The 83,740-nt window shown below is 72.4% G+C and carries 73 protein-coding genes and 3 tRNA genes; 15 read left to right on the top strand and 61 right to left on the bottom strand.

All coding sequences use genetic code 11. The features are described 5' to 3' along the window. Positions 1-108: 108 nt before the first annotated feature. A complete protein-coding gene (gene leuA, locus ACFV1L_RS20900) occupies positions 109-1,893 on the bottom strand; it encodes a 2-isopropylmalate synthase (RefSeq protein ID WP_380367831.1) in 1,785 nt (594 codons plus the stop codon). A 374-nt stretch (positions 1,894-2,267) separates the two neighbouring features. On the opposite strand from leuA, the gene ACFV1L_RS20895 reads away from it, so the two are divergent. Continuing rightward, positions 2,268-2,534 (top strand): protealysin inhibitor emfourin, encoded by a 267-nt coding sequence (locus ACFV1L_RS20895; RefSeq protein WP_035862668.1) that lies wholly within the window; start codon positions 2,268-2,270, stop codon positions 2,532-2,534. An 82-nt stretch (positions 2,535-2,616) separates the two neighbouring features. On the opposite strand, the gene ACFV1L_RS20890 is transcribed toward ACFV1L_RS20895, so the two are convergent. The 16 genes from ACFV1L_RS20890 to hrcA form a co-directional block, all read right to left on the bottom strand. Next, complete coding sequence (locus ACFV1L_RS20890; protein ID WP_380367829.1) at positions 2,617-3,330, bottom strand: alpha/beta fold hydrolase; 714 nt, start codon at positions 3,328-3,330, stop codon at positions 2,617-2,619. A 37-nt stretch (positions 3,331-3,367) separates the two neighbouring features. Continuing rightward, entirely contained in the window at positions 3,368-4,300 is a 933-nt protein-coding gene (era, locus tag ACFV1L_RS20885; protein ID WP_035862671.1) for a GTPase Era, read from the bottom strand. 48 nt (positions 4,301-4,348) lie between these two features. After that, positions 4,349-4,510, bottom strand: coding sequence for a hypothetical protein (locus ACFV1L_RS20880; protein WP_380367827.1), 162 nt, complete (start codon positions 4,508-4,510; stop codon positions 4,349-4,351). Positions 4,511-4,572: 62 nt separating this feature from the next. Then, a complete protein-coding gene (locus tag ACFV1L_RS20875; RefSeq protein WP_380367825.1) occupies positions 4,573-4,926 on the bottom strand; it encodes a cytidine deaminase in 354 nt (117 codons plus the stop codon). A gap of 136 nt (positions 4,927-5,062) precedes the next feature. Continuing rightward, positions 5,063-6,052 (bottom strand): aldo/keto reductase, encoded by a 990-nt coding sequence (locus tag ACFV1L_RS20870; RefSeq protein WP_380367824.1) that lies wholly within the window; start codon positions 6,050-6,052, stop codon positions 5,063-5,065. Positions 6,053-6,140: 88 nt separating this feature from the next. Beyond that, the gene (locus ACFV1L_RS20865) at positions 6,141-6,680 is read right to left on the bottom strand and encodes a DUF4383 domain-containing protein (RefSeq protein ID WP_380367822.1); all 540 of its coding nucleotides are present in this window, start codon (positions 6,678-6,680) and stop codon (positions 6,141-6,143) included. Further along, positions 6,677-6,919 carry a hypothetical protein gene (locus ACFV1L_RS20860; protein ID WP_380367820.1) on the bottom strand — a complete coding sequence of 81 codons (243 nt, stop codon included), beginning with the start codon at positions 6,917-6,919 and terminating at the stop codon, positions 6,677-6,679. The genes ACFV1L_RS20865 and ACFV1L_RS20860 overlap by 4 nt, the downstream gene beginning before the upstream one ends. 150 nt (positions 6,920-7,069) lie before the next feature. Beyond that, the gene (locus ACFV1L_RS20855; protein WP_380367818.1) at positions 7,070-8,398 is read right to left on the bottom strand and encodes a hemolysin family protein; all 1,329 of its coding nucleotides are present in this window, start codon (positions 8,396-8,398) and stop codon (positions 7,070-7,072) included. Between the two features lie 13 nt (positions 8,399-8,411). After that, positions 8,412-8,906: an rRNA maturation RNase YbeY gene (gene ybeY / locus ACFV1L_RS20850; RefSeq protein ID WP_073812273.1), complete on the bottom strand. Its 495-nt coding sequence runs from the start codon at positions 8,904-8,906 to the stop codon at positions 8,412-8,414. Between the two features lie 14 nt (positions 8,907-8,920). Next, complete coding sequence (locus ACFV1L_RS20845; protein ID WP_380367815.1) at positions 8,921-10,024, bottom strand: PhoH family protein; 1,104 nt, start codon at positions 10,022-10,024, stop codon at positions 8,921-8,923. Between the two features lie 173 nt (positions 10,025-10,197). Continuing rightward, a complete protein-coding gene (locus ACFV1L_RS20840) occupies positions 10,198-11,115 on the bottom strand; it encodes a ribonuclease Z (RefSeq protein ID WP_380367814.1) in 918 nt (305 codons plus the stop codon). A 3-nt stretch (positions 11,116-11,118) separates the two neighbouring features. Beyond that, a complete protein-coding gene (locus ACFV1L_RS20835; protein WP_380367812.1) occupies positions 11,119-11,472 on the bottom strand; it encodes a histidine triad nucleotide-binding protein in 354 nt (117 codons plus the stop codon). Positions 11,473-11,565: 93 nt separating this feature from the next. Beyond that, complete coding sequence (locus ACFV1L_RS20830) at positions 11,566-14,769, bottom strand: PDZ domain-containing protein (protein ID WP_380367810.1); 3,204 nt, start codon at positions 14,767-14,769, stop codon at positions 11,566-11,568. A gap of 96 nt (positions 14,770-14,865) precedes the next feature. Next, positions 14,866-15,609, bottom strand: coding sequence for a 16S rRNA (uracil(1498)-N(3))-methyltransferase (locus tag ACFV1L_RS20825; protein ID WP_380367808.1), 744 nt, complete (start codon positions 15,607-15,609; stop codon positions 14,866-14,868). 90 nt (positions 15,610-15,699) lie between these two features. Further along, entirely contained in the window at positions 15,700-16,839 is a 1,140-nt protein-coding gene (dnaJ, locus tag ACFV1L_RS20820; RefSeq protein WP_380367806.1) for a molecular chaperone DnaJ, read from the bottom strand. Between the two features lie 68 nt (positions 16,840-16,907). Further along, positions 16,908-17,981 carry a heat-inducible transcriptional repressor HrcA gene (gene hrcA / locus ACFV1L_RS20815; protein ID WP_380367804.1) on the bottom strand — a complete coding sequence of 358 codons (1,074 nt, stop codon included), beginning with the start codon at positions 17,979-17,981 and terminating at the stop codon, positions 16,908-16,910. Positions 17,982-18,273: 292 nt separating this feature from the next. On the opposite strand from hrcA, the gene htpX reads away from it, so the two are divergent. The 3 genes from htpX (at position 18,274) to ACFV1L_RS20800 (ending at position 20,818) form a co-directional block, all read left to right on the top strand. Beyond that, on the top strand, positions 18,274-19,197 hold the full coding sequence (gene htpX, locus ACFV1L_RS20810) for a zinc metalloprotease HtpX (RefSeq protein ID WP_380367802.1): 924 nt from the start codon (positions 18,274-18,276) through the stop codon (positions 19,195-19,197). A gap of 99 nt (positions 19,198-19,296) precedes the next feature. Then, a complete protein-coding gene (locus ACFV1L_RS20805) occupies positions 19,297-19,884 on the top strand; it encodes a hypothetical protein (protein ID WP_380367800.1) in 588 nt (195 codons plus the stop codon). A gap of 100 nt (positions 19,885-19,984) precedes the next feature. Then, positions 19,985-20,818 carry a DUF3097 domain-containing protein gene (locus tag ACFV1L_RS20800; RefSeq protein ID WP_380367798.1) on the top strand — a complete coding sequence of 278 codons (834 nt, stop codon included), beginning with the start codon at positions 19,985-19,987 and terminating at the stop codon, positions 20,816-20,818. 44 nt (positions 20,819-20,862) lie between these two features. Here ACFV1L_RS20800 and ACFV1L_RS20795 read toward each other — a convergent pair whose 3' ends face one another. From ACFV1L_RS20795 to ACFV1L_RS20780, 4 genes are all read right to left on the bottom strand, one after another. Beyond that, positions 20,863-21,522: a hypothetical protein gene (locus ACFV1L_RS20795; protein ID WP_380367797.1), complete on the bottom strand. Its 660-nt coding sequence runs from the start codon at positions 21,520-21,522 to the stop codon at positions 20,863-20,865. Next, positions 21,519-22,166, bottom strand: coding sequence for an RNA polymerase sigma factor (locus ACFV1L_RS20790; protein WP_380367795.1), 648 nt, complete (start codon positions 22,164-22,166; stop codon positions 21,519-21,521). Before ACFV1L_RS20790 ends, ACFV1L_RS20795 begins: the two co-directional genes overlap by 4 nt. Positions 22,167-22,269: 103 nt before the next feature. Further along, complete coding sequence (gene hemW, locus ACFV1L_RS20785) at positions 22,270-23,499, bottom strand: radical SAM family heme chaperone HemW (protein WP_380367793.1); 1,230 nt, start codon at positions 23,497-23,499, stop codon at positions 22,270-22,272. Positions 23,500-23,558: 59 nt separating this feature from the next. Next, on the bottom strand, positions 23,559-25,460 hold the full coding sequence (locus tag ACFV1L_RS20780) for an AMP-dependent synthetase/ligase (RefSeq protein ID WP_380367791.1): 1,902 nt from the start codon (positions 25,458-25,460) through the stop codon (positions 23,559-23,561). Between the two features lie 264 nt (positions 25,461-25,724). On the opposite strand from ACFV1L_RS20780, the gene ACFV1L_RS20775 reads away from it, so the two are divergent. After that, a complete protein-coding gene (locus ACFV1L_RS20775; protein ID WP_380367789.1) occupies positions 25,725-27,458 on the top strand; it encodes an ABC transporter ATP-binding protein in 1,734 nt (577 codons plus the stop codon). Positions 27,459-27,655: 197 nt separating this feature from the next. Next, positions 27,656-29,554, top strand: coding sequence for an ABC transporter ATP-binding protein (locus ACFV1L_RS20770; protein ID WP_380367851.1), 1,899 nt, complete (start codon positions 27,656-27,658; stop codon positions 29,552-29,554). Between the two features lie 7 nt (positions 29,555-29,561). Here ACFV1L_RS20770 and ACFV1L_RS20765 read toward each other — a convergent pair whose 3' ends face one another. Beyond that, positions 29,562-30,602 (bottom strand): EamA family transporter, encoded by a 1,041-nt coding sequence (locus ACFV1L_RS20765; RefSeq protein ID WP_380367788.1) that lies wholly within the window; start codon positions 30,600-30,602, stop codon positions 29,562-29,564. A 104-nt stretch (positions 30,603-30,706) separates the two neighbouring features. On the opposite strand from ACFV1L_RS20765, the gene ACFV1L_RS20760 reads away from it, so the two are divergent. The 3 genes from ACFV1L_RS20760 (at position 30,707) to ACFV1L_RS20750 (ending at position 33,379) form a co-directional block, all read left to right on the top strand. Further along, positions 30,707-31,255, top strand: a complete 549-nt coding sequence (locus ACFV1L_RS20760) for a MarR family winged helix-turn-helix transcriptional regulator (RefSeq protein WP_380367787.1) — start codon at positions 30,707-30,709, stop codon at positions 31,253-31,255. Positions 31,256-31,323: 68 nt separating this feature from the next. Further along, on the top strand, positions 31,324-32,226 hold the full coding sequence (gene sigJ, locus ACFV1L_RS20755) for an RNA polymerase sigma factor SigJ (RefSeq protein ID WP_380367785.1): 903 nt from the start codon (positions 31,324-31,326) through the stop codon (positions 32,224-32,226). An 82-nt stretch (positions 32,227-32,308) separates the two neighbouring features. Further along, positions 32,309-33,379, top strand: a complete 1,071-nt coding sequence (locus ACFV1L_RS20750) for an NAD(P)/FAD-dependent oxidoreductase (protein ID WP_380367784.1) — start codon at positions 32,309-32,311, stop codon at positions 33,377-33,379. A gap of 135 nt (positions 33,380-33,514) precedes the next feature. Here the strand turns inward: ACFV1L_RS20750 and lepA are convergent, their stop codons facing one another. Continuing rightward, complete coding sequence (gene lepA / locus ACFV1L_RS20745) at positions 33,515-35,383, bottom strand: translation elongation factor 4 (protein ID WP_380367782.1); 1,869 nt, start codon at positions 35,381-35,383, stop codon at positions 33,515-33,517. A 102-nt stretch (positions 35,384-35,485) separates the two neighbouring features. Here lepA and ACFV1L_RS20740 point away from each other — a divergent pair, with 102 nt between their 5' ends. Both ACFV1L_RS20740 and rpsT read left to right on the top strand, forming a co-directional pair. Further along, positions 35,486-35,791, top strand: coding sequence for an antibiotic biosynthesis monooxygenase family protein (locus ACFV1L_RS20740; RefSeq protein ID WP_380367780.1), 306 nt, complete (start codon positions 35,486-35,488; stop codon positions 35,789-35,791). A gap of 175 nt (positions 35,792-35,966) precedes the next feature. After that, complete coding sequence (rpsT, locus tag ACFV1L_RS20735; RefSeq protein ID WP_035862702.1) at positions 35,967-36,230, top strand: 30S ribosomal protein S20; 264 nt, start codon at positions 35,967-35,969, stop codon at positions 36,228-36,230. Between the two features lie 438 nt (positions 36,231-36,668). Here rpsT and ACFV1L_RS20730 read toward each other — a convergent pair whose 3' ends face one another. Continuing rightward, positions 36,669-36,866: a hypothetical protein gene (locus ACFV1L_RS20730; RefSeq protein WP_380367778.1), complete on the bottom strand. Its 198-nt coding sequence runs from the start codon at positions 36,864-36,866 to the stop codon at positions 36,669-36,671. Between ACFV1L_RS20730 and ACFV1L_RS20725 the strand changes: the two genes are divergently transcribed. Next, on the top strand, positions 36,853-37,479 hold the full coding sequence (locus ACFV1L_RS20725) for a hypothetical protein (protein ID WP_380367777.1): 627 nt from the start codon (positions 36,853-36,855) through the stop codon (positions 37,477-37,479). The two genes, ACFV1L_RS20730 and ACFV1L_RS20725, sit on opposite strands and share 14 nt — an antisense overlap. Positions 37,480-37,527: 48 nt before the next feature. Here the strand turns inward: ACFV1L_RS20725 and holA are convergent, their stop codons facing one another. Next, positions 37,528-38,523, bottom strand: coding sequence for a DNA polymerase III subunit delta (holA, locus tag ACFV1L_RS20720; protein ID WP_380367775.1), 996 nt, complete (start codon positions 38,521-38,523; stop codon positions 37,528-37,530). 151 nt (positions 38,524-38,674) lie between these two features. Between holA and ACFV1L_RS20715 the strand changes: the two genes are divergently transcribed. Continuing rightward, the gene (locus ACFV1L_RS20715; RefSeq protein ID WP_380367774.1) at positions 38,675-38,938 is read left to right on the top strand and encodes a hypothetical protein; all 264 of its coding nucleotides are present in this window, start codon (positions 38,675-38,677) and stop codon (positions 38,936-38,938) included. Positions 38,939-39,073: 135 nt separating this feature from the next. Here the strand turns inward: ACFV1L_RS20715 and ACFV1L_RS20710 are convergent, their stop codons facing one another. The 15 genes from ACFV1L_RS20710 to ACFV1L_RS20640 all read right to left on the bottom strand — a co-directional run bounded on the left by ACFV1L_RS20710 (position 39,074) and on the right by ACFV1L_RS20640 (position 56,111). After that, entirely contained in the window at positions 39,074-41,869 is a 2,796-nt protein-coding gene (locus tag ACFV1L_RS20710) for a ComEC/Rec2 family competence protein (RefSeq protein ID WP_380367772.1), read from the bottom strand. Positions 41,870-42,135: 266 nt separating this feature from the next. After that, complete coding sequence (locus ACFV1L_RS20705) at positions 42,136-43,305, bottom strand: helix-hairpin-helix domain-containing protein (RefSeq protein WP_380367770.1); 1,170 nt, start codon at positions 43,303-43,305, stop codon at positions 42,136-42,138. Positions 43,306-43,417: 112 nt separating this feature from the next. After that, positions 43,418-44,341, bottom strand: a complete 924-nt coding sequence (locus ACFV1L_RS20700; RefSeq protein ID WP_380367768.1) for a DegV family protein — start codon at positions 44,339-44,341, stop codon at positions 43,418-43,420. A gap of 117 nt (positions 44,342-44,458) precedes the next feature. Beyond that, a complete protein-coding gene (locus ACFV1L_RS20695; protein ID WP_380367766.1) occupies positions 44,459-45,229 on the bottom strand; it encodes a hypothetical protein in 771 nt (256 codons plus the stop codon). 527 nt (positions 45,230-45,756) lie between these two features. Continuing rightward, on the bottom strand, positions 45,757-48,630 hold the full coding sequence (leuS, locus tag ACFV1L_RS20690; RefSeq protein WP_380367765.1) for a leucine--tRNA ligase: 2,874 nt from the start codon (positions 48,628-48,630) through the stop codon (positions 45,757-45,759). A 461-nt stretch (positions 48,631-49,091) separates the two neighbouring features. After that, the gene (locus tag ACFV1L_RS20685; RefSeq protein WP_380367763.1) at positions 49,092-50,384 is read right to left on the bottom strand and encodes a hypothetical protein; all 1,293 of its coding nucleotides are present in this window, start codon (positions 50,382-50,384) and stop codon (positions 49,092-49,094) included. A 92-nt stretch (positions 50,385-50,476) separates the two neighbouring features. Beyond that, positions 50,477-50,549: transfer RNA gene (locus ACFV1L_RS20680), tRNA-Ala, on the bottom strand. A gap of 170 nt (positions 50,550-50,719) precedes the next feature. After that, positions 50,720-50,792, bottom strand: a tRNA-Ala gene (locus ACFV1L_RS20675). Between the two features lie 38 nt (positions 50,793-50,830). Further along, positions 50,831-50,903: transfer RNA gene (locus ACFV1L_RS20670), tRNA-Ala, on the bottom strand. Positions 50,904-51,253: 350 nt separating this feature from the next. Further along, positions 51,254-51,901 carry a histidine phosphatase family protein gene (locus ACFV1L_RS20665; protein ID WP_380367849.1) on the bottom strand — a complete coding sequence of 216 codons (648 nt, stop codon included), beginning with the start codon at positions 51,899-51,901 and terminating at the stop codon, positions 51,254-51,256. After that, the gene (gene rsfS, locus ACFV1L_RS20660; protein WP_380367761.1) at positions 51,898-52,335 is read right to left on the bottom strand and encodes a ribosome silencing factor; all 438 of its coding nucleotides are present in this window, start codon (positions 52,333-52,335) and stop codon (positions 51,898-51,900) included. The genes ACFV1L_RS20665 and rsfS overlap by 4 nt, the downstream gene beginning before the upstream one ends. 266 nt (positions 52,336-52,601) lie before the next feature. Then, entirely contained in the window at positions 52,602-54,746 is a 2,145-nt protein-coding gene (locus ACFV1L_RS20655) for a LytR C-terminal domain-containing protein (RefSeq protein WP_380367760.1), read from the bottom strand. A gap of 17 nt (positions 54,747-54,763) precedes the next feature. Further along, the gene (nadD, locus tag ACFV1L_RS20650) at positions 54,764-55,429 is read right to left on the bottom strand and encodes a nicotinate-nucleotide adenylyltransferase (protein ID WP_035862724.1); all 666 of its coding nucleotides are present in this window, start codon (positions 55,427-55,429) and stop codon (positions 54,764-54,766) included. 100 nt (positions 55,430-55,529) lie between these two features. Next, entirely contained in the window at positions 55,530-55,679 is a 150-nt protein-coding gene (locus ACFV1L_RS20645) for a hypothetical protein (protein ID WP_167574047.1), read from the bottom strand. Positions 55,680-55,898: 219 nt separating this feature from the next. After that, positions 55,899-56,111: a hypothetical protein gene (locus tag ACFV1L_RS20640; RefSeq protein ID WP_380367758.1), complete on the bottom strand. Its 213-nt coding sequence runs from the start codon at positions 56,109-56,111 to the stop codon at positions 55,899-55,901. Between the two features lie 307 nt (positions 56,112-56,418). Between ACFV1L_RS20640 and ACFV1L_RS20635 the strand changes: the two genes are divergently transcribed. Continuing rightward, positions 56,419-57,474 (top strand): M48 family metallopeptidase, encoded by a 1,056-nt coding sequence (locus ACFV1L_RS20635; protein ID WP_380367756.1) that lies wholly within the window; start codon positions 56,419-56,421, stop codon positions 57,472-57,474. 24 nt (positions 57,475-57,498) lie between these two features. Here the strand turns inward: ACFV1L_RS20635 and ACFV1L_RS20630 are convergent, their stop codons facing one another. The 20 genes from ACFV1L_RS20630 to ACFV1L_RS20535 form a co-directional block, all read right to left on the bottom strand. Beyond that, positions 57,499-58,560 carry a hypothetical protein gene (locus ACFV1L_RS20630; protein ID WP_380367755.1) on the bottom strand — a complete coding sequence of 354 codons (1,062 nt, stop codon included), beginning with the start codon at positions 58,558-58,560 and terminating at the stop codon, positions 57,499-57,501. A gap of 101 nt (positions 58,561-58,661) precedes the next feature. Next, positions 58,662-59,231: a hypothetical protein gene (locus ACFV1L_RS20625; protein WP_380367754.1), complete on the bottom strand. Its 570-nt coding sequence runs from the start codon at positions 59,229-59,231 to the stop codon at positions 58,662-58,664. A gap of 80 nt (positions 59,232-59,311) precedes the next feature. Then, entirely contained in the window at positions 59,312-60,628 is a 1,317-nt protein-coding gene (locus ACFV1L_RS20620; protein ID WP_380367752.1) for a glutamate-5-semialdehyde dehydrogenase, read from the bottom strand. Positions 60,629-60,700: 72 nt separating this feature from the next. Then, positions 60,701-61,177, bottom strand: coding sequence for a hypothetical protein (locus ACFV1L_RS20615; protein ID WP_380367750.1), 477 nt, complete (start codon positions 61,175-61,177; stop codon positions 60,701-60,703). Between the two features lie 79 nt (positions 61,178-61,256). After that, on the bottom strand, positions 61,257-62,393 hold the full coding sequence (gene proB, locus ACFV1L_RS20610; protein WP_380367749.1) for a glutamate 5-kinase: 1,137 nt from the start codon (positions 62,391-62,393) through the stop codon (positions 61,257-61,259). Positions 62,394-62,571: 178 nt separating this feature from the next. After that, positions 62,572-64,032, bottom strand: a complete 1,461-nt coding sequence (gene obgE, locus ACFV1L_RS20605) for a GTPase ObgE (RefSeq protein ID WP_380367747.1) — start codon at positions 64,030-64,032, stop codon at positions 62,572-62,574. A 102-nt stretch (positions 64,033-64,134) separates the two neighbouring features. Then, the gene (rpmA, locus tag ACFV1L_RS20600) at positions 64,135-64,392 is read right to left on the bottom strand and encodes a 50S ribosomal protein L27 (RefSeq protein ID WP_014135732.1); all 258 of its coding nucleotides are present in this window, start codon (positions 64,390-64,392) and stop codon (positions 64,135-64,137) included. Positions 64,393-64,431: 39 nt separating this feature from the next. Then, positions 64,432-64,749, bottom strand: a complete 318-nt coding sequence (gene rplU, locus ACFV1L_RS20595; RefSeq protein ID WP_380367745.1) for a 50S ribosomal protein L21 — start codon at positions 64,747-64,749, stop codon at positions 64,432-64,434. A gap of 237 nt (positions 64,750-64,986) precedes the next feature. Then, positions 64,987-68,346, bottom strand: a complete 3,360-nt coding sequence (locus ACFV1L_RS20590) for a ribonuclease E/G (RefSeq protein WP_380367743.1) — start codon at positions 68,344-68,346, stop codon at positions 64,987-64,989. A 363-nt stretch (positions 68,347-68,709) separates the two neighbouring features. Then, the gene (locus tag ACFV1L_RS20585) at positions 68,710-69,483 is read right to left on the bottom strand and encodes a TIGR03936 family radical SAM-associated protein (protein ID WP_380367742.1); all 774 of its coding nucleotides are present in this window, start codon (positions 69,481-69,483) and stop codon (positions 68,710-68,712) included. A gap of 133 nt (positions 69,484-69,616) precedes the next feature. Then, positions 69,617-70,237, bottom strand: a complete 621-nt coding sequence (locus ACFV1L_RS20580; RefSeq protein WP_380367740.1) for a hypothetical protein — start codon at positions 70,235-70,237, stop codon at positions 69,617-69,619. Between the two features lie 114 nt (positions 70,238-70,351). Further along, complete coding sequence (locus ACFV1L_RS20575; protein ID WP_380367739.1) at positions 70,352-72,280, bottom strand: TIGR03960 family B12-binding radical SAM protein; 1,929 nt, start codon at positions 72,278-72,280, stop codon at positions 70,352-70,354. 84 nt (positions 72,281-72,364) lie between these two features. Next, positions 72,365-73,531, bottom strand: a complete 1,167-nt coding sequence (rodA, locus tag ACFV1L_RS20570; protein WP_380367847.1) for a rod shape-determining protein RodA — start codon at positions 73,529-73,531, stop codon at positions 72,365-72,367. 32 nt (positions 73,532-73,563) lie between these two features. Next, positions 73,564-75,801: a penicillin-binding protein 2 gene (mrdA, locus tag ACFV1L_RS20565; RefSeq protein ID WP_380367738.1), complete on the bottom strand. Its 2,238-nt coding sequence runs from the start codon at positions 75,799-75,801 to the stop codon at positions 73,564-73,566. 21 nt (positions 75,802-75,822) lie between these two features. Then, the gene (gene mreD, locus ACFV1L_RS20560) at positions 75,823-76,470 is read right to left on the bottom strand and encodes a rod shape-determining protein MreD (RefSeq protein ID WP_380367737.1); all 648 of its coding nucleotides are present in this window, start codon (positions 76,468-76,470) and stop codon (positions 75,823-75,825) included. Continuing rightward, entirely contained in the window at positions 76,470-77,405 is a 936-nt protein-coding gene (gene mreC / locus ACFV1L_RS20555) for a rod shape-determining protein MreC (protein WP_380367736.1), read from the bottom strand. The genes mreD and mreC overlap by 1 nt, the downstream gene beginning before the upstream one ends. 79 nt (positions 77,406-77,484) lie before the next feature. Next, positions 77,485-78,510, bottom strand: a complete 1,026-nt coding sequence (locus ACFV1L_RS20550; RefSeq protein WP_035871794.1) for a rod shape-determining protein — start codon at positions 78,508-78,510, stop codon at positions 77,485-77,487. Between the two features lie 363 nt (positions 78,511-78,873). Continuing rightward, positions 78,874-79,287 (bottom strand): nucleoside-diphosphate kinase, encoded by a 414-nt coding sequence (gene ndk / locus ACFV1L_RS20545; RefSeq protein ID WP_035862756.1) that lies wholly within the window; start codon positions 79,285-79,287, stop codon positions 78,874-78,876. An 82-nt stretch (positions 79,288-79,369) separates the two neighbouring features. Beyond that, on the bottom strand, positions 79,370-79,723 hold the full coding sequence (locus ACFV1L_RS20540; RefSeq protein WP_380367734.1) for a DUF4233 domain-containing protein: 354 nt from the start codon (positions 79,721-79,723) through the stop codon (positions 79,370-79,372). A gap of 6 nt (positions 79,724-79,729) precedes the next feature. Then, complete coding sequence (locus ACFV1L_RS20535) at positions 79,730-81,121, bottom strand: bifunctional folylpolyglutamate synthase/dihydrofolate synthase (protein ID WP_380367733.1); 1,392 nt, start codon at positions 81,119-81,121, stop codon at positions 79,730-79,732. Positions 81,122-81,278: 157 nt separating this feature from the next. Here ACFV1L_RS20535 and ACFV1L_RS20530 point away from each other — a divergent pair, with 157 nt between their 5' ends. Then, positions 81,279-82,826 carry a glycosyl hydrolase family 18 protein gene (locus tag ACFV1L_RS20530; protein WP_380367732.1) on the top strand — a complete coding sequence of 516 codons (1,548 nt, stop codon included), beginning with the start codon at positions 81,279-81,281 and terminating at the stop codon, positions 82,824-82,826. 61 nt (positions 82,827-82,887) lie between these two features. Here the strand turns inward: ACFV1L_RS20530 and ACFV1L_RS20525 are convergent, their stop codons facing one another. Beyond that, complete coding sequence (locus ACFV1L_RS20525) at positions 82,888-83,406, bottom strand: hypothetical protein (protein ID WP_380367731.1); 519 nt, start codon at positions 83,404-83,406, stop codon at positions 82,888-82,890. Positions 83,407-83,740 lie beyond the last annotated feature (334 nt).

Genomic DNA, 83,740 nt, shown 5'->3' with positions numbered 1-83,740 from the left:
GAGGTCCCGGAGCGCCCGCCGCGCCCCGCGCCCGCCCGGGCCCCACGCCGCGCCCCCCCCCGCCCCCCCGCCGGCCCGGCCCGGGGGGGGCGCCCCCCCGACTGCGGATCAGTCCCGCTGCGCGGCCCGGTTGACGGCGCTGACCAGGGCCTTCAGCGAGGCCAGCACGGTGTTGCCGTCGATGCCCACGCCCCACAGCACCTTGTCGCCCACGGCGCACTCGACGTACGCGGCGGCCTGCGCGTCGCCGCCCTCGCTCAGCGCGTGCTCGGCGTAGTCCAGCACGCGGACGTCGGTGCCGATCGAGGCCAGCGCGTTGACGAAGGCGGAGACCGGGCCGTTGCCGGTGCCGGTCAGGGTGACGGGGGTGCCGTCGACGACCGCCTCGGTGGTCAGCGCGTCGCGGCCGTCCTCGGTGGTCAGGCTGCGGGAGCCGCTCAGCGCGATCCGGCCCCACGGGTTGGCGGGGGTGGGCAGGTACTCGTCCTGGAAGACGGCCCAGATGTCGGCGGGAGTGACCTCGCCGCCCTCGGCGTCGGTCTTCGCCTGGATGATCTTCGAGAACTCGATCTGCATCCGGCGCGGCAGGTCCAGCTTGTGGTCGTTCTTCAGCACGTAGGCGATGCCGCCCTTGCCGGACTGCGAGTTGACCCGGATGACCGCCTCGTAGCTGCGGCCGACGTCCTTGGGGTCGATCGGCAGGTAGGGCACGCCCCAGGTGTACTCGCCGACCGGGACGCCCGCGGCGGCGGCGTCGGCCTCCAGGGCGTCGAAGCCCTTCTTGATCGCGTCCTGGTGGGAGCCGGAGAAGGAGGTGAAGACCAGGTCGCCGGCGTAGGGGTGGCGCTCGGGCACCGGCATCTGGTTGCAGTACTCGGCGGTGCGGCGGATCTCGTCGATGTCGGAGAAGTCGATCATCGGGTCGACGCCCTGGGAGAACAGGTTCATCCCGACGTTGACCAGGTCCAGGTTGCCGGTGCGCTCGCCCTGGCCGAACAGGCAGCCCTCGACCCGGTCGGCGCCGGCCATCATGGCCAGCTCGGCGGAGGCGACGCCGGTGCCGCGGTCGTTGTGCGGGTGGGCGGACAGGCAGACGAACCGGCGGCGCGACAGGTTCCGCGACATCCACTCGATCTTGTCGGCGTACACGTTCGGGGTGGACCGCTCGACGGTGGTCGGCAGGTTCAGGATGATCTCGCGGCCCTCGCCGGGCTGCCAGACGTCCATCACCGCCTCGCAGACCTCCAGCGCGTAGTCCAGCTCGGTGTCGATGAAGATCTCCGGCGAGTACTCGTAGCCGAAGACCGTCTCGTCGCCCAGGATCTTCTCGGCGTACTCCATCACCAGCCGGGTGCCGTCGGTGGCGATGGCCTTGATCTCGTCCTTGCTCGCCTTGAACACCACCCGGCGGAACATCGGCGAGGTGGCGTTGTACAGGTGGACGGTGGCCCGCGGCGCGCCCTTCAGCGACTCGACGGTCCGCTCGATCAGGTCCTCGCGGGCCTGCGTCAGCACCGAGATGGTGACGTCCTCGGGGATCGCGCCCTCTTCGATCAGCGAGCGGACGAAGTTGAAGTCGGTGGCGCCGGAGGACGGGAAGCCGACCTCGATCTCCTTGTAGCCCATCGCCACCAGCAGGTCGAACATCTTGCGCTTGCGGGCCGGCGACATCGGGTCGATCAGCGCCTGGTTGCCGTCGCGCAGGTCGGTGGACAGCCAGCGCGGGGCCTGGGTGATCACCTTGCTCGGCCAGGTGCGGTCCGGCAGGTCCACGGTGCCGAAGGGTACGTACCGGTGGAACGGCATCCCCGAGGTCTTCTGCTGCACGCTCGCGGCGGTGATCGGGGTGGGACGGTCGACGAACGCGCGGGCGACGGAGGACTGTTCGGTCATGGCTGGGGCTCTCGGCTTCCCTTGTCGAAGGCGGTCTGCGGTCGGGGGATCAGGACACCCGACTCGGCCGACTGGATGCGCCGCCGCGGATCACGCTGGGCGCAACACGACTCCCCGCGGCGAGGGGGCCGGCCTTCACTGGACTACAGGCCCTCGCCGCGGCAGCTAAGAAGAAGCAGCCGGATACGCATGATGTCGCCACTGTAACCCGGCCGGTGACCCGGCCGCAGTGAGCGCCGCCACGATCCCACCCAGTGAGACGGCGTCCGGCTGGCGGGCCGTGACCGGCCGCGTGCGGAGCGACTGCCGGACGGGGGCGGCAAGTTGGTGAAAAGCCTCGGCAAACCCGTTCGCCGCCCTGCACACTGACAACCATGCGTATCCAGGTCACCCGCACCGGCGGGTTCGCCGGCCTGCTCCGGTATGCCGAGATGGACACCGAGGCGCGCCCGGACGCGCCGCACGTGCACGCGCTGGCGCGCGAGGCGATGGCCGGCGGGCTGCGCGCGCCCGCGTACGGCGTGCCCGACGGCTTCCACTACGAGATCACCGTCGACGGCCGCACCGTGCACTGCGCCGACCCCAAGCTGACCGACTCGCAGCGCGAACTGGTCGGCCTGGTGCTGCGCGAAGGCGCCTGAGACCCCGGGCGGGAACCGGCAGGACGCCCGGGCCCCGTCCGGAACGGCGGACAGGCCCGGAGCGGCGGACCCGCGGGAGCGGTCAGAGCCAGCCGTCCAGCGAGGCCAGGAACCCGGCCGGGTCGTCCCGGTGGATGCAGTGCCCGGCCCCCGGGACGGTCCGCACCTCGAAGCCCCGGCGGCGCAGCTCGGCGGCCTCCTCGGACGTCACCAGGACGCTCGGGTCGGCGAGTTGGACCAGCGAGGGCACGGCCGGGGAGCCCGGCAGCGCGGACAGTTCGGGGTGCGCCCACAGGCCGACGGCGGTGTCGCTGTCCCAGGCGGCGAGACTGGCGAGCTCCGCGTCCACGTCCTCCGGCGGCCAGTCGGGGTGCATGGTGGTGATGAACTGCCGGGTGCCGAAGCGCTTGAAGCCGACGAACGGCTCCGGGCCCATGCCGGGCCGGTCGAAGACGAAGGCGGGGTCGCTGTAGACGGCCCGGTCGGGCTTGAGCCGGTCCACGGCCCGCCACAGCGCGAGCGCGCCCATCGAGTGGCCGACGGCCAGTGCGGCCCCGGCGGGCAGGGTGTCGACGAGGTCGTCGGCGAACTGCTCGGGCCCGTACCGGTCGGCGGCGGTGGCGCCCTCGCCGCGCGGCGAGGCGCCGTGGCCGCGCAGGTCGACGCCGATCACCCGGTAGCCGCGGTCGGCGAGGGCGGGGCCGATCACCCGCCAGGTGCGGTGGTCGGACTGGATGCCGTGGATCAGCAGGGCGGTCCGGTCGCCCCCGCCCCACTCGTGGGTGTGCAGCTTCACGACCGGCCCCTCCCCTGTCCGACTGTCCGACGCCCCGTCAGAAACCGAGCTTACGCAGCTGCTTGGGGTCGCGCTGCCAGTCCTTGGCGACCTTGACGTGCAGGTCGAGGTAGACCGGGGTGCCGAGCAGCGCCTCGATCTGCTTGCGGGCGGTGGTGCCGACGTGCTTGAGCCGGGAGCCCTTGGCACCGATCACGATGGCCTTCTGGCTCTGCCGCTCGATGTACACGTTGGCGTGGATGTCCAGCAGCGGGCGGTCGGCGGGCCGGCCCTCGCGCGGGATCATCTCCTCGACCACCACGGCCAGCGAGTGCGGCAGTTCGTCGCGGACGCCCTCCAGCGCGGCCTCCCGGATGAGCTCGGCGACCATGATCTGCTCGGGCTCGTCGGTGAGGTCGCCGTCCGGGTACAGCGGCATGCCCTCGGGCAGCAGCTTGGTCAGCAGGTCGGCGACCAGGTCGACCTGCTTGTCGCCGACGGCGGAGACGGGGATGATCTCGGCCCACTCGATGCCGAGTTCGGCGCCCAACTGCTGGACGGCGATCAGCTGCTCGGCGAGCCGCTTGGAGTCCACCAGGTCGGTCTTGGTGACCAGCGCCACCTTCGGGGTGGACTTCTTGATCTCGGCGAGTTCCTTGGCGATGAACTTGTCGCCGGGGCCGAGCTTCTGGTCGGCGGGCACGCAGAAGCCGATCACGTCGACCTCCGCCCAGGTGGTGCGCACCAGGTCGTTGAGGCGCTCGCCGAGCAGGGTGCGGGGCTTGTGCAGGCCCGGGGTGTCCACCAGCACGAGCTGGGCGTCGGGGCGGTGCACGATGCCGCGCACGGTGTGCCGGGTGGTCTGCGGACGGTCGGAGGTGATCGCGACCTTCGTCCCGACCAGGGCGTTGGTCAGGGTCGACTTGCCCGCGTTGGGACGGCCGACGAAGCACGCGAACCCGGAGCGGTACGGGGAGGAAGGGGCATTCATGGCACCCATTGTCCCCGATCGGCCGGGCCGACCCGGCCACCCGGTGCCTCAGCCGGTCTTCTTCCTCCCGCCGCCCGTGATGCCGCCGACCAGAACCAGGGCCAGCAGCACCAGGGTGCCGGCCAGCCACCAGGGGGAGCCGGTCTCGTGCCAGCGGCCGAAGCCCATGACGCACAGCAGCAGTCCGCAGAAGAACGCGGCGATCCCCATGTCCACTCCCCCGCACCATTGGCCGGAGCGATTATCGCACCGGCCAATGGGGTGTCCAGGGGTCAGCGCGCCTCGGCGGCCAGCTTCAACGCCCCGTCAGGACCGGCCAGCAGCACCGGCGTTCCGGCCCCGCCCAGGTCCCGCACCGCCGCCAGGTCGGCCGCCGCCGGCTCGTCCGCGGCGGAGACCACCGCGGCCGCCTCCAGGCTCTTCGCCCCGCTGGCCACCGCCATCGCCACCGCCGTCTGCAGCGCACTCAGCCGCAGCGACTCCAGCGCGACCGTTCCGGCCACGTAGGTGCGGCCGGTCTCGTCGCGGACCGCCGCCCCCTCGGCCACACCGTTGCGGGCGCGGGCCGAGCGGGCCAGCGTGATGATCTTCTTGTCCTCGGGGTCCAGCTCGGAAATCTCGCTCATGGCCCGAGCATAGGCGGCCCGCCGGCCCGCCGACCGGGGCGTCCGGCCCTCGGCCCTCCGGCGGCTCAGTCCGTGAACAGACGCCCGCGGGCGGCCGGCCGTCATTCCGTGAACAGGCCCGGCGGACGGCCGGCCGTCATTCCGGGAGCAGCGCCCCCACCCCGGCCGGCGCGAACTCCGCCAGCGCCTTGTCGATCCGGTCGAGCACCGCGTCGTCCAGCACCAGGTCGGCGGCGGCCTGGTTCTCCGCGATGTGCGCGGGGGTGCGGCTGCCCGGGATCGGCACCACGTGCTCGTACTGCCGCAGCAGCCAGGCCAGCGCCAGCTGGCCGGGCGTGGCGCCCAGCTCGGCGGCGATCGCGCGGACCGGCGCGTACCGGTCGTTGTTCGCGGCCAGGTTCTCGGCGGAGAACCGGGAGATCTGCTGCCGGAAGTCGCCGTCGGCGACCTGCTGCACGGTGCCGGTCAGGAAGCCGCCGCCGAGCGGGCTCCAGGCCACCACGCCGACGCCCAGTTCGCGGGCGGCGGCCAGCAGCCCGGCGTCGATCGGCTGCCACATCGACCACTGGACCTGCACCGCCGCCACCGGGTGCACCGCGTGCGCGGCGCGCAACTGCTCGGCCGTCACGTTGGACAGCCCCAGGTGCCGCACCAGGCCGTCGCCGATCAGCTCGGCGACCGCCCCGACGGTCTCCTCGAACGGCACCTGCGGGTCCGGGAAGTGCGGGTAGTACAGGTCGATCACGTCGGTGCCGAGGTTGCGCAGCGACTGCTCCGCGTAGCCGCGCACGTACTCGGGCGCGCAGTTGACCGCCAGCTCGCCGAACGCGTAGTTCACCGGGAAGCGGTGCGCCTCGGCGCCGTCCGGGATCCGGAAGCCGAACTTGGTGGCCAGCACCACCTCGTCGCGCCGCCCGCGCACCGCGCGGCCGACCGCCCGCTCGTTGTGCCCGTCGACGCCGTAGCCGTCCGCGGTGTCGATCAGCCGGGCGCCGGCGTCGATCGCGGCGTGCAGCGCGGCCTGGCCGCGCTCCTCGTCGATGTCCCCGTACATCCCGGGCGAGACCACCATCGCGCCGAACCCGATCGGCGAGCTGGCCAGTGCCCCCAGCATGCGTTCCGTCATCGTCTCTCCCCCTCCGAACAGACCGAGGCCCGACGGATCTGATGATCCGTCAGGCCGTGTGCGCCCCCACTCTACGACGGGTGGACGATCAGTGTCCGGTGGGATTCGGCGGGCCGGGGCGCAGCACCTTCACCAGCGCGGGCGGGCCGTTGGGGTGCTCGGCCTCGTGCTCGTGGCGGCGCTTCCAGTAGGGGTTGTCCTGCGGCAGGTGGCTGCTGACCCTGCCGTACATGCCGAAGGTCAGGATCACGAAGCCGAAGGCGAAGCTGAAGACGACGTTGGAGATGTGGAAGGCCAGCCGGTTCGCGCTGGAGTCCAGCACCATCAGGCCGACGAAGCCGGCCAGCACGAACAGCACGCCCATGATCATGTTGATGTCGGAGGCGATGTTCCCGCCGATCACCGCGCCCAGGATCAGGATTCCGCCGGCCACCAGCGACAGCACGCTCAGCGCGCCGTTGCTGGACAGGCCCAGCACCTCCTTGCCGGAGGTGTCCAGGAAGCCGGGGCTGGTCCCGGTCAGCCCGAGGATGCCGAAGACCACCAGGAACACTCCGCCCAGGCCGGCGCCGACGCGGTACACGGTGCCGAGCCGGTGGTCGACCGGCAGTTCGTCGTGGAGTCTCATCGGGTCCTCCCCGCATGGTCGTTCCGGAGGAACGGCACCTCGTGCAGGTACAGCGACCCGCACTGCTGGCAGCAGTGCAGCCCGGTGCCCCAGGCCTCCTCCGGCTTGCTCTCGGCGTCCGAGGCGATCTCGGCGCCGCACATGCCGTGCGAAGGGTCGGTGTCACGGACCACATGCCACCTGGCCACCCCGCCGGCCGGCCCGGTGGGGCCGTATTCCGCGCGCAGTAGATGTGCCATGTCTCCCATGGTCGGCGCGCTCCGGGCGGTCAGGCAAACGGGCCCTGGGCCGAACCGTCCGGTCCGGCGAGCCGGTTGGGACGGCCCGTCCAGGGCCCGCTGCGTGCCCGGACGGCCACGGTGCGTTCCGGGCGGGGACTGCGGCCGGTGCTACGGGGCGTGCTCCTCCGCGTGTTCCTCGGCGTGCTCCTCGATCCGGACCGGGGCGGCCACCACGGTGCCGATCCGGTTGCGGCGGCCCGCGGAGCTCTCCGCGGTCAGCCTGATCGCGGCCAGCCCGCTGCCCTCCGGCACCGGCACCTCGCAGGACGAGCCGGGGATCGGCACCCGGCCCAGGCACTTGGCGAGCAGGCCGCCGACGGTCTCCACGTCCTCGTCGTCCAGCTCGATGCCGAACAGCTCGCCGAGGTCCTCCACGGTGAGCCGGGCGGTGATCCGGTAGCTGCCGTCGCCGAGGTCCTCGACCGGGGCGATCTCCCGGTCGTACTCGTCGGTGATCTCGCCGACGATCTCCTCCAGGATGTCCTCGATGGTGACCAGGCCGGCGGTGCCGCCGTACTCGTCGATCACGATCGCCACGTGCGAGCGCATCTGCTGCATCTCGCGCAGCAGGTCCGCGGCCGGCTTCGAGTCGGGGACGAACACCGCCGGGCGCATCACCGAGTCCACCTGCTCCGACTCGGCGTCCCGGTTGATGTGGGTGCGCCGCACCAGGTCCTTGAGGTAGACGATGCCGACCACGTCGTCCTCGTTGTCGCCGACCACCGGGATCCGCGAGAAGCCCGACCGCAGCGCCAGGGTGAGCGTCTGACGGACCGTCTTGTGGCGCTCGATCATCACCAGGTCGGTGCGCGGCACCATCACCTCGCGCACGATGGTGTCGCCCAGCTCGAAGACCGAGTGCACCATCCGGCGCTCCTCGTCCTCGATCAGGTCGTCCTTCTCGGCGAGGTCGACCAGTGCGCGCAGCTCGGCCTCGGAGGCGAACGGGCCCTCCCGGTAGCCCTTGCCGGGCGTCAGCGCGTTGCCGAGCAGGATCAGCAGCCGCGGGATCGGCCCGAGGATCCGGGCCAGCGGCAACAGCACGTAGGACGCCGCGGTGACGGTGCTCAGCGGGTGCTGGCGGCCGATCGTGCGCGGGGAGACCCCGACCGCCACGAACGACACCAGCACCATCACGCCGAACGCCACCAGCACGGCCAGCCAGGTCTGCTCGAAGCTGCGCACGCACACCACGGTGACCAGCACCGCGGCGGCCACCTCGCTGGCCACCCGGATCAGCGTCGCCAGGTTCAGGTAGCGGATGTTGTCGGAGGCCAGCGTCAGCAGCCGGTCCGAACCGCGGCGTCCGGACCGGACCGCCTCCTCGGCGCGGAACCGGGACATCCGGGAGATCCCCGCCTCGGCGCACGCGGCCAGCCAGCCGAGCGCCACCAGCAGCAGGGCCCCGATCAGGAAGCTCGTACTCTCACCACTCACAGACGGCCGGCCCTCAGTGGACGGTCGGGGCGGGCGACAGCCCGGTCAGCCCGCGGCCGGCCCGCCAGTCGTCCAGGATCCGCTTCTGCAGCGCGAACATCTCGCGCTCCTCGTCGGGCTCCTCGTGGTCGTAGCCGAGCACGTGCAGCACGCCGTGGACGGTGAGCAGCTGCAGTTCCTCGTCCATGGAGTGCTTGGTCGGGGCGGCCAGGCCCTGCTGCTCGGCCACCTCGGGGCACAGCACGATGTCGCCGAGCAGGCCCTCCGGCAGGTCCTCGCCCTCCTTGCCCGGACGCAGCTCGTCCATCGGGAAGGACATCACGTCGGTCGGACCGGGCAGGTCCATCCACTGGACGTGCAGCTCCGCCATCGACTCGCTGTCGTAGAGGATCACGGAGAGCTCGGACTGCGGGTGAATCCGCATCTTGTCGAGGGCGTAGCGGGCGACGTCGAGGATGGACTCCTCGTCGACGTCCCACCCGGACTCGTTGGCGATGTCGATCGACATGGAGGGCTCAGTACTCAGCTTTCGGTGCGATGGGACTGCCGGGGCGCCCGGGCGCCCCGCCGTTGGACGGGTTTGCGGTCGCCGGACTCCTCGGCCTCCTGCCGGGCGTCCCAGCGTTCGTACGCGTCCACGATGCGGCCGACCAGCTTGTGCCGGACCACGTCGGTGCTGGTCAGCACCGAGAAGTGGATGTCGGGCACGTCGGCCAGGATCTCCTGGACCACCTTCAGACCGCTCCGGGTGCCGCCGGGCAGGTCGATCTGGCTGGTGTCGCCGGTGACCACCACCCGGGAGTTGAAACCGAGGCGGGTGAGGAACATCTTCATCTGCTCGGGCGAGGTGTTCTGCGCCTCGTCGAGGATGATGAACGCGTCGTTCAGGGTGCGGCCGCGCATGTACGCCAGGGGAGCCACCTCGATCGTGCCGGCGGCCATCAGCCGCGGGATCGAGTCCGGGTCCATCATGTCGTGCAGCGCGTCGTACAGCGGCCGCAGGTAGGGGTCGATCTTCTCGTAGAGGGTGCCGGGCAGGAAGCCCAGCCGCTCGCCCGCCTCGACGGCCGGCCGGGTCAGGATGATCCGGTTGACCTCCTTGGCCTGCAGCGCCTGCACGGCCTTGGCCATCGCCAGGTAGGTCTTGCCGGTGCCGGCCGGGCCGAGGCCGAAGACGATGGTGTGCTTGTCGATCGCGTCGACGTAGCGCTGCTGGTTGAGCGTCTTGGGGCGGATGGTGCGGCCCCGGTTGGACAGGATGTTCGCCGTGAACACCTCGGACGGGGCCGGGTGGCCCGGGTTCTCGGCGGCGCTCCTGAGCATGGTGATGGAGCGCTCCACGGCGTCCTCCGTCAGTGGCTGGCCGGTGCGCAGCACCAGCATCATCTCGGTGAAGAGCTGCTTGACGAGCGCGACCTCGGCCGGAGAGCCGGTGGCCGTCACCTCGTTTCCGCGGACGTGGATGTCGGCGTCCGGGAAGCCGTTCTCGATCACTCGCAGGAGCGAGTCGGCCGCACCCAGCAGGGTGACCATCGGGTGCTTCTCCGGAATGACGATCCGGGTGCTGGCGGCCGCCGCGTCGGGGCGCCGCTGTCCGTCGGTTCGGGTCTGCGGTGTGTCACTCATGGGTCGGCGCTACGGCCTGCCTCATCCCCATCCGTCGTGTCGTGTGGCCAGGGCTCTCCAGGCCACCAGGGTACGCCGCGCAGATGTTCGCCGGAGCGGCGCGGCGGCTTCGATGGTGGGGGCTTTCGCCCCGATGTGCGAGCGGTTTTCCGGCGCCGCGCGCCCCTCGGCGCTCAACGGCGGGGCGGGACGGGGATCCTGGCCAGGTCCTCGGCGATCACGACCTCGCCGTCGAAGTGCTTCTCGGCCTCCGCGCGGTGCGCCTGCAGGTCCGGGTAGCGCTGCGAGAAGTGCGTCAGCACCAGCCGGCGGACGCCCGCCTCGGCGGCCACCCGGGCGGCCTGCGCGGCGGTCAGGTGCCCGTGCTCCTCGGCGAGTGCCGCGTCCGCTTCGAGGAAGGTCGCCTCGATCGCCAGCAGGTCGGCGCCCTCGGCGAGTTCGGCGACCCCGTCGCAGAGCCGGGTGTCCATCACGAAGGCGAACCGCTGCCCCGGCCGGGCCTCGGCGACCTCGGCGAGCAGCACCGTCCGCCCGTCCACCTCGACCCGGCCCTCGCGCTGCAGCCGGCCCACCGCCGGGCCGCGGACCCCGAGTTCGCGCAGCCGCTCCGGGCGCAGCCGGACGCCGTCCGGCTCGGTCAGCCGGTAGCCGAACGACTCCACCGGGTGCGACAGCCGGACCGCCGACAGTTCGAACGGCGCGCCGGGCGCCTCCAGCGGGCCGGGCGCGGAGACCGGGCGCTCCCGCAGTTCGGCGGTGGCGTGGTACACGCTGGCGTGCCGCAGCCGGTCGAAGAACACCTGCCCGGACGCCGGGTAGTAGGCGTCCACCGGGTGCGGGACCCGGTCCAGGTTGATCCGCTGCACCACGCCCGGCAGGCCCAGGCAGTGGTCGCCGTGGAAGTGCGACACCGCGATCCGGGTGATCCCGGTGGCGGTCACGCCGGCCTGCAGCATCTGCCGCTGGGTGCCCTCCCCCGGGTCGAACAGCAGCCCCTCGCCGTCCCAGCGCAGCAGGTACCCGTTGTGGTTCCGGTGCCGGGTCGGCACCTGGCTGGCCGTGCCGAGGACGACGAGTTCACGCTGCGACAACGGTCAGACCAGTCCCTCGGTGAGCTTGCGCCCGCCCAGCACGTGCACGTGCGCGTGGAACACCGTCTGACCGGAGTCCGCGCCGGTGTTGAAGATCAGCCGGTACGACTCCAGGCCCTCGCCCTTCGCCGCCCCGCCCGCCTCGGCGAGCAGCTCCGCGGCGATCTCCGGCTCGGCGACGGCCAGTTCGGCGGCGTTGGGGTAGTGCACGTGCGGGATGGTCAGCAGGTGCGTGGGCGCCTGCGGGTTGATGTCCCGGAAGGTCAGCGTCCGCGCGCTCTTGCGCACCACCGTCGCGGGGATGTCCCCCGACACGATCTTGCAGAACACACAGTCCGCCTGCGGCTCGCCGGCCATCTCCCGCACTCCTTCTGAACACCCGTCACTGGTGACGACGACCTTACAGGGGAGGGGGCACGGGCCACGGCGGACCCGCGCCCCCTCCGGCCGTCAGTCGATCGGCGGCGCCGTCCTGACCGGCGTCCGCTCCAGCGACTCCAGGGCGATCCGGACGGCCGTCTCCAGCTGCGGGTCGCGGCCCGCCGCCCAGTCGTGCGGGGCGACCGGCACCTCGACGTCCGGCGTGACGCCGCCGTTCTCCAGGCCCCAGCCGTAGCCCTCCAGCCAACTGGAGTACTTGGGCTGGGTGACGACCGTCCCGTCCACCAGGTCGTACTTGTTGTCGATGCCGATCACGCCGCCCCAGGTGCGGGTGCCGACCACCGGGCCGATGCCGAGCGCCTGGATCGCGGCGTTGACGATGTCGCCGTCGGAGCCGGAGAACTCGTTGGCCAGCGCCACCACCGGGCCGCGCGGGGCGTCCGCCGGGTAGGGCTCGGCGCGGTCCAGGTCCCGGGCGCGGTTCCAGCCGACGATCCGGCGGGCCAGCTTCTCCACGACCAGCTGCGAGGTGTGGCCGCCGCGGTTCTCCCGCAGGTCGACCACCACGCCGTCGCGGGCCATCTCGATCCGCAGGTCGCGGTGGAGCTGCGCCCAGCCGAGGCTCTGCATGTCCGGCACGTGCAGGTAGCCGAGCCGGCCGCCGGACAGTTCGCGGACGGCGGCCCGCCGGCCGGCCACCCAGTCGTGGTAGCGCAGCGCCTCCTCGTCGTCCAGCGGCACCACCACGGGGTGGCGTTCGCCGCCGTCCTTCCCGCTGACGGTCAGCTCGACCGGGTGGTCGGCGGTGCCGGCCAGCAGCGGGGCGGGGCCGGTCACCGGGTCGACCGGGCGGCCGTTGACCGCGAGGATCGCGTCGCCCGGGCGGATCGCCACGCCGGGCGCGGCCAGCGGGGAGCGGGCCCGCGGGTCGGAGGACTCGCCGGGCACCACCCGCGCCACCCGCCACACCTCGCCGTCGCGGACCAGGTCCGCGCCGAGCAGGCCCTGCCGGCGGGCCGCCTCGGTGCCCCGGCCGGGCGGCACCACGTAGGCGTGCGAGGTGCCGAGTTCGCCGACCGTCTCCCACAGCAGGTCCACCAGGTCGGAGTGGCAGCCGGCCCGGTCGACCAGCGGCCGGTAGCGCTCCAGCACGCCCGCCCAGTCGACGCCGCCGAGGTCCGCGCGCCAGAAGTTGTCGCGCATCAGCCGGCCGTTCTCGTCGAACATCTGCCGCCACTCGGCGGTCGGGTCGACGGTCACCCGGATCCGGTCCAGGTCGACGGCGGAGTCCTCGTCGTCGTCGGCCTTCTGGTCGGCGGGCACGATCCGGACGCTGCCGTCCTCCAGCACCGCCAGCCGGGCGCCGTCGCCGGAGACCGCGAACGTGTCGACACCGGTGAGCAGTTCCTCCACCCGGCGCTTCTTCAGGTCGTAGCGCTCCAGCACGGTGCCGGCCGGGTCGTCGTCCAACGAGGCGGCGCTGTCGCCGAGTTCACCGCTGAGCGGCACCCGGCTCCACAGCACGCCGTCCTTCGCGGCGCGCAGCGCCCCGAACTGCCCGGCCCGCACCGGGAACGGCACGATCCGGTCGGCCAGCCCCTCCAGGTCGACCCGGGTGGTGGGCACCGCGGACTCGCTCTTGTCGCCGTCCTTCGCCTCGTCGTCCTCCCCGCCGACCGGCCGGCCGGCCCGCTGCGGCCCGAACGGCGACGGCGTGTCGGCTGCCAGCGTCAGCAGGAACGGGCGGGTGCCGCCCGGGAACGACAGGTCGAACACGTGCTGGTCGTACACCGGGTCGAAGGTGCGCACCGACAGGAAGGCCAGGTGCTTGCCGTCCGAGGTGAACGCCGGCGAGTAGTCGTGGAACCGCTGCGGGGTGGCCTCGCTGACGGTCCGTGAGGTCAGGTCGGCCAGCATGATCTGGCGCAGCGACCACGGGCCGAGCACCGGCTGCGACCAGGCCAGCCAGCCCGAGTCCGGGCTGAACACCAGCCCGCTGACCTCGCCGTCGCCGCTGCGCGCCAACTCGTGCACGGCGCCGTCGCTGAGCGCCACCAGCAGCAGCCGGCCGTCGTGCGAGGCCACCGCGAGCTGCCGGCCGTCCGGCGAGACGGTCAGCGCCAGCACCCGGCCGAGCTGCCCGGCCGCCAGCCGCCGGCGCTCCGCGCCGAGCACCGCCGGCGCGTACTCGATCGCGTCGTCGCCGTCCGCGTCCGTCACCCACACCGCACCCTGCGCGCCGTCCTCGCCGGGCACCACCCGGGCCAGCCGGCCGCGCACCCCCGGCGTCTCGTCCAGCACCCGGGACGGTCCCTCCCGGTGGGTCACCCAGTGCACGGTGCCGCGCACCACGACGGCCGCGGCCCGGCCGGTCCGGTCGACGGCCACGCTCTCGACCTGCCCGTCGGCGCGGGTCGGGTGCGGCCGGCGGCTGCTGCGCGGACCGGCCAGGTCGATGTCCAGCCGGCGCGGCCGAGCGCCGTCCAGGTCGTCCAGCAGCCACAGGTCGCCCGCGCTCTGCCAGATCACCCGGGTGCCGTCGGTGGACGCCTGCCGGGCGTAGAACCCGGTGTCCGCCGGGCCGTGCGCCCGCAGGTCGGTGCCGTCCGGGAGGCTGGAGTACAGCCGGCCGACCCCCTCGTGGTCGGACAGGAACGCCACCCGGTCGCCCACCCACATCGGGCACTCCAACTGGCCGTCCAGCCCGGCGTGCAGCCGCTCGAACTCCGCCGCCCCGATCCACAGCTTCCCGGCCCGGCCGCCCCGGTACCGCTTCCAGTGCGCGGCCTCCCGGTTGTGCGTCCCCAGCAGCACCCGGCCGCCGGCCGCCCCCTCCGGCACCGGCTCGAACGCCAGCGCCCCGATCGGCCCGTACGGCAGCCGCTCCGGCTCACCGCCGTCCAGCGGCACCGCGAACGCCCACGTCCGGCGGATCGTCTCCTGCCCCGCGGTGCTGATCGCGATCGGCCGGCCGTCACCGGTCCACCCCACCACCGCCGTGTACGGGCTCCCCCAGTACGTCAGCCGCCGCGCCTGGCCGCCCGCCACCGGCACGACGTGCACCTCCGGCGCCCCGTCCCGCCCGGACGTCCACGCCAGCGTCCGCCCGTCCGGCGAGAACCGCACGGCGCCGACCGGCACCTGATCCGCCGTCAACCGCCAGGCCCGACCGCCCTCGACGGGGGCCAGCCAGAGATCGTCCTCGGCAACGAAAGCGACCACGTCGCCGTGCAGGTGGGGGTGGCGCAGGTAGCCACGCGAAGAATCGGTCACCCGGCCACCCTAGAACGGGTGCCGCGCGGGCGGAGGGGAAATCTGCCGGGGCGCGGGCAACCCCGCCCGGCCGGGAAGCCGCGCCGGGTACCGCCCCTAACCCCAGCGTCCCGTGCGACCCAGCAGCAGCGATCCCGCCGCGACGCCCGCCGTGGAGGTGCGCAGGACGGACGGCCCGAGCCGGTACGGCTTCGCCCCGGCCTCCGCGAACGCGGCGATCTCCTCCGGCGAGACCCCGCCCTCCGGCCCGACGACCAGCACGATGTCGCCACTGCCCGGCAGTTCCGCGGTGGCCAGCGGCAGCGAACCCTCCTCGTGCAGCACGGCCGCGAACGAGGCGGCGGAGAGCAGCGGCAGCAGCTGACGCGTCGTCATCAGCTCGTGCACCTCGGGGAACCGCAGCCGCCGGGCCTGCTTGCCGGCCTCGCGGGCCGTCGCCCGCCACTTGGCGAGCGCCTTCGCGCCGCGCTCGCCCTTCCACTGGGTGATGCACCGGGACGCCGCCCACGGCACGACCGCGTCGATGCCGGCCTCGGTCATCGTCTCGACGGCGAGTTCACCGCGGTCGCCCTTGGGCAGCGCCTGGACGACGGTGATCCGCGGCGCGGGCGCGGCCTCCTCCCGGACAGCGGCCACCAGCACGTCCAGCGCGTCCTTGCCGTGCACCGCGGCGACGGAGCCGTCCGCGCCGCGGCCGCGGCCGTCGGCGAGGGTCACGGCCTCGCCCGGCTCCAGGCGCTTCACGGCGACGGCGTGCCGCCCCTCGGGGCCGTCCAGGCGGACGGTGGCGCCGGGCGCGGCACCCGCCAGGTCGTCGACGACGAACACCGGTGCGGTCATCGGAACAGGAACCCTTTCACGGAGCTGGCAACAAAAAGCCCGGGCCGGGAGCGGTGGAGAACCGCTCCCGGCCCGGAGGGACACGGGGACTCACCGGCCGTTGAAGGCGTCCTTCAGCCGGGAGAACAGGCCCTGCTGGCCGGGTGCGAACTGGCCGGACGGACGCTCCTCGCCGCGGATCATGGCGAGCCGCCGCAGCAGTTCCTCCTGCTCCGGGTCGAGCTTGGTGGGCGTCTGCACCTCGACGTGCACTATCAGGTCGCCCCGGCCGCCGCCGCGCAGGTGGGTGATGCCGCGGCCGTGCAGCGGGATCGACTGGCCGGACTGGGTGCCGGGCCGGATGTCGACCTCCTCCAGGCCGTCCAGGGTCTGCAGCGGCACCTGGGTGCCGAGCGCGGCGGCCGTCATCGGGATGGTGACCGTGCAGTGCAGGTCGTCGCCGCGGCGCTGGAAGACGGCGTGGCTGGTCTCGGCGATCTCGACGTAGAGGTCGCCGGCGGGACCGCCGCCGGGACCGACCTCGCCCTCGCCGGCCAGCTGGATCCGGGTGCCGTTGTCGACACCGGCGGGAATCTTCACGGTCAGGGTGCGGCGGGCCCGGACCCGGCCGTCGCCCGCGCACTCCGGGCACGGGGTCGGGACGACGGTGCCGAAGCCCTGGCACTGCGGGCAGGGGCGGGAGGTCATGACCTGACCCAGGAAGGACCGGGTGACCTGGGAGACCTCGCCCTTGCCGCGGCACATGTCACAGGTCTGCGCCGAGGTGCCGGGCGCGGCGCCCTCGCCGCTGCAGGTGGTGCAGGTGACGGCGGTGTCGACCTGGAGTTCCTTGGTGGTGCCGAACGCGGCCTCCTCCAGGGTGATCTCCAGCCGGATCATCGCGTCCTGGCCGCGGCGGGTGCGCGAACGCGGGCCGCGCTGGCCGGTCGCGGCGCCGAAGAAGGCGTCCATGATGTCGGAGAAGCCGAACCCGGCCGCACCGGCGCCGAAGCCGCCCGCACCGCCGCCGTTCGGCGACAGCGGGTCGCCGCCGAGGTCGTAGACCTGGCGCTTCTGCGGATCGGAGAGCACCTCGTAGGCGGCGTTGATCTCCTTGAACCGCTCCTGCGTCTTCGGGTCCGGGTTGACGTCCGGGTGCAGTTCACGGGCGAGGCGCCGAAACGCCTTCTTGATCTCGTCCTGCCCCGCGTCGCGTCGGACGCCGAGTACCGCGTAGTAGTCCGTGGCCACCAAATGCTCCGGTTTGTTCCGCCTCTAGAAGTGCTTGCGAGGGCTGCGTGAGGTTTCACGCAGCCTTGCTATGACTCGGCCAGGATCTGGCCGACGTACCGTGCCACCGCTCGCACCGCCCCCATTGTGCCCGGGTAATCCATCCGGGTCGGACCGATCACACCCAGCTTTGCCACGCTCTGGTCGCCCGAACCGTAACCGACGGAGACCACCGACGTGGAATTCAGGCCCTCGTAGGCGATCTCGTGACCGATCCGGACCGTCATCGCCGAGTCCGCGGTCTCACCCAGCAGGCGCAGCAGCACCACCTGCTCCTCCAGTGCCTCCAGCACCGGACGGATGGTCAGCGGGAAGTCGTGACCGAAGCGGGTCAGGTTGGCGGTTCCCGCCAGCATGATCCGCTCCTCGTTCTGTTCGGCGAGGGTTTCGAACAGCACCGTCAGCACGGTGCTGACGGTGGACCGGTCGCCCGGCTCGAAACCGGACGGCAGGTCCTCCAGGACCGTCGGCACCTCGGGCAGCCGGCAGCCGCCCGCCATGCCGTTCAGCTTGGCCCGCAGGTCCGCCAGCAGGGCTTCGCCGACCGGGCCGGGGCAGTCCACCATCCGCTGCTCGACCCGGCCGGTGTTGGTGATCAGCACCAGCATCAGCTTGGTCGGGGTGAGCGACACCAGTTCGATGTGCCGCACCGTGGAACGGCTCAGCGACGGGTACTGGACCACCGCGACCTGCCGGGTCAGCTGCGCCAGCAGCCGCACCGTGCGCGCCACCACGTCGTCCAGGTCGACCGCGCCCTCCAGGAAGTGCCGGATCGCCCGGCGCTCCGGAGCCGTCATCGGCTTCACCTCGGCGAGCCGGTCGACGAACAGCCGGTAGCCCTTGTCGGTCGGGATCCGGCCGGCACTGGTGTGCGGCTGGTGGATGAACCCGTCCTCCTCCAGCGCGGCCATGTCGTTGCGCACCGTGGCCGGGGAGACGCCCAGGTTGTGGCGCTCCACCAGGGCCTTGGAGCCGACCGGCTCCTCGGTGCCCACGTAGTCCTGCACGATCGCGCGGAGCACCGCAAGCCGCCGCTCGTCCAACGGACGCACGGACTGGCGCGAATCGATCAGACGCCCGTCGGGCTTGCCGTCGTCCGGCATGGGGCACGCACCTCCGTCGTCGTCCGTTGAACCGGTGGTCGGTCCACTCTGGCACTCAACTGGGCAGAGTGCCAGAACCGTACCTGCCAGTGTACGGCCCGGGCCTGACGGCAGGAACGGTCCTCCCACGTGATCCTCGACCGATTGCCTCCCCGGTCGGCGGGCCGCCGCCGACACGCCCGCATTCCCACCGAACGACCGCATTCCCACCGAATTCCCACCGTTTCGGATGGTGCCCGCGGGCCCCGCCGGTGGCAGCATCGAAGGCGAGCGAGGCGAAGGAGGAGCAGCGATGTCGGCATCACGGCAGCACTCCCGGTTCACCCCCGACCGCGGCCTGACCGGTCGGATGGTCACCACCATGTTCTTGATCGGCCTGCTCTACGTGGGCTTCACGGGGCTGCTGATCGTGCTGCTGCGCGGCGCCTGGCCGCTGGTGGTGCTGATCTCCGGCGGACTGTTCGTGGCGCAGTTCTGGTTCTCCGACAAGATCACCGAACGGGCGATGGGCGCCCACCCGGTCACCCCCGAGCAGTTCCCGCAGCTGCACGGCGCGGTGGACCGGCTGTGCGCGCTCGCCGACATGCCCAAGCCGCGGGTCGCCGTCGCCGACAACGACATGCCGAACGCCTTCGCCACCGGCCGCAACCCGGAGAACGCGGTGGTCTGCGTGACCACCGGCCTGCTGCGACGCCTGGAGCCGGAGGAGCTGGAGGGCGTCCTCGCCCACGAGCTCTCGCACGTCGCGCACCGCGACGTCGCGGTGATGACGGTGGCCGGCTTCCTCGGCGTGCTGGCCGGCGCGATGACCCGGATCGCGCTGTACGGCGGAATGATGGGCGGCGGCAACCGGAACAACAACGACCCCAACGCGGCCATCGCGATGATCATCGTCCCGCTGGCCTCGATGGTGGTGTACGCGCTCAGCTTCCTGCTCACCCGGCTGCTGTCCCGCTACCGCGAACTCGCCGCCGACCGGGCCGCCGCCCAGCTGACCGGCCGGCCCAGCGCGCTGGCGTCCGCACTGACCAAGGTGACCGGACAGATCGCCGCCATCCCGACCGAGGACCTGCGCAAGGCCCAGCCGTACAACGCCTTCTACTTCGCACCCGCGCTGAGCGCCAAGGAGACCGCCGCGCAGCTGCTCTCCACCCACCCGTCGCTGGAGCAGCGGCTGGCGCAGCTGGCGAAGATCTCCTCCGAGCTCGGCCGCTGACCGGCCCGGCCGCGCCCCCTCTCCCTTTGGACCGTTCCCCGTCCCTCACCCCTTCCGACCGCTAACCCCTTCCGACCGCTGATCAGAGGAGCTCGACGCGTGGGATTCCTGAACGCCCTGTTCGGCCGGACCAAGCCGGTGAAGCCGGACCTCGACCAGCTGTTCGGCGTCCCGTCGGCGGCACTCACCCTGCAGGCGGCCACCGGTTTCCTCCCCACCGGCCTCGGCTCGGTGTGCTTCGCCGCCGTCGAGGGCGGGGCGTTCGCCGAGGTCCAGTCGCAGGTGCGGGCCCTGCTGGACGCGGACACCGAACGCGGCGGCATCCCCGTGGAAGCCTCCCGTGACGACTACGGCTACTCCTGGCTGCTCGCCCGGCACACCCCCGACGAACTGCCCGACCTGGTCAACGACCTGCACGCGGTCAACAGCGAACTGGAGGCCAACGGCTTCGGCCCGCAGCTCCTCTGCTCGATCGTCGCCTTCCGCGACGCCGAGGGGCGCTCCCTGGGCCTGGTGTACCTGTACAAGCGCGGCACCTTCTACCCGATGTGCAAGCTGCCCGGCCAGGAGAAGCGGAACAACGCCCTGGAGATCGAGATCTCCAACCTGCTCCGCAACGACCTGCGCATCGAGTCCGACCTGTCCCGCTGGTTCCCGGTCTGGGGCGCCCCCGGCCTGGAGGACTGAGACCCGCCTGATGTGGTGTCGGCTGACGTGGTGTCGGCTGAGGTGGTGTCGGCTGAGGTGGTGTCGGCTGTCCTCCGGGCGGGTTTCGTAGACTGCGGGGATGCGCAGCAGGGAGTACGGACCGGATCTGACCCCGCCGTGGAAGCGGCAGCAGGCCGCGCCGGAGGTGGCGGCGGAGCGGGACTTGGTGGTGGAGGAGGCGGCGACCGGCTTCTGCGGGGCGGTGGTGCGGTGCGAGCGGACTGCGGAGGGCTTCACCGTCACTCTTGAGGACCGGTTCGGCAAGCACCGGGTGTTCCCGCTGGTGCCGCGCGGGTTCCTGCTGGACGGACGGGTGGTGACGCTGGTCCGTCCGACCGGCCCCGCCCCGCAGCGCGGGCCCGGGCGGACGGCGTCGGGGTCGATAGCGGTGCCCGGGGCGCGCGCCCGGGTGGCCCGCGAGTCGCGGATCTACGTCGAGGGCCGGCACGACGCCGAACTGGTCGAGCGCGTCTGGGGCGACGACCTGCGGATCGAGGGCGTGGTGGTCGAGTACCTGGAGGGCGTGGACGACCTGCCCGCGATCGTCGCCGAGTTCGCGCCCGGCCCGGGCCGCCGCCTGGGCGTCCTGGTCGACCACCTGCTGCCCGGCACCAAGGAGCACCGGATCGCCGCCCAGGTGACCGGCGACCACGTACTGGTGGTCGGCCACCCGTACGTCGACATCTGGCAGGCCGTCAAGCCGGCCGGGCTCGGCTTCGCCGCCTGGCCCGAGGTGCCGCGCGGCGAGGTGTGGAAGGAAGGCGTCTGCCGCCGTCTCGGCTGGCCGGTGGACACCCCCGCAGCCTGGAAGCGGATCCTCGCCTCGGTCGACGGCTGGAAGGATCTGGAGCCGGAACTCCTGGGCCGCGTCGAGGAGTTGATCGACTTCGTCACCCAGCCGGGCAGCGGCTGACAGCCCGGGCGGGCTGCGGTCGAAGGCCCCGCGGCCGCGGCGACTCAGCCGGTCGGCACCGAGGACGGCAGGACGGTCGGCGTCGGACTCGGCACGGCGGACGGGTCGACCACCTGCCCCAGCACGACCCGGGTGGCGGGCACGCACGCCGGAACGTTCTCCACCACCACGGCCCGGAAGCTGTTGAGCACCCCGCCCGGGATCTCGACCCGACCCGCCGTCAGCAGCACCGTCGAGCCGGGTGGGACGAGCGCCGGGTCGATCCGCACCGTGCCCGGCCCGTCGCCTGGTCGGACCCGGTCGGACTGGGCACGGGTACCGACCGGCTCCGGCAGGGTGCACTCCTCCGGCGTCCGGGCCTCCTCGATCCCGGTCGCCCGCACCCCGTACCGCTGCAGGGTGGCGACGAGGTCGGGCAGCGCGGCCGGGTCGCGCAGTTGCAGTGCGATGGTGCCGTCGGACTCCTGGGTGACGGCGTACGCGGCGTTGCCGCCGTGCTCGCCGCCGAGCGCCATCGGCAGCACCAGCGCGGTGGCGACGGCGGCCGCGCCGACCGCGAGGGCGGCGAGCAGCGGGCGGCGGCGCAGCACGCCGCGGCGGGCGGCAGTGGCGGCGCCGGCCCGTTCGGCGGCGAGGGCGGCGAGCTCCTCGCCGAGCCGCTGCTCGAAGTGGCTGGTGGACGGGGTGCGGTCTGGGCTGGTCACGAGGTCACCTCGATCATCGGGTCGGCGGGGGCGGCGGGGCGGGGCAGCAACGGGCCCGGCCTCGGCAGGTCCTTGCGGGCGGGGCGGCGTTCGGCACCAAGCTGCCGCCTGGCACGGTGCATCCGCACCCGGACGGTGGCCTGCGAGATCCCGAGCGCCTGCGCGGTCTCGGCGGTGGTCAGGCCGTCCATGACGACCAGGTCGAGGACCTCGCGCAGCGGAGCGCTGAGGCCCGCGTGCTGCTGCGCGAGGTCGCGGACGGCGCGCTGGGCGTCGATCCGCTCCTCCAGGGCGAGGATGTCCTCCTCGTCGAGCAGGCGGCGGCCGGAGAGCCGGCCGATCGCCCGTCGTTCGCGGTGGTCGCCGCGCCGGTGCCCGGCGATGACGTACCGGGCGATGCCGTACAGCCAGCCGGTCGCGCTGCCGCGCTCGGGCCGGTAGCTGCCGGCGGCCTCCAGCGCAGCCACGAAGATGTCGGCGGTGAGATCGGCCGCCAGGTGCGGGTCGCTGACTCGGCGGGTGACGAAGCCGAGTATGGCGTCGACGTGCTGGCGGTAGAACGCGCCGAAGCCGTCCGGAGTGGTCAGCTCCGGCGGACGGCCCTCGGGGCGCGCTTCGTGGCGTTGCTGCTCACGGATGCGCATGCGTCCCTCCTCGGTCGGGGGACCCGGCGGGTCCCTTCACCGAGTACTTGGCCGCAGCCCCTCGGACCGTTTCACCGGGGTCACCCGATCGTGGCTCAGCGGCTCAGTCGACCAGGTCGCGGACCACCGCGTCGGCCAGCAGTCGGCCGCGCAGGGTCAGCGCGGCCCGGCCGACCGCGTACGGGCCGGGCTCCAGCAGGCCGTCGGCGAGGGCCCGGTCGGCGGCCTTGCGGCCGGTGTCGGTGAGCAGGTCGAGCGGGCAGCCTTCGACCAGGCGGAGCTCCAGCAGGATCCGTTCGACCCGCCGGTCCTCGCCGGCCAGCACCTCGCGGCCGAGCGCGGGCGTGCGGCCCTCGGCGAGCGCCTGCGCGTACGCGGCCGGGTGCTTGGCGTTCCACCAGCGGACCCCGCCGACGTGGCTGTGCGCGCCCGGGCCGGCGCCCCACCAGTCGGCGCCCGTCCAGTACAGCTCGTTGTGGCGGCAGCGGCCCTCGGGCGTGGTGGCCCAGTTGGAGACCTCGTACCAGGAGTAGCCGGCGGCGGCGAGCGCCCGGTCGGCCATCAGGTAGCGGTCGGCGTGCACGTCGTCGTCGATCATCGGCAGTTCGCCGCGGCGGACCCGGGCGGCCAGCCGGGTGCCGTCCTCGACGATCAGCGAGTACGCGGAGACGTGGTCGGGGCGGGCGCCGATCGCGGCGTCCAGCGAGGCCTGCCAGTCCTGGTCGCTCTCGCCGGGGGTGCCGTAGATCAGGTCCAGGTTGACGTGTTCGAAGCCGGCCGCGCGGGCCTCGGCGACGCAGGCCTCGGAGCGGCCCGGGGTGTGGTGGCGGTCCAGGATCTTCAGCACGTGCGGGCGGGCGCTCTGCATGCCGAAGGAGATCCGGTTGTAGCCGCCCTCGCGGAGCTCGGAGAGGTAGGCCGGGTCGACCGACTCCGGGTTGGCCTCGGTGGTGACCTCCGCGTCCTCGGCGAGGCCGAACTCCTCGCGCAGCGCGGCCAGCATCCGCACCAGGTCGCGGGCGGGCAGCAGGGTGGGGGTGCCGCCGCCGAGGAACACCGTCCGCACCGGCAGGTCGGTGTCGCCCAGCACCCGGCGGGCGAGCCGGATCTCGGCGATCACGTTGTCGGCGTAGGTCTCCTGCGAGGCGACCGTGCCGGAGGAGCGCAGCTCGGTGGCGGTGTAGGTGTTGAAGTCGCAGTAGCCGCAGCGACTGGCGCAGTACGGCACGTGCAGGTAGAAACCGAACGGCCGGGCGCCGAGTCCGTCCAGGGCGTGGGCGGGCAGCGAGCCGTCGGACGGCACCGGTTCGCCGTCGGGGAGTGCGGAGGGCATGGGCCCATTGTCCGGTACGGCCCGGGAAACCCCGAAGGCCGTACCGGAACGGTGCGGGCTCAGGCCTCGTTGGTGCCCGCGTACATCTCGGAGACCCGGTCGGCGTAGGTCCGCTCCACCACCGGGCGCTTGATCTTCAGGCTGGGGGTGAGTTCGCCGTGCTCGATGTCCAGGTCGCGCGGGAGCAGGCTGAACTTCTTGATCGTCTGCCAGCGCTGCAGCTCGCCGTTGAGGCGCTTCACGAAGCCGTCGATCAGCTCCACGGTGGACGGATCGGCGACCACCTCGGCGTACGACTTGCCCGCCATGCCGTGCTCGGCCGCCCACGGCATGATCACCGTCTCGTCCAGGCCGATCAGCGCGGTGCAGTAGTTGCGGCCGTTGCCGATCACCAGGATGTTGCTGACGAACGGGCAGATCGCCTTGAACTTGCCCTCGACCTCGCTCGGCGCGACGTACTTGCCGCCGGAGGTCTTGAACATGTCCTTCTTGCGGTCGGTGATCCGCAGGTAGCCGCCTGCGCCGAGCTCGCCGATGTCCCCGGTGTGGAACCAGCCGTCCGGCTCCAGCACCTCGGCGGTCTGCTCCGGCATCTCGTGGTAGCCGCGCATGACGCCCGGTCCGCGCAGCAGGATCTCGCCGTCCTCGGCGATCCGGACCTCGGTGCCGGGCAGCGGGATGCCGACCGTGCCGACCCGGAAGTCCTCCGCCCGGTTCACGGTGGAACCGGCCGAGGTCTCGGTCAGGCCGTAGCCCTCCAGCACCGGGACGCCCGCGCCCTTGAAGAAGTAGCCGATCTCCGGGGCGAGCGCCGCGCTGCCGGACACCGCGCCGCGCAGCCGGCCGCCGAACGCCGCCCGGATCTTGGTGTACACCAGCTTGTCGGCCAGTGCGTGCTGCAGCCGCAGACCCAGCGGGGCGCTCTCGTGGCCGTGCGCGACCTTGTTGGCCTGGATGGTCTGCGCGTAGTCGCGGGCCACCTTGGCCGCCCACATGAAGATCTTGTACTTGGCGCCGCCCTCGGCCCGGGCCCTGCCGGCGATGCCGTTGTAGACCTTCTCGAAGATCCGCGGCGCGGACGCCATCAGTGTCGGCCGGATCACCGGCAGGTTGTGGATGATCCGGTCCACCCGGCCGTCCACCGCCATCACGTGGCCGGTGGCGATCTGACCGGAGATCAGCGTCTTGCCGAACACGTGCGACAGCGGCAGCCACATGAACTGCACGTCGTCCGAGCGCAGCAGCCCGCTCTCCTCCTGCGCCACGCCCTCGTACGACCAGCAGTCGTGCACCAGGCGCACGCCCTTGGGGCGGCCGGTGGTGCCGGAGGTGTAGATCAGGGTGGCCAGCTGCTCCTTGTCCAGGGAGTCGATCGCCTTGTCGACGGCGTCCGGGTTCTCGGCCAGGTACTCGGTGCCGCGCTGCTCCAGTTCGGCCAGGGTCAGCACGGTCAGGCCGTCGGCCTCCGGTGCGTCGCCGCCCGGCGCGTCGAACAGGATGACGTACTCCAGGTCCGGCAGTTCGGCCTTCTGCTCGACGGCCTTGCGCAACTGGCCCTGGTTCTCGGCGAACAGCGCGCGGCTGCCGGAGTTGGCCAGGATGAACGCGGTCTCGTCGGCGTTGGTGCTCGGGTAGACGGTGGTGGTGGCCGCGCCGGCGCACATGTTGCCGAGGTCGGCGAGGATCCACTCGATCCGGGTGGCGGAGGCGATCGCGACCCGGTCCTCGGGCCGGATGCCCAGCGCCATCAGGCCGGCCGCGACGGCCCGGATCCGCTCGTTGGCCTGCGCCCAGGTCAGCGAGCGCCACTGCTCGGCGCCCGGCGCGCTGTCCGCGGCCTGCTCGTCCACCGGGACCGGGTACCGGTAGGCCTCACCGTTCGGCGTGGCCTTTACCCTGCTGAGCAGAAGGTGCGCGACGGAGGGCGGACGCCGCTCGATCATGGACTGCGCGGAACTCAACGAGGACCTCCGGGGGCGGGTGGACCGAGAGTGGGTGAGCGCCGGCCGTGGGGGCGGCCGACCACCGACTTAACCGGTGAGTAACAAGAGGGCAATCAGCAGCCTAGGGGGTGAAAAGCCGTTCCGTAAGGGGGTGACGTGAGCTGGCACACTCACGGGGCGGCAGTGCAGGCCCACCGTCCAGGCCCGGTCCACGGGTGAAGCTTTTTCACAAGTACCCGAATTTGGGATGCGCGCGTCCCCTCCGAAGACGAGAGTGTCACGGTGCTTTTCAGACTCCTAAGGGCCCATCTCGGCCCCTACTCCCGCGACATCACAGTGCTGGTGCTGCTCCAACTGATCTCCACCATCGGCATGCTGTACCTGCCGACGCTGAACGCCGACATCATCGACAGCGGCGTCCTCAAGGGCGACACCGGATACATCCTGCGGGTCGGCGGCGTGATGGTCGGCGTCTCGCTCGCCCAGGCCGTCTGCTCGATCGGCGCGGTGTACTTCGGCGCCCGCACCGCGATGGCCGTCGGCCGCGACATCCGCGCCGGGGTGTTCTCCCGGGTTCAGGAGTTCTCCGCCCGCGAGCTCAACCAGTTCGGCGCGCCGTCGCTGATCACCCGCACCACCAACGACGTCCAGCAGGTCCAGATGCTGGCGCTGATGACCTTCACCCTGATGGTCGCCGCGCCGATCATGTGCGTCGGCGGCATCGTCATGGCGCTCAACCAGGACGTGCCGCTGTCCGGTCTGCTGCTGGCCGTGGTACCCGCGCTGGGGGCCGTCGTCACCGTGCTGGTCGGCAAGATGCGGCCGCAGTTCCGCGGCATGCAGACCCGGATCGACGCGGTCAACCGGATCATGCGCGAGCAGATCACCGGCATCCGGGTCATCCGCGCCTTCGTCAAGGACGACCACGAGAAGCAGCGCTTCACCGGCGCAAACGGCGAACTCGCCGACTACTCGCTGCGGGTCGGCCGGCTGATGTCGCTGATGTTCCCCGTCGTCATGGGCGTGGTGAACATCTCCAGCGTCGCCGTGTTCTGGTTCGGCGCGCACCGCATCGACAGCGGCGGCATGCAGATCGGCGCGCTCACCGCGTTCCTCTCCTATCTGATGCAGATTCTGATGAGCGTCATGATGGCCACCTTCATGTTCATGATGGTGCCGCGTGCCGAGGTCTGCGCCGAGCGCATCCAGGAGGTGCTGGGGACCTCCTCCAGCGTCGTCCCGCCGCTCGCCCCCGTCACCGAGCTGCGCGCCCACGGCACGCTGGAGCTGCGCGGCGTCGACTTCCGCTACCCCGGTGCCGAGGTGCCCGTGCTGCGCGGCATCGACCTGACCGCCCGGCCCGGCGAGACCACCGCCGTCATCGGCTCCACCGGCTCCGGCAAGACCACCCTGCTGGGACTCGTCCCCCGGCTGTTCGACGCCACCGGCGGCGAGGTCCTCATCGACGGCGTGGACGTCCGGGACCTCGACCCGCAGAAGCTGTCCGAGGTCATCGGCCTCGTCCCGCAGAAGCCGTACCTGTTCTCCGGCACCGTCGCCTCCAACCTGCGCTACGGCAAGCCCGACGCCACCGACGAGGAGCTCTGGCACGCCCTGGAGATCGCCCAGGCCAAGGACTTCGTGGAGAAGTTCCCCGAGGGCCTGGACGCCCCGATAGCGCAGGGCGGCACCAACGTCTCGGGCGGCCAGCGCCAGCGCCTGGCGATCGCCCGGGCCCTGGTCCGCAGGCCCGAGATCTACCTGTTCGACGACTCCTTCTCGGCACTCGACTACGCCACCGACGCCCGGCTGCGTGCCGCGCTCGCCGCCGAGACCCAGAACGCGACCGTGGTGATCGTCGCCCAGCGCGTCTCCACCATCCGCGACGCCGACCGCATCATCGTCCTCGACGAGGGCGCCGTCGTCGGCACCGGCACCCACCAGGAGCTGATGGCCGACAACCCGACGTACCGGGAGATCGTGCTCTCCCAGCTCACCGAGCAGGAGGCGGCGTGACCACCCCCGACAAGCCCGACGCGACCGAGCCCCGGGCCGCCGCGGCCGAGGCCACCGAGCCCGTCCTGACCAAGGCCGGCAAGGCCAAGCCCGACCTCGCCAAGGCCTCCGCCGGGGACGCCGGCGAGGAGCAGGGGACGGCCTCCACCTCGCAGGAGGCAGCCGCCCGCCGCGGCGGTCCCGGCCCCGGCCGGTTCATGGGCGCCCAGGGCGCCGAGAAGGCCAAGGACCTCGGCGGCTCCGCGAAGCGCCTGCTCGGACTGCTCAAGCCGGAACGCAAGCTGCTGTTCACCGTCCTCGGACTCGGCGCGCTCTCCATCGGGTGCGCGGTGGCCGGCCCCCGGGTGCTCGGCAAGGCGACGGACCTGATCGTCGCCGGCGCCACCGGACCGCGCTTCGCCGGTGCCCCGAGCAAGCAGGCCGTGCTCGACGGTCTGCGTGCCAGGGGCGAGGGCAACATCGCCGACCTGCTCGCCTCGATCGATTTCACCCCCGGCCAGGGGATGGACTTCGACGCCATCGGCACCGTCCTGCTGTGGGTCCTGGGCATCTACCTGGCCGCCGTGCTGTTCGGTGTGATCCAGGGCCGGCTGGCCGCACTGGCGATCAACCGCACGGTGTTCCGGCTGCGCGAGGAGGCCGAGGCGAAGCTGGCCCGGCTGCCGCTCAGCTACTTCGACCGCCAGCCGCGCGGCGAGGTGCTGAGCCGGGTCACCAACGACATCGACAACATCAACCAGTCGATGCAGCAGACCATGGGACAGGTCGTCAACTCCCTGCTGACCATCGTCGGCGTGCTGGTGATGATGTTCTGGATCTCCCCGCTGCTGGCCCTGATCGCGCTGATCTCCGTCCCGGTGTCGGTGGTCGTCGCGGCCAAGGTCGGCAAGCGGGCCCAGCCCCAGTTCATCAAGCAGTGGGGTTCCACCGGCAAGCTCAATGCGCACATCGAGGAGATGTTCACCGGCCACAGCCTGGTGAAGGTCTTCGGCCGCCAGGAGGAGGCCAAGGAGCTCTTCCAGCGGGAGAACCAGGCACTCTACGAAGCCTCCTTCCGGGCTCAGTTCATCTCGGGCATCATCCAGCCCGCGATGATGCTGGTCGGCAACATCAACTACGTGCTGGTCGCGGTGGTCGGCGGTCTGCGGGTGGCCAGCGGCGCGCTGTCCATCGGCGACGTGCAGGCGTTCATCCAGTACTCCCGTCAGTTCAGCCAGCCGCTCAGCCAGGTCGCCTCGATGGCGAACCTGGTGCAGTCCGGTGTCGCCTCGGCCGAGCGGGTCTTCGAACTGCTCGACGCCGAGGAGCAGTCGCCCGAGCCGCAGCAGCCGGAGCGCCCCGCCGAGGTCCACGGCCGCGTCGCCTTCGAGGACGTCTCGTTCCGGTACGAGCTGGACAAGCCGCTCATCGAGGGCCTGTCGTTGAAGGTCGAGCCCGGCCACACCGTGGCCATCGTCGGCCCGACCGGTGCCGGCAAGACCACCATGGTCAACCTCCTCATGCGGTTCTACGAGGTCAGCAGCGGCCGGATCACCCTCGACGGGGTGGACATCGCCGCGATGTCCCGCGAGGACCTGCGCTCCGGCATCGGCATGGTGCTCCAGGACACCTGGCTGTTCGGCGGGACCATCGCCGAGAACATCGCCTACGGCGCCGAGTCGGCCACCCGCGAGCAGGTGATCGAGGCGGCGAAGGCCGCGCACGTGGACCGCTTCGTGCGGACCCTCCCCGACGGCTACGACACCGTCCTGGACGACGAGGGCACCGGCGTCAGCGCGGGCGAGAAGCAGCTGATCACCATCGCCCGGGCCTTCCTGGCCCAGCCCTCGATCCTGGTGCTGGACGAGGCGACCAGCTCCGTCGACACCCGCACCGAGGTGCTGATCCAGCGGGCGATGGCGGAACTGCGCACCGGCCGCACCAGCTTCGTGATCGCCCACCGCCTCTCCACCATCCGGGACGCCGACGTCATCCTGGTGATGGAGAACGGTTCGATCGTGGAGCAGGGCAACCACGACGAGCTGATCGCCGCGGACGGCGCCTACGCCCGGCTGTACCAGGCGCAGTTCGCCCAGGCGGTGGCCGAGGTCGACTGACCCGGCGTCAGCTCATCGTCCGGCCGACCGGCTCGACGCCCAGGGGGAGGCTCGCACTGCGGGCCTCCCCCTCGCGTATCACGGCCGGGGCGAGGGGCGCGGTGGCACCGAGCGCGAGGGCGGCTGCGGGGGTGGCCCCGCCGACGGCAGGCCTGCCCGCGGTGGCCGGGGCGGCGGCGGACGTCGCGACCACGGTGGTGGCGGGGCGGTGGGCCGGACGCTGGCCGAGCAGGGTGGAGCTGAGCGCGAGGGCCATGCCCAGCAGCTGCAGCGCGGTGAGGGACTGGCCGAGGGCGGCCCAGCCGATCACCGCCGCCGACACCGGACTGAGCAGGCCCAGGAAGGCGACCGAGGTGGCGGGCAGGCGCCCGATGCCGCGGAACCAGACCCAGTACGCCAGCGCCGTGTTGGCCACCGCGAGGTAGCCGTACCCCAGCAGGTTGGCGCCGTCGAGCGCCGGCGGGGCACCTTCCACCAGCGCGGCGACCGGGAGCAGCAGCAGACCGCCGGCCGTAAGCTGCCAGCCCGTCAGGGCCAGCGGGCCGACGCCCTCCGGGCGGCCCCAGCGCTTGGTGAGCACCGTGCCGGCGGCCATCGCCCCGGCCCCGGCGAGGCCGGCGAGCACGCCTATGGCGTCCAGCCGGGCGGTGGCGCGCAGCACCACCAGGGCCACGCCGAACACGCCGACGGTGCCCGCGAGCAGGGCGCGCCGCCCGAACCGCTCCCCCAGCAGCGGCACGGCCAGCCCGGCGGCCAGCAGCGGCTGTATCGCACCGAGGACGGCGGCCACACCGCCGGGCAGGCGATAGGCGGCGACGAAGAGCAGGGCGAAGAAGACGCCGATGTTGAGCGCGCCCAGGACCGCCGAGCGCCACCACCAGGAGCCGCTGGGGAGCCGTCGGGTGACGGCCAGCAGGACCAGGCCGGCGGGCAGGGCGCGCAAGGTCGCGGTGAGCAACGGCCGGTCTGCGGGGAGCAGTTCGGTCGTCACGGCATAGGTGGAGCCCCACGCGAGCGGGGCGAGCGCGGTGAGAGCTACGGTTCGCATGACAGATAGCTTAGCGCCAAGCTACTTGCTGTCGAGTCAATTAACGGAAGGAATCTCGGCGATCAGCCACTCACTCCCGAGCCGCCCTGTGCCACACTGGCGAAATGGACCGACTGGACCTCCGCAGCACCGCGCACGACCCGGTGGACACGATCGCCGACCAGTGGCGGCACGAGCGCCCCGACCTCGCCGACCGGACCGAGGCGATGGCCGCCTTCGGCCGCGTGCACCGGCTCTCCCGCGCGGTCGGCGACCTGATGGAGCAGGCCTACGCGCCGTACGGCATCGGCCGCGGCGAGTTCGACGTCCTGGCCACGCTGCGCCGCGCCGGGGAGCCGTTCTCACTGTCGCCGCGCGAGCTGACCGCCACCCTGATGCTCACCACCGGCGGGATGACCGGCCGCCTGGACAAGCTGGAGCGGGCCGGCCTGGTCACCCGCTCCCCCGACCCGAACGACCGGCGCGGCCTGCGGATCACCCTCACCGACCACGGCCGGGAGACGGTCGACCAGGCGGTGGCCGCCGGAACCGCCGTCCAGCAGCGGATCATCGACCGGCTCGGCGAGCAGCGACTGGCCGAGCTGAACGCGCTGCTCAGGGACTTGCTGCACAGCGTGGAGACCACCCCGCACCCCGCCTCGGCACGCCCCTGACCGCCCGCCCCTGACATCCGGTCAGGACCGCCTACTACCAAGCCCGTTCGGCGCGCTACCGTGGGAACGTGCCCGAACCGACCGCCCTCGACTCCGCGCCGTCCGGCCCCGTGGACGCCTTCCAGGCGGAGCGCCGTTACCTGGGTTCGATCGCCTACCGCCTGCTGGGTTCGGTGGCCGACGCCGAGGACGTGCTGCAGGAGGCCTGGCTGCGCTGGCAGTCCGCCGACCGGTCGGGAATCGCCGAGCCGCGCGCCTACCTGACCACCGTGGTGACCAGGCTCTGCTACGACCAGCTGGGCTCGGCCCGGGCCCGCCGCGAGGCGTACTACGGCGAGTGGCTGCCGGAGCCGCTGCTGACCACCGAGGACTCCCCCGCCGAACTGGCCGAGGTCGGTGAGGCGGTGTCGGTCGCGATGCTGGCGGTGATGGAGCAGCTGACACCGGCCGAGCGTGCGGCGTTCGTCCTGCACGACGTGTTCGCGGTGGGCTTCGAGGAGATCGCCTCGGCGTTGGACCGCTCCCCCGAGGCCGCACGGCAGCTCGCCTCCCGGGCCCGCCGCCGGGTGCGGGACGGCGGCCGCCACAGCACCGTCGACCCCGCCGAGCACCGCCAGGTGGTGTCGGCGTTCATCGACGCGGCGACCGGCGGCGACCTGATGACGCTGATGGAGGTGCTCGACCCGGAAGTGGTCTGGCACGCCGACGGCGGCGGCATCGTCCGCGCGGCCCGCCGTCCGCTGGCCGGCGCGATCCACGTGGGCCGCCTGGTGCGCAAGCTCAGCGAGCGTTCCGTGGACCCGGACCGCCCGCTGGTGCCGGCGCTGGTCAACGGCGAGACGGGTGCCGTCTGGCACTCGGCGCCCGGGGTGGTCGGGGGCGTGATGGCGTTCACCGTCGAGAACCGCCGGATCACCTCGGCGTACGTGATGGTCAACCCGGAGAAGCTCACCCACCTGTCGGGGGCGTGACGCAGGTCACCGTCACACTCCGGCGGGCTGCTCCGTCCCCCTTCCGTATCCGCCACCGGCGGAGTCCGTGAAGGAGGACGAGATGACCGGCAAGCACATCGTGGTGATCGGCGCGGGCTACGCGGGGCTGTCCGCCGCCGCCGGAATCGGGCGCGGCCCGGACCAGGTCACCCTGATCGCCCCGGAGCGGCGCTTCGCCCACCGGGTGCGCCAGCACGAGATCGCCGCCGGCCGCCGGGTCTCCCGCCCCGAGATCGCACACGTGTTGCGCGGCCGCAAGGTCGACCACCGCGCCACCCGGGTCGTCGAACTCGACCTGGCCGGGCGGAAGGTGGCCACCGAGGACGGCGAGCGGATCGCATACGACACCCTGGTGTACGCGCTGGGCAGCCGGGTCGCCTGGAGCGGCGTCCCCGGCGCGGCCGAGCACGCGTACTCGGCGGACCGCGCCGAGGAGCTGCACCGCCGGATCGCCGGCGCTCCCGCGCCCGGGACGATCGCGGTGGTCGGCGGCGGCGCCACCGGCATCGAGCTGGCCACCGAACTCGCCGAGGCCTACCCCGCCTGGCAGGTCCGCCTGGTGGCGTCCGGCCAGGTCGGCGGCTGGCTGTCGGCCCGCGGCCGGGCGCACGTCCTGGCGGTGCTCGGCCGACTCGGCGCCCGGGTGGACGAGGGGCGCCAGGTCACCGCCGTCACCGCGGCCGGACTGGAGACCCCGGCCGGCCCGGTCCCCGCCGACGTGGTGGTGTGGGCCGGCTCGCTGGAGCCGCACCCGCTGGCCGCCGCATCCGGCCTGGCCGTGACCGAGAGCGGTCGCGCGGTGGTGGACGACCACCTGCGCTCGGTGTCGCACCCCGACGTGTACGTGATCGGAGACGCCGCCGCCGTCGAGATTCCCGGCATCGGGCAGCTGCGGATGGCCTGCGCCACCGCCCAGCCGCAGGGCCGCTACCTGGGCAGGCTGCTCGGCGGACGCACCGACAAGCCGTTCTCGTACCGGTACGCCCTCCAGTGCCTGAGCCTGGGCCGCGGCGAGGCGCTGGTCCAACTGATCCACGGCGACGACTCGATGCGGCCCCGGGTGGTGACCGGGGCGGCCGGACGGCTGGTCAAGGCGGCGATCGTCACCGGCCTGCCGCTGTCACTCCGCTGACCGCCCGTCGGCGGCCGCGCTTCCGGCCGCGCTGCTGGGCTTCCGGGCTGCCGGACCGCCGGAACACCGGCGGCAAAACGGCACCGGGCCGGGACCCCGCGTGGGGATCCCGGCCCGGTCGGGCGGCCGTGGGAGTTACTTCTTCTCCTTCGGCGCCTCGGCGTCCGTCGACAGCGCGGCGATGAAGGCCTCCTGCGGGACCTCCACGCGGCCGACCATCTTCATCCGCTTCTTGCCTTCCTTCTGCTTCTCCAGCAGCTTGCGCTTGCGCGAGATGTCACCGCCGTAGCACTTGGCGAGAACGTCCTTGCGGATTGCGCGGACCGTCTCACGGGCGATCACCCGGGAGCCGATCGCGGCCTGGATCGGCACCTCGAACTGCTGGCGCGGGATCAGCTTCTGCAGCTTGCCGGCCATCATCACGCCGTAGTTGTAGGCCTTGTCCTTGTGCACGATCGCGGAGAACGCGTCCACCGCGTCGCCGTGCAGCAGGATGTCGACCTTGACCAGGTTGGCGGTCTGCTCGCCGATGGGCTCGTAGTCCAGCGAGGCGTAGCCGCGGGTCTTGGACTTCAGCTGGTCGAAGAAGTCGAAGACGATCTCGGCCAGCGGCAGGGTGTAGCGCAGCTCCACCCGGTCCTCGGAGAGGTAGTCCATGCCCTGCAGGTTGCCGCGGCGGGACTGGCAGAGCTCCATGATCGCGCCGACGAACTCGTTGGGCGCCAGGATGGTGCCGCGCACGACCGGCTCGTACACCTCGGCGATCTTGCCGGTGGGGAACTCGCTCGGGTTGGTGACGGTGTGCTCGGTGCCGTCCTCCATGATCACCCGGTAGATCACGTTCGGGGCGGTGGAGATCAGGTCGAGGTTGAACTCGCGCTCCAGGCGCTCCCGGATGATCTCCAGGTGCAGCAGGCCGAGGAAGCCGCAGCGGTAGCCGAAGCCGAGCGCGACCGAGGTCTCCGGCTCGTAGACCAGCGCGGCGTCGTTCAGACGCAGCTTGTCCAGGGCGTCGCGGAGCAGCGGGTAGTCCGAGCCGTCCAGCGGGTACAGGCCGGAGAACACCATCGGGCGCGGGTCCTTGTAGCCGCCGAGCGGCTCGGTGGCGCCCTTGTTCTGCGAGGTGATCGTGTCACCGACCTTGGACTGCCGGACGTCCTTCACACCGGTGATGATGTAGCCCACCTCGCCGACGCCGAGGCCGTCGGCGACCTTCGGCTCGGGCGAGATGACGCCGATCTCCAGCAGCTCGTGGGTCGCGCCGGTGGACATCATGGCGATCCGCTCGCGCTTGGTGAGCTGGCCGTCGACCACTCGCACGTAGGTGACCACGCCGCGGTAGGCGTCGTACACCGAGTCGAAGATCATCGCGCGGGCCGGGGCGTCCTTGGCGCCGACCGGGGCGGGGATCTTCTCGACCACGTGGTCGAGCAGGTCCTCGACGCCGAGGCCGGTCTTCGCGGAGACCTTCAGCACGTCGTCCGGGTCGCAGCCGATGATGTGCGCGATCTCCGCCGCGTACTTCTCGGGCTGGGCGGCCGGCAGGTCGATCTTGTTGAGCACCGGGATGATGGTGAGGTCGTTCTCCAGCGCCAGGTACAGGTTGGCGAGGGTCTGCGCCTCGATGCCCTGGGCCGCGTCGACCACCAGGATGGTTCCCTCGCAGGCCGCGAGGGAGCGGGACACCTCGTACGTGAAGTCCACGTGGCCGGGGGTGTCGATCATGTTGAGGATGTGCGTCCGGCCCGCGTTCTCACCGGTCCGCGGCGCCCACGGCAGGCGGACCGCCTGGGACTTGATGGTGATGCCGCGCTCGCGCTCGATGTCCATCCGGTCGAGGTACTGGGCGCGCATCTGCCGGGGGTCCACCACGCCGGTGATCTGCAGCATCCGGTCGGCGAGCGTCGACTTGCCGTGGTCGATGTGGGCGATGATGCAGAAGTTGCGGATCACCGCCGGGTCAGTACGGCTGGGCTCTGGCACGTTGCTGGGGGTCGCGGGCACCTTGGTCCGATTTCTGATCCGATCAATATGGTTCCGTCCATCCTCCCATGCCCGAGGCCGACCGGTCCTTCCGCCCGGGCGGGCATGCGGCACGATCACCGCATGATCCTGGAAAGCGCCCTGCTCGACGTCCGCCCCGGCCAGGAGGACGGCTTCCTCGCCGCCTTCGCCGAGGCCCGCCCACTGATCGCCCGCCAGCGGGGGTTCCGCTCGCTCGAACTGCGCCGTTGCCTGGACGACGGACGCACCTCGCGCTTCCTGCTCCAGGTCGGGTGGGAGACCCTGGAGGACCACACCGAGGGCTTCCGCCGCTCCCCCGAGTACGCGCGCTGGCGCGAACTGCTGCACCACTACTACGACCCGTTCCCGCTGGTCGAGCACTACGGCGAGCCGCTGATCAGCGCCTGACGGCCCGCCGGTCGCGCGGCGGCCGCCCCACCCGGCCCTCCGGTTTGGGCCGGTCGGGGCGGCCCTGGTAGCGTGGGCGGCTGCACTCCGCCCTCGGCATGCCCTCTCAGCAGGTCCGGGCGGCGCGCGGTGCAAACCCGTTGAACTGCCGATTCACACAGACTGAGGCTCTTTCGTGGCGAACATCAAGTCCCAGATCAAGCGCAACAAGACCAACGAGAAGGCGCGCCTGCGCAACAAGGCCGTCAAGTCCTCGCTGAAGACCGCTCTGCGCAAGGCCCGCGAGGCCGCTGCCGCCGGTGAGAACGAGAAGGCCGTCGAGCTCGCTCGCGCCGCCTCCAAGGCCCTCGACAAGGCCGTCAGCAAGGGCATCATCCACAAGAACCAGGCCGCCAACAAGAAGTCGGCGATCACCAAGCGCGTCAACGTCGCTGCCTGACCCTGGTCCTTCCCGTACGGCCCGGCCGTACGAACCGGTGCTGCGGCACCACCCCGGACGGCGTGACTCAGCGGCCCTCTACCCGCCACCGCCGACCGTCCGCTCCCGGGAATCCGGCCCTCTACCCGGATTTCCGGCGAGCCGCACGACCCGTACCGCACGCGGCCTGCGTTCGCCACGCGGGTGCGGTACTCGATGAACCACCGGAAGCCCCCGCTCGGGGCGCTTCCCCAACTGCCCGCCCGGTCACCACCGGGCGGGCAGTTCGCGTTTCCGGCGAGGTCCGCCCGCCCCTTCGGCCGGCGGCCGTGGTACCCAACCGCCTTGGGCGGAAAGGGCATCGGCACGGACGGGCCGGCGGGGTAGGGTGCGGGGGTGCCTGACACTGCCCGTGCCTGACCGAGTACTCGGGGGAACGATGTCGACTCCGCCGCCGCATCAGCTCCAGGGCCACCACTCCACCAGCAGCTTCTCGCGCGGTTCCCGCAGCTCCCGGGTCTCCCCGACGGCCGGCGCCGGAGCGGGGAGGGTCACCACGATCGGGCCGGACGGGCCGATCGGCGGCAGGTCCGAACCGGGCGGGGACGGACCGGGCCCCGCCCGGAGGCAGACGGGGCGGGGGTTGTGGTGGGGCATCGGCGGCGCCCTGGTGGCCTCGGTGGTCTGGGCGGCAGCCGTCCTGATGGTCCCCTCGCTGGTCAACGGCGACTCGACACCGGCCAGGCCGACCGTGGCCGGCTACCGCGTCGTCGACGACCTGTGCACCACCGCGCGCCTGACCGCCTTCGGCCAGCTGTACCCGACCCCGTCGGGCAGCCCGTACCACTATTCGACGCACCACCGGGCGCTGGACGAGATGTACTGCAGCCAGTACCGCAAGAAGGTCGGCGGCGACCAGGACTACTACACGCTCTACCTGCAGGTGCAGCTCCATCACGAGGTGGATCCGCGCGCCGAGTTCGAGGCGCAGCGCGAGGGCCTGGCCCAACGCCGCTACCAGGTCAGCCCGGTGGCCGGCCTGGGCGACGAGGCGTACGTCGGCTACCTCGACGACCCCGGCCGGAGCGAGCCCGGCTGGCACTACCTCACCCAGGTCCTGTACGTCCGCCAGGGCGGCATGACCTGCTACACCAGCTGGTCCGCCTCCTACCAGGACGGCAGGGGCACGGCCCCCGACCGCGACCAGGTCCGCAACGCTCTCGTCTCCGACACCCGCGATCTTCTGCGTGCCCTCGGCGGATCCGCCTGACCCTCGTTCGACAGACCCCGACAGTTCCGCTGCACGGGGCTTCCGAGGCTAGTAGGGGCGGGAGCCGGACCGGGAGGCGCGGGCGACGGCGACCACGGCACGCTCCAGCGCGTACGCGGGGTCGTCGGATCCGCCCTTGACGGCGGCGTCGGCCTCGGCGACGGCGGTGAGGGCGGCGGCCACGCCGTCGCCCGTCCAGCCGCGCATCTGCTGGCGGACCCGGTCCACCTTCCACGGCGGCATGCCCAGCTCGCGGGCCAGGTCGCCGGGGCGCATGTTGCGGCCCGCGGTGGCGAGCCGGCCGATGCTGCGCACTCCGGAGGCGAGCGCGTAGGTGATGCCCGTCGGCGGCTGGCCGACGGCCAGCGCCCAGCGCAGCCGTTCCAGCGCCTCGGCGGCCCGGCCGGTGACGGCGAGGTCGGCCACCTCGAAGCCGGTCGCCTCGGCGCGGCCGCTGTAGTACTTGGCGACCGCTGTCTCGTCGATCGGCCCTTCGATGTCCGCGGTCAACTGGCTGCAAGCGGCGGCCAGTTCGCGCAGGTCGCTGCCCAGCGAGTCGAGCAGTGCCTGGCAGGCCTCCGGGCTGGCGGCCCGGCCCAGAGTGCGGAACTCGTTGCGGATGAACGCCAGCTTCTCGCTCGCCTTGGTGAGCTTGGCGCACTGGACCTCCCGCGCGCCCGCCTTCTTCGCCGCGTCCAGCAGTCCCTTGCCCTTGGCACCGCCGGCATGCACCAGCACCGTGATCACTTCTTCGGCCGGCGACTCCAGGTACGCCTTGACCTCCTTGACCGCGTCGGCCGAGAGGTCCTGCGCGGCCCGGACCACGATCACCTTCCGCTCCGCGAACAGCGAGGGCGTGGTCAGCTCGGCCAGCTGGCCCGGCTGCAGCGCGCCCGGCGCGAGGTCGCGCACGTCCGTCTCCGGATCCGCCGCCTTCGCCGCCGCCACCACCTCGGCGACTGCGCGGTCGAGCAGCAGCTCCTCCTGGCCGACCGCAACGGTCAGCGGGGCGAGCAGGTCGTCGGGTGCACTCTTCCTGGCCATCGCCTACCAGGATCGCACGCCGAGCCGACACCCCTGCCCCGGCACGTCCCCCCGCCCTCTCACCTGCACGTCCGGTCCGACCGACGCACCGGTCCGGATCGTGAGGTGGGGTCGCCGCAGCACGGTCTTCCGGGCTGGGGAGAATGATGTCGTGATCAAGAACAATGACCGTCAATTGCTCGTCCTTCCCGATCGCGATGCGGCGGAGGAGATTGCCGAGGAGTTGAGTGCGCGCTGGCCCGACCTGGGCGACGTCGAGGTGGTTCGCGACTCCCTCGCCGGGGAGGACGACGCCGAGGACGCCCAGTGGATCGTGGTCGTCGAGGCCCCCGAGGACGACGGCTGGACGCCGCGGCTGCTGACCGAACTCGACCGGCTCGTCGCCGAGCAGGACGGGTGGCGCGAGCAGGACTGACCCACCCTCGACTTCCGTTTGGTCCCCGCCCGAGCGAGGTGCACCCACACCCGCTCGGACGGGCGCTCTGCATCCGGCCGTCCGGGCCGCGACCGCTCCTGCTGCGACACTTCTTCCGCTTCAGGTGTCGCGGCATCAGCTGTGGGACGGGCGCTGGTGCGAGGCCACGGCCAGGGACCGTGCATCCCCCAGCACCGCGATGTCCCCCGCCCGGTCGGTGCGGACCACCGTCGCTCCGAGTGCCTTGAGCCCTGCCACCGTCTGCGGGGCCGGGTGCCCGTACGGGTTGCCGGTGCCGCAGGAGATCAGGGCCAGCCGCGGACGGAGCGCCGTCATCAACGCCCAGTCCTGGTTCGCCGATCCGTGGTGCGCGACCTTCAGGACGTCCACCCGTCCCAGTCCGGGAGGCCCGGGACCGCCGGGATACCCGGCCGGTCTGGCGAGGCCGACCGAATCCGCCCCTGCCTTGGCCGCACCTCCTGTTCCTGGCAGCGCTGTTGACGCGGTATCGACCGGCGTGGGCGGACCTCGCTCGTCCGGGCGCGCGGCCGGCGGCAACCCGAGGGTGAGCAGTGCTGCCTGGGCCGGGGGCTCCAGGTCGCCGAGCAGTGCCACCCGGATCGGGGCCGTCGCTGGGCCGAGGCTGGCGATGATGGCGATGCTGGAGTTGTTGGGACCGGTCGCGTCCGGGGCCTGCGGCGAGGACGGCCACACCACTTGCCAGCTGAGCTCGGCACCGGTGGTACGTCGCTCACCTCGCCGGGCACGCAGCACCGGGACCCGGTCGGCGGCCGCCCAACGCAGCACCCTGCCGTGTTCGCCCTCCGGTTCGTCCGAGGTGGTCACCTCGATCGCGCCGACCGACCGACCGCGCAGCACGCCCGGAATGCCCTCGGCGTGATCGGCATGGAAGTGGGTGAGGATCAGGACCGGCACCCTGGTCACCCCGAGTTCCCGCAGGCAGGCGTCGGCGGATTTGGGGTCGGGCCCGGCGTCCACCACCACGGCGCTGCCCGGTTCGACCGGGAGGACGGTCATGTCCCCCTGCCCGATGTCGCACATCGCCAGCCGCCAGCCTTCGGCGGGCCAGCCGGTGGCCAGCCGGGTGACGGCAGGCGGGCGCAGCAGGATCACCGGCAGCAGTACGGCGACGGCGAGCACGGACCACACCCTGGGCCGTCGATTCCTCGGCCGCCCGCCCAGCAGGGGCGGTAGTGCCCAGGCCAGCGCGACGATCACCACGACCAGCAGAGCCGAGCCGAACAGTCCGCCGGGCCAGGCCAGTTCGGCGCCTGGGAGCTCGGCGCCCCGCCGCGCGACGACGGCCAGCCATCCGACGGGGAGCGCGGCGAGATCTGCGAAGAACTCCGCGGCCCCCTTCGAGAAGGGCGCGATTGCGAGTGCGCCGAACCCGAGCAGGGTGGCGGGTGCGACCGCGATCTCCGCGAGCAGGTTGCAGGGCACTCCGACCAGGCTGACCCGCGGTGCCAGCAGGACGGTGACGGGAGAACAGAAGGCCTGCGCCGCGGCGGTGGCGCCGACCGCCGAGGCGAGGTGGTGGGGCCAGTGACGCGCCCGCAGCGCGGCCGTCCACCTCGGGCCGAGGATCAGCAGCCCCGCTGTCGCGAGCGCGGAGAGCAGGAACCCGTAGGACCGGGCCAGGTACGGATCGACCAGGATCAGGATCAGCACAGCGCCGGCCAGCGTGGGCACGCCGCGCCTCGGTCTGCCGGTGGCGAGGGCCAGTAGTCCGATCAGACCGGTGGCGGCGGCTCTGAGCACGCTCGGGTCCGGCCGGCAGATGGTGACGAACGCGAGTGTCAGCCCCGTTCCGAGCAGCGCTGTCGTGCGGAAGGAGAGCCCGAGCAGCCCGGCCAGTCCGCCGCGCCCGGGCACATCCGGGTCGCTCGGGGTGCCTCCGACCAGCACGGCCAGGATGATCGCGAGATTCGCCCCGCTCACTGCCACCAGGTGGCCGAGGTCGGTGGCTCGGAAGGCGTCCGCCAGTTCGTCCGGAAGCCTCGTCACATCGCCCACCACCAGTCCCGGGAGCAGTCCGCGAACGTCCGGCGACAGGTGGTCGCAGGCGTCGCGGAGTCCGCTGCGGAGCTGCGCGGCCACGCGCTGGGGGAGGCTGGGCGGCGCGAGGATCCTGGGTTGCCCCTGCGGGGCGAGCAGGGCCGCCGAGTCGGTTCGGGCCGCCCCGGCCGAGCCACCGCCCTCGGACGGATTCGCCGGCCGCTCCGGCAACACCTCGGCCCGGACTTCGAGGCGGGTCGAAGGGATCAACTGCTGCCACTTGTCCGCGTCCTGGGTGCGGATCAGCAGGGTGACGGGCGTTCTGGTGACGGTGGAGATCGCGCCTGCCTCCGGGGTGTCGGCCGGTGGGCGGACGCGGGTGACGAGGGCCGAGATGGTGAGGGTCGGCTGGGAGAGGGCGCTGCCGTGGGTGTGGGCCCCGTGCAGCTTGGGATCACCCGTGATGGTCGCTTCGACGGTGATCTGCGGATTGCTGGCTCGCCCGGCATCGCTATCGGACGAACCCGCCTGCTCGTCCCGATCGGTCGGCCTGTCCGGGCTGTCCGGGCTGTCCGGTGAGTCCGGCTCTCCCCGGGCGGGCGGCCTGTCCGGGTGCGCCAGGGCCGGCAGCGGGCCCCGGTGCAGGTCGGCGGTGTGGAGGACGGTGGTGGTTGCTGCTGCCGCCGCGGTGAGCAGGACGGCGGCCGTGAGTCGGTGGATCGAACGGCGGGGTCCTTTCGAGGTGAGAAGGGCGAAGGCGGTCATGCCGCCGGCCAGGGCGCACAGGAGCAGCGCCGGACGGTGTCTCGGGTCCAGGCCGAGGACGGTGGCGGTGACCAGCCAGACGGTGACCGCCGGGAGGAGGAGCCGGTAGTCGGTCCGTTCGGGGACAGTGGAGGGCTGGGCCGGCATGACGGCACCTCCTCTCGGTGTGGTTGATGGTCGATTTGTTGATTTGGAGGCTGATGGATCGTCGGTGCGGCCGGGCCGCCTCAACCGGCTGGTGCGAGCAGCAGATCCGTGCCTGGCGGGCAAGGAGCGGAAGGCGGCGGACGGGCCCGGGACAGAGCAGCGCGAGCAGCGGCCTCCCGCGCGGATTCGCACGCAGGGGCTTCGCTCACCGGGTCGGGAGCTAGAGCATCGGGTGGCCTCCGGGCGGGAGCGGGGCGGGGCACGGGTCAGAGGGTCAGCAGCGGCTTGAGGTCCTCGTACTTCCGGGGGCCGATCCCCGGGACGTGGCGGAGTTGGTCGACGGACTGGAACGGCCCGTGAGCCAGGCGGTACTGCAGGATGCGCTGGGCCAGGGCCGGCCCCACGCCCGGCAGTGTGTCGAGTTGTTCGGCACTGGAGTGGTTGAGGCTGATGGGGCCGGCGGGGGCGGCAGGTACACCGCCGGCGAGGTTTTCGGCGCCTACGAGAATCTGTTCTCCATCGGTGAGTTGGCGGGCGAGGTTGAGGGAGCTGGTGTCCGTCCCGGCGAGCGGGCCGCCGGCTGCGGTCAGGGCATCGGCGACCCGTGAACCTGCGGGGAGGGTTCGTAGGCCGGGGTGCTGGACCTTGCCGGCGATGTCGACGACCAGGGCGGGGCCGGCTTGATGGTGTGCGGGCGCTCCTTCCGTGCCGGGGTCGGCGGTGGATTCGGAGATGGAGATGGCGGGGACGGGGACGGGGTGCGGCCGGCCGAGCCAGAAGTGCTGCGCGGCATAGCCGATGGCGAGAACGAGCAGGACGGTGAGGCCGAGGACGGCCCGGCGGTCAAGGGCGAAGGCTGCGGGAAGGCGGAACCGCAGCGGGAGGCGCGGCTGGTCGGAGTGGTGGGACACGGGCGTGCGTTCCGGAACTGACGTGGCGTCGGGCCAGGGCGGGTCCGGATCCGACGGGTGGTCGGCCCAGCCGCCCGGCGGGGCATCGAATGCTGTCTCCGGCGCCGAGTCCGGGCCGGACACCGCAGCAGGCGGATCGCGCTCCGGAACCGCACCGGGCTGAGCGGCCGGCCGTCCGAACTCCGCTTGGGTGGGCCTCGGAACGGTCGCGTCGGCCGAGCGGGCGGGTGCCCCGTATCGCGCGAGAATGCGTGCCGACGACAGCGCATGCGGTGGTTCGGGGGAGGATGTCGCCCGGGCTGGCGCCTGCTCGGGTTCGGATGCGGCGTGGATGTCGCCTGCTGTCGTGTCGGCCACGACGTCCGCCGCGGCCTCGGACCACGACGCGCAGGCAACCGTCTCGATGCTCGACCCCGAATGGTCGAGATCTGCGGGCACAGCGGGTGGGAAGAGCAGGCCGAGGCGGGCTCGGGTGGTGGCGACAGCCTGGCGGCGGCGGGCCTGGGGTGTGGTGATGGTCCTCATGGCGAGGACAGTAGGGCGGGCCTGACGTGGGCTCAGGAAATTTGCCCGCCCCTGTGGACAACTCGGCCCTGTGGATAACTCTTGTCGCTCGGACGAGTGAGTTTGACCCCGCTCAGCCCGTGGAGCCGACGACCGGTGCCACCACGACAGCCAGCAGGCCGGGCCCGACGTGCGCGCCGATGACCGCGCCGACCTCGCTGACGTAGAGCTCGTTCAGCTTCGGCACCCGCTCGCGCAACCGTTCGGCCAGCGCCTCGGCCCGATCCTCTGCCGCCAGGTGATGGACGGCGACGTCCACCGTCCGGTCCCCCGCGTGTTCGACGGCGATCTCTTCGAGCCGGGCGATGGCCCGGGAAGCCGTGCGGACCTTCTCCAGCGGCTCGATCCGGCCGCCGGTCAGGTGGAGCAGCGGCTTCACTGCCAGTGCGGATCCGACCAACGCCTGGGCGGTTCCGATACGCCCGCCACGCCGCAGGTGTTCCAGCGTGTCGACGTAGAAGAAGCCGCTGGTGGCCTCGGCGCGCCGCTCGGCGGCGGAGGCGACCCGGTCCAGATCCGCCTCGGTGGTGCGACTGCCATCGGCTTCGACGCCACGGGCAGTCGTCTCCACCCAGGAATCGTCCAGAGCGCCGGCGATTTCGGCGGCAGCCAGCACGCAGCTTCCCAGCGCCATGCCGACCAGCCGGCTGTCGACCACCCGTACCGGGACGGGGGCGGTGGCGGCCGCCAGTCGGGCCGCCTCCGCGGTACCGGAGAGTTCCGCGGAGATGTGGACGGAGACGATTCCGCGGGCGCCGGCGTCGGCAGCCGCCCGGTAGGCGGCCGTGAACGTTTCGGGACTGGGCCTGGACGTCGTCACCCGCTGCTTGGCTCGCAGGGCCTCGGCGACGTCCTTCGGGGAGATCTCGACGCCTTCCGCGAAGACCTCGTCGCCGACCGCGACGCTGAGCGGTACCACCTGGATACGGTGCCGGTCCACCGCTTCTTGGGGCAGATACGCGGTGGAATCCGTGACAAGTGCGAGGTGGCCGAGCATGAGGCGGAGGTTACCCGCCGCAGCGCCAGGATGACAGTGCCCGTCCTGTGGTGGTTTGACCTCCGCGACAGCGGGTAACTCTCACCGCGCGGACAGTGATCGCTCCATGACGCGGGGTCAGGGGCGGTTGGGTCCCGCCGGGTTCGGCTTGCGCAGGCGGTCGGCGAGGCGGGAGAGCGGTTCGGCGGCCAGACCGAGCAGCTCCTCGGCGGTGGTCTGGCGGCCGGTGCCGAGGCCCTTGGGACGGTCGGCGCGGCCGTCGGCGGAGGCGGCCGCACTGCGGGCAGCGGCAGCCGGGCCGGCAGCGGATTCGGAGCGGTCGGCGGCGGGCTCGGCAGGAGTCCAGTGCCGCAGCGCTCCGGCCTCGTCCCGGCACTCCTGGCTGAGGCGGGCGAGTTCGTCGTCGGCGAAGCGGCGCATGCGGTCCTGGGCGGCCCAGCGCAGGGAGTCCGCGGACTGCGTGATGCGCTCGGTGCGCTCCCGCAGTTCGGGGAGCTTGGCGGTGACGCGGCCGCTCATCGGCTCGCGTTCCAGCTGGCGCAGTTCGGCATCGAGTTCGGCGGCGTGCGAGTCGAGCCGGGCGAGGAGCTGGAGCGCGTCACCGAGCTGGCTGTCCTGCGGGAGGCCGCCCTGCAGGACCTGGCGGGTCGAGTCGAGCGCGGTGCGCAGGGACAGCCGGAGGCCGGCGATCCGCCCCTGGTCGCCGGGCTTGGTGATGCTCTTCGCCTTGAGGGTGGCGTTCTCCACCACCCGCTGGGCATTGGAGCTGTGCCGCTCGATCTTGACGGCCACAGCCTTCGCCGCCTTGACCGTTCCGACCACCGCCATCACCAGCAGCGTCACGCCGAACAGGGCGACCAGCGCCACAACGACACCGAGCGCTTCCATCGGGAGCCCACCTTCCGCCCGTGACCGGCGGCGGTCCGCCGAGTGCGGCCCGCCCTGTCCACCGGTCTCCACCGTAGCTCGGCCCGGTGGCGGACAGCATGCCTTCAACCGTCCGGAGATGGGAGATCAGGGACAGCTCAGGGATTTCCCCCAAGCGATCTCCCGGAGACCTCCAGGACCTTCACCGCCCCGTCGGTGCCCCTACGAAGAACGGAGCCATCTTGTTCGAGATCCTTCGACTCCCCCGTTCCCTGTGCCGAGTCCCCTTGCTCCAAGGCGACCGCTGCACCAGGCCGGTCCGTGCCGCCGGCACGGTCCGGAGCGCCGGCCCGGTCTGTCCCGCCGGTCCGGTCCGTGCCGCTGGCCCGCTGCGGAGCGCCGGTGCCGGACGACGTGCCGGCCCCCTCCGCTTCCTCCTGCTCGCACGGCAGTCGGCCCGACCGTACCCGTGGACGGCGAAGGGCCGGCCGCCCCGTGTTCGGGACGACCGGCCCTGCCGAACTGACGGTTCCTCAGCAGAGGCAGCGTCAGCCGGTGACGATGTTCACCAGCTTCGGGGCGCGGGCGATGACCTTGCGCACCTCGGCGCCTCCGATGGCCGCGACCACAGTGGGGTCGGCCAGGGCCAGTGCCTCCAGCTCGGCGTCCGAGATGGAGGGCGCGACTTCCAGGCGGGCCTTGACCTTGCCCTTGATCTGGACGACGCAGGTCACCGTCTCGTCGACCACGTACGCGGGGTCGGCGACCGGGTAGTCGGCGAAGGCCAGCGACTGCTCGTGACCCAGGCGGCGCCACAGTTCCTCGGCGATGTGCGGTGCCAGCGGAGCGATCAGCAGGACGATCTGCTCGGCGACCGAACGCGGCGTGGAGCCGCGCTTCACCAGGAAGTTGTTCAGCTCGATGGCCTTGGCGACCGCGGTGTTGAACCGCAGGGCGGCCATGTCGCCGCGGATGCCGTCGATGGTCTTGTGCAGCGCGCGCAGCGTCGCCTCGTCCGGCTCCTCCTCGGTCACCACCAGCTCGCCGGTGACCTCCGAAACGATGTTGCGCCACAGCCGCTGCAGGAAGCGGTAGGAGCCGACCACGGCGCGGGTGTCCCACGGGCGGGAGACGTCCAGCGGGCCCATCGCCATCTCGTACAGGCGCAGGGTGTCCGCACCGTACTCGTCGGAGATCTCGTCGGGCGCGACGGCGTTCTTCAGCGACTTGCCCATCTTGCCCGCCTCGCGGCGGACCTGCTCGCCCTGCCAGTAGTACTGGCCGTCGCGCTCCTCGACCTCCGCCGCGGGCACCGGGAAGCCCCGGGCGTCGCGGTAGACGTCGGCGGTGATCATGCCCTGGTTGAACAGCTTGTGGAACGGCTCGACCGAGGAGACGTGGCCCAGGTCGTGCAGGACCTTGTGCCAGAAGCGGGCGTACAGCAGGTGCAGCACGGCGTGCTCGGCACCGCCGACGTACAGGTCGACGCCGCCGGCCGGCTTGTCGGCGGTCGGGCCCATCCAGTAGGCCTCGTTGGCCGGGTCGACGACCGAGCCGGAGTTGATCGGGTCGACGTAGCGCAGCTCGTACCAGCAGGAGCCGGCCCAGTTGGGCATGGTGTTGGTCTCGCGGCGGTACGTCTTCAGGCCGTCGCCCAGGTCCAGTTCGACGTTGACCCAGGCCTCGTTGCGGGACAGCGGGGTCTTCGGCGAGGAGGTGGCGTCGTCGGGGTCGTAGGTGTGCGGCGAGTAGTCGTCGACCTCGGGGACCTCGACCGGCAGCATCGACTCGGGCAGCGCGTGCATCGCGCCGGTCTCGTCGTAGACGATCGGGAACGGCTCGCCCCAGTAGCGCTGGCGGCTGAACAGCCAGTCGCGCAGGCGGAAGTTGACGGTCCCTTCGCCGATGCCCTGCTCGGCCAGCCAGGCGGTCACCCGGGCCTTGGCGTCGACCACCGACAGGCCGTTCAGCGACAGGCCGTCGCGCTCGGAGTTGATCAGCACCGAGTCGTAGGTGTCGAAGGCGTCGTCCCAGGTGTGCGGATCCTCGCCACGGCCGTCGGTGGGCCGGACGACGCAGCGCATCGGCAGGTTGAATGCCTGCGCGAAGGCGAAGTCGCGGCTGTCGTGCGCCGGAACGGCCATGATCGCGCCGGTGCCGTAGCCCATCAGCACGTAGTCGGCGATGAACACCGGGATCTGCTCGCCACTGACCGGGTTGGTCGCGAAGGCACCGGTGAACACGCCGGTCTTCACCTTGGCGTCGGCCTGGCGCTCCACGTCCGACTTGGCGGCAGCGGCCGCCCGGTACGCGGCGACCGCGTCGGCCGGGGTCGCGGCGCCGCCGGTCCACTCCTCGCGGGTTCCGGCCGGCCATGCCGCCGGGACGATGCTGTCGACCAGCGCGTGCTCGGGGGCCAGCACCATGTAGGTGGCACCGAACAGGGTGTCGGGGCGGGTGGTGAAGACGGTGACGGTGTCGCCGCCGACGCCGAAGTCCACCCGGGCGCCCTCGGAGCGGCCGATCCAGTTGCGCTGCTGCAGCTTGATCGCCTCGGGCCAGTCCAGCAGGTCCAGGTCGCTGATCAGCCGGTCCGCGTAGGCGGTGATGCGCATCATCCACTGGCGCAGGTTCGACTTGAACACCGGGAAGTTGCCGCGCTCGGAGCGGCCGTCCGCGGTGACCTCCTCGTTCGCCAGCACGGTGCCCAGACCGGGGCACCAGTTGACCGGCACCTCCTTGGAGTAGGCCAGCCGGTACTCGCCCAGCACCTCGTCGCGCTCGACGCCGGTCAGCTCGGCCCAGGCGCGGCCGCCCGGCACCGCGCGCTCGCCGGACTCGAACTGGGCGACCAGCTCGGAGATCGGCCGGGCCTTCGCCGCGTCCTCGTCGTACCAGGAGTTGAAGATCTGCAGGAAGATCCACTGGGTCCAGCGGTAGTACTCGGGGTCGATGGTGGAGATCGACCGGCGCGAGTCGTGGCCCAGGCCCAGTCGGCGCAGCTGGCGGCGCATGTTGGCGATGTTGTCCTCGGTGGACACCCGCGGGTGCACGCCGTGCTGCACCGCGTACTGCTCGGCCGGCAGGCCGAAGGCGTCGTAGCCCAGCGTGTGCAGGACGTTGTACCCGTTCATCCGCTGGTAGCGGGCGTACACGTCGGTGGCGATGTAGCCCAGCGGGTGACCGACGTGCAGACCGGCACCCGACGGGTACGGGAACATGTCCATGATGAAGCTGTGGGGCTTCGCGGCGACGTCCGACCCGTCGGCCAGCGGGCCGACCGGGTTGGGGGCGTTGAACGTCCCCTCCTTCTCCCACAGGTCCTGCCAGCGGGACTCGATCTCGGCGGCCAGCGCGGCGCCGTAGCGGAAAGGCTCGGTGGCGGCTTCGGCCGCGCCGGAAGCGGGGGTCGTCTCGCTCATGGTCCTTCAGGCTCCATCGTCATCAGTCAGCGAACAGGCCGTAGAAAGCAGAAAACCCCTCCGCAGGAGGGGACGCCACGCCGACTCCGGCACCCAAGCCGGTCCTGGTCAGCGCGGCCGGCTAAGAAGCAGGCGCACAGTTCGCATGGGCTCAGGGTACCGCACCCCTTCAAGGCCCTTTCGCGTCACCGCGTCAATCCCCCTGCTGCGCGCGCCGCCACGCATCCGGGACGCCCGCCGGCACCCTCCCGACCGCACACGCACCTGCACACCCACATGCGGCCCCGGCCGTCCGCGCGGCCACGGGCGCACCCGCGACCGCGGCGGCACTTGCAGGCATGACCGCGGCCCCGCCCGCGTCCGTGGGCGCGCCCTTGGCCGACGCTCCGTGCCCCACGCCCGCGATCGACGCCCCGTCCGCTCTCCGTCCCACGGCGTCCGGCCGCCCGCCGGGGCGTGCGCTACGCCTCCGCGCGCATCGCGGTGTCGAACTCGCGCAGCGCCCGTGCCACGCGGGCGGACTGCATGCCGGCGGCCAACTGCCGTGCCCGGTCGGCGGTGCGCTCGGCCTCCTTGCGCTCCCCGGTCCGGCGGTAGGAGTCGGCGAGGCGCACCATCAGCAGCGCCTTGACCCGGGCGCGTTCCGCGGTGAGCGCCTCGATCGCGCTCCGCAGCAGCTCTCGGGCCTGTTCGTGCTCGCCGAGCAGCAGGTACCCCTCGCCGACCATGCCCTCCAGGTCGGCGCGTTCCTGGGAGTGCCCGTCCAGGCCCTCCAGCACCCGGAACGCCCGCTCGGCGACCGCCTCGGCGCTGATCTGCTCCCCCTTGCGGCCGTGCGCCCGGGCGATCCGCCCGAGCTGCAGCGCCCGCTCACGGGGCGTCAGCACCCCGTCCGCGGCGCGCAGCGCGGTGGACAGCATCGCCACCGGATCCAGGCCCCGCCCACCGGAGTTGTACGTCGCCTGGACGGCGAGGCAGCCGACCACGCCGACGCCGAGCCTCGGGTCCCCGGAGACGTGGGCGGCGCGCAGGGCGGCCACGAAGGCGCGCTGCGCGGCGGCGTCGTTGCCGAGGTCGTAGTTCGCCCAGCCGACCAGCCGGGCCAGCCTGCTGGCGGCCCCGTACAGCTCGCGGCCGAGCGGCTCGTCGTAGCTGCCGAGCTCCAACAGCTTGCCCACCATGGCGAGTTCGGCCTTTGCCAGGTCGACGATCAGGCCGCCGCCGTAGGCCCGTTCCAGCCGCTGCTTGGATTCGTAGGACAGCCGAAGGTCGGCCAACTGCTCGGGGGCGATGCGCAGTGCGCCCTCGCCGCCGGTGACGGGCGGCGGCGGGGAGGCCCAGTGCCGGGCCGCCTGCTCCAGTTCGTCGCCGCGGAACAGGTCGGTGAGGCGCACCGGAGCCCCGTCCGTGCCGGCCTCGCGGAGCGCGGTCTGTGCGGTGTCGGCCGTCCACGGATCGGTCAGCAGCCGGGGCGAGAGCATCTTCGCGCCCCGGTTGGAGCCCATCTGCCCCCAGAGCTGCTCGTACGTGACGGCGATGCCGACGCTGCGGCCGAGGACCTCGCAGACGGTCTGGTCGTGCGGCGAGCGCGGCACCATGCCCCGGTCGCGCCACTTGTAGGGCGCGGTCGAACTGATCGCCATGCCCGCCGGAAGCACCGCGTTCACCTCGCGGGCCAGCCGCTCCGGGCTCCATCCGAGCTGGTGGAGTATCCGGGCGAGCTCGTCGTTCCGTTTTCGCACCAGGTCGGCCATGGCACGACGGTAGCGGCCCCGTGGCCCACACGGCAGAGAAGTGGGGTGAACGCTCGAAGGCCGCCCCTCGCGGGACGGCCTTCGGACTGCTGTGGAGCTAAGGAGAATCGAACTCCTGACCTATTGCATGCCATGCAATCGCTCTACCAACTGAGCTATAGCCCCATGCTTTCACTGCTGTCACCTGCGGTTTCCCTTGCGGTTTCCCTCGGCGACATCGACAACTGTACACGGTTGGCGGGCCAGCCCCTAATCCGTTCCGAGCACCCTGCCGCCGACCCCGGGAACGCCGAAGGCCGCCACCCGTCTCGGGTGGCGGCCTCGCGGAACTGCTGTGGAGCTAAGGAGAATCGAACTCCTGACCTATTGCATGCCATGCAATCGCTCTACCAACTGAGCTATAGCCCCGCAACACTGACGACCACTCACGGACCATCGGTGCGGAGTGGAGCTAAGGAGAATCGAACTCCTGACCTATTGCATGCCATGCAATCGCTCTACCAACTGAGCTATAGCCCCGCAGTCCCGCGACTCTCGCCCCCGGTTTCCCGTCTGCGTTCCTCGCTGCGAACGAGGAAGACTCTAGCTGGTCAGAGCCGGAACTGTGAAATCCGGGTCCGAAGACCCCCGGCGCCGGACGCCGGACGCGGCCCTCCCCAGACCCCGGACACGGCCCTCCACAGACGCGGCCCCTCCACCGAACGCGCCGGACGCGCCCCTGCCCCGTACGTCGGGGCGGCACCGACCCGGACGCCCGGGCGCCACCCCGGGCCGACCGCCACCCCGGATGCCCGGACGCCACCCCGGGCCGGCCGCCACCCCGGATGCCCGGACGCCACCCCGGGCCGACCGCCACCCCGGCACTCGCCTCAGGTCTCGTCGCCGATGACCGGTTGCGGGAGCGTGCCCGCGTTGTGCTCCTGCAGCCGCCAACCGCGCGCGTCCCGGCCGAGCACCGACCAGCAGCAGTTCGAGAGGCCGCCGAAGCGCTCCCACAACTGCGCTTCCATGCCCAGCAGTCGGCCGATCATGGTGCGGATGGTGCCGCCGTGGCTGACCACCACGAGGGTGCCGCCCTCGGGCAGCTTGTCGACGGCGTCGAGCACCACCGGGACGGCCCGGTCGGCCACCTCGGTGGCGAGTTCGCCGCCGCCGCGCCGAACCGGCTCGCCGCGCGACCAGGCCTCGAACTGTTCCGGATACCGCGCCCGGATCTCCGAGTTGGTGAGCCCCTGCCACTCCCCCGCGTACGTCTCGCGCAGGCCCTCGTGGTGGTGCACCTCCAGGCCGGTGAGCAGGGCCAGCTCGGCGGCGGTGCGCCGGGCCCGCGTCAGGTCGGAGGAGATCAGCAGGTCGGGCCGGAGCGCGGCGAGCAGCCGGGCCGCCCGCTGCGCCTGGAAGACGCCCTGTTCGGTGAGCTCGACGTCAGTGGTGCCCTGGAACCGCGATTCGAGGTTCCAGGACGTCTGGCCGTGCCGCCAGAGGACGATGCGCGGCCCCGCCGCCGGCCGGCTCAGAGGTCGCCGCCGGAGACGGCATTGCCGGCGGCGTCGGTGACCGCGTTCTCCGGCCGGTTGCGGGTCGCCATCGCGTCCTCGGGCAGCGGGACCTCGGGGCAGTCCTTCCACAGGCGGTCGAGCGAGTAGAAGGAGCGCTCCTCGGAGTGCTGGACGTGCACCACGATGTCCAGGTAGTCGAGCAGGATCCAGCGGCCCTCGCGCTCGCCCTCGCGGCGCACCGGCTTGGTGTCGAGCTTCTCGCGCAGCTGGTCCTCGATCTCCTCGGCGATGGCCCGGACCTGGCGGTCGTTGGCGGCGGAGGCGATCAGGAAGGCGTCAGTGATCGACAGCACCTCGCTGACGTCGAAGGCGATGATGTCGTGCGCCAGCTTGTCGGCCGCCGCCTGCGCGGCGACGTTGATCAGTTCCTGGCTTCGGTCGGTGACGGTCACGATGCTCTTCCGGATCGGCTGCGGGGATACCCTCCCAGGATCTCACGAACGCGCCGGAGCCCCGGAGCGATTTCCGCCCCGGGGCCCCGACCCCGCACCACACAGCACCGGCCGCCCCGCCGACCCGCCCCGCAGGCCGCCCGGCAGACACAGCCCACAGCCCGCAGCCGACAGCCGACAGCCGACAGCCCACGGCACGCGTCTGGGCGACCCACCCCGCACGCCGCGCCGCTTCCGCCGCCCTTCCCCAGCCGCTGCCGCTGCCGCTACTGCGACTTCAGCGGCGGCTGGTAGTCCTTGCCGATCACCAGCACCAGGTCCGCGTTCTGCGCATCGGTGACCTTCTTCACCACGGAGTCCGGCAGTCCGAGGCTGGTCGCCAGGGTGACCGCCGCGGGCCGCTTGGCGTCGTCGGTGTAGCGGATCTCCGAGGTCGCCTGCGTCGCAGCCTTCGCGGTGGACGGCAGCGCGTCCATGCCCGCGTTGATGACGGCCACCTGCGCGGCGGACGCCTTGTCCTCCCCGGAGGCGTTGACCACGGTGACGCGGGTGCTGCCGCCGGTGCCCTTGGCCTTGCCGATGGTGCCGCCGAGGATGTCCTTCACCTGCTTTCCGGCGGTGGCGTCGTCCAGGGTGCCGTCCGGCTTGGTGGTGAGCGCGGTGGTGGTCAGGTGGCCGGCCTTCGCCTGCTTGGCGAGGTTGACCAGCACGCCGGCGAGGGCGCTCTCCGGGAGCGACGGGTCGGCGACCGAGTTCATCCGGTGCACGTCGTCGGTGGCGTCCGCCATGGTGACCGGCATCGCGGTGATCACCGCGGCCATCACCTGCCCGAACCGGGCGAGTTGGGCGTCCCGGCTCTCGTTGGGGGCCTGCAGGGTGGCGTAGTCGACGGCGGCGCGGCCGGTCAGCAGGACGTCCTTGCCGGCGGGGGCGAGCACCTTGCCGTCGGGCTTGTTGTTCTCGCGCACCTCGGCGTTGGTGTCCACCTTGATGCCGCCGAGCTGGGAGACCAGCAGCAGCAGGTAGGGGGTGTCCAGCCGCCAGGTGCCGGCCACCTTGGCGCCGAGCACGGAGGACAGGCCGTCGCGGGTGGCGGAGGCTCCGATCGCGTCCAGGGACTGGCCGATGGTGGTGGTGGAGGTGTCGCCGTTGCTGGGCAGCTGCAGGGTGTCGGGGAGCAGCAGCACGGTCGCCTTCTGCCCGCCCTGGTCGTCGACCAGCAGCGCGGTGGTGACCTTGCCCTGCGGGTCGCGCAGGTGGACCACGTTGACGTACCGGCCGCCGGCCGCCTTGGTCGCGTCGTTGGCGTCGTCGAACTTGCCGGACCACCACAGGTAGCCCAGCGCGCCGGCCGCGAGCACCGCCAGGACCACCAGCAGTGCGATCAGCCGGTTGCGCAGCCGTCGCCGCCGCTCGGCCCGGACCTCGCTGCGGGACTCGGCGAACTTCAGCCAGTCGATGGCGTCCTCGGAGTCCTCCGTCTGCTCGTCGACGAAGTTGAACTCACCGGTGGCGTACGAGTCGCCCGCCGCCTTGGCCCGGGCGGACGAGGCCGCGGCGGCCCGCCCCCCGACCAGTTCGGACGGCTCCTCGGCCTCCGGAACGGGTGCCGACGCGGCTGCCCGCCCCCGGGCCGCTGCCACGGCGGCGGTCGGGGCACCGGCCGGACTCACCGGCGGCGTCCCCCGCCCCGCCGCCCCGGTCTGCGGCGGCACCCGCTCGTCGTCGGCCGCCGCGCCACCGTTCGCCTGCCCGCCCTGGGTCTGTCCCGGCGCCTGCGGCTGCTGCTGGTAGTAGCCCTGTGCGGGCTGCTGCCCGTAGTAGGTGTCGTACCCCTGCTGCTGCCCGTACGGGTCCCCGGTCGGCTGCTGCTGCCCGTACCCGCCCTGCTCGTACCCCTGTGGCTGGTGGCCGCCCTGCGCGTACCCGGCCTGCTGGCCGTAGTCGGACTGCCCGCCGCCGTACGGGTCCTGGGTGTACGCCCCGGGCTGCTGCGCCGCGCCCGGCTGGTCGTACCGGCCGTACGCCTCGCCCTGGCCGTAGGACTGTTGCTGCTGTCCGTACCCCTGCTGCCCGTACCCCGGCCGGCCGTGACCCGCCTGCTGACCGTGGGCCGCCTGCTGACCGTGACCCGTCTGCGACCCGTGCCCCGTCTGCTGCGGGTAGCCGGGCTGCTGCCCGTACCCGGACTGGCCGTAGCCGGACTGGTCGTACCCGGGCTGGTCGAACGACTGCTGCTCGAAGGGCTGCTGCTCGAAGGGCTGCTGCTCGAACGAGTGCTGCTGGTACGGCTGTTGCTCGTAGGGCTGCTGCTCGTGTCCCTGTGCGGGGTAGTAGCCGGGCTGCTGCGGCTGGTAGGGCGGTTGGGGCTGGCGGCCGTACCACTGCTCGTCGTCGGACGTACCGGTCATGCCGTCCCTCCCGGGGATCAAGGCCGGGCCGACGCGTACAGCGCCCGCTTGTGGATGTAACGGACCACGCCGTCCGGCACCAGGTACCAGATGGGTTCGCCCTTGGCGACGCGCATCCGGCAGTCGGTGGAGGAGATGGCGAGGGCGGGGACCTCCACCAGGGAGACGCCGCCGACCGGCAGGCCGGTGTCGGAGAGAGTATGGCCCGGACGGGTACAGCCGATGAAGTGCGCGAGGTCGAAGAGTTCCTCGGAGGAGCGCCAGGAGATGATCTGGGCGAGGGCGTCGGCGCCGGTGATGAAGAAGAGCTCGGCGTCGGGGTGCAGGGCCCGCAGCTCGCGCAGGGTGTCGACGGTGTAGGTGGGGCCGTTGCGGTCGATGTCGATCCGGCTGACCGAGAACTGGGGGTTCTCGGCGGTGGCGATCACCGTCATCAGGTAGCGGTCCTCGGCCGGCGAGACGTCCCGGTCGGACTTCTGCCAGGGCTGGCCGGTGGGGACGAAGATCACCTCGTCCAGGTGGAAGGCGCTGGCCACCTCGCTCGCGGCGACCAGGTGTCCGTGGTGGATGGGGTCGAAGGTGCCGCCCATCACTCCCAGCCGCCGTCGCCCACGCGGCGCACCGGCCGGCGCGGGGGTGCCCGGCGCGGTGTCCGTCCCGGGGGTCTCGACCTGCTCTCTCATGGCGCCACACCTTACGCGACCCGGGTGGCCCGGGGGTTCCGCCCGTTCGCGGCCCCGGGCACTCCGTGCCCGCCGCCGCGCGGGCGGCGGTGCGACCGGGTCAGCGGTCGCGGTTGAAGCGGGTGGTGACGAACAGCAGCAGCAGCAGGATGAACAGCGCCGCGCCACCCGTCAGGAACGGGTTGAGGCTGTCGTGGTTTCCACCCTCCTCGGCGAGGCGGGTGAGGGCGGGCAGGGCAGCAGAGGTCATGATCGGCGGGACCTTCTCGGCTCGGTGAGGGACCAGGCGGTCACGGACCGTGCGGCCCGCGGGCTCATCGTACGGGGGCCTGACACGCAACCGCTCGGCGGCCCACCGCGTCTGACCACCTGTGAGCCGTCTCCGGCCGTCGGGCCGTCGGACCTCACGGTCCGGGCGGCCGCCGGGTGCGGGTTCCGGTCCTGCGGCCCGGGTGCCGCTGGCCCGGGTTCAGCCCCGGTCGCCGGCGTCGACGCGGGCCTGCTCGCGCTCGGCCTCGCGCTGCGCGTCCCGCTTCGCGCCGTCCCGGCCGGCCCGGGCGAGCGCCCACACCATCAGGCCGACTCCGACGAAGGAGGCGATCAGGATGATCCTCAGGAACAGGCCGGGGCCGTTCTCGCTGGAGATCGGTCCGGCGAGCTGGACCAGGTCGGCAGGGGACATCACGGGGCTCCTTTTCGGTACGGCACAGCCAGGGTAGACCCGTTTACCGCCGTCCCCGCCGCGCACCCCGCCGGACCCGCCACGCCCCGCATCCCTCACGCGCATCCCGCACGCGCGCCCGGAGCACGCCCGCGGAGCACACGGCCCACGAGGCGCGGGTCGCGGAGCACGGCGCCCCGGACCGGCGGCCCCGTTCGACGGCGTACCGTGGCGCCCGGGGACGAGTACGGACACAGCGACGTTAAGAGGAAGCAGCGGGGGCCGGCCACGGGAGCCGGTGCCGGCGTCGATCCAGGAGAGGTACTCAATGACCGACATGACCAAGGGCACCGCGCCGAGCCGCCGCCGCCAGCGGTTCCCGGAGATCTCCACCCGCGCCTGGGAGCACCCGGCGGACCGCTCGGGGCTGGTGGCCCTGCGCAAGCTGAGCGGGTTCGACGAGATCCTGAAGAAGCTGGCCGGCCTGGTGTCCGAGCGCAGCGTGCGGCTGTTGTTCCTGGCCACCGCCGTCAAGGCGTCGGAGCGTCAGTTCCCGGAGCTGCACGACATGGTGCGCGACGCGGCGTACGTGCTGGACCTGGAGAAGGTCCCGGACCTGTACGTCACGCAGGACCCGGCGGTCAACGCCATGTGCATCGGCATGGACTCCCCGGTGATCGTGGTCACCACCGGCCTGGTGGACCTGATGGACGAGGAGGAGCTGCGCGCGGTGATCGGCCACGAGGTCGGTCACGCGATGTCGGGGCACGCGGTGTACCAGACGATGCTGCTGATCCTCACCAACCTGGCGGCCCGGATCGGCTGGCTGCCGCTGGGCAACCTGGCGATCACGGCGCTGATCACGGCGCTCAAGGAGTGGTTCCGCAAGGCCGAGCTGTCCAGCGACCGGGCCGGCCTGCTGGCCGGTCAGGACCTGCAGGCGTCGATGCGCGGCCTGATGAAGCTGGCCGGCGGCGCGAACATGGCCGAGATGAACGTCGACGCGTTCCTGGAGCAGGCCGCCGAGTACGACCGGGCGGGCGACCTCCGCGACAGCGTGCTGAAGCTGCTGCAGGTGCTGCCGCAGACCCACCCGTTCGCGGTGGTGCGGGTGGCGCAGCTGAAGAAGTGGGCGGAGAGCGAGGAGTACCGCTCGATCATGGCGGGCGCGTACCCGCGCCGCGGCGACGACCCGGACACCTCGGTCGGCGCGCAGTGGAAGGCCGCCGCCGAGTCGTACTCGCAGACGGTGAAGGAGAGCAAGGACCCGCTGATGGGCCTGCTGCGCGACCTCACCAACGGCGTCGGCACGGTCGGCGGCAAGCTCCGCGACACCTTCACCGGCGCCGGCCGCAGCAACGGCAGCGGCGGCGGCGAGCAGTAGCGGCGGCGGAGCGTCCGGGCCGGGTCAGCCGGTGATCGGCCCGAGCGCTCCGCAGCTCTGCCAGGCCGGCCGGCCGTGGTCGGACGGGTTCACGGCCGGCGGAGTGCTCGACCGGACGCCCGCGGCGGTCGCCAGGATCGGCTGCAGGTAATCGCTCTGCACGGCACCGCAGTTGGTCGGCCCGGCCTGGACGTCGGAGTCGACCACCCGGACGCGTCCGGCGTCCAGGTCGGCCCGGTCGATGTCGACGCGCACCGCGCGGCGCACCGCGTACAGGCTGACCGAGGGGTCGCTGGTGGTGCCGGCCGGGCGCAGTGCGTAGACCAGGGTGTCGTCGGCGGTGAGCTCCAGCGTGTTGGGATCGGCCTCGGCGACCCGGGCGCTGCCCGCGACCTTCACGGTGTCGGTGGCCAGCGCGATCTGGCCGGGGTCGAAGCGCACCATCCAGCCGGTGGCGTCGTGGTGCTGGTCGTCGCGCGGCGCGTTGACGCTGTCGTCGAACTGGGCGAGTTCGCCGGCCGTGATCAGCTCGCGGACCAGGCCGGTCTCGTTGGCGGTCAGGACGGCGGGGTTCAGCTCGGAGGCCACCAGGTAGTGCTGGAGGGCGTCCAGGGCGCGCTGCACGTCGGACGCCGAGAAGTGCGCGGTGGACGAGGCGTTCGGCAGGCCGAACCCGGCCGCCCCGTCCGCGTAGCCCGCGGGCAGCGCGGCGAACGGGTGCGCGGCGTCGGGCACGGCACTGACCGTGCCCGACGGGCTGAGCGGGGTGACGGCGGCGGTCAGCTGGGCGCCGCTCGGTGCCGCGACCTGGCCGCGGGGCGAGCTCACACCGAAGTAGACGGCGGCGGCGAACGCGATCGCCACCAGCAGCAGGAGCACCACGGCCTGCCGGGGCAGCGACCCGAACCAGCCCCAGCCGCGGATCCTGGTGGCCCGTCCGAACGCGCCGGCCAGCCGCTCCTGCGCGGACAGCTCCTGGATCCGGGCAGCCTTCACGAACGATTCGTCGAAGACGACGGACCGGAACTCGTCGTCGTTCGAACCGCCCTCGGGCGTGCCCTCGGGAGGCTCGCGCGGGTCACCCATGACACCAGGGTAGGCTCGGCCGCCGCCCGCGACGAGGGGCGCGGACGTAACGGGAGCGCCACGGAGAGCAGTCGCGCACCGGGGCCCGCCGGCGGTGGCCGTCAGCCCGCCGGGACGGCGACGAGCGCCGAGGGCCGCGCCGACGGCGCGGCGCCGGGGCTGCTGCTCCCGCTGGACGGCCGGGCCGGCGACTCGGGGGCGTTGCCGACGCCCCGGTACACGGCGGCGACCGCCAGCGCGACCACGCCGACGCCCATCACCACGGCCAGCACCCAGGCCACCGGCCGGTGCCAGCGCTGCTGGGCGACCGAGCCGCCGCGCAGCGGGTCGAAGGCGCGCAGCGGCGAGCGGCGGGTGCGCCGGTGCTGCCGGTCGCCGCCGGACCACGGGTCGGGGTAGAAGCGGTCCTCGTCCAGTCCGCCGGGCAGCGGGCGCAGCTCGAGCGGCAGCACCTCGCCCCCGGAGGTGAACTCGTAGCTCCGGGCGGCTCCGGCCTGTTCCGGCTCGAACCTGGTCTCGGCGGCGGCGAGTTGCCGCTCCCGGGCGCTCGGCTCGTGCACGGCGGCGGAGCGGACGAAGCTCTCGTCGAAGACCACGGTGGCGAACTCGTCGTCCGCACCACCGTGGTCGGCGCCGTCGGAGTACGGCGAGCCCCCCACATCCTCAGCCACGGATTCAATGTATTACCGGGCGGGGCTTTTGTCTGTGGGTCGGGCCGATCGGGTCGGGCCGGTTTCCGCGGCCGCCGCGGTCAGCCGTCGAGGCCGCCGACGGTCTGCCGGGCCTCGCCGCGCACGTGCCCGTCGCCGGTGACGATGTACTTGGTGCTGGTCAGCTCCGGCAGGCCCATCGGGCCGCGGGCGTGCAGCTTCTGGGTGGAGATGCCGATCTCCGCGCCGAAGCCGAATTCGCCCCCGTCGGTGAACCGCGTCGAGGCGTTGACGGCGACCGTGGTGGAGTCGACGAGCTGGGTGAAGCGGCGGGCGGCGGCCTGCGAGGTGGTGACGATGGCCTCGGTGTGACCGGACGACCAGCGGCGGATGTGGTCCACGGCGGCCTCCAGCGAGGGCACCACGGCGGCTGCCAGGTCCAGCGACAGGTACTCGGTGCCCCAGTCCTCCTCGGTCGCCGGGACGGCCGTCACGCCGGTGCCCTCGGCGGCCTTCAGCACCGCGTCGTCGCCGTGCACGGTGACGCCCGCCTCGGCGAGGGCGGCCAGCGCGAGCGGCAGGAAGGCGTCCGCGACGTCCTGGTGCACCAGCAGGGTTTCGGCGGCGTTGCAGACGCTGACCCGCTGGGCCTTGGAGTTGAGCAGCACGCCGACGGCCATCGCCAGGTCGGTCTGCGCGTCCACGTACACGTGGCAGTTGCCGGTGCCGGTCTCGATCACGGGGACGGTGGAGCCCTCGACCACGGTGCGGATCAGCGAGGCGCCGCCGCGCGGGATCAGCACGTCGACCAGGCCGCGGGCGCGCATCAGCTGCTGCACCGACTCGCGGCTCTCCCCCGGCACCAGCTGGATCACGTCGGCCGGCAGGCCCGCCCCGGCGACCGCCGCGCGCAGCACCTCCACCAGCGCCGTGTTGGACCGGTACGCGGAGCCGGACCCGCGCAGCAGCACCGCGTTGCCGGACTTCAGGCAGAGCGCCGCGGCGTCCACCGTGACGTTCGGCCGGGCCTCGTAGATGATGCCGACCACGCCCAGCGGCACCCGCACCTGGCGCACGTCCAGGCCGTTCGGCAGGGTGTAGCCGCGCACCACCTCGCCCACCGGGTCGGGCAGTTGGACCACGCTGCGGACGTCGGCGGCGATCGCCGCGATCCGGTCCCGGGTGAGCGTCAGCCGGTCGATCACCGACTCGGCGGTGCCCGCCTCGCGGGCCCGGGCGACGTCCTCGGCGTTGGCGGCGGTGATCTCCGCGGACCGGGCGACCAGCGCGTCCGCGATCGCCAGCAGCGCGGCGTCCTTCACCGAACGCGGCACTGGGGCCAGGGCGGCGGCCGCCTCCCGGGCACGGCGCGCGGCGGCGAGGACGGGGCTGTCGGCGGTGGCGGTGAGGTCGCTCATGGCCCCAAGCCTAGCGAGCGCACCGGCCCGTCCCGCCGCACATTTCGCCCGCTGAGACGTCGCCCCGGGAGGTCAGTACGGGTAGACCCCGCCCAGCCGCGGCGGCGGACCGGCGAAGCCCTCCGCGACCCGCTTGTGGTAGGTCGGGCGGTCCACCACCTCCAGCCCGACGATCTCCCAGGCCGGGAGCTTCGCGCTGACCCGGTGCTCGCCCCACAGCCGCAGCGCGATCGCCGCCGCGTCGTGCAGGTCCCGGGCCTCCTCCCAGTACCGGACCTCGGCGTGGTCGGCGGCGTAACGGGCCGTCAGGAAGAACGAGTGGTCGTGCGCCAGCTTCTCCAGTGCCGTCCGCAGCTCCGGCAGCGGCGTCGCCGCCCCGGCCACGCTCAGCACCACGTGCCACAGCCGGCCCTGTTCCGGCTCCTGCCCGCCGTCCGGCTCCTGCTCCTGCTCCGGCTCCTGCTCCTCCGCGCCCCGGCCGCCCTCGATGCTGGTGAGCCGCCGCTCCGGCCTCCGGCCCGGCAGCGCTTCCTCCCGCCTGCGAACCACCGACGGCCTCCATTCAGCGTGTCGCGCGGGCCCCCCGGCCCGCTGCTCCCACCCCCCGTACCGGCCCCGCCGCCCGCGCTCAGCCGCGCAGCACGACCAGGTCGTCGCGGTGGACGACCTCGCGTTCGTACGCCGCGCCGAGCTCCTGGGCCAGTTCTCGCGTGGACCGGCCGAGCAGACGGGGCAACTCCCTCGCATCAAAGTTGACCAGTCCGCGGGCGACGATGTGACCGTTTTCGCCAAGAAGGTCGACCGGATCCCCGGCGACGAACTCCCCCTCCACCCCGGTCACCCCGGCCGGGAGCAACGACTTCCCGCCGTGCACCACGGCCGCCACCGCGCCGTCGTCCAGGGTCAGCGCGCCGCGCGGCGACGAGGCGTGCTCCAGCCACAGCAGCCGGTCCGCGGAGCGGCTGCCGGTCCGCAGGAACAGCGTGCCGGTGGGCCGGCCGGCCAGCGCGTCGGCCGCCTGGCTGGCCGCCGTCAGCACCACCGGGATGCCCGCGCCGGTGGCGATCCGGGCCGCCTCCACCTTGGTCACCATCCCGCCGGTGCCGACGCCCGCCTTGCCGGCGCTGCCGACCTCCACGCCCGCCAGGTCCTCCGGGCCGCGCACCACGTCGAGCCGGCTGGAGCCGGGCTTCGACGGGTCCCCGTCGTACAGGCCGTCCACGTCGGACAGCAGCACCAGCAGGTCGGCCCGCACCAGGTGCGCCACCAGCGCCGCCAGCCGGTCGTTGTCGCCGAACCGGATCTCGGCGGTGGCCACCGTGTCGTTCTCGTTGACGATCGGCATCGCACCCATCGTCAGGAGCTGCTCCAGCGTCCGGAACGCGTTGCGGTAGTGCGCCCGCCGGCTGGCGTCCTCGGCGGTCAGCAGCACCTGCCCGACCCGCACCCCGTACCGTGCGAAGGACGCCGTGTAACGGGCCACCAGCAGGCCCTGCCCGACGCTGGCGGCCGCCTGCTGCCGGGCCAGGTCCTTGGGCCGCTTCTCCAGGCCGAGCGGCGCGAGGCCGGCGGCGATCGCGCCGGAGGAGACCAGCACGATCTCCGGCGCGTCCTTGCCCGCCCGCGACTTCGCCAGCGCGTCCACCAGGGCGTCCACCCGGTCCGCGTCCAGCCCGCCGGCGGCCGTGGTCAGCGAGGACGATCCGACCTTCACCACGATCCGCCGCGCCGAGACGACCTCCTCGCGGAGCAACTGATCCACCATCAGTCCCGACCTTTCCGTCCCGACGTCCTGTACGCCCGAAATGTAGCGAGCCGGATCACGGGTGACGAAATCCGTCCAGGACGCGAGAGGGCCCGAAGCCGGAGGCGCGCAGGGCACCTCCCCGGCCCTGGCCGGCCGGGAGGTGCCCCACGCGCCCCTGGTGGTGCTCCGTCAGCCCTTACTGCTCCAGCTGGTCGCGGCCCGAGCTGAGCGCCTCGAAGTCCAGGTACTCCTGCTCCGCGGCGTCGCGGCCGCGCTGGCGCTCGCGGCGGCGGTCGACCGCGGGCCGCTGGGTCTCGAAGCGGTGGTCCTCGCCGCGGCGGCCGAGCATCTCCGCGCCGGCGGCCATGGTGGGCTCCCAGTCGAAGACGACGGCGTTCTCGTCGGGGCCGATGATGACGGTGTCGCCCTCCTTCGCGCCGACCTTCCAGAGCTCCTGCTCGACGCCGAGGCGGGCGAGCCGGTCGGCGAGGTAGCCGACGGCCTCGTCGTTGGCGAAGTCGGTCTGGCGGACCCAGCGTTCGGGCTTGGTGCCGCGGATGCGGTACGCGCCGTCCTCCTCCTCGATGGTGAAGCCGGCGTCGTCCACGGCGGTCGGCCGGATGACGATGCGGGTGTTCTCCTGGACGGGCTTGGCGGCACGGGCGGCGGAGACGATCTCGGCCAGGGCGAAGGAGAGTTCGCGCAGGCCCTTGTGGGCGAGCGCGGAGACCTCGAAGACGCGGTAGCCGCGCTCCTCCAGGGAGGCCCGGGTGAGGTCGGCGATGTCCTGGCCGTCCGGGACGTCGACCTTGTTCAGGGCGACCAGCCGCGGCCGGTCCTCCAGGCCGCCGTACTGGGCGAGTTCGTCCTCGATGGTCTCCAGGTCGGTGAGCGGGTCGCGGCCCGGCTCCAGGGTGGCGCAGTCGAGGACGTGGACGAGCACCTCGCAGCGCTCGACGTGCCGCAGGAACTCCAGGCCGAGGCCCTTGCCCTGGCTGGCGCCGGGGATCAGGCCGGGCACGTCGGCGATCGTGTAGACGGTCGAACCGGCGGTCACCACACCGAGGTTGGGGACCAGGGTGGTGAACGGGTAGTCGGCGATCTTCGGCTTGGCCGCGGAGAGCACCGAGATCAGCGAGGACTTGCCGGCGCTCGGGTAGCCGACCAGCGCGACGTCGGCGACGGACTTGAGCTCCATCACGATGTCGCGGGCCTCGCCGGGCTCGCCGAGCAGGGCGAAGCCGGGGGCCTTGCGGCGGGCGGAGGCGAGCGCGGCGTTGCCGAGGCCGCCGCGGCCGCCCTGGGCGGCGACGAAGGTGGTGCCGTGACCGACCAGGTCGGCCAGCACGTTGCCCTTGCGGTCGAGGACGACGGTGCCGTCCGGGACGGGCAGCACGAGGTCCTGGCCGTCGGCGCCGGTGCGGTGGCCGCCGGCGCCGGGCTTGCCGTTGGTGGCCTTGCGCTTGGGCGAGTGGTGGTACTCGAGCAGGGTGGTGACCTGCGAGTCCACCACCAGCGTCACCGAGCCGCCCTCGCCGCCGTTGCCCCCGTCGGGGCCGCCGAGCGGCTTGAACTTCTCGCGGTGCACGGAGGCGCAGCCGTGGCCTCCGTTACCCGCGGCGACGTGCAGTTCGACGCGGTCCACGAAGGTGGTCATGTGTCTGCCTCCAGTGCGAAGAGAAAAGTGGTCCTGCTGGTAAAGCACGAAGGGTGGGCCCGGTTAGTCCCGGCCCACCCTTCACAGCGAGTCTGTACAGACTCAGGCCTCGACGGCCACGATGTTGACGACCTTGCGGCCGCGACGGTTGCCGAACTGCACGGCACCCGCGGTCAGCGCGAACAGGGTGTCGTCGCCGCCACGGCCGACGTTCGCACCCGGGTGGAAGTGGGTGCCGCGCTGGCGGACGATGATCTCGCCGGCGGAGACGACCTGACCGCCGAAGCGCTTCACGCCGAGGCGCTGGGCGTTCGAGTCACGACCGTTGCGAGTGGAACTCGCACCCTTCTTGTGTGCCATCTGGCTATCCCCTTTCTAGGAAGACCGCAGCGAGTGTGATTACTTGCTGACCGAGTCGATGCTGGTGATGCGCACCGCGGTGTACTTCTGGCGGTGGCCCTGACGACGGCGGTAGCCGGTCTTGTTCTTGTAGCGCAGGATGACGATCTTGTCGCCCTTGGTCTGGTCGACGACCTCGGCGTGAGCCTTCACGCCACCGAGCACCCACGGGTCGGAGGTGACGGAGTCACCGTCGACGACGAGGATGGTCGAGAGCTCGACCGAGTCACCCGGCTTGGCTTCGATACGGTCGATCTCCAGCACGTCGCCCACGGCGACCTTGTGCTGGCGGCCGCCGGCGCGAACGATCGCGTACATGCGGTACCTGCTTTCCTAACTCGGTCGGAACTCCGGATGCCAGCAGCCTGGGTATGGACACAGGCCGCCTCCCCCGAGGAAAGAGCCGGAACCGGCTCCCGCCCGGGAGGTGAGGTGCTCAGGAGCATGGCGTCAACACGCCGAGGGTCAAGAATACGGACCGGTCCATCCGAAGACAAACCGGGCCGTTCCCGGGGCCGGGACCGCCGCGGTTGCGGCGTTCCCGGCCCCATGGGCTCACTCTGCGGCGCCGTCACCCTCGGCGGCCGCGGCCTTCTTGGCCGCCGCGCTGGTCCGCTTGGTGGCGGTCTTGCGGGCGGTGGTCTTCTTGGCGGCCGCGGCGGTGGTCTTCTTCGCCGCGGTCTTCTTGGCCGCCGTGGTCTTCTTCGCGGTGGTCTTGGCGGCCGTCTTGCGGGCGGCCCGCTTCTTCGGCGCCGGCTCCTCCGCCTCGGCGGGCTGCTCAACCTCGGCGGGCTGCTCGGCCTCGACCGCCGCGGCGGCCTGGGTCGCGGGCTCCTCCGCGACGGCGGCCTCGGCCGTCCCAGCGGCCGGCGCCTGCTCCGCGGCGGACTTCTCCGCGGCGCTCAGCGCGGCCTCCATGGCGGCCTCGGCGCGGGCCTGCAGCACCACGATCTCGGCCTCGCCGGACGCGCCGGCCGGAGCGGTGGCCTTGCGCACCGCCCGCCGCCGGGTGCGACCCGCCGGCGCCGCGGTCGGCGGGATCTCCACCAGGCTCGGCCTCTCCTCGGCGACCGGCTCGGCGGCCACCGGCTCCTCGACCGCGACCGGCTCGGCCACGACGGCCTCGGCGGCCTCCACGACCTCGACCGGCTCCTCGATCGGCTCCAGCTCCTCGGCCTCGGCCGGCTCGACGCTCTCGACCGTCTCCACGGTCTCCGCCTCGGCCTGGCCGGCCCCGCCGCGGCCCCGGCGGCGGCGCTTGCCGCCGCCCTCGCCCGCACCGGTGGCACCGGCGGCGGGGGTACCGCCGCCGTGGCTGTGCGGCTGGTCCATGTGGACGATGACGCCGCGGCCGTTGCAGTGCACGCAGGGCTCGGAGAAGGACTCCAGCAGGCCCTGGCCGACCCGCTTGCGGGTCATCTGGACCAGGCCGAGCGAGGTGACCTCGGCCACCTGGTGCTTGGTGCGGTCGCGGCCCAGGCACTCCAGCAGGCGGCGCAGCACCAGGTCGCGGTTGGACTCCAGCACCATGTCGATGAAGTCGATCACGATGATGCCGCCGAGGTCGCGCAGCCGCAGCTGGCGGACGATCTCCTCGGCCGCCTCGATGTTGTTGCGGGTGACGGTCTCCTCGAGGTTGCCGCCCTGGCCGACGAACTTGCCGGTGTTGACGTCGACGACGACCATCGCCTCGGTCCGGTCGATCACCAGCGAGCCGCCGGAGGGCAGCCAGACCTTGCGGTCCAGCGCCTTCATCAGCTGCTCGTCGATCCGGTACGTGGCGAACACGTCGACGTCCGAGGTCCACTTCTGCAGGCGCTCGGTGAGGTCGGGGGCGACGTTGGAGACGTAGTCGTGGATGGTGCTCCAGGCGTCGGCGCCGCTGACGATGACCTTGGTGAAGTCCTCGTTGAAGATGTCGCGGACCACTCGGACGGTCATGTCGGGCTCGCCGTAGAGCAGCGCCGGGGCGTTGCCGGAGGCGGCCTTCTTCTGGATCTCCTCCCACTGCTGCTGGAGGCGCTGGACGTCGCGGGTCAGCTCCTCCTCGGAGGCGCCCTCGGCAGCGGTGCGGACGATCACGCCCGCGTCGTCCGGGACGATCTTCTTGAGGATCTGCTTGAGGCGGGCCCGCTCGTTCTCCGGCAGCTTGCGGGAGATGCCGGTCATCGAGCCCTCGGGCACGTACACCAGGTAGCGGCCGGGCAGCGAGATCTGGCTGGTCAGGCGGGCGCCCTTGTGGCCGATCGGGTCCTTGGAGACCTGGACCAGCACGGACTGGCCGGACTTCAGCACCGACTCGATCCGGCGCGGGCCGCTGTGGCCGCCGAGCGCGCCGAAGTTGACCTCGCCGGCGTACAGCACGGCGTTGCGGCCCTTGCCGATGTCGACGAACGCGGCCTCCATCGACGGCAGCACGTTCTGCACCTTGCCCAGGTACACGTTGCCGACGTAGCTGGTGGCCTGCTCCTTGTTGACGTAGTGCTCGACGAGCACGCCGTCCTCGAGCACGCCGATCTGGGTGCGGGCGCCGGTCTGACGCACCACCATGACCCGCTCGACGGACTCGCGGCGGGCCAGGAACTCGGCCTCGGTGATGATCGGGACGCGGCGGCGGCCCAGCTCACGGCCCTCGCGGCGGCGCTGCTTCTTGGCCTCCAGGCGGGTGGAGCCCTTGATCGACTGCACCTCGTCCGGGTCGAACGCGGGCTCGGTGGAGCGGCGGCGCGGCTCGCGGACCTTCACCACGGTGCGCACGCCGTCCTCGGTGGTCTCGGCCTGCTCGGCACCGCCCTCGCCGCTGCGGCGGCGACGGCGACGGCGACGGCGCGAGGAGGACAGGCCGGCGGCCAGGTCGTCCTCGCCGTCGTCCTCGCCCTCGTCGTGGGCGTCCTGGGCCTCGGGCTCCTCGTGGGCGTCCTCGGCCTCGGCCTCGACGGCCTCGGCGCCCTCGGCGGACTCGTGGGCGTCCTCGGCGTCACCGCGGCGGCGGCGACGGCCGCCCCGGCGGCGGCGGCGGGACGGCCGGCCGTCCTCCTCCCACTCCGAGTCCTGCTCCGGGCCGGCGGCGGGCGCCTCGACCTCGGCCGGGGCCTCGGCCTGCACCGGCTGGGCGGCCTTCACGGGCTGGGCGGGCTGGGCGGGCTTCGCCGGCTGGGCGGCGGCCTTCGCGGCCTTGGCGCCCTTCCCGCCCTGCTGGACGCGCACCGCGGTGCGCACCCGGCGACGGCGGCCGACTCCGCTGTACTCGAACTCCTCGTCCTCGGCCTCGTCCTGCGGCGCGGCGGCCTGGGCCGGCTCGGCCTTGACGGCGGCCTTGGCGGCGGGCGCGGTGGCGGCGGGCTCCTGGAACACCGGGGCCTGGAAGATCGCGGTGGACGGCCGGACGGCACGGCGACGGGCGCGCGGCGGCTCGGCGGCGGCCACGGGCTCCTCGACGGCCGGCTCGGCCGCGGGCTCCTCGACGGCCTCCTCGGCGGCGGGCTCCTCCGCCACCGGCTCCTCGACGGGCGCGGGGCTCTGGGCGGGCGCGGAGACCCGCTTGCGCGCCCGGCGGGCCCGGGCGGGCTTCTCCTCCGCGACCGGCTCGACGGCCGGCTCGGCCGCGGGCTCCTCGGCCACCGGCTCGGCGGCGGTGGTCTCCGGCGTACCGGCCGGGGACTCGGCGCGCTTGCGGGTGCGCCGGGCCCGGACGGGCTTCTCGGCGGCGGGCTCGGCCGGGGCCTCGGCGGCCGGCGGCTCCTCGGCGCTCGCCGGGGTGGCGGCGACGACGGTCTCGGCGCTCTCGCCGGCGGCGCCCTGCGGGGAGCCGGCCGGGCGGGAGACCGCCCGGCGCCGGCGGCGCGGCGGGGCGGCGGAGGCGCCGTCGTCGGTGTGGTCGGCCGCAGCGGACTGCGGTTCGGTGTTTTCGAGCATGCGGGTGTGTCTCCCGTCAGGCCCCCGGGCTCCGCATCCGGGCACGACGTGCCACCGCATTCACCAGCCGGCCGCGCCTGTTCGGGCGGTTCCGGCTCCCACGGTGCCGTCGTTCGGACGCGAGGCCGCACAGGGGCTCGTAGTCTCGCTCGACCCCCGCACGGCGCGGGGAGTCGAAAAGTCTTCTGGTCTGACCAGTCTTCTCAGTTTTCAAGGGCCTGGCCGAGGGTGGCCGGGCCTGCGCGCGACGACGCTCGCTCCCCTGGGGAGCCGCGGAGGCCGGGGAGCCGCAGGCCCGGAGTCGGACTCCGTGCCTGCGCTCCCGCCCACTCGGCGGACGGCGGTTGCGCGCGGCGGGGCGGCCTACCGGCCGACCTCGGCCGCGGCGCGGTCGAGCGCCAGCGGGTCGGTCACCGTGCCGGTCTGCTCGTCGAGCGGCCCCTGCGCCAGCCTGGTCACCTCTGCGGGGACCGGCGGCGCGAGGTCGGCCGTCGAACGGAGACCGGACAATACGTCGTCGGGTCGTACGGCGGGTGTGGCGTGTCGTACTACCAGGCGCAGTATCGCACAGGGAGCACCCGTACGAACATCGTCCGCACCGTCGGTGAGTGTGTCGTCACCGATCCCGACCTGCGGGGCGCCGTCCGGGAGGAGTTCCAGGGCGGCGACCGCGGCGCGCGCGTCGAAGGTGCGCAGACCGTTCTTGGTCATGCGCTGCACCTCGACCGTCTCGGCGGCCAGGAACGCGGCGGCGGCCTTGGCGGCCTGCTCGGGCTCCACGCCGGGCAGGCGCAGCAGCCACTCGGAGGCCTCCAGCCGCTCCACGAAGTTGCTGGTGCGGACCTCGACGGCGTCGGTGATGTCCAGGCCGGGCGGCAGCGACTCGTCGAGCTGGCGGCGCAGGGCCTCCGGGTCGCGGGGCGCGGCCAGGCCGATCTCCAGGTACTCGGCCTCGCTGGCGGTGCCGGTGGGGGCGGCGTTCGCGTAGGAGACCTTGGGATGCGGGGTGAAGCCCGCGGAGTAGGCCATCGGGACGGCCGAGCGGCGGAGCGCGCGCTCGAACGCCCGCTGGAAGTCCCGGTGGCTGGTGAAGCGCAGACGGCCGCGCTTGGTGTAGCGCAGACGGATGCGCTGCACCGTCGGCGCGGGCGGCGGTCCGTCGGGCGTGCGGCGTGCCAGGGAGCTCAGTCCTTCGTCAGTGTGTCCCCGTCCGGCCTCGCACCGCTTGCGGCTCCGGCCGGACTCTGTCGTTCCAAGGGTACGCGGTGGCTCAGCCCAGCAGTGCCCGGCGTACCTCCCGGGCGACCCGCCGGATCTCCGCCTTGACCGGCCACCACACCTCGCGGCGCACCCAGCGGCAGGGACGCACCACGGTGAACCGCCAGATCCGGCCGCCGATCCGCCACGCCCACACGAACGCCAGCCACAGCGCGCGCAGCACCGGGAACAGCACCGGCCGCCACAGGCCGTAGTGGAACGCCTTGCCGAGCGGCACCAGCACCCAGCGCCACACCGCCCGGACCGGCACCGCCACCAGGTAGTACGCCAGCCAGGCCACCACCCTGCCGAAGCCGACCGCGACCGCCCGCACCCCGCGCCCGATCGGCGCCAGCACGTAGCGCCACAGCCCCTCCAGCGCCGGCCGCAGCACCCAACGCCACAGCCATCGCAGGGGTATGACGACCAGCCACCTCAGCAGCGGCTCCAGCAGGTACCGCCACAGCATCCGCAGCGGCCACAGCAGGACCTTGTCGCACAGCCACCCGATCCCCCGGGCGACCAGCACCACCAGCTCCCACAGCAGCCGCAGCGGCACCACGACCGCCACCACCACCGGCCGCACCACCGCCACCAGGCACCCGTCGCCGCCCCGCTGCTGCCGCTGCTCCACCGCTGCCACTCCCCGTCCGAACGATCGACCGATGGTAGACCGTGCCGTTCCCCCGTCCAGCGCGAAGCCCCCGCCGCACCGGGTGCGACGGGGGCAACGACGGCTGCGGGTACGTCAGTTGTTGACGACCGTCAGCGGGAGGAGCTTCTTGCCGGTGGGGCCGACCTGGATGTGGGTGTCCATCTGCGGGCAGACGCCGCAGTCGAAGCACGGGGTCCAGCGGCAGTCCTCGACCTCGACCTCTTCGAGGGCGTCCTGCCAGTCCTCCCAGAGCCAGTCCTTGTCGAGACCGCTGTCGAGGTGGTCCCAGGGGAGGACCTCCTCGTAGGTGCGCTCGCGGGTGGTGTACCAGTCGACGTCGACGCCGGTGCCGGCCAGGCCCTTCTCGGCGGAGGCCATCCAGCGGTCGTACGAGAAGTGCTCGCGCCAGCCGTCGAAGCGGCCGCCGTCCTCGTAGACGGCGCGGATGACGGCGCCGAGGCGGCGGTCACCGCGGGAGAGCAGGCCCTCGACGATGCCGGGCTTGCCGTCGTGGTAGCGGAAGCCGATGTTCTTGCCGAACTTGCGGTCGCCGCGGATCGAGTCGCGGAGCTTGGTGAGCCGCTCGTCGGTGGCCTCCGCGGACAGCTGCGGCGCCCACTGGAACGGGGTGTGCGGCTTGGGGACGAAACCGCCGATGGAGACCGTGCAGCGGATGTCGTTGGTGCCGGTGACCTCGCGGCCCTTGGCGATGACGTTCTTCGCCATGGTGCCGATCTGCAGCACGTCCTCGTCGGTCTCGGTGGGCAGGCCGCACATGAAGTACAGCTTCACCTGGCGCCAGCCGTTGCCGTACGCGGTGGCCACCGTGTTGATGAGGTCCTCCTCGGACACCATCTTGTTGATGACCTTGCGGATCCGCTCGGAGCCGCCTTCGGGGGCGAAGGTGAGGCCGGAGCGGCGGCCGTTGCGGGACAGCTCGTTGGCCAGGTCGATGTTGAAGGCGTCGACCCGGGTGGACGGCAGCGACAGGCCGACCTTGTCCTCGGCGTACCGGTCGGCGAGGCCCTTGGTGATGTCGGCGATCTCGGAGTGGTCCGCGGAGGACAGCGACAGCAGGCCGACCTCCTCGAAACCGGTGGCCTTCAGGCCGCGCTCGACCATCTCGCCGATGCCGGTGATGCTTCGCTCCCGCACGGGGCGCGTGATCATGCCGGCCTGGCAGAAGCGGCAGCCGCGGGTGCAGCCGCGGAAGATCTCCACGGACATCCGCTCGTGCACGGTCTCGGCGAGCGGGACAAGGGGCTGCTTCGGGTAGGGCCACTCGTCGAGGTCCATGACGGTGTGCTTGGACACCCGCCACGGCACGCCCGGACGGTTGGGGACCACGCGGCCGATCCGGCCGTCCGGCAGGTACTCGACGTCGTAGAACCGCGGGATGTACACGCCGCCGGTCTTGGCGAGGCGCAGCAGCAGTTCGTCGCGGCCGCCGGGGCGGCCCTCGGCCTTCCAGGCGCGGACGATGTCGGTGATGTCGAGGACGGCCTGCTCGCCGTCGCCGATCACGGCGGCGTCGATGAAGTCGGCGATCGGCTCGGGGTTGAACGCGGCGTGGCCGCCGGCCAGCACGACCGGGTCGTCCATGGTGCGGTCCGCCGCGTTCAGCGGGATGCCCGCCAGGTCGAGCGCGGTCAGCATGTTGGTGTAGCCGAGCTCGGTGGAGAACGACAGGCCGAACACGTCGAACGCCTTGATCGGGCGGTGCGCGTCGACCGTGAACTGCGGGACGCCGTGCTCGCGCATCAGCGCTTCGAGGTCGGGCCAGACGCTGTAGCTGCGCTCGGCGAGGACGCCCTCGCGCTCGTTCAGCACCTCGTAGAGGATCATCGTGCCCTGGTTGGGCAGGCCGACCTCGTAGGCGTCCGGGTACATCAGCGCCCAGCGGACGTCGCAGGCGTCCCAGTCCTTGACGGTCGAGTTGAGCTCGCCACCGACGTACTGGATCGGCTTCTGGACGTGCGGGAGGAGGGCCTCCAGGCGTGGGAAGACCGATTCGACAGTCATGCGCAAGGACCTTTACGGCAGAAAAAGCAGTGACCCTCAAGGGTAGCCGAGCCCCGAGGGTCACTGGTTCGCACCGTGGTGCCGCTATATCGCTATCGGTCGCTGGGAGCGCACGGACTGCAGCAGCCCGATCGCGATCCAGACCGCGAACATCGACGAGCCGCCGTAGGAGACGAACGGCAGCGGGATGCCGGCGACCGGCATGATGCCGAGGTTCATGCCGATGTTCTCGAACGCCTGGAAGGCGAACCAGGTGACCGCGCCGGCCGCCAGGATCGTCCCGAACAGGTCGGTGGCCTGACGCGCTATCCGGCAGGCCCGCCACAGGATGACGCCCAGCAGGCCGATCATCACCAGGGCCCCGATGAAGCCGAGTTCCTCGCCGGCCACGCTGAACACGAAGTCGGTCTGCTGCTCGGGCACGAACTGGCCGGTGGTCTGGGTGCCGTGGAACAGGCCCATGCCGGTCAGGCCGCCGGAGCCGATGGCGATCCGGGCCTGGGCGGTGTTGTAGCCGACGCCGGCCGGGTCGAGCGCCGGGTTGGCGAACGCCGCGAAGCGGTCGATCTGGTACTGGTCGAGGATGCCGAGCTGCCACACCGCGACGGCGCCGGCCGCACCGCCCGCCAGCAGGCCGAAGGTCCAGCGGTTGGCGGCGCCGGAGGCCATCAGCACGCCCAGGGTGATCACGGCCATCACCATCACCGAGCCGAGGTCGGGCATCAGCATGACCACGGCCATCGGGAACGCCGCGACCGCCAGCCCCTGCAGCACGCTGCGGGTGGGCGGGAACTCGCGCTCGCCGGCGTCCACCCGGGCGGACAGCACCACGGCCATCCCGAGCACGATCGCCAGCTTGGCGAACTCGGCGGGCTGGATGGAGAAGCCGCCGCCGAACTGGATCCAGGAGTGCGCGCCGTTGATGGTGGAGCCCAGCGGGCTGAGCACCGCGAACAGCATGAGGATCACGGCCAGGTAGACGAACGGCACCGCCGTGCGCAGCCGCCGGGTGCCCAGCACGATCACCGCGACGCACAGGCCGATGCCGATCAGCAGGTTCGTCAGGTGCCGGTACAGGAAGTACTGCGGGTCGCCGTGGGTCAGCGAGTCGCGGCCGCGGGTGGCGGACCAGACCAGCAGCGAGCCCATCAGGGACAGCGCCAGCGCCGCCAGGATCATGATCCAGTCGAGTCGGCGCAGCGGGGAGTCCTTGGCCAGCGCCCGCGACAGCGAGGAGCGCCGGGGCGTCAGCCGGACGGAGCGGTAGGAGCCGTAGGAGGAGGTCACGACCGGCCCCTTCCGTGGCTGCCGCCGCTCCGGTTGGGCACCAGCGCGGCCAGCGCCACGGCGGTGCCCGGGTCGGCCTGCGCGGGGCGGGCCGGGTCCAGGAAGGACGGGGTGCCCTCGTAGGTGTACGAGGTCGGGATGATCGCGGTGCCGTCCGGGTTGAACTTGGGCAGCTGGGCCTGCGGCTGCGGGAGCAGCGCCTTGCCGTTGTCGATGTTGCCCTTGTCGTCGACGCCGTACAGCGCCTGGTAGATCCGGCGCACGGAGTCGCCGGAACCGCCGGAGCCGGTGCCGCCCTGGCTTATCGTCATGACGACCGCGTAGTCCTTGCTGTAGGTCGTCAGCCACGAGGTGGTCTGCTTGCCGGCGACCTCGGCGGTGCCGGTCTTGGCGTGCAGTTCGATCTTGCCCTGCGGCCAGCCGGCGCCGGTGAACTTCCAGGCGGCGGTGCCGCTGGTGATGACGCCGGCGGTGGCCTGGTCGATGTAGTCGAGCAGCTGGCCCTGGGCCGGGATCTTGCCGTCCTCGTGCGGGGCGATGTCGCGCACCAGGGTGCCGTCGGGGCTGACGATCGCCTTGCCGATGGAGGGCCGGTACAGGGTGCCGCCGTTGGCGAGCGCCGCGTAGATCCGGGCCATCTGCAGCGGGGTGACCAGGGTGTCGCCCTGGCCGATCGCGAAGTTGACCATGTCACCGGCGCGCATCTGGTTGCCGTCGGCGCAGTTCTCGCGGGCGATCTCGTCGGCGTACTCGTGGCCGCCCTTGGCCGCCTGGTCGCACCAGGACTGCTTCATCGCGTCGTAGTAGGACTGCTTCCACTGCCGGTCGGGGACCCGGCCGGCGACCTCGCCGGGCAGGTCGATGCCGGTCTTGGCGCCGAGGCCGAACTCGTGGGCGGTCTTGAAGAACCAGTCCTGGGCGTCCTTCTTGGGCTTGAGGCCGCCGTCCTTCATCCACTGGTCGTAGGCCAGGCCGTAGAACACCGTGTCGCAGGAGACCTCCAGGGCCTTCTCCAGCGTGATGTCGCCGAACTGCTCGGACTCGAAGTTCTTGAACTCGCGGCCGCCGATGACCAGCGACTTCGGGCAGGGGTAGCGCCCGTTGAGGTCGTAGCCGGCCTGCACGGCGGCGGTGGTGGAGATCACCTTGAACGTCGAACCGGGGGCGGACTGACCCTGTATGGCGCGGTTGATCAGCGGGTAGTTGGAGTCCTTGCTGTTCAGCGCCTCGTAGTCCTTGGCGGAGATGCCGCCGACCCACAGGTTCGGGTCGTAGGTGGGGGCGCTGGCCATCGCGACGATCCGGCCGGTGTGCACGTCCATCACGACGGCCGCGCCGGAGTCGGCGATGTAGTTGCGGCTGGTCTCCTTGTCGTACACCTTGCGGGCCTCGACCATGGCCTGGTTGAGCTGGTCCTCGACCACCTTCTGCACCCGGGCGTCGATCGAGGTGACCAGGTTGTTGCCGGGCTGCGCGGGGGTGGTGCCGGCGCTGCCGATCACCCGGCCGAGGTTGTCGACCTCCAGCCGGTCGACGCCGGTGGTGCCGCGCAGGTCGTCGTCGTAGACGGACTCCAGGCCGGCCCGGCCGATCTGGTCGGACGGCAGGCGCCGCTCACGGCCGGCCTTGTCGGCGGTCTTGGTGACCTCCTCGTCGGTGACCGGCGAGAGGTAGCCGAGGATCTGGGCGGCGCTGGCGCCCTCGGCGCCGGTGTAGCGGCGCAGCGCGGTGGGCTGGGCGGTGACGCCGGGGAAGTCCTCGCGGCGCTCCATTATCTGCATCGCCTGCTGGGTGGTGGCCTGCTGGGTGACCGGGATCGGCTGGTACGGGGAGCCGTTCCAGCAGGGCTGCGGGGTCTTGGCGTCGCACAGCCGGACCTTGTTCCTGACCTCGTCGGCGGGCACGCCGAGGACGTCGGCGAGCCGGGCCAGCACCGCCTTGCCGCGGTCCTTCTGCTGCATCAGCGCGGTGCGGGACACCGACACGACCAGCTTGGTCTCGTTGCCGGCCAGGATCCGCCCGGAGGCGTCCAGGATCTCGCCGCGGACCGCGGGCTCCACCACCTCGCGGATGTGGTTGCCCTGGGCCTTGGCGGTGAACTCCTTGCCGTTGCGGATCTGCAGGTACCACAGCCGGCCGCCGAGGGTGGCCAGCAGCGACAGCACCAGGACCTGCAGCACCACCAGCCGGATCGTCACCCGCCGGCTGCGGCCGGTCTCGGGAATGTTGCTCACGTGCGCGGGCTCCGTCCCGACTCAGGGGCGCTTGGCGAGGCCGAGCGCGCGCTTCTTCTTGAACGAGGGGGTGGGCGAGGCCGCCCGGGTGGTCCGGTAGCGGGCCAGCGCGCCGAGGCCGGAGCCGCCGTCCGCGCCGCGCACCGTCTCGTTGACCACCCGGTCGCCGTCGAAGCGGCGGGCCAGCAGCATCACCAGCGGCACCGTGAACGGGGCCAGCAGCACGTCGTACAGCAGGGCGCTGAACACCAGGCCGGTGAGGCCGACGTGCCGGGCCGCGGTGTCGCCGACCAGGGCGCCGACGGTGGCGTACAGCAGGGTGGAGACCACCGCGGCGACCGCGACCACGCCGATCGCGCCGACCGCGGAGCGCTGCCGGCCGGCCTCCGGGCGCAGCAGGCCGGCGCCGTAGCCGACCAGGCACAGCACCAGCGCGTACCGGCCGACGGCGTGGTCGGACGGCGGGGCGAGGTCGGCCAGCAGGCCGGCGGCGAAGCCCACCAGGCAGCCGCCCGTGGAGCCGTACACCAGGCCGAGGCCGACCACCACCAGCATCAGCAGGTCCGGGGTGGCGCCGGGCAGTTGGAGCCGGCCGAGGATGCTGACCTGGATCACCAGGGCGAGCACCAGCAGGACGGCGGAGAGCAGGATCCGAGACGGACGAAACATCAGTTCCTCCCGGTGGTGGGCGGTGCGGCGGCGATCGGCGCCTGCGGGTTGCCCGCGGCGCCGGAGGAGGCGGCGGGGACCGGCGGCAGCACCGCGTCGCGCGGGTCGGTGCGCGGCGGGACGACCACCACTCCGACCAGGTCGAGGCGGGTGAACTGCACGTACGGCTCGACCAGGACGGTCTTGGTGAGCTGGCCCGGGGTGGCCTGCACCTCCTTGACGGTGCCGACCGGGACGCCGGGGACGAACGGGCGGCCGCTCTGCGAGCCGAAGGTGACCAGCCGGTCGCCGGCCTTCACCTGGGCCCGGCCGTTCAGCAGTTCGATCCGCATGGGCGAGGCGCCCTGACCGGCCGCGAAGCCGATCTCGTTGTTGCCCTCCAGCCGGACGCCGGCGGTGAAGCCGGGGTCCGAGGCCAGCAGCACGGTGGACGTGGTCGGGGCGACGGTGGTGATCCGGCCGACCAGGCCCTGGCCGTCGATGACGGTCATGTCCCGGGTCAGGCCGTCGTCGCTGCCGGCGTCGATGGTGATGGTCCAGGAGAAGCCCTGGGCGGCGCCGATGGCGATCACCTGCGCGGCCTTGACGGTGTAGCCGCCGGTGCCGGCGGTGCGCAGCATGTCGTCCAGCTGCTTGGTGCGGCCCGCGGCGGCGTCCGAGGAGGCCAGCTTCTGGCGCAGGTCGGTGTTCTCGCGGGTGATCTGGTCGAGCCGCTGCTGGTGGGTGCTGGCGTCGCGGATCGCCCTGATGTAGCCGGCCACCGGGTCGACGGCGCCCGCGGCGGCGTTCTCCACCGGGCCGAGCACGGAGGCGGCCGCCCGGCGCGGGGCGCCGAGCGGCGAGTCCTGGCCGCCCTTGATGTCGACGGTGATCAGGGCGAAGGCGACCGCGACCAGCAGGACCAGCAGTAGTCGACTCTCTCTGGTGTCCCTCACGGTGCCGCTGCCGCCCCTTCGTGCTGACTGTCCTTCAACCGGTCCATCAGCTCAGTCCGTTGTTCAGTTGGTTGTCTTCTCAGCGACGCGGCTGGGCGTCGAGTACCTGCTGCAGTGCCTCGAACTCCTCGACGCACTTGCCCGCCCCCAGGGCCACCGAGTCGAGCGGGTTCTCCGCGATGTGCACCGGCATGCCGGTCTCGCGGCGCAGCCGCTCGTCCAGGCCGCGCAGCAGGGCGCCGCCGCCGGTGAGCACGATGCCGCGGTCCATCACGTCGCCGGCCAGCTCCGGCGGGCACTGGTCGAGGGTGGTCTTCACCGAGTCGATGATCGAGTTCACCGGCTCGTCGATGGCCTCGCGGACCTCGGCGGCGGAGATCACCACGGTCTTCGGCAGGCCGGAGACCAGGTCGCGGCCGCGGATCTCGGCGTGCTCGTCCTTCTCGCCCTCCAGGCCGAACGCGGAGCCGATCGACATCTTGATCTGCTCGGCGCTGCGCTCGCCCAGCAGCAGGCTGTACTCCTTCTTGATGTGCTGGACGATCGCGTTGTCCAGCTCGTCGCCGGCCACCCGCAGGGACTGGGCGGTGACGATCCCGCCGAGCGAGATCACCGCGACCTCGGTGGTGCCGCCGCCGATGTCGACGACCATGTTGCCGGTCGGCTCGTGCACCGGCAGGCCGGCGCCGATCGCGGCGGCCATCGGCTCCTCGATGATGTGCACCTGGCGGGCGCCGGCCAGCATGCTGGCCTCCACCACGGCGCGGCGCTCGACGCCGGTGATGCCGGAGGGCACGCACACCACGACCCGCGGGCGGGCCAGGTAGCGGCGGCGGTGGATCTTCAGGATGAAGTAGCGCAGCATCCGCTCGGTGATCTCGAAGTCGGCGATCACGCCGTCCTTCAGCGGGCGGATCGCCACGATGTTGCCGGGGGTGCGGCCGATCATCTGCTTGGCCTCGGCACCCACCGCGAGGATTCCGCCGGTGTTGGTGTTCACCGCGACCACCGACGGCTCGTTCAGCACGATGCCCTTGCCCCGGACGTACACCAGTGTGTTCGCGGTGCCGAGGTCGATCGCCAGGTCCCGGCCGAGGAACGACAGGTTGTTCGCCATGGGATGTCGAGTGCCTTCCCGAGTATCGGATCAAGGGCGGGGAGTGAGAGCCGGCCGCGCGCGCCCGGGCAGGGCTGACGGCGGCTGAGCAGCCGCTCCGGGCCCGTGAGTTGAGGTCCATCGTAGTCACGGCGGGCGGTTCGGGCGGCGGGCACGGCGTGCCGCCCATTCTCCGGGGACCGGTCGGCTTCTCCTGGGATTGGGACGCCGTGTCGGCGAGCAGGGTTCCGTGATTTGAGGATGAACGCCCAGTTGGGCGAAGTGCCCCTGCCGAAGCAGGGGCACCGGGAGCGCGGAATCCTCACCGGATCCCCACGCGTGCGCCCGGAACTCAGGCGCGCGGGGGGAGCCTCACGCGTGCGAGGGGAAGAAGATCTTGATCTCGCGCTCGGCCGACTCGGGCGAGTCCGAGGCGTGGATCAGGTTCTCGCGGGTGATCGTCGCGTAGTCGCCGCGGATGGTGCCCGCGCCCGCCTGCAGCGGGTCGGTGGCGCCGGCCAGCGCGCGGATGCCCGGGATCACGTTCTCGCCCTCGACGATCAGCGCGATCGACGGGCCGGAGGTCATGAACTCCAGCAGCGGCTCGTAGAACGGCCGGCCGACGTGCTCGGCGTAGTGCTGCTCCAGAGTGCCGCGGTCGAAGGTGCGGAGCTCCATCGCGGCGAAGCGCCACCCGGCCTTGCGCTCGATCCGGCTGATGATCTCGCCGGCCAGGCCGCGCTTCACGGCGTCGGGCTTGAGCAGGACGAGAGTGCGCTGGGACACGGGGCGGCTCCTGAGGTCGTGAAGGTGCGGTGTGTGCACCTGACACTACCCGGCCCGACGGCCGCCCCCGCCCACAGCCCGCTCAGGCGCCCGCCGGGGCCGCCTGCTCGGCCGCGGCGCGCTGCGCCTTGAACTCGTCGATCTTGCGGCCGTAGTGCACCGAGCACCACCACAGGCCGCCGAACACCACGCCGAAGGCGTACATCGTCGGCAGCACCAAGCCGCTGGCCAGCACGGCGAGTTGCAGCGCCCAGCCGACCCAGACCGCGCCGGGGCGGGTGATCGCGCCGCAGAGCAGCACGCACAGCAGGATGGCGACGCCGCTGACCGCCCAGATGGTGCCGGCGCCGACGTCGGTCAGCTTCATCGCGACCAGGCCGGCGAACATGATCAGCAGGGCCTCGCCGATCAGGGTGGAGGAGCACAGGGTGCGCATCGGCGGCTACTTCCTTCCGAACAGCAGGCGCGCCTCGCCCACCGTGATGACCGAGCCGGTGACCAGGACGCCGGCGCCGCCGAGGTCCTCCTCCTCGGCGAGGGTGACCGCGGCGTCGATGGCGTCGTCCAGCCGGGGTTCGACCTGCACCCGGTCCTCGCCGAACACCTCGACGGCCAGCGCGGCCAGCTCGTCGACCGGCATCGCGCGGTGGGTGGAGTTCTGGGTGATGACGACCTCGGCGAGGATCGGCTCGAACGCCTCCAGCAGGCCGGTGACGTCCTTGTCGCCGCTGGTGCCGATCACGCCGACCAGCTTGGTGAAGCCGAACGCCTCGCCGAGCGCGTTGACGGCGGCCTGCGCGCCGTGCGGGTTGTGCGCGGCGTCCAGGATCACGGTGGGGCTGCGCCGGACGACCTCCAGCCGGCCCGGCGAGGAGACGCCGGAGAACGCCTGCCGGACCTTGTCCTCGTCCAGGTGCTCGGCGCCGCCCTGGCCGACGCCGAAGAAGGCCTCGACGGCGCTCAGCGCGAGGGCCGCGTTCTGCGCCTGGTGGTCGCCGTGCAGCGGCAGGAACAGGTCCTGGTACTCGTGGCCGCCGAGGCCGCGCAGGGTCACCAGCTGGCCGCCTACGGCGACCTCTCGGCGCAGCACGCCGAACTCCATGCCCTCCCGGGCGACCGTGGCGTCCACCTCGACGGCCCGGCGCAGGATGGTCTCGGCGGCGTCCAGCTGCTGCTGGGCGACCACGGCCAGCGCGCCCGGCTTGATGATGCCGGACTTCTCGACCGCGATCTTGCCGGTGGTGTCGCCGAGCTTGTCGGTGTGGTCCAGTCCGATCGGGGTGATCACCGAGACCTGCGCGTCGATCACGTTGGTGGCGTCCCAGGAGCCGCCCATGCCGACCTCGACCACCGCGACGTCCACCGGGGCGTCCGCGAAGGCCGCGTACGCCATGCCGGTGAGCACCTCGAAGAAGGACATCGCGACCGGCTGCGCCGCGTCGACCATCCGGACGTAGGGCTCGATGTCGCGGTAGGTCTCGACGAACTTCTCCGGGCTGATCGGCGCGCCGTCCAGGCTGATCCGCTCGGTGACCGACTCCACGTGCGGGGAGGTGTAGCGGCCGGTGCGCAGCTCGAAGGAGCCGAGCAGCTGCTCGATCATCCGGGCGGTGGAGGTCTTGCCGTTGGTGCCGGTGATGTGGATGGACGGGTAGGAGCGCTGCGGCTGGCCGAGGATGTCCATCAGCGCCTCGATCCGGTCGAGCGAGGGCTCCAGCTTGTTCTCCGGCCAGCGGGTGGCCAGTTCCGCCTCGACGGCGCGCAGTTCGGAGTCGGTGCCGCCGGCGTCGGCGGGACGGACGGTGTAGGGGTTGGGCTCGGCCTTGTCGCTCACCAGGCCAGTCTAAGGACTCCGCACGCCCGTCCCCGACGGCCACCCCGGGGGGCCGCGAACCGGCCCGGGCCCTCTTGACACCCGAATTGGTCCAGTCCACCGTGTGACTCGCTCCCCGCACCGCACTCCCATCGACACTCCCCCACATGGAGATGGCATGCGTGCACCACATCGTCCCCCGCGCGGCGCGCGGGCCCTGCTCGCCGCACTGCTGGCGGCCGCCCTGGCCCTGGTCGGCATGGTGCTGACCGGCACCGGGACGGCCACCGCCGCCGACGTGGACGTGATCCGGAACGGCGACTTCTCGACCGGCGACCACCTCGCCCCGTGGAGCTGCGGCCCGACCGTCACCCCGGTCAACAACTCCGCCACCGGCTGGGACCTCCAGGGCGCGCCGGCCGGCGCGGACTACGCGAACTGCAGCCAGCAGGTCACCGTGCTGCCCAACTCGACGTACACCCTGACCGCCGTGGTGCAGGGCTCGTACGTGTTCCTGGGCGCCACCGGCACCGGCGGCACCGACCCGTCCACCTGGAGCTCCAACACCGGCTGGAACACGCTCACTTCGACCTTCACCACGGGCGCGTCCACCGGTTCGGTGCAGGTCTGGTTCCACGGCTGGTACGGCCAGTCCGCGTACCTGGTGGACAAGGTCTCGCTGGTCGGCCCGGGCACCGGTTCGCCCAGCCCGTCCGCCTCGGTCGGCAACTCGGTGTCGCCGAAGCCGTCCGGCTCCGGCTCGCCGTCGCCCTCGACGTCCACCTCGACGTCGCCGTCGCCCAGCAGCTCGGGCAGCACTCCGCCGCCGCCCGGGCCGAAGCACCGGCTGACCGGCTACTGGCAGAACTTCTACAACGGCGCGACCCCGCAGCGGATCAGCGACGTGCCGGCGGCGTACGACATCATCGCGGTCGCCTTCGCGGACGCCACCGCCACCCAGGGCGCGATCTCGTTCACCCTGGACCCGGCGCTGTCGGCCAAGCTGAACGGCTACACCGAGGCCCAGTTCAAGGCCGACATCGCGGCCAAGAAGGCGGCCGGCAAGAAGGTGATCATTTCGGTCGGCGGGCAGAACGGCACCGTGTCGGTGGCGAGTTCGGCCGCGGCGGCGAACTTCGCCAACTCCGCGTACGGCCTGATCCAGACGTACGGCTTCGACGGGATCGACATCGACCTGGAGAACGGCGTCAACGCCACCTACATGGCGCAGGCGCTGCACACCCTGGCCGCCAAGGTGGGTTCCGGGTTCGTGCTCACCATGGCCCCGCAGACCATCGACATGCAGTCCACCGGCACCGAGTACTTCAAGCTGGCGCTGGCCACCAAGGACATCCTGACCATCGTCAACATGCAGTACTACAACTCCGGTGCGATGCTCGGCTGCGACGGCGGGGTGTACTCGCAGGGCACCGAGAACTTCCTCACCGGCCTGGCCTGCATCCAGTTGCAGGGCGGCCTCGACCCGAGCCAGGTCGGCCTCGGGGTGCCCGCCTCCACCAGCGCGGCGGGCGGCGGCTACACCGGCCCGGCGACCGTGAACGCGGCGCTGGACTGCCTGGCTTCCGGCACCAACTGCGGTTCGTTCAAGCCGGCGAGGACCTGGCCGGGCATCGGCGGCGCGATGACCTGGTCCACCAACTGGGACGCCCTCGCCGGCGGCGGCATCGCGAACACCGTCGGCTCCCACCTGCACGCCATGCCGTAACGGCACGACGGTTCCGGTCCCGGCGCGGGGGCTCCCGCGCCGGGTCAGCAGTGACGATCCGTCAAGACGTGCAGCGGGGTGTGGGCAGCCGTCCGGCGTGCCGGCGGCGGAGTTCGGCGGCGATCTCGTCGGCCTCGCCCTCCGGCAGCAGCGGCAGCATCATCGCCACCGCCTGCACCAGGCCGCCCAGCAGGTAGGTGGTGTCGGGCGTGCCGGCGACCAGGGCGCGGACGGCGGTGACGTCGCCGTCGGCGACGGCCTCCAGCAGCATCGCGGCGCCGGCCGCCTCCTCGTCCACGGCGACCTCGGCGGTGCCGTACGGGGCGCGCCGGGCGAGGCCGCGCAGCACCCGGTCGGCGACGTCGGGGGCGTAGGCCTTGCGGACCGCCTCGGCCGCGATCCACACCAGCAGGGTGGTCACCTCGCGCTCGGCGTTCTCGGCGAGCAGCAGGTCGAGTTCGGCGTCGAAGGCGAGCTGGTTTCCGTGCCGGAATGCCAGCAGCAGGGTCGCCGCCCGGGCCTTGGCCGCCTCCACCTCTTCCATCGGAAGTTCGTCGGCCAACTCCCTGGTCACCACCATGTGCGCGCCCTCCGTTCGCTGCCCCGCCCGAATGGGAACTTCGCCCACCGTACACATCCGGTGTACGAAGTCGGCTGAACACGACCGGTCGGCGGCGGAATGCAATCCCATTGCCGCTGTCGCTCAATTGCCGGGAATGCCGGACGAATAGCCGGAGCGAAACCGTTACGGCGACGCGCGGCCAAGGGAATTGACAGACCGTCCCCGCCGACTCGGGAAATGGCGAAGGGCCGCCGCCCCCCCCGGGGGGGGGGGGGGGGCCGCCTGACTCCCGGGGCAGCCCGGGGGGGCGGCGCCCGCTGGGGGGGGTTCGGGGGGGGTTGTGCCGCGGCGG

Source organism: Kitasatospora sp. NPDC059646 (assembly GCF_042734615.1).
In the GTDB taxonomy this organism is placed as follows: domain Bacteria; phylum Actinomycetota; class Actinomycetes; order Streptomycetales; family Streptomycetaceae; genus Kitasatospora.
The sequence above is the reverse complement of the archived record's forward strand: the minus strand, read 5'-3'. Positions and strand labels throughout refer to the sequence as shown.

Coding starts and splice junctions, on each gene's coding strand:
- leuA (WP_380367831.1), bottom strand. CDS start 1,893: ATGACCGAACAGTCCTCCGTCGCCCGCGCGTTCGTCGACCGTCCCACC.
- ACFV1L_RS20895 (WP_035862668.1), top strand. CDS start 2,268: ATGCGTATCCAGGTCACCCGCACCGGCGGGTTCGCCGGCCTGCTCCGG.
- era (WP_035862671.1), bottom strand. CDS start 4,300: ATGAATGCCCCTTCCTCCCCGTACCGCTCCGGGTTCGCGTGCTTCGTC.
- ACFV1L_RS20880 (WP_380367827.1), bottom strand. CDS start 4,510: ATGGGGATCGCCGCGTTCTTCTGCGGACTGCTGCTGTGCGTCATGGGC.
- ACFV1L_RS20875 (WP_380367825.1), bottom strand. CDS start 4,926: ATGAGCGAGATTTCCGAGCTGGACCCCGAGGACAAGAAGATCATCACG.
- ACFV1L_RS20870 (WP_380367824.1), bottom strand. CDS start 6,052: ATGACGGAACGCATGCTGGGGGCACTGGCCAGCTCGCCGATCGGGTTC.
- ACFV1L_RS20865 (WP_380367822.1), bottom strand. CDS start 6,680: ATGAGACTCCACGACGAACTGCCGGTCGACCACCGGCTCGGCACCGTG.
- ACFV1L_RS20860 (WP_380367820.1), bottom strand. CDS start 6,919: ATGGCACATCTACTGCGCGCGGAATACGGCCCCACCGGGCCGGCCGGC.
- ybeY (WP_073812273.1), bottom strand. CDS start 8,906: ATGTCGATCGACATCGCCAACGAGTCCGGGTGGGACGTCGACGAGGAG.
- ACFV1L_RS20845 (WP_380367815.1), bottom strand. CDS start 10,024: ATGAGTGACACACCGCAGACCCGAACCGACGGACAGCGGCGCCCCGAC.
- ACFV1L_RS20835 (WP_380367812.1), bottom strand. CDS start 11,472: ATGGCCGGCGAGCCGCAGGCGGACTGTGTGTTCTGCAAGATCGTGTCG.
- ACFV1L_RS20825 (WP_380367808.1), bottom strand. CDS start 15,609: ATGACCGCACCGGTGTTCGTCGTCGACGACCTGGCGGGTGCCGCGCCC.
- hrcA (WP_380367804.1), bottom strand. CDS start 17,981: ATGCCGGACGACGGCAAGCCCGACGGGCGTCTGATCGATTCGCGCCAG.
- htpX (WP_380367802.1), top strand. CDS start 18,274: ATGTCGGCATCACGGCAGCACTCCCGGTTCACCCCCGACCGCGGCCTG.
- ACFV1L_RS20800 (WP_380367798.1), top strand. CDS start 19,985: ATGCGCAGCAGGGAGTACGGACCGGATCTGACCCCGCCGTGGAAGCGG.
- ACFV1L_RS20790 (WP_380367795.1), bottom strand. CDS start 22,166: ATGCGCATCCGTGAGCAGCAACGCCACGAAGCGCGCCCCGAGGGCCGT.
- hemW (WP_380367793.1), bottom strand. CDS start 23,499: ATGCCCTCCGCACTCCCCGACGGCGAACCGGTGCCGTCCGACGGCTCG.
- ACFV1L_RS20770 (WP_380367851.1), top strand. CDS start 27,656: ATGGGCGCCCAGGGCGCCGAGAAGGCCAAGGACCTCGGCGGCTCCGCG.
- ACFV1L_RS20765 (WP_380367788.1), bottom strand. CDS start 30,602: ATGCGAACCGTAGCTCTCACCGCGCTCGCCCCGCTCGCGTGGGGCTCC.
- ACFV1L_RS20760 (WP_380367787.1), top strand. CDS start 30,707: ATGGACCGACTGGACCTCCGCAGCACCGCGCACGACCCGGTGGACACG.
- ACFV1L_RS20750 (WP_380367784.1), top strand. CDS start 32,309: ATGACCGGCAAGCACATCGTGGTGATCGGCGCGGGCTACGCGGGGCTG.
- ACFV1L_RS20740 (WP_380367780.1), top strand. CDS start 35,486: ATGATCCTGGAAAGCGCCCTGCTCGACGTCCGCCCCGGCCAGGAGGAC.
- ACFV1L_RS20730 (WP_380367778.1), bottom strand. CDS start 36,866: ATGCCCCACCACAACCCCCGCCCCGTCTGCCTCCGGGCGGGGCCCGGT.
- holA (WP_380367775.1), bottom strand. CDS start 38,523: ATGGCCAGGAAGAGTGCACCCGACGACCTGCTCGCCCCGCTGACCGTT.
- ACFV1L_RS20710 (WP_380367772.1), bottom strand. CDS start 41,869: ATGCCGGCCCAGCCCTCCACTGTCCCCGAACGGACCGACTACCGGCTC.
- ACFV1L_RS20705 (WP_380367770.1), bottom strand. CDS start 43,305: ATGAGGACCATCACCACACCCCAGGCCCGCCGCCGCCAGGCTGTCGCC.
- ACFV1L_RS20700 (WP_380367768.1), bottom strand. CDS start 44,341: ATGCTCGGCCACCTCGCACTTGTCACGGATTCCACCGCGTATCTGCCC.
- ACFV1L_RS20695 (WP_380367766.1), bottom strand. CDS start 45,229: ATGGAAGCGCTCGGTGTCGTTGTGGCGCTGGTCGCCCTGTTCGGCGTG.
- leuS (WP_380367765.1), bottom strand. CDS start 48,630: ATGAGCGAGACGACCCCCGCTTCCGGCGCGGCCGAAGCCGCCACCGAG.
- ACFV1L_RS20685 (WP_380367763.1), bottom strand. CDS start 50,384: ATGGCCGACCTGGTGCGAAAACGGAACGACGAGCTCGCCCGGATACTC.
- ACFV1L_RS20655 (WP_380367760.1), bottom strand. CDS start 54,746: ATGACCGGTACGTCCGACGACGAGCAGTGGTACGGCCGCCAGCCCCAA.
- nadD (WP_035862724.1), bottom strand. CDS start 55,429: ATGAGAGAGCAGGTCGAGACCCCCGGGACGGACACCGCGCCGGGCACC.
- ACFV1L_RS20645 (WP_167574047.1), bottom strand. CDS start 55,679: ATGACCTCTGCTGCCCTGCCCGCCCTCACCCGCCTCGCCGAGGAGGGT.
- ACFV1L_RS20640 (WP_380367758.1), bottom strand. CDS start 56,111: ATGTCCCCTGCCGACCTGGTCCAGCTCGCCGGACCGATCTCCAGCGAG.
- ACFV1L_RS20635 (WP_380367756.1), top strand. CDS start 56,419: ATGACCGACATGACCAAGGGCACCGCGCCGAGCCGCCGCCGCCAGCGG.
- ACFV1L_RS20630 (WP_380367755.1), bottom strand. CDS start 58,560: ATGGGTGACCCGCGCGAGCCTCCCGAGGGCACGCCCGAGGGCGGTTCG.
- ACFV1L_RS20620 (WP_380367752.1), bottom strand. CDS start 60,628: ATGAGCGACCTCACCGCCACCGCCGACAGCCCCGTCCTCGCCGCCGCG.
- proB (WP_380367749.1), bottom strand. CDS start 62,393: ATGGTGGATCAGTTGCTCCGCGAGGAGGTCGTCTCGGCGCGGCGGATC.
- obgE (WP_380367747.1), bottom strand. CDS start 64,032: ATGACCACCTTCGTGGACCGCGTCGAACTGCACGTCGCCGCGGGTAAC.
- rpmA (WP_014135732.1), bottom strand. CDS start 64,392: ATGGCACACAAGAAGGGTGCGAGTTCCACTCGCAACGGTCGTGACTCG.
- rplU (WP_380367745.1), bottom strand. CDS start 64,749: ATGTACGCGATCGTTCGCGCCGGCGGCCGCCAGCACAAGGTCGCCGTG.
- ACFV1L_RS20590 (WP_380367743.1), bottom strand. CDS start 68,346: ATGCTCGAAAACACCGAACCGCAGTCCGCTGCGGCCGACCACACCGAC.
- ACFV1L_RS20575 (WP_380367739.1), bottom strand. CDS start 72,280: ATGACTGTCGAATCGGTCTTCCCACGCCTGGAGGCCCTCCTCCCGCAC.
- mreD (WP_380367737.1), bottom strand. CDS start 76,470: ATGTTTCGTCCGTCTCGGATCCTGCTCTCCGCCGTCCTGCTGGTGCTC.
- ACFV1L_RS20540 (WP_380367734.1), bottom strand. CDS start 79,723: ATGCGCACCCTGTGCTCCTCCACCCTGATCGGCGAGGCCCTGCTGATC.
- ACFV1L_RS20530 (WP_380367732.1), top strand. CDS start 81,279: ATGCGTGCACCACATCGTCCCCCGCGCGGCGCGCGGGCCCTGCTCGCC.
- ACFV1L_RS20525 (WP_380367731.1), bottom strand. CDS start 83,406: ATGGTGGTGACCAGGGAGTTGGCCGACGAACTTCCGATGGAAGAGGTG.